Source organism: Nocardia sp. NPDC057663 (genome assembly GCF_042799895.1).
Classification (GTDB): Bacteria; Actinomycetota; Actinomycetes; order Mycobacteriales; family Mycobacteriaceae; genus Nocardia.
Genome location: NZ_JBHVHX010000014.1, coordinates 81,072 through 162,343 on the forward strand (window position 1 = coordinate 81,072; position 81,272 = coordinate 162,343).

The following is an 81,272-nucleotide window of genomic DNA, read 5'->3' on the forward strand; positions in this document are numbered from 1 at the left end:
GTCCTCGCCGAGGGCACGCGCCGGGGGGGGGGGGGCCCCCCCCGCGGCCCCCCCCCCACCACTGGTTCAGGACTCGGCCAGGATGAAGTCCGCGGCCTGCTCACCGATGAAGATCGCCGGGGCATTGGTGTGCCCGCGGATGATCAACGGCATCACCGAGGCGTCGGCGACGCGCAGGCCCTCGACACCGCGCACCTTCAGGTCCGGGGTGACGACGCTGGCGGCGTCGGTGCCCATCCGGCAGGTGCCGACCGGGTGGTACAGGGTGTGCGAGAACTTCTCGATGGTCAGCGCCATGGTCTCCTCGAGATCCGCGGGCGCCTCCGGCGGGTAGATCAGCGGACCCAGCGCGCTCTTGAGCGCGGGCTGGCCGACCAGCCCGGCGCACGCCCGCAGGCCTGCCATCAGCGCGGCGCGGTCGGCGCCGTCGGCATCGGACAGGTACCGCGGATCGATGACCGGCTTGGCCGTCGGATCGGCCGAAGCCAGGCCGATCCGGCCCCGGCTGTGCGGGCGCAGCAGGATGGCGCCGACCACGACACCGTGCTCGGTCGGCTCGACCAGACCCTCGTGATAGAACGGCGCGGGCGCGTAGATCAGCTCCAGATCGGGGTGCTCGAGCTCGGGCTCGCTGCGCACGAACCCGTATGCCTCACCGACATTGGAGGTGAGCATGCCGCGATGCCGGACGAAGTAGTTGATCAGCTCGAGCGGCTTCTCCGCCGTGAACAGCGAATCCGATTCGACGCTGTAGCCGAGCGCGGCGATCAGGTGATCCTGCAGATTCGCGCCGACCTCGGGGGAGTGGGCGACGACCTCGATGCCGTGCCCCTTCAGCTCCTCCTCGTCGCCGATGCCCGAAAGCTGCAGCAGCTGTGGGCTGTTCACCGCGCCACCACACAGGATGACCTCGCGGTTCGCGGTGACGGTGTGGGTCTGCCCGTCGTGCAGGTACTCGACGCCGGTGGCCCTGGTGCCGTCGAACAGCACCCGGGTGGCCAGCGATTCGGCCCGCACGGTCAGGTTCGCGCGCTTCATCGCCGGTCGCAGGTAGGCGTCGGCGGTGCTCCAGCGCCTGCCGTCGCGCTGGGTCACCATCGTCTGCGCGAAGCCCTTGGGCGCGGGCCGGTTCGGCGACTCGAGCTCGAGGCCGGCTTGGCGCACCGCCTCGAGGAACGCGTGCGTCGACGCGCGCGGGCTGCGCTGGCGCTGCACGTGCAGCGGGCCCTGCGAGCCCTCGTCGGGGAACTGCGCGTCCTGCACGTTCTCGATCTTGCGGAACTGCTCGACGGCGGCCGCGAAGTTCCACTGCTCACCCGCGAGGAGCCCCCACTCCTCGTAGTCGGCGCGGAAGCCGCGCACCCACATCATCGCGTTCATCGACGACGAGCCGCCGAAGGTCTTGCCGCGCGGCCAGTAGATCTGGCGGTCGCCGAGGCCGGGCTGGGGCTCGGTCAGATAGTCCCAGTCACGTTCGGTGCGGAACAGCTTCGAGAACGCCGCCGGAATATGGGCGTACTTGTCGTCGTCGGCCGGACCGGCCTCCAAGAGGACAACCGTGGTGCCCGGGTCGGCGCTGAGCCGATTCGCGAGCACCGCCCCCGCTGACCCGGAGCCGACGATCACGTAATCCGCGGACATCCCACCTGCTTGCACTGTCCAACTCCGATCCTGCGCTGCATCTGTCGTAGCCAACTGGTCGCGCCCGCACGCAGGCTGAAAAGCCCGCGAGCGCAGCCGGACTCGTCGTCCGGCCTCCGCGCTGCATGCAGCGTACTGACAGTGGAGCTCCGGTGGGGGCCGCGTGCCTCAGTCGGTGCCGGCCGCCGCGGCGGCCTTGCCTGCCCGGCGGCCGTAGAAGCTGCCGTCGCCGAGCGAGGCGCCGCTGACGTAGCCGTACGCGCACAGCCCTGACGTGCAGCGACCCGCCGCGTACAGGCCCTCGATCGGCTCACCGCTGACGTGCAGCACCCGCGAGTCCAGATCGGTGCGCAGGCCGCCCAGGGTGAACCCGGCGGTGAGCCCCCGCAGGTCGTAGCCGGCCAGCGGCGGCGTGATCGGGCGAACCCACTCCGGCTTCTTGCCCAGCAGCGGGTCGCTGCCGTTCTCGGCATGGCGGTTGTAGGTGGCGATGGTGGTCTGCAGCGTCTGTTCGGGCAAGCCCATCTCGGACTCGAGCTCGGCCACGGTTTCGGCGACCCATTTCGGCGGGACACGGAAGAACGGGGTGGAGCTCTCGGTCGCGAGGGCTTCCTCGAGCGAGGCCTCGTCGATGACGAGGAAGGCCTGGTTGTCGTTCTGCAGCAGCGTCGCCTGACCGATCCGGCCCGGGTAGGTGTCCTCGGTGACATACCGCTGACCGCGTCCGTTGACGAGGATTCCGCGCGCCATCAGCTGCGGATCGCCGAAGATGGCGACCTCGCTGGCGTCCATGTGCGCCAGTTCGGCGCCGAGCGCGTGCGCCACCCGGATGCCGATGCCGTCGTGTTCCTCGATGGCCGCGCCGGGCCTGCCGCTCAGGCGCGGGGTGTAGCGGTCGATCATCTCGGTGTCGTAGGCGAAGCTGCCGGTCGCCAGGACGACACCGCGCGCGGCGCGCACGGTGACGGGCTTGCCGTAGTTGGTCGCCACTATGCCGACCACGCGGTCCTCGTCGTCGACGATGAGCCTGCGGATACGGGTGTCGTACTCGACGGCGACGCCGAGTTCGGCGACGGTGTCGGCCAGGGGCTTCATCAGCATGTAGCCGCCGCCCCGTTCACCGGTTTTCTTGTCCGCCATCTGCGGTACGTGGCCGCGGGGCGCGGGCTTCGCGATATCGAGGAACGGCGCGGCGTTCTCGCCGCCGGAGTACATCAGCCCCTCGTCGTGCGGCGGCTCCCAGCCGGGCTCACCCCAGAACGCCTCCTTGAACGGCACACCGCACTCGACGAGCCAGTCGTAGTGCTCGACGCTGCCCGCGCAGTAGTCCTCGATCTTGGCCTCGTCGACGCCCGGCCCGAGCGCGGCGGTGAGGAACGCGGCCATGTTCTCCGGGGTGTCGTCGAACCCGAGCGCCTTCTGCAGCGGGGTGCCGCCACCGAGATAGACGAATCCGCCGGCCAGCGCCGCGGCGCCACCCCAGCCGCCGGTCCGCTCCAGGATGAGCACCTTCGCGCCCGCCCTGGCGGCCTCGATCGCGGCGCACACGCCGGCGATGCCGAAACCGGCCACCACCACGTCGGCCTCGAAATCCCAGTGCGTCACGGCGTTCGCGCGCAGCGGGCGGACGGTGTCGATCCGGTGGGGCTGTTCGGTCACGTGTTCCTCCGGTGTTCGGGTACGTACCCGAAATGGTGCCGCTTACCGCGCGACAAAACAAGAACGTGTTATAGAAGTTCCCGCCCAGCGGGACACTTGCGCGCCGGTCCGGCTCCGGTACGGTGGCGATCGAACCGACATAGACGAGAACTGGTGGTGTGTGGTGAGCGCGAACATTCGAGACATTGCGGTGCAGACCCTGAGCGGGGCGGACACCACGCTGGGCGAGCTGGCGGGTGACCGGGCGGTACTGCTGGTCAACGTGGCCTCCAAGTGCGGGCTGACCCCGCAGTACACCGGCCTGGTGGAGCTGCAGAAGACCTACGGTGAACGTGGCTTCACGGTGGTCGGCGTCCCCTGCAACCAGTTCATGGGACAGGAACCCGGCACTGCCGAGGAGATCCAGGAATTCTGCTCGGTCACCTACGGCGTCGACTTCCCGCTGCTGGCCAAGGTCGATGTCAACGGCGACGACCGCCACCCGCTGTACACCAGCCTGGTCGAGACTCCCGCCGCCGACGGCAGCGCGGGCGACATCCAGTGGAACTTCGAGAAGTTCCTGATCGGCCGCGACGGCACGGTCGCGGGCCGTTTCCGCCCGACCGTCACCCCGGACGCGGCCGAGGTCGTCGCGGCGATCGAAGCCCAGCTCTGAGCTACTGCGGTAGCTGACACGGGTACCGCCGCTACCTGCCTGATGTCACACTCCGCCCGCGACCTTCGTCGTCCTGCCGAACAGCACACGACGAAGGAGAAACGAATGCGGATCGCAGTGATCGGGGCCGGCGGACGGATCGGCCGCGAGGTGGTCGACGTGCTGAAGAACCGTGGCGACGAGATCGTCGAGATCACCCGCACGGCAGGCATCGACGTACTGACCGGCCACGGCCTCGCCGCCGCGTTCGCCGGGGCCGAGCTGGTCGTGGACGCGGTGAACGCCGAAACCACCGATACCGCGGTGGTGACCGAGTTCTTCCGCACGATCGCCCGCAATGTCCAGCATGCCGCGGCCGCGGCATGCGTGCGGCGCATCGCGGTGGTCTCGATCATCGGCATCGATGCCTTCACCGCGGGCCACTACGCGGGCAAACTCGCCCACGAGCGGGCCTACCAGGAGGGACCGGTACCCGTGCGCATTCTGCGGGCGGCCCAGTTCCACGAGTTCACCGAGATGATGCTCGACTGGACCACGGTCGGTGACCGGGCCGAAATACCCGCGTACCGAGCGCAATTGGTCGCCGCGCGCACGGTCGCCGAGCACCTGGCCGACCTCGTCCACACCGACGGACCCGCCGTGGTCGAGATCGCGGGCCCGCAGCAGTGGCGGCTCGTGGACGCGGTGGCGCGGGTCGCCGCCCGGCGCGGCGCACCGGCGCAGGTGGTCGAAGTGGTCGACGCCACCGACCCGGACCACCGTCTGCAAGCAGACGGCGCGCTGCTGCCCGGACCAGGCGCCGTCATCGCGGGCCCGACCTTCGACGAGTGGCTCGAGCGAAGGTCAGGAGTCGGGTTGGCTTCTGTACCAACGGAATCGATGCTCTAGGCTGGATTCGTCCAGACGGTCCGAAGCCCGGAGGCGCCCGATGTCGCAATCCTCTGCCGCCTACCCCAGTGCCGTTCCGGTCGGGGTGGACACCACACGCGCGAGCATCGCGCGTGTTTACGATGCCGCACTCAACGGCAAAGACAATTACGACGTGGATCGCGAGGTGCTGGCCCAGGTCCGCACCGTCGCGCCGCAGGTCAACGATCTGGCCTGGGCCAACCGCGATTTCCTCATCCGCGCGTGCCGATTCCTGGCCAAATCGGGGATCGACCAGTTCCTCGATCTGGGCTCGGGCCTGCCCACCGCGGAGAACACCCACCAGGTGGTCCAGCGGGTCAACCCGCGCTCGCGGGTGGTCTACGTCGACAACGATCCGTCGGTGCTCGTGCACGCGCGGGCCCTGCTGGCAGGCAACAGCCGTACCCGGATCGCCGAGGCCGACATCTTCCGCCCGCTCGAGGTGCTCGGCAACGAAACGGTCCGCACCGAACTCGACTTCACCCGCCCGCTCGCACTGTTCCACATCGGCACCCTGCACCACTATCTGGGCGAGGACGGGCCCGCGCTGATGCAGACCTACATCGACGCACTGCCGCCGGGTTCGTTCGTGGCGATCGCCCACTTCCACGACCCGCAGACGCCCGAGTACAGCGAACTGGCCCGCAAGATGGAAGAGAAGTTCATCCACAGCCCGATGGGCAGTGGCCGCTTCCGGACCAGGGACGAGATCCAGGCCATGTTCGGCGATCTGGACATGGTCGAACCCGGCCTGGTCCGCTGCGACGACTGGTGGCCCGACGGCCCGCACCTCACGCCGCTCTCCGACGTCCGGCACTGCATCGTCGGCGGGATCGGCCGCAAGCGCTAGCGCCGACGTCTTCGAGAGGGAGCCCGTTGTGCTGCAGATGATCGTCGTCGGTGCGGGTGTGGCTCTGGTTCATTGGCTGCTGTACCGGCGGCTGGTGGTGGCCACCGGTGTCGGTGGGCCCGCCCGCGTCGCCGCGGCCGTCCTCCTCGGCATCCTGTGGATCGTAGCCGTGGTCGCGATCGGTGCGGGCACTGTCTTCGCGCCCGGTCCGGTGCGGCCGGTGGTCTGGCTCGGCCAGACCTGGTTTGCCGTGTTGTTCTACCTCCTGCTCGGCTTGCTGGTCATCGGTGTCGTGCTGTTGATCATTCGGGTGACGGGATCGGCGTACCGCGTTCGGGTGCTGCAGGTGCTCTCCGCGTTGCTGGTCATCTCGTCGGTGGGTGCGGTCGGGTACGGCGTCGTCGAAGCCGAGGACATCAGGGTGGTCGAGTCCGAAGCACGGTTCGCGAACCTGCCGGAATCCTTCGACGGCCTCCGGGTGGCGGTGGTATCGGATCTGCATGTCGGCGCCGCGCGTGGTCCGGGCTTCAGCGACAGGGTCGCCGACCTGGTCAATGCGCAGAAACCCGATCTCATCGTCATCCCTGGCGACCTGATCGACGGGTCGATCGACCTCGTCGGCGGCGATGTCGCGCCGTTGGCGACACTGCGGGCGAAGTACGGTGTGCTCGGTGTCGCGGGCAATCACGAAGGGTACGTCGACGATGTCGCGGCCTGGCTGGATTTCTGGGAGACCCTCGGCATCGAGACATTGCGCAACGAACACACCGAACTCTCGATCGACGGCGCGACGATCGAGATCGCCGGTGTCTACGACTACGACGAATCCGCGCCGTACGCACCGGATCTGGGCGCGGCGCTCGACCGGACCGAGCCGGATCGGTTCACCCTCCTGCTGGCGCACCAGCCCCGCCAGGTGATCGAAGCGAGTGAGCGCGGCGTCGACCTGCAGCTGTCCGGGCACACCCACGGTGGCCAGATGTGGCCGTTCATCTATCCCGTGCGCTGGGTGAATCCCACGGTGTCGGGCTGGGACCGTTTCGGTGATCTGCAGATCTACACCACGGTCGGGGCCGGAGCGTGGGGGCCGCCGGTCCGCGTGGGCGCCCCACCCGAGATCGCGATCCTCACCCTGCGGCGGGGGTGATCACGACTGCCCGGGCACCGTTCTCTCTGTGTTCAGTGTGCTGACTCGCGTCGGCGCAGTCGTTCGGCATCGATGATGCTGATGGCTGCGTCGTCGATGCTGATCATGCCGTCGCGTTCGAACTCTCTGAGGACCTTGTTCAACGACGGGCGTTGCACGCCGAGCATGGCGGCGAGGGTGCGCTGAGCGAGCTGGACCGAGCCGTCGACGGCCTCGTCGAGCAGCAGCTGGGCGACCTGGGTGCGCAGCGGGCGGCCGAGCATGTTGATCAATCGTCCCTGACCGGCTGAAATCCGCTGGGCGACACTGGAAAACCAGCGCCGTGCGGTCGCGGGATGGGTGGCGAGCAGCGCCTCGAAGGCGGAATCGGGCAGGAACAGGCAGCTCGAGTCGGTGCGCGTGCGTGCGGTGTAGGCCTGCGGCATCCCCAGCAGCAGCGCGATGTCACCGTCGACGTCGCCGGGACGAAGCACATCGACGACCGCACGACCCCGACCGGAACCCACTGATAACTCGATCTGGCCTTGCCGCACGATCCACACCCCGTCGGCGGGTTCGCCCGCGGAGAACACCAGCGACCCGGCCTCGAGTGGTCCGACCTCGATCCGGCCGGCGAGTTCGGTGAACTCGCCGAGACGCAGTGGTGCGGTGGGGCCGCGGCCCACGCACCGCGCGATCCAGGCCGCATGACGCAACTGGTCGTCGTCGAACGACTCCTCACCCATCGCGTGGACCAAGTGGGAGAACGCCCGGTGACTGTGGATCATCGCTGACTCCTGGACGTGGACGAACCTGTCCTCCCCCTGACAATTATCCTCGCGAAGGTAGCGGGATGCGATGGGGAAGCACCATTCCACTTCCCGATCACTGGTGGTTGTTTGGGAGATCGTCGGTGAGGCGCTCGGCTCGCATCGAGGCGCCAGGCGGCTTACCCGCATACCAGGTGGGACGTGTATTCGGCGCTTGCCGTCATCCAGTGGGCGACGGCTGTCGCGGCGATGCCACCGCCGCTCGGTCGGCAGGTCCACGAACACCGCGCCGAGAATATACGTGCTGCTGCACCCCAGTGAGGTCGATACCGGCCAGGACTTCCGACATCGCTGTGGCACCTCTCGTTTCAGGAAACCGCGGCCACCTTGTTTCCCGGCCGGGCTGCAATCACCTTCGTGCGGGGTATTCGGGGCCACAAGATCGTGCCGGAAATCCTGCAGACCGACCGAAGGTTTCGGCTGTGGCGAACGCACGATTTCGGTATCCCGTAGGCAGCTGGGAAAGTGATGCCGGAATATCGGTGCAGTTTGAGCGCGTCGGCAATTATTGCCGTGAAAAATTGTTACCGAAGTCCCCGGAACACATTGTCGCCGATGCCTCCGAACAATTCGGCGACCCATTGTGCCGAATCCTGTCCATACCATGAACGGGTCGGACTCGGCGGCGAGTCCGACCCGATCGGGCGGTGGGTGCGCAGCGGTCTTCAGAGCGGCCCGTGGCCCGCGGCGACCCGGCCCGCGACATGGCGGACATCGCGATGCGAGATCAGCCACTCACCCTCGTACTGCTCGAACTCGTCCTGGACCAGTCCGATGACGACCCAGTCGGCCGGTCGGCCCACGTCGGTGGCGGCCGTGCTCGAGAACCAGTGCCACACCGTGGCATAGGCGGTGAGCAGAGGTTTGTCACCGTTCCATTCGATGGTGGCCTGCCCGATGACGTGGGCGACCAGGGAGCGCTGCGACTTGGGCACCCTGCTCATGTGATCGGTGAACTCGTCGCGGCCGTGGAACAGCACCGGCGGGCCCGGCATGATCCGGTACTCGATCAGCGCGTCGGGGGTGAAGCACTCGTTGAACCGTTCGCTCTCCTGGGTGTCGGCGATCCGGAAGAATTTGTAGAACGTTCGGAAGATCGCCCGCTCCGCTTCGATGGTGGCCAGCAGGTTGTCCTGTAGTGCGGTCACGTCGGTCCTTTCTCTGCCGGCGACAACACATCGCGCGGCGCGTCGTTCGGTAATCGACACGATGCGAAGCTAGCACGGTGCCCAAAACCCTACGATTGTGTACCGAAGAATTCGGTCCGACGATGTTTTTCGAGTGGTGTGATTCAAATTGTTGACCGAGTATTTCGAGGTGTGAAACCTTTCGTCGTGTCGCCCGCCGTGAGTCCCACGTGAATCCGGTGCTGTCCGTTCGAGTCGATTCGCTGTGCCGTGGTGTCGGCGGCGGTGGTGATCCTGTTCACCGGGGCCTGTGGCACCGGTGGTGACCAGGGCGGCGAGGCCGGACCACCGGGGGATGACCGGTGTTGCGGGTGATGTTGTGCGGCTGAGAGTTTCCGCAATCGCGTTCCGAGAACGTCCAGTCATGCCGAGGTTCGGCGACCGCATGTCCGCGGGGCATCGGTCTTCCCGGCAGCCCCGCAGGAACTTGTTAGTTACCTCAGGCAAGGTACTCGCGGGTTGCCTTTTGTCTGTCCTTCGACCGGCTGCGAAGTGGTCGCTCGCGGAGTAAAGTCGCGACGCGAGGATTTGCCAATGTCGGTCCCCTGCAAGGCTACTCGGCGCTCAGCTGGACATCTGCCCAGTGTTGGGGAGTTGCTGCTGCCATGCTGGTCTCGATGCCTCGTGCGCGACGAGTCTGTTGGTTGAGGAGACACTGGGTGACTAGCGCAGAGTTGCTGGCGGGACGCTATCGCAGGGTGGCGGTGGTGGGGTCTGGTGCGATGGGCCGGGTCTGGCACTGCCTCGACGAGTCCGGCGGCAATCGAGCTGTAGCGGTGAAGGAGCTGCATCCCCACCTCGTCGGAGATTCTGATCATGTGCGCCGGTTCGAGCGTGAAGCGCTGTCGGCTGAACGCGTCCGCCACCCGAACGTGGCCGCGGTGCTCGGCCATGGCCGTGAACGCACGCCCGACGGGATGCTTCCCTACATCGTGATGGAGTTCGTCGCCGGACGAAACTTGGCAGCACACGTCCATGAGTTCGCTTCCGGCACGATCTCCTGGCGCGCCCAGGTCCTTGCCGACATCGCCGAGGCCTTGCACGCGGCCCATCGGCAGAAGGTGGTGCATCGTGACGTGAAGCCGGAGAACATCATGATCACGACGGAAGGTCGTGCGAAACTCACCGATTTCGGCATCGCGCTCGCGGATGAACATCTCAATCAACGCCTGACTGCCGTCGGCTACACAGTCGGGAGCCCGGCCTACATGTCACCCGAACAGGTAGGCGGCGAGGTGGTCGGGCTGGCAACCGATATCTACTCGTTGGGCGTAGTGGGCTACTGGCTGCTCGGTGGTCGGCTGCCGTTCGTCGGTGACTCCGTTGCAGAGGCTGCGCGGGCTCGAATGACGCAGGATCCACCTGAGCTGCCGACTACCGTCCCAGTGAACCTGCGGACAACCATCATGCAAGCACTGGACCGAGAACCGAGTCGGCGGCAGGCGAGCGCCAAGGAGTTGGCAACGCAGTTGCGAGGTGATCTGACCGCACTACATGTTGCTGATCCACCGAAAGAAGAAGCGCCCGTACTGAACCCCACCTTGGAAATCGTGCACAGCGACGAGACCCCTGTTGCTGTGCACTACTTGGTTGAGGCTGATCCAGTTCTCGACGGGTTGGTGTCGCCGCGACAGTGGGGGCTAGCCATCGGGCGGAGGTTGAGTGAGGGCGACGACGGCGCTACGCGACTTGGTGTGTTGCTCACAGGTGTTGCCATTCTGCTCGGAATTGCCAGCGGCACAGGACTGTTCGTGCTGGCACTGATGGTGCAGGCGGCGCTGTGAGCCTCGACGGAGCCGGCAAGCCGAAGGCGCTGTCGGACTATTTCTTCGACGGAGGCTCCGCTCAGCGATGGAGGAGGCGAATTGTTCGCGCCTACTGGCTCAGTTCGCTGATGACCCTGCTTGTTTTGGCCATTGATCACCTGGGGAATTGAGTCGAGACCTATGCGGATCGTGTGCATCAACTGCATGAAGTCGTTCGGAGAAAACGATGTCGAGTGGCGAGACCACAACGACAGACCGATCCCTGACGTCGCGCCGAGGACGCGGTGGGGGAGAGTCGCAAACCTGCTCGAGGGTCGCCGTAGTCCGATCGAAGGTTCCGACATCCTCGCCCGCATCGCGAAAGGGATGACGCCACACTGCCCACGCGGGTGTGTACTGCCCAAACAGATGCTGGACCGACCGACACGGGTGATCGGATTGGTGGGTGAGACCGGGTCATCGAAGACCAGTGTGCTGATCTCGATGATCAAGGGTGCGGACGACAATCGTGAGCTTGCCCGTAAGGGCATCGACTTCAACTTGTCTCCCTTGTCCTATCAGGCATGGAGCGTCGCGCGCGACCGGCAGTTCAAGGAAAGACGGCCCGTCCCGGGCACAGTTCCGCGAATGACGCACGACGACGTGGCTGAACCTGTCCACCACTGGAGCAACCTGATTGCCCGGGAGCCGTTGGTAGTCGAGGCACGGACCGACCACGGTGCCGTGAACTACCTGTTCGTCGACCTGGCCGGGGAGGACGCCCTCACCGAGCAGAACGCCGCTTCGGTGAGTCCGCATCTGGCACTTGCGGACTTCCTGTGGTTCTTCATCACACCCAACCTCAGCTCGGACCTGGTGGCTGAGATCGAATCGCGTGGACCGGAAGACGTTGTACTGAACTTGCAGGACTTCGGTGAGCACAACCAGGACATCGAGCGCACCAAAATCATGGTGCGTGAGATCTCGAACATGTGGAAGCGATTCCGGGGCATGCACCCTGACAAGACGCCCGGTCGTCCTCGAATCGGAGTGACGGTCATCCTCACCAAGGCCGATCTGCTGTCGCATATCGCTCCGGAACATCCTGCCGCGCCCTACGTCGCACGAGTTGCGCCGCCCGCCGACTGGACGGACGGCTCGACCCGCGAGGCAGACCTGCTCGACCCAGAGCTGATCCGCGCGCGCAGCGTCGAGACCTCATCGCTGTTCTTCGAGTTGCTGCCGCAGTTGCACAACGCGATTTCATCCTGCTTCAACGACGCGATGTATCTTCCGGCCGCTGCTGTCGGTCACGTCAGCCAGCTCGGCAGCGAACAAGGCCGCTACTACGCCGACGTCAAGCCGTACGGCGTTGTGGACCTATTCGTTTCGCTGCTGGCGGATACGCCGGAACTGCGAGGAGGAAGACGATGAGCAGACTGTCGGCGGAAGCCCGTACTGCGGCGCGCGCACCATCTCCGAACACGTTCGAGCACTTGGGATTCGGCTGGATGCCACGCAACATCGATGCTGCGGGTACCGGGTTCGGCGTCATCGCTCGTAGCCGGAATTGGAACGGCAGCATCGGCACGATCGCGCGCGATCTCGGCCAGCTGACCGCCCGGCGCCCAGACGACGTCGAAACTATCGAGCTGGTGACACATCGTAGCTTCGACCTGCTGGTTCGAACAGCGGTCGCCACAGGCGCGCACACCCGCGAAGGAGCGTATTTCGTCCACATCGTCGATATCACCGGTACAGGTGTGCAAGCGGCATTGGCCCTGATGCGGGCAGGACTGCCGTACTCGTCCACACTGCAATTCACGGAAGAGCTGCCCAACCCAGGCGTCGCACCCCTTCGACTGGGCAGCCAGACAAGGTCTGGCGGACCGAGTGATGAATTCCTCGGCCTGGTCGCGGCGGCCATCCTTGCCTACCTGGACAATGCGATACCCCGGATCGGCATCGTGGGTGCGACACCGGAACTGTTCGCCGACATCCTGTATCGCGTTGTCGAGGCCTTGCCCTCCGGGTTGGCCGATGGCCTCCTGTTCGCCTGGTCGGCCGCTGATCTCGCTCACTTCGGTGCAGATCCTCGTATCGTGGGCGCACCGGCCGCTGGTGAACTGACCGGCCCACGTCTGGTACTCGATCACCGGGATAGTGCGACAACGCTGCACAACCCCGCTGTGCAGGCCTATCTGGGGCTCGCTGCGACTCTGCTGTCGCTGCGACGTGACGACAATCTTCCGGACCACAGCATCGGTGATGTCCCCCAGCTGCGACAGTGGCTGTCGGAGCGTCAGCTGAGGACCCGACCCGTCAAAGATCTGTCCGACTCCGAATTGGTCACCCTGCTCGTGGCGCCGGACTCAGAAATCTGGTTGCAGGCACAGCCCACGATGACGGCTGTGGTGCGCCGAGCCATCACGACCCCGCCGATGTTACGCGCGCTGGCGAACCGATTCCCCCGCAACGCCGCGGTGGAACTAGAGATCTTCGCGGCTCTCTACGACGCGGAAAGACTATCGCCGAACGAGGAGAAGATAGTCGGGGTGGCCGGTCTCGCCTTCGCCGACTACCAAGGCTACGCAGTCCAGCGTTTCATGTCGGGGTTCGGCCGCACGCCGGCGCCGAGCAGTGTTCGTCGCATCGTGTTCCCTGTGATCACTGCCTCTCCGACGTTGCTCGAACCGAGTAATCGGTCGATGTTGGAACGGCTGATGGACGAACATGAGTTCCGTATCGCAGCGGCAGCCGGCCACCCGCTGCTGGCGCAGGAATTGGTGTGCTCGCAGCTGTCGCTCCGCTCGTCGCGACGCGACCTGGAAGCACTCGACGCGGCAGTGCGCCACGATGGCGACGCCGTGGAAAGAGCCGTCCGTATTGCAGTCGATCCTGAACCGGCGTGGACTGCGGCATGGATTCTGGAATCCCTGCCGCTGGCAGCCGCTGCCTCTGCCCTGCGAACACTGATAAAGCGCGGGCAGCTGCCCCCGCTCGACATCTTGTCCATCCTCGGGGCGTCTCAGCGGCACGACCAGGATGTCCACCGCGTCTTCGCTGAGATCTGGCCGGAGGTGTCGAGCGCGCTGGGCGTTCCGGATCGCCTCGCCCCATGGCTGCTTGTCGACGAAATACCTCGACAGAAACGCTCGGCGACATCGTCCCGTACCGCTGGGAGCGTATCCGACAGACCGCGCATCGTTGCGCCACAGGGACTGTCCGAGCTGCACAGCGCCCCGATCGACGAACGGTCGAGGTGGGGGTGGCTTCAGTTCTGGCGACGAAACAAACAGAACCACGACGTCGATCGTCGGAGCGACAGGAACCAGCAACGTTGAACGAAACACGCGAAGTCGGCCGCGCTCAGACGGTACTGAGCGCCGTGCCGATGGGAATTCTCGCGGGCGCCGGTGCTGGAATCGGCGCGCTCGTCCGCTGGCCTGGGGTTGACCACCCGCAGCCCTATCAAGGGGCGGTCGTTCTCGCTGCGTTCGTCGCGATGGCAGGATGGTTTGCGCTGCGGACTCGTCGGCTGGCGAGCTTCGATTCCAGCCAGATCACGGTGACCAGCGCGCTGGCTTCCAGCCTGAGCGCGGCGGCAGTGTTCGGCGCCATGGTTTTCGTCACCAACAGTGCGCAGACGTCAGTTGTGATCGTGCTGGGGATCGTTGCTGTGGTCACTGCAATTCTGCTGCCACGCTCCGCACGGGCGCAGCTGGTCTGTTACGCGTTGCTGGCGGTGTTGGGGGTTCACGCCTGGAGCGGAACGCGGTGGGGAATACCGCTTCTCGTATCGGCGGGTGTGGTCGCCACGGTGCTCGCGCTCACGGCGATCGTGTTGAGTTCGAGCAGCAGCACCACCGGACGCTCGATCGAAGGCGCTGTCATCTTCGGTGCGGTGACCGCAGTCGTGTTGCCCGTGTCCGCACTGGCTGCGGAACCGTACTCCTTCGTTTCTCGCGAGTGGCAGCAGAGTGCGGTTGCCGCGTCGCTCAGCCGTCTGGCAGTCGGCATTCCACCGAGTGAGTCGGGCATCGTCTTCGGTACCGTCGCCGCGGCGGTCAGCACGGGTGGCGCCGTCGCGGTCCTCGACTTCGCTGCCCCCGGAAAGCATGTCCTGTGGCTACGTGAGCCGGCTGGCGAGTGGACACGCAGCAATCTGTCCGCACGGTTCCAGCGTCCGGACGGCGCCTCGATCCTCCTGGCAGCTGACGTCGCGGGCGGACAGAACACAGCTCTCCGTGCGAGCCTGACGGGCGCGGAAGAAGATTCCAGCACAGAGGCTTTCGCCGGGGTAGGTGAGAAGCCTTCCTTGGCATACAGCGGCGATGACCTGTTCGGCGTGTCGAACAGGGGCCTGTGGCGAGTCGAAGACGGCAAGCTTGTCATGGTCGCAAACCCATGGGACAAGCAGGCAGTGCGTCGGACCTTGGCTGCCAACGACGGGCGCGATGCGATCGTGCTGTCCGATTATGCGGCGGACGGAGCAGCTCCCTACTACTCGACGATGGAAACCATCAGCCTCGAGACGGGCAAGGTCGAGCGGATCGACTTCGACCAAGAGATTCCTGCGACGGTATCGGAGCGAATGGTTCCCTCGACCAAGGACGTTCGCGACGGTCAGTGGCCTATGGTCGGGGTCTCGTCGTTGAACGACGGCACATTTGTGACCTTGGTCGGGGAGGCGATCGTGCGGTTCACGCCGCAGGGTGAACGGCGAACTGTCATGAGGTTCAAGCAGCCCGACAAGCCCTTCAAAGATCTGAAATTGGTCGGCGACCTCATGTCCTGGGACATCGACGGACCTCCGCACATGGCCAGGTTCAACTACGGCAAGAACATCATGAGCCTCGTCCCCGACGGCGAGCCGAGGACGGCACCGATCACCCGCTCGTCGGAGAACGTCTCGCGGCGTTGCGGTTCGGCCGGTGCGACGTTGACCCCCCTGTGGACCGGCTATGCCGAAGTGGCGACCGGTACACCGGGTTCTCAGGCGGTCGTCGTCACCGTGGGCGACGGATGCTCGGTGGGAGTATGGCGCAATGAACCCGGCAAGCAGGACTGGCTGCTGCTGAACTCCACTCGCGACTTCTACACAGACAACCCGCCGCTGACAGTCGAAGGCGCCGGATTGACCCACAACCCGTCCACCGTCGAGGGCAAGCTGTTGGTCAACTCGGCGTCATTGCGCTCGGAATTCGTTGTCTGGCAAGGCACACCGCAGCTGATGAGTAGAAACCCGTCTGGCGAGGCAGCCGCGACGACGTACCAACGAATCGTCGGTTCCGCGCGTTCAGGACAGACCCGCTGGCTACTCGCACATGCCAAGGGAACCGACTGGTCTGACGCGGACGGAACGGCGAGCTTGTTTCGAGTTCGAGCTGATGGTGACTGGGAAAGAACCGTGAGCTTCGAAGGCGCGACCGGGCTTGCGGTGACAGCGAACGGTACTGTCGTGGTCTCGACGTGTGTTGCCATCTACGCCGCAGATTCCGACGCAATTGCTCGCGCGACCGAATCCGGAACCAGTCTGAACGAGCAGTTCCGGACCGTCGCCAACTTGCCGAACAGGTGGGACCGCGACAAAGGATGTATCCCTGGTGCCGCACCGAGTGAGGACAATCCGGGCGGACGCGTCAGCTTTGCCCATGCGATCAGTCCGGACGCGAAGCATCAGGCCGCGGTGTTGGTCAGCCAGTCGGTCCTTCTTCCCGACAACCGCTGGCGTCATCTCATCTCGAGACTCGACACTGGTACCGGCGCTGTATCACCGGTCCCAGGTGCAGATTTCACCGACGATGGCCTCGTCCCGGTAGCTATGGCCAGCCGGGACGACGGCGCGATGTGTGTTGCGGCCCTCGACGAAGGCGGTCGGGGTGTGCTGCTGTACAACAGCGCCGGAATCTCACGCCGAGTGCGTCTCGACAGCGGAGTTCAACCGAACGGGTGCACATGGACCGCAGACGGGATTGTTGTCACCGACTCCATAACGGGCGATGTCTATCTCGTACGCAGCGCTGGGCGCCGTGGCTTCTGAGGGGACATTCTCGGCAAGCTCGTCCCCTGAAGCGAACGTAGGAGTAGTGCGCGCCCAGACGCCACCTGGTGTGTCGAGGTCGGACGCGGTCAGCCTCGGTCAATAGTCGAGAGCGTGCTCCGGTTGACAGACATGCAGCGGAGACGGCAGATATCGGATGATGGCGTCCAGGAACGGGCCGATATCACTCCACGGGGCCGCATCGCACAGGACGGGCGCAGCGTCGCCGATGTGGGTGAGGCAGCGGACACGGTCGTACAACTGTTCGGGTGAGATCTCTCGCGGGCCGAGTGCGCCGTCCCGAACCCCGGTGTCCTGTTCCATCACCGTGTTCACGAGGCTGCGATACCGCTGCTCGGCGACTTGCCAATGGCTGCCGTAGAATTCGACACCCATCGGTTCGAGCGTCCACATCGGGACCAGATCGACGACGCCTTCGAACTCGGTGCCGATGCCATGCGGGATCTGCAGCGTCAACGGCACCGCCCCGTGCGTATCTGCGATCGTGCGGACGCAGCGGTCGAAGTCCGCGGCGGGATGATCGAGTCCGGTCACCAGGCACAGACGTGCGACCTGGTGGTCGTCGGCAACCCGCAGGATCGTCTCGAGTCGGGGAGTGCGCTTCGCGGCGGCGTTCATGACCGCGACCACCCCGTCGGCTACCCGGATGGACCGCTCCATCGTCGCGATGGGCGCGTGGCTCGACAGCTCGGCGAGACGAATCGTGTGATCGATGTGGTCTGTTGTCCACTGGACCGTAGCCGCCGTGTCGGGCCTGGTTTCGGCGAAACGGCGGGTCAGCCGGTGGACAACCCGTGTCGTCTCCTCGGGGTCCCCGATGATCGTGACGTTGCGGATCGACTGCGGTTCAATGACTTCGGTGCCCATCGCGTTGTGGTACTCCAACTCGACTCGAGAATGTCAGCGCATCCTCAATCCGGTCTCACCGTACCTCCGCCGATGTGCCGGTGAAGCGGATTCCCGCCCCAAAGTAGAACGTGTTCCTATACCGTCGGGCTTGTGCAGAAAGAACAACGCCCTGCCGTGGCCGACTGGTTCACCGCGGACGACGGCACGGTGCGTCTGCAGGGGAGTCGCTGTACTGCCTGCGGCACACCGTATTTCCCGCGGAACGCGCTGGCCTGCCGGAACCCGCAGTGCGCCGGTCCCAAGGACGGCTCCGAGCTGGTCGAGTACCTGTTTTCCACCCGTGGCCGGATCTGGTCGTATGCGGACGCCCGCTACAAGCCACCCCCGCCCTACGTCTCGCCCGATCCGTTCGAGCCGTATGTCGTCGCGGCCGTGGAGCTCGAGGTCGAGCAGATGGTGATTCTCGGGCAGGTGGTCCGTGGCCTGACGGTGGATGACCTGACGGTCGGCATGCCGGTCGAACTGACCCTCGGCGTGCTGTACGAGGACGAGGAAGCGGAACATACGGTGTGGATGTGGAGGCCGGTCGATGACCGAGACGAGTAATCGCGATATCGCCGTCCTCGGTGCGGGCATGCACCAATGGGGCAAGTGGGGGCGCAATTTCGTCGAATACGGACTGGTCGCGGCCCGCGTGGCACTGGCCGATGCCGGGGTGGACCACCGCGACGTCGGCTATATCGCCGGCGCGGACACGATCCGCAACGGATACCCCGGATTCGTCTCGGGCGCGACATTCGCCCAGGCACTCGGCTGGACGGGGGCGCGGATCTCGAGCAGCTACGCCGCCTGCGCCTCCGGTGCCCAGGCCATCGCCAACGCGCGCGCCCAGATTCTGGCCGGGCTGTGTGACGTGGCGCTGGTGGTCGGCGCCGACACCACCCCGAAGGGCTTCTTCCAGCCCGTCGGCGGCGAACGCCGCGACGATCCGGACTGGTTGCGTTTCCACCTGCTCGGCGCAACGAACCCCATCTATTTCGCGCTGTATGCCCGTCGGCGAATGGCGTTGCACGGCGCCACGCTCGACGATTTCGCCGCGGTCAAGGTGAAGAATGCCCGGCACGGCCTGAACAACCCGTATGCCCGCTATCGCAAGGAGGTTTCTGCCGAGGAAGTCGCCGCCTCGGCGATCGTCTCGGACCCGCTGCGGCTGCTCGACATCTGCGCCACCAGTGACGGCGGTGCGGCGCTGGTGCTGACATCGATGGAGTACGCGCGTAGTCACGGCGTCACCGATCCGGTCCGCATCCGGGCGTTGTCGACGGTCACGCCGACGTTCCCGAAAACGGTGCTCGATCTGCCGGACTTCGCGACGGACTCCGCCGTGGCCGTCGAGGTTCCGACGCGCGAGTTCCGTTCCGCCGTTGCCTACGCCGCCTACGAAGAGGCTGGACTCGGGCCCGCCGATCTGTCCTTCGCAGAGGTTTATGACCTGTCCACTGCGCTGGAGTTGGACTGGTACGAGGACATCGGACTCTGTGAGAAAGGCGGCGCGGAAAAGCTGTTGCGCAGTGGTGCAACGACATTGGGCGGACAGGTGCCGGTGAACCCCAGTGGCGGGCTGGCCTGTTTCGGTGAGGCGATACCGGCGCAGGCGATCGCCCAGGTCTGCGAGCTGACGTGGCAGTTGCGCGGCCAGGCAGAGGGCCGCCAAGTCGACGATGCGCGCGCGGGCATCGCGGTGAATCAAGGCCTCTTCGGCCACGGTTCGGCCATCATCGCCACCCGCTGAACCCGGTATCACTCCGTGTTCGGTCCGGCGAGGTTCAGCTGGTAGATCGCGACGGTCGTTGCGGCGCCGAAGATCTCACACCGCCGAGTTCGTCACTTCGGTGACCGTAAATGATCTGGCGGCACCGATGAGTTGCGGCGATGATCATGGGGTGTTCCACACCCGCGGCGACTATGCGAGAAGATCGTGATGGCAGCTCGGGGTCCCTTGCGGAGCAGGGCGTTTCGGTGGGTGTGGGGCGGCGAGACCGTCTCGATGGTGGGTGACGCCAGCTACGAGGTCGTGCTCGCGTTGCTGGTGCTCTCGGTGACCGGGTCGCCCGCGGCGCTGGGCATGGTGATGCTCGCCGTGACCGTCCCGCACGGGGCGCTGCTGCTGATCGGCGGTGCGATCACCGACCGGTTCTCGCCGCGCACCATCATGCTGATCGGCCACCTCGTGCGTGGCACATTGCTTGCCGTGCTGGCAGTCTTGGCGGCCGCCGACGCCGTGACACTGTGGCACCTGCTCGTGATCGGCATCGTGATCGGCACCGCCGAGGCGTTCTTCCATCCGGCGAGCGCCGGTATCCTGCCCAGCCTGGTGAGCAGGGCGGACCTGCCGAGAGCGAACGCACTACTCGGCGCCGGTGAACAGGCTGCCAGACTGGCCGGACCGGTGCTCGGTGGTCTGCTCATGGCGGTGGCCGGTGCGCCGATCGCGATCGGGTTCAACGCGTTGACCTTCCTGATCGGCGCGGTGACCGTATCGGCCGCGCCGCGCCGCGAGCCCGAACCGGTCGAGCAGTTCTCCGCGAGGGCAGTGCTGCGGGAGATAACCTCCGGGTTCGCCTACGCCCGCCGCAGCGTGGAGGTCCGTATCATCCTGCTGCTGGTCGGCGCCGCGACGCTGAGTTACAGCGGATTGTTCGGCGTCGGTCTGCCCACGCTGTCGCAGGACTTCCGCAACAGCTCCGTCGTGCTCGGCGCCATGCTGTCCGCGTGGGGCCTGGGCCAGTTGGCCGGCACATTGTCCGCCGCGACGTTCGGTCTGCCTCGGCGGTGGGGTGTACTCATCGTCGCCATGACGATCGCCGAGGGCTGTTCGTTCGCGGTGCTCGGGTTCGTTCCGCACTACCTGATCGCGGTCGTGCTGCTGGCCGTGCTGGGTTTCGGTGTCGCGTACTCGACCGACGTCGCGCTGCCGACCTTCGTGCAGACCACCGCGCCGGAGACGATGCTCGGCCGAGTGAACAGCCTGATCGACCTGCCCAGGGCGGTGCTCTCGCCACTGTCGCTGGCGGCCTTCGGTTTCCTCGCCGCCGCCGGTGTCCGCTGGGCCTTCCTCGCCGCCGCCGTCCCGGTGCTGCTGGTCGGGATCGGCTTGCTGCTGAGCGGGCACGCCGCGACACTGACCAGCGGTTCGGGCCCGGCCGCGGATCTGGACGGCACAGCCGACCCGTCGATCCCTCGGCCGACCTGACCTTTCTTTCCACGCGCTTTCCCGTCTACTCTTTCCCGAAAGAGGCTGGTGCTGGGCAGTATTAGGCTCATGTCGGTAGGTTCTGGAAACCGGAACGCTCGCCGGACGGTCGCAGGTTCAAATCCTGTCAGCCCGACAGGCAAACCCTTTCTGGTCGCGGTCGGAGAGTCGAGGGGCGGAACAGGTCGCTGCACGTCGACTCCGAAGTCGACGTGCGGTGGGAGGCTCCCGACATCAGCTCTTCCCGTCGGGTTCGAAAGGGTGCAGTTGACGTCCTTGAACCAGCGGATGGCGCAGCTTCCCAGGGGCCCATGCCCCGAGACGCCGCGACGCCAAATCGGTTGCGCCACAGTTAAGCTAAACCGCCTGCACGGCGGTACAGGACGTTTGCCCGGCAGACCGTCAAGTCCGCCGGGCAACCGGATCAACGGCAGCCCAACCGCTGGCTGTATGCGCGATATGCGGCAGAAGTGCGTACGTCCTGGGGTCGACATCGTCAGTCGGTCGAAAAGAAGAGGGTGTCCGGGACATACCAGCTGTCATCTCGCCCCTGACGACTCGCCCAGTCCTGGTGCTCGAATTCCAACTTCTCCACCAGCGCGGTGAGATCGTCGACGAAGTCTTGATCGATCTTGTCGATGACTGCCCGATAGGCATCGGCGACAGCTTTCGCTCGTGAAACCGCCAGGTGGCCGACTGCGGGGTATCCCTCCAGCGAACCCGGTATGTGGAAGGGGATTTCGGTCGGAGGCCCCGCGAACAGGAACCCGAACGAACACAACTCCTGGGGCACGCCACAGCGTTCGAGTTCCTTATCCAGCTCGAAGAAGTACGCGATGGGGTTGCGAAAGTACCCGACCTCGGCGGGATCGGAACCGTTGCTGGCGATGATGATCTGAAGTGCGGCGTGATATGCGCAGCCTGCGTCATCGCCAGGCGCATCGGCCCGGCCTCGGACCAGGTGATCGAGCGCGTCAGGTATGGACAGGTCCCAGAAGATGTCTTGGTGATCGAGTGCGCCCTGACAGGCGGTTGCCCGATCCTTCATGCGGCCGAGGCGGCGCACCTGATCCTCGGTCAACGATGTTGCGCCGATGAACGAAAGAACATCATCGCGTTTGGCGCTACGCAACTCTATGCAGTGACTACCCACGCACCCATGCTCGCAAGGCACACCGACAGCGCAGGCACTGGGATGCTCGCTCATCGGGCATGTGCGGATGATCTGAGGCGCAACCGGACCCGCTCACTGGCCGTACCGCCCCTGACCGGTTCAGCAGCCTGAGCATCTGCTCGCTGCCATTTTCAAGGGTTTCCTGTAGAAGGAGCTGGCTGATCGAAAGCTCCTGCCGCAGCCGCGGCGAACAAGTTGCTGCCCATGCTCGCGCGGAGACTCGAGTCTCCCCTGGCGATCCAGGTGAGCAGCACGTTCAGTAGTTGGATGAAACCGGGGTGTTCGCGCTCAGCCAACAGCTCGGACCAGTTTGCTCGGAACCGCTCGCCACGGATGCTCTGCCGCGTTCGATTCTGCCTGTTCGATTCGCTGGCGAAGGACGTTCAGCAAGGTGGCAGGGTCCGCGGCCGAACGCTGCCGAAGAAAGTGCCGGATGGAGGACTGATCGAGGTCGCAGAGCTCACCTATGGTCCAGATCGTCGTCTGCTGTTGCGGCGATAGCGAATCAGCAGCGCAGGACTGATCAGCGCGCGGCTGTCGCAAGCGGATAACCATCAACCTGTCATCAGGTAGCGGACTACTCGCGATTCTCGTAGCCCGCTGACGTACAGATCTAGATAGCCCTATTGACGGGGATCGATACTATTTTCGAAGGGGTTACCAGCTATGGGCGCTCATGCCGTGGAGGTCGCAGAGCCACCAAACGCCAGTATATCGCAGCGGCCCGAAATCCCGCTGGATCCACCCTCGAGCGTTCGGGATGCAGCCCAGTATCTACAATGCCGAACAACTGGTTCGGAGCCGACACGATGGGTCGATCCAAGGGTCCTATGGTGGCCGCCCACAGTGGTGGACAATCGAGGAGCAGGCATCACCATAGGCCTGCTCGAGGGCGACTACAGCCCCTCTGTAGCCGATCTTGAGGGTGCGCACATCACCGTCCGTCGATTCGGTGCCCGAGACAACGCCTCGCAGTGGTTGTGTGGGCACGGATCCTTCTCCGCATCACTCCTCGTGGGGCAGGGCAGCGCAAAGCTCCTTGGGACTGTGCCGGCCGCACGGCTCCTCATTGCCTGCACCGCATCACCCAACGGCATGTCCCAGCCCGACACCGTCGCCGAAGCTCTGACCTGGCTGGCCGCGGAGGGTGCATCCGTGATCGCCATCCCACTCGGCCAACACGACGAGCACCCCGGTCTAGCGGATGCGCTGTGCGCAGCCGCGGACATAGGGGCTTTGATACTCGCAGCAGCCGGGAACTGCGCCCCACGACCTATCATGTTCCCGGCCAGGGACCCCCACTGTCTCGCAGTCGGGGCATGCACCGCCACCGGCGCCCTGCTTCCCAACTGCGCAACCAGCCCTCGCCTAGACATCATCGCTCGCGGTCACCGAGTCATCGCCCCGATCCACGACCGCGCAGTCTGTCGTCGCAGCGGCACGTCAGCCTCATGCGTTCTTGCCGCCGGGCTCATTGCCGCTTCCATATCCGCCCACGGCTCCTGGTCTGCGACGCCCACGATCCCCGCTGACCCGCTGAGCCGACAGCACTCTGAACCGTGTATCGCCCGAAAGAATGATGAAACGACAAGGAGAGTCCGATGAGTAAAATGAATACCTACGCGCCACTCGGCGAACTCGAAGATCCGAAACTGAAGAAGATCGGTCAGCGAGCGGCAAGTGTTATTGAATTGGCCGCCATCAGGGTTGCGGCTCACCACGCTGACCGCAAGAAGTTTCCTTTACCTGCGGAGCCTGATTCCGTCGAAACGACCCTTGCGGCCTGGTTCGATGCGATGCCAGCGGCCAGAAAGGCTGCCGCAGCCCAACAGGTGGTTCAACACTTGGCGTCGCCGGAGTTCTTGAGTAGCCGTTTCGGCAAGCTGTCCGAGATCGATCTCAGCGCGTCGAAATCTATTTCTGCACAAGCTTCGTCGATCCCTCTGTCGAATCTGAAATTCACCGCCGCCGAGATCGCGAAACTTACCGGAGCTAGCGTCCGTGGCGGCTTGTCTCCACAACTGGAACTTTCGAATAGGTTGAGACTGCAGGTGTCCGAGGTGCACTGCGGAAACGAGTCGGATCCACAGGCAGGGAAGGATGACATGTGGCTTGGCGGAACGATGGTCGATGAGACAGGTGACACCCAAAAGATCCACCGGCAAGGCAACACCAAAAAGTCGATCAATCTCGGGAAATTCGATAACAAAGATACGAAGAAGTATTCGCCACCCGTGGAAGTGGCGGCATTCAATCTGACCGGAGGGTCTGCATTCCCGAAGTCTTACATTGTGATCATTGTTCTCTGCGAGAACGATGACGGCGATTTGTTTTCCGAGACCCTAAACGACCTCCTGGCGAAGACTGAGGGTGAAGCCAAGGAGTGGATCCGCAGGGCAGGAGCCGAGGGAGGGGATCTCGGAAAACTCGGCGGCGAAATTGCCGCCTGGGCTTATGGCGAATTGGTCGACTGGATTTCCACACTCTGGGGAGACATAATATTCGCACCTGTAACGCTTACGGCGAATATCGTCGACTACGATGCGGTTTGGAATGATACGAAACGTAAAGAGACTCGAAGCGTAATGGCGGAAACGAAAGGTCAGCGCGGACACGCGAGGTACCAGTTTTCGTACACCTGGAAACTCTCCGAAAAGGACGATGGCTCGTTTCAAAGCGGCTGGCGTTGGTGCAATAAGTGCCAGGGATTGTTCTTCGGCGGTCGGCCGAACCCGAAATGCCCGACCGGCGGCGCGCACGACAAGACCGACAGCGGCAACTACACCTTGACACACAACCTGCGCGAAACCAAGGGATGGCAGAGCGACTGGCGTTGGTGCAACAAGTGCCAGGGATTGTTCTTCGGCGGTCGGCCGAACCCGAAATGCCCAGCCGGCGGCGCGCACGACAAGACCGACAGCGGCAACTACAGCCTTTGGCACAATGCGGGGGAATCCTCCAGTCAACAAAGCGACTGGCGTTGGTGCAACAAGTGCCAGGGATTGTTCTTCGGCGGTCGGCCGAACCCGAAATGCCCAGCCGGCGGCGCGCACGACAAGACCGGAAGCGGCAACTACAGCCTGTACCACGAGCGATAGTCGTTGTCGAAAAGAAGTGCCGGTGAATCGAGCTCGGTTGGACCTGGCCGAGCTGGCGATCCTCAGCCAGTTCCGGGTGCTGTTCGGCACCAGCCCCGGCGACCCGCGTCTGGCCCGGGTGGTGACCGCGTTATGGCGCGCCTGCAGTGTCCGCGCTGTCGGGCCCTATGCAGTCTCGACGCCAGCCGCGGGATCATGTCGGCCGCATCAGCTAGCGGATCGTCCGCTAGCTGATGCTACAAGGAGTGCGGAGGTGGTATGACTCACTGGGTTCAGCCTCACCTGGTACACGTGGCTGTTCCCCCGCCCCACTGGCGGGCCGGGACAATCTCACCCCCTGCTGGTGACAGCCCCCTCGTGCATACGGTGGACAGATCCCACATGGCGGTGGGGCGTGGCGGATTTCTCGGTGGAACCTGTGGCCGGTCATGAGGGCCGGCCGCGTTCACCGATCGAAGCCGCGGAAAACACCGTCGTCGTCGACGCTGCCGGCGTAGTCCTCGAAGTCCATGGTGGCGAGGAGGAAGTTGGCCTCGACCTCGGCCATCGCGATCGGCGCGATCCGGAACACCGGGTCGCCGTCACCTCGGACATCCTCGTCGCTGGTATCGACCGCCAGTAGTGGGTGCTCGGGGTCGGTCATCGTGGTGGTGTCGGCGAGGAACACATAGGTCTGGTCATCGACCAGATCGCCTAGGCCGGCGGGGGTCAGCCCGTCGAAGGTCGCGTCGTCGACGGGTGTCAGCTCAGTCATCGTGTCTTCGTCGTAGGACGCGATGACCGCCGCGAGGGTTTGGGCCCAGGCCGCGTCGTCGGTGAAGTCCGTGCGCACCAGAAGCGATTCGCCCAGGGGCAGAGATCGTGCCATACGCCCGATTGTGCACTATGGCAGCCGAACACCGTGCGCAACCGACATCACGACGTCGAAATTCGCCGATACGGAAGTCCTCAGATCCGAGGCGACGCGCGCCCGCGCTCGGCTGACCTGCGTCGACAGCCGGTTTCCTGGGCCGTTTCAGCGCTGAAAACTCCACCGCGCCCTTGCAAGTCGCAATCTGCGATCCTCGGGTACTATCGCCGTCGGGGGAGCGCGAGATGTCCGATGGTCTGCTTAGTATGTCGCAGGCACCGGCAGCTTCGGCTGCCTCATCAACGCCATACACGACATCTCCAGGGGATGAAACTTGATCGACATGACACCGCACCCCACCCCCCGGAGCCGCTTCTCGCGGCGCTCCGGCATCACCTCGATCGTCGCGGCCGCCGCTCTCTGCGCGGCCCTCGTGACCGGTTGCACCAAGGACGACGCCGCCACCACGACGGCGCCGCCGACCGGCCAGCTGCCTGACGGCGCGCAGCTCGTGAAGGAGTCGGCGAAGACCACGCAGACCCTGCGCACCGTGCACCTGAACATCAACGTGAAGAACCTGCCGAACCTGCCGGTGGAAACCGTCTCGGCGGACGTCACCAACGAGACCCAGGGTTCCGGCGCCGCGATGGGTGAGGCGAAGGTCAAGCTCAAGCCGGAGGCCGAGTTCACCGAGGCGAAGTTCCTTGTGGTGGACAAGGTTCTATACACCCAGACCGGCGGCCGCTACGTGCCGGCAGGCCCGGCGGAGAAGGTCTACGATCCGGGCGTCATCCTGGACAAGGACAAGGGCATCGCCAACGTGATCGCCAATGTCCAGAACCCGAAGGCCGAGGGCCGTGAGGTCATCAACGGCATCAACACCGTCAAGATCACCGGCACCATCGACGCCGCCGTGATCGACCCGATCGTGCCGCGCGTCGGTGAGAACGCGGGCACCATGCCGATCACCCTGTGGATCCAGGACACCGCCCCGCCCGCCTCCGACTCGACCAAGCCGTCGGACGCCGCGTCCACCGGTGAGGGCCCGAATCTTGTTCGCGCCGTGGTGAAGAAGGACCAGGGCGAGGTCACCGTCGGCCTGTCCAACTGGGCCAAGCCGGTCAACATCGTCAAGCCCGCCGGCTGATCTGAGCCGGACGAACCGGATCACCCACACCGGTCCGGGGAACGCGGAACCTGGCACGCAGTGCCGTCCGCAGCCCCGGGCCGGTGTGTCGTCTGGGTGTCGCCTGCGGTAACTCGAGCTCCGAACGCACGCACGCACAACCAATAAGAGAATGTTCAGCGAGATGCAAGGCGCCACAAGGACTATACGTGTCGGGACGCTGGTCGGCAGGCAACACGCATCGAACGCCGATCGACACGGAGGAAGAACAAATGACGATCGATGATCGACCTGATGAAGCGGAGCGCGAGCTCCCGCCACCGCCCGGCCCCGGGGGTCGGCCTCCCGTCAACAACGTATGGGTTTATAACGGCAGAGCCTACGACCTGAGTGACTGGATCTCCAAGCATCCAGGTGGTGAATTCTTCATCGGCCGGACGAAGAACCGCGACATCACCTCGATCATCGGTTCCTACCACCGTGATCCGGAAAAAATCGCGCGGATGATCGAGCGTTACAGCCTCGGTCGCGATGCCACTCCCGAGGACATCCACCCGAAGAACAACGCGCCCGACTTCCTGTTCAAGGAAGGCTTCAACAGCTGGGACGACACCCCGAAGTACAAGTTCGACAACAAGAACGACCTCCTGCACAAGGTCAAGGCCCGGATCAAGGAACCCGAGCTGGCCGCCCGGCTGAAGCGGATGGACCGCGCGTTCGACATCGTCGTCGCGGTGCTGATCTTCCTGTACTTCGCGGTGCAGGGCCTGCGTCTGTGGGACACCAGCTGGATGCCGTTGCCGGTCTTCGTGATCGCGATGGTGCTGCTGCGTAGCTCGCTGGCGGGCTTCGGTCACTACGCCATCCACCGGGCGCAGAAGGGCCTCAACAAGTACGCGGTGAACGCGTTCGACATGAACTATGTCGCACTGTCTTTCGTCACCGCCGACGGCCACGCGCTGCTGCACCACCCGCACACCCAGAGTGAAGTCGACATCAAGAAGAACGTCTTCACGATGATGATGCAGGTGCCGCGCCTGTATCGGGTGCCGGTGCACACGGTGCACAAGTTCGGACATCTGTTGACCGGCATGATCATTCGGCTGCTCGACGTCTGCCGGCTCACCCGCAAGGTGGGCATCAAGGACATGTACGGCACCTGGGGTGGCGCGCTGCCGCACTTCATCGGCTCCTTCGGCGTCCGTTTCCTGCTGGTGGCCGAGTTCGTGGTCTTCACCGTCGCGGGCGACTTCTGGGCCTGGGCACTGCAATTCGCGATCACGCTGTGGATCAGCACCTTCATGGTGGTGGCCAGCCACGACTTCGAGGTGCCGACCGAGGAACTGCACACCGAGACCGAGGACTGGGCGGTCAATCAGCTCGAGCAGGCCTACGACCTGACGGTGGTCGGCAACAAGTACGTCGACTGCTTCCTCTCGGCCGGCCTGAGCTCGCACCGGGTGCATCACGTACTTCCGTTCCAGCGCAGCGGTTTCGCCAATATCGCCACCGAGGACGTGGTGCGCGAGGAGGCCGCGAAGTTCGGGGTGGAGTGGCTGCCCGCGAAGAGCTTCTTCGGAGATCGTTTCCCCAAGCTGTGCCGGACCTATCTGCTCGCGCCGTCGCGTGATGCCGAGGAGAACCGGTGGGGATTCGTGCGCGAACACTGCGCACCCACAGCGCTGAAGACCTGTGTGACCTACACGGTGCAGGGCTTCACCGGCATCGGAACCGTCTGATCCGACTCCGTTGCCACGTTCGTATCTGTTTCGAAAGGATTTGTGCCCGTGTCTGTTTCCCTTGACCTGCTCCGCACGGCCGACGTCGAGCGCGGGCACGACCTGCTACCGCCCGCCCCGCCGACCACGGTCGGTGTGATCGAAGCGGTCGCGACCGGTTCGCCCGAGCGCGTGGTCGACCAGGCCGTCAACGCCGGGCGGGTCGCCGAACTGTTCTCCGATCCGGCTCAGCGCCAGCGGATTCCGCGGATCTACCAGAAGACCAGGATCGACACCCGGCACCTGGCCATCGACCCGCTCGATCCGGAGTTCCTCGAGTTCAGCCGCCGCCCCGGCACCATCAGGGAGCGGATGAACCTGTTCTTCGAGCACGCGGTGCCGCTGGCCGTCGACGTCGCCCGCCGCGCCGTCGCCGGACTGGAGAACCCGGCCGAGGACATCGGTCAGCTGATCTTCGTGACCAGCACCGGCTTCATCGCCCCCGGCGTCGACGTCGCGGTCGTCAAACAGCTGGGTCTGTCGCCGAAGGTCGGCCGCATGATCATCAACTTCATGGGTTGCGCCGCCGCGATGAACGGCATCCGGGCCGCCACCGACTACGTCCGGGCCAACCCGGACAAGAAGGCGATGGTGCTGTGCATCGAATTGAGTTCGGTGAATGCCGTATTCGACGACGACGTCAACGATGTCATCACCCACAGCCTCTTCGGTGACGGCTGCGGCGCGGTGGTGATCGGCGCCAACCAGGTGCACCAGCCGCTGGCTCCGGGCAGCATCGTCATCCGCGACAGCTTCAGCCACCTGTTCGACGACGCGGAGGACGGCATCGTGCTCGGCATCAAGGACGCGGGCATCACCTGCGAGCTGGCGACCAGCCTGCCCGACTACATCTACCGCGGGGTGGATCCGGTGGTGACCGAGGTGCTGGCGCGCAACGGCCTGGGCAAGAGCGATATCGATCTGTGGGCGATCCACCCCGGTGGTCCCCGCATCATCGAGGAGTCGGCCCACTCGCTGGGCATCCCGGCCGCGGCGGCGGCGCCGAGCTGGGACGTACTCGCCGAGCACGGCAACATGCTGAGTGTCTCGCTGATCTTCGTGCTGGAGCGGATGATCCGCGACGCGCAGTCGGCGACACCGATTTCCACCGGGGTGGCGTTCTCGTTCGCGCCCGGTGTCACCCTCGAGGGCATCGTGTTCGATGTCATCCGCAGCTGAGAGCGCACGTCATGCATCTACTCCGTTTTCTCGCCGCGCTCTCGCCGGCCAGGATCGCTGCCGTGGTGGCCGCGGGCCTGATCTGCGGTGTGGCCAACACCTACCTGGTGACGCTGATCAACGCGGTCGTCTCGCCGAAGCCGCAGCCTGATCAGCTGCTGCTGCGGTTCGGGCTGACCGGCCTGGTGATCCTGGTCAGTGGCGTGGCCTCGCAGGTGCTGTTGATCCGGTTGTCGCAGGACGCGATCTACCGGTTGCGCAGCGATCTGAGCTCCGGCATCGTCTCCGCGCCGCTGGAACACCTGGAGCGGCTCGGTATGCACCGCCTGATGGCGACGCTCACCGAGGATGTCCGTTCGCTGTCGCAGGCCGTGACCGCCATCCCGTCGATCTGTGTCGACGTGGCGACCATCATCGGCTGCTTCGTGTTCCTGTTCATCGTGTCGGGGCCGATCTTCGCGGTGACGGTGGCGGGCACGCTGGTGGGCATCGCGTGTGTCGAACTGGTGCTCAAGCGGGTTCGCGGCATCTACCGCGAGGCGCGTGAGAACGAGGACGCACTGCTGCGTTCGTTCCAGGCCGTCACCCTCGGCATCAAGGAACTGAAGCTGCACCGCGGTCGTCGCCGGGACTTCATGGACCGGCATCTGCTCGGCTCTGCGGGCACGCTGCGTGATCAGAACACCGACGCGGGCTCGAAGTTCTCCTACGCGCAGGGTTTCGGCCAGGCACTGCAACTGGCGACGATGGCGCTGATCCTGTTCGTCGTCGCGGCGGCGCTGGATCTGCCGCGGGACACGATGGTCGGCTACGTGCTGGTCACCACGTTCCTGGCGATGCCGATGCAGAACTTCATGCACCGCATCCCCGATCTGCTGCGCGGCGATGTGGCGCTGGCCAAGATCCGGGCGATGAACCTGTCGATGGAGACCCTGCACAACGAGGAACTCCTGCCGTACACCGAGCGTCCAGCGGCAGGGGAGGCCAAGCTGGAACTGACCAATGTCAGCTACGTGTACCGCTCCGAGGCTCCGTCGCCGGTTCCGCCGCCGCCCGGTTCACAGCCGGACGGCCCGCCCGAGCGTGGTGGGCATCCGCCGCGTCCCGGCATGCCGCCGCGGGCAGGCAACGGCCGTCCCGGTCCCGGCGGGCCGCATCCGGCGCATCCCGGTGCGCATCCGGCCGCCGGTCAGCCGGATGTGAACGGCAAGGCCTGGGTCGACCACGGCGGCAACGATGTTCGGCCGCTGGCGCCACCGCCGGGACGCGACGATTCCGAGGACGTGGGCTTCCGGCTCGGTCCGATCGACCTGGTTTTCGAACCGGGCCAGATCACGTTCATCGTCGGCGGCAACGGCAGCGGCAAGTCGACGCTGGCCAAGCTCATCACCGGTCTGTACGTACCACGCTCGGGGTCGTTGTCGCTCAACGGGGAGAGGATCGACCACGACAACATCGAGTGGTACCGGCAGAATTCGTCGGCGGTGTTCACCGATTTCCATCTGTTCGAGGACTACCTGGGCTTCGACCGTCCCGGTATCGACGGCGAAGTACAGCGGTACCTGGAGGAGTTGCAGATCGCGCACAAGGTGACCGTGCAGGGCGGGCGGCTGTCGACCGTCGACCTGTCGCAGGGGCAGCGTAAGCGCCTGGCCCTGCTCACCGCCCTGCTCGAGGACCGCCAGATCTATGTCTTCGACGAATGGGCCGCCGATCAGGAGCCACGCTTCCGCGAGGTCTTCTACCGCGAGATCCTCACCGATCTGAAGCGGCGCGGCAAGACGGTCATCGTGATCACCCACGACGACCGGTATTTCGACTGCGCCGACCAGTTGGTGAAGCTCGACTTCGGTCTGGTCGCGGTGTAGTTCACGCATCACACGAACGCCGGTTCGGTCCGTACAGGCCGGACCGGCGTTCGCCGTTGTCAGGCGCTGTCGCGCTGTGCCGCGATCAGCTGCGTCATCGGTGGGCGGTCGGTGAGGCTGACTTCGGACGGTGTTCGCTGCCAACCGGTTTCGCCGGGCAGGAACTGCACGAGCCCGATCCCGGAGTCGCGGATGCCGAGCCGGTCGAGCAGGGTCGCCACGACCTGTCTGCTCATCACCGCGAGCTCGTGGGTCGGCCTGCTGCGGTGCACCCGGGTGCCGAGGTCGACCTGGGCGATGGCCGAGAGTCCGTGCCGCTGCCAGCAGTCGATGAGGATCCCGATCTCCGCGCCGTAGCCGCTGGCGAAGGAGATGTCGCCGAGAAACGTCCTGGTGGCGGCATATTCGCCGCCCAGCGGCTGCACGATCTCGGCCAGGGCGGGTGCGAGGGCGGTGAGCAGCGGGCGGGCCACCAACTGCGTCACCCGCCCGCCGCCGTCGGCGTCCACGCCCCCGCCGCTCGCCAGCGGTCGCCGGTAGAACCCCTTCACCAGCGCCAGGCCGGGATCGTCGAGCAACGGCGCGAGCAGGGCGGGCACGAAGGACGGGTTCGGCTCGACGAGATCGGCGTCGAGGAAGACGATCAGATCACCCGTGCACACCGCCAGCGACCGCCACAGCACCTCGCCTTTCCCCGGTCTCGGCGCCACGGTGGGTAGCGCCTCCTCCCGGGTGTAGACCGTGGCGCCCGCCGCCCGCGCCCGTGCGATGGTGCGATCGGCCGAGCCCGCGTCGAGGACCAGTAGTTCGTCGACCAGCCCGCCGAGCCAGGGCCGTGCGGCGGCGATCACCCCGGCGACGGTGTCCTCGTCGTCGAGTGCGGGCACCACCACCGAGATCCGGCGACCCAGCTTGCGGTCGATCAGTTCACGGACGTCCATGCAGACCAGTGAACGTCAGACGTCTCTGCGCCGCCACTGTTCCCCGCGATTCCTGTGACCGAAGCCAGCGAGCGGGAAGCGCCCGCTGTGGGGCTCCGGCGATGCCGGGCCGATCGTCGCCCCGCGGGAGTACCGTGGGCCTGATCGCGCCGGCAGCGGTTGCCTGGCGCGACAATCGACCGGTGGAGGGCGGCGTCATGACAGGGAGCGCAACGGTGGCCGAGGTCGCCAAGGGGTCCAAGACCGATCTGGTCGACGGCCGGTACACGGTGCGCATCGATCTCGACGGCCCGGCCGGCGCGGTAGACGTGTCGGCGGTGCTGGTGACGGCCGACGGCCGGGTGCGTTCCGACGCCGATTTCGTGTTCTTCAACAATCCGGCGGCGCCGGGTGTGCGGTTGGAGTCCGATGCTGTGGTGTCGGTAGATCTTTCGGCGGTTCCCGCCGAGATCCATCGGGTGGTGATCGCGGGCAGCACCGAGGCGCAGGGCATTCGGTTCGGGGAGGTCACCGGGTTGCGGGTGTCGGTCACGGGCACCGCGCAGACGCTGAGTTTCGTCCCGCCCGGACTGGATTCGGAGACCGTACTGCAGGCCGTCGCGTTGTATCGGCGGGGGAGCGGGTGGCGACTCGACGCGATCGGGCAGGGATACAGCGCCGGGCTCGCGGCCTTCGCGACCGAGCACGGGATCGTCGTCGACGAGGCGCCGGCCGCGGCTCCCGCACCGCCCGCTGCTGTGCCGCAACCCGTTCCGGTCGCGCCCGCGGTCGACCTCCGCAAGGTCGACGTGGTCCTCACCAAGGACTCGCCCGACAAACGCGCCAGCATCGACCTGCGCAAGGGCGACCCCGGCTTCGTACTCACCGTCGGTCTCGAATGGGACGGGCGCGGCGCGCAGTACGACCCGGCCGGGCGCGTGACGAAGTTCGGCAAGGGCGACCTCGACGTGTACTTCTTCTGCCGCAACGAGATCACCGGCGACTACATCGTGATCAGCGGCGAGAAGGGCCACCAGGGCGACCTCGCCGCCTGGCCGTTCATCCACCACCAGGGCGACAGCCGCGGTCCCGGCGCGAGTAACCTCCCCGCCACCGAACAGGTCGTCGTGCGCCCCACCGAGAACGGCGATCTGCTGCTCAACGTCTACCAGTCCGTCGACAACGGTGCGGGCGCCATCGACACCTTCGGGCGGCCCCGCGTCCGCGTCCGCTACGGCCGCCCTGGCCGCGACGGCCTCCCCGGCCCCGACGCCGACCAGATCACCGTCGTCATCGGCAACGGCAAGAACTCCTTCTGGGCCACTGTCGCCCATATCGATGTCCGCGACGGCATCCTCACCGTCGACGGCACCACCCGCTACAGTCGCGCCTTCAGCGAAAAAATGCCGGTCCTCGACACCGCGGGCACCTGGTTGCGTTCGGCCAAGAACGGCCCGGTCGGCCGCAGCAAGAGCAAAAACGGCCTCGGTCTGAGCCACTACGCGGGCCGCTGCCCCGACCCGCGCTGATTCCCGAGTAGTTCCGCGCGCCGCTCGTCGACCGTGGCGCGCAGGGCATCGACGACCGCGGCGACCTCGGGGCGGCGCAGTGTCTCCGCGCGCGTGACGAGCCAGTAGGTGAGCTGTACGCGCACCTGCTCGCCGAGCACGCGCACGAGATCGTCGTGGCGATCGGCCATGAAGCAGGGGAGCAGGCCGATTCCGGCCGCGGCCCTGGTGGCCTCGACATGGACGAAAACATTGGTCGAGGAGACGGATTGGCGCATGGCGGGTGCGAAGCTGGTGGCCAGGTCGAGATCGTCGACCTGGAGGATCGATTCGATGAAGTAGACAAGCGGGTAGCGGCGCAGGTCCTCTATCGTTTCCGGCGTGCCGCGGACGGCGAGGTAGTCGCGCGCGGCGTAGAGGCCGAGCCGGTAGTCGCCGAGCCGGATGGCCTCGGCGCGATGGACCTGGGGTTGCCCGACCACCACCTCGATGTCGAGCCCGCTGCGCTGGGTGGACGCGCGCCGTGTCGTCGCGATGATCTCCACCGCCACGCGCGGATGCTCGCGCTGCACGCGCGCGGCGGCCGGGGCCGCCAGATACGCGCTGAAGCCATCGGTGGCCGAAAGCCGAACCACCCCTTCGAGTTCCCGCTCGCCATCGGTCGCACCGAGCGAACGCACCGCGGCCTCGATCGTCTCGGCCGCCGACAGCGCCGCCCTCCCCAGGTCCGTCAGTTCCCAGCCGCTGGTGGCCTTGGTCAGCACCCGTCCGCCGACCGCCCGCTCGAGCGCGGCGATCCGCCGCGAGATCGTCGTGTGGTTGATTCCCAGCTCCTCCGCGGCGGTGACATACCGCCCTGACCGGCCGACGGCGAGCAGAACCAGCAGGTCATCGGCGCTGGGACGCGGACCCGGATCAGGCGAGGTCGCGCTCATTTCTGCATCTTTGCAGATGTGCGGTGCGAACTTGGCCATTGCGACCGAATCCGATCTGCACGAATACTCTCCCCATTGCTAGTGGGCCATGTCACATTTCTGATGTGATGTGGTCGCGATCACCAAGGAGCAGTGATGAGCGTCAGCAACGCGACCAGGCAGGCCGGCGACGACCCGGGCGGGGCACCCAGCGGTCTGCGCCGGGTGGTGGCCGCCTCGATGGCAGGCACCGTCGTCGAATGGTACGAATTCTTCCTCTACGGCACCGCCGCCACCCTCGTCTTCAGCAAGGTGTTCTTCGCCAAGGGCACCAGCGATCTCGACGCCATCCTCGCGGCCTTCGTCACCTACGCCGTCGGGTTCGCGGCCCGCCCGCTCGGCGGCATCGTCTTCGGCTACTTCGGCGACCGCTACGGCCGCAAGCAGTTGCTGCAACTGAGTCTCGTCCTGGTCGGCGGCGCGACCTTCCTGATGGGCTGTCTGCCCACCTTCGCCCAGATCGGCTATTGGGCACCGGCCATGCTGGTCACGCTGCGGTTCATCCAGGGCTTCGCGATCGGCGGCGAATGGGGTGGTGCGGTGCTGCTGGTCGCCGAGCACAGTCCCAGCCGCAGCCGCGCGTTCTGGGCGAGCTGGCCACAGGCCGGTGTGCCCGCGGGCAATCTGCTCGCCACCGTCGTGCTGCTCGTGCTCACCTCGACACTGTCCGATGCCGCGTTCCTGAGCTGGGGCTGGCGGGTCGCGTTCTGGCTGTCGGCGGTCGTCGTGCTGGTCGGCTACTACGTGCGCACCAAGGTGACCGACGCCCCGATCTTCGTCGAGGCGCAGCGGCACAGGGAACAGGCCAAAGCGACGTCGTTCAGCGTGTTCGAGGTGCTGCGCCGCTACCCGCGTGGCGTATTCACCGCGATGGGACTGCGTTTCGGCGAGAACATCATGTACTACCTGGTCGTCACGTTCTCGATCACCTATCTGAAGGTGCACGTGCATGCCGACACCACGACGATCCTGTGGTGGCTGCTGGCCGCGCACGCCGTGCACATGCTGGTGATCCCGCTGGCGGGCCGTCTCGGTGACCGGGTCGGCCGCCGCCCCGTCTACCTGGTCGGTGCGGTGGCCGCCGCGACCTGGGGGTTCTTCGCGTTCCCGATGATGGACACCGCCAACGGCGCGCTGATCCTGTCGGCGATCATCATCGGCCTGGTCTTCCACGGCCTGATGTACGCGGGTCAGCCCGCGATCATGGCGGAGATGTTCCCGACCCGGATGCGGTATTCCGGTGTGTCGCTGGGCTATCAGGTCACCTCGATCGTGGCGGGTTCGCTCGCGCCGATCATCGCGGTCAAGCTGCTCGACTCCTACGGTTCCTCGGTTCCGATCGCGGTGTATCTGGCGGTGGCGTCGATCGTCACGGTGATCGCGGTGCTGTGCACCAAGGAGACCAAGGGCATCGACCTCGAATCCCTCGACGCCGCCGATGCCGCGCACCCGGCCACCGTGGCCGCGCCCGCCCCGGCGAAGGTCGTGTCGGCATGACGGACCTGATCGGACGCAAGGCACTGGTCACCGGCGCGGCGGGCGGGATCGGCGCGGCCTGCGCGCACGAGCTGGCCGCGCGCGGCGCGGAGGTCACCGTCGCCGATATCGACGAGCTCGGCGCGAAGACCGTGGCCGCCGAGATCGGTGGAAACGCCTGGGCGGTGGATCTTCTCGACGTCGGCGCGCTGGCGGACCTGAGCCTGTCGGTCGACATCCTGGTGAACAACGCCGGCGTGCAGACCGTGAGCCCGATCGAGGATTTCCCGCCCGAGCGGTTCCGGCTCATCCAGACGCTGATGGTGGAGGCGCCGTTCCTGCTCATCCGCGCGGCGCTGCCGCACATGTACGAGCAAGGATTCGGACGCATCGTCAACATCTCCTCGGTCCACGGGCTGCGCGCGTCCCCGTTCAAGGTGGCGTACGTGACCGCCAAGCACGCACTGGAAGGGCTGTCGAAGGTGACCGCGCTCGAGGGTGGCCCGCACGGCGTCACCAGCAACTGCGTGAACCCCGGTTACGTGCGAACACCGCTGGTGGACAAGCAGATCGCCGACCAGGCCGTCGCGCACGGCATCCCCGAACAGGAGGTGGTGGAGAAGGTGCTGCTCACCGAGAGCGTGATCAAACGGCTGATCGAACCGGCGGAGGTCGCGCGACTGGTCGCTTGGCTGGCCTCCGACTACGCGGGGATGGTCACCGGCTCCTCCTACGTCATGGACGGGGGGTGGAGCGCGCGATGACGAGCGTGACCGTGGCACCGCAGTGGGTGCCGACCGAACAGGACATCGCCCAGGCGCGGATCACCGACTTCGCGCGGTTCGTGGCGGCGCGGCACCCTGTCGCGCTGCCGGACTACCGGGCGCTGTGGCAGTGGTCGGTCGACGACCTGGCCGGATTCTGGGGCGCGGTGTGGGACTACTTCGCGCTGGGCGAGCGGTCTGCGGTGGTGCTCGCCGACACGGAAATGCCCGGGGCGCGGTGGTTTCCGGGTGTTCGGCTGAACTACGTCGACCAGGTGATCCGGCAGGCGCGGACGGATCGGCCCGCGATCGTGTCGGTCGACGAGGGTGGCGCGGTCACGGAGCTGTCGTGGGCCGAGATGCTAAGCCGGGCAGCCGGATTCGCACGCACGCTGCGCGAACTCGGTGTCCGGCCCGGTGATCGGGTAGTCGGCTACCTGCCCGACATTGCCGAGGCGGTGCTCGCGTTTCTGGCGACCGCGAGCCTCGGGGCCGTGTGGAGCGCCTGCGGGCAGGACTACACGGCGAAGGCTGCCCTGGATCGGCTGGGCCAGCTGGAGCCGGTCGTGCTGGTGGCCGCCGACGGATACCGCTTCGGCGGCAAGGAACACCACAAGGTCGCCGAGGTCGAGGCGCTGCGCGACGGTCTGCCGGGTCTGCGGGCGACGGTGCTGGTGTCGCGGCTGGGTGGTGTCGTCGACGGCGCGCTCGACTGGGCGGAGGCGAGTGCCGACGACGGGGCGCAGTGGTGCACCGAGCAGGTGGCGTTCGACCACCCGCTGTGGGTCCTGTACTCCTCTGGCACCACCGGTCTCCCCAAGGGGATCGTGCACGGCCACGGCGGTGTGCTCCTCGAACACCTCAAAGCGATGGCGCTGCAGTCCGATATCGGGCCCGACGACACCTTCTTCTGGTACACCAGCCCGAGCTGGATGATGTGGAACTTCCAGGCTGCCGGGCTGCTGGTCGGCGCGACCATCGTCTGCTATCCGGGTAGCCCGACCGCCCCGAATCCGGATGCGCTGTGGGACATGGCCGCCCGCCTGCGCGCGACGGTGCTCGGTACCAGCCCCGGCTATGTCCTGGCGTGTGCGAAGGTCGGCGCGGTCCCGCAGCGCGACCACGATCTGTCCGCGCTGCGCCTGATCGGTATCACCGGTTCAGCGCTGCCGGCCAGCTCGTCGATCTGGTTGCGCGACAACGTCGGCGCGCACATCCCGGTCGCCTCGATCAGCGGCGGCACCGACGTGGTCTCGGCGTTCGCCGGCGGCGCGCCGACCGTCCCCGTCCGGCCGGGCGAGTTGTCCGCGCCGTACCTCGGTGTCGCCCTGGAAGCCTGGGACGACCAGGGCAGGCCCGTCCACGGTGCCGTCGGTGAACTCGTCGTCACGAAACCCATGCCGTCCATGCCGATCCGCTTCTGGAACGACCCCGACGGATCCCGTTACCGCGCCGCCTATTTCGAGGACTACCCCGGTGTCTGGCGCCACGGAGACTGGATCACCGTCACCGACCAGCACAGCGTCATCGTCCACGGCCGCTCCGATTCCACCCTCAACCGGCACGGCATCCGCATGGGCAGCGCCGACATCTACCAGGCCGTCGAACAACTCCCGGACATCGTCGACTCCCTCGTCATCGGCGCCGAACAACCCGACGGTGGCTATTGGATGCCGCTGTTCGTCGTCCTCCCCACCGGCGCCACCCTCACCGACGCCATGAAATCCCGCATCACCGCCACCATCCGCACCGAAGTGTCCCCTCGCCACGTCCCCGACGAGATCATCGCCGCACCCGGCGTGCCCCGCACCAGGACCGGAAAGAAGCTGGAGGTTCCCATCAAGCGAATCCTGCAGGGCGCTACCCCATCCCAGGTCCTCGACACCTCCGCGGTCGATCACCCGGCCCTCCTCGACTGGTATGCCCAGGTCCGTCGCCCCTGACGCTATGGAGGGCGACGACCACGGTGCGTAACGTGCGGTCTGCCGGATCCGATCCGCAATCGTGTGATCCGATATCTCGATGAGGGGGCAACGTGCGCGGGACGGCCGGTCTGACGAGACGAATTCTCACAGCGGGGGCCGCGGGATGCCTCGGCCTGCTCGGCGACAGCGGTGTCGCGGCCGCCGAGCCGGGACTCACCACACGCGTGGGGGCGAGCATCATCGGCGAAGCTGGGGATTCGCCCGGCGGGAATGGAATCTCCAGGGCGCAGAGAGTCGGAGGAAACGGCGGCGTCCAGCTGGCGGCTGGACCGGGCGGCAATGGCAATGGGGGTGGAAATCAGGGGAACAACGGGAACTCGAACCCGGGAAGCGGGAACGGTAACCAGGGCAACGGGGGCGGAAATCAGGGCAACAACGGCAACCCGAACCCGGGTAACGGAAATGGTAACCAGGGTAACGGCGGCGGGAATCAGGGGAACAACGAGAACTCGAACCCGGGAAGCGGGAACGGCAACCAGGGCAACGGGGGCGGAAATCAGGGCAACAACGGCAACCCGAACCCGGGAAGCGGGAACGGCAACCAGGGCAAGGGCGATGGGAATCAGGGCAACTATGTGAACCCCAACCTAGGCAACGGAACCGAGCCCGAAGCGGCGGCCGAAGAGCCCGACCCCAGCGGCCAGGCCCCCGCTGCGCCGTCTCCGCCTGCCCCCGAAGCACCCGGACCGTCCGTACCTGCTCCGGCCACACCACCCGGTGAAGGTGGGGCGCCACACGCTCCAGTGGCCCAAAGCAGTGACGCGCCGGTACCCTCGCACGACGTCACACCCACCAGCGCCACGGACGCCCTCCCCGCGCCGAATCTCCTGTCGGTAATCGGCGGACTCCTCGCGCTAGGAATAGCCGGCGGAGGATCGGCCGCGCTGAGCTTTCAGAGCGCGGCACAGACGCAGGCCCGTGTCACCGCGGCGCGAGCCGAGTTCTTCGGCCCACGTCCGTAACCCACCCGCCGAACACAGGCCTGCGTCCTGTCGCGCGCAGCCGCGATGCCGACCAATGTGGGTGACGCGCTGAACGATCGCTGAATCCCACTGCAGCCTGCAACATTTCGGCGCTCGATGACGATGCGATGCTCATGCAACCGATGACACGTCGCGACGAGCAACAGCAGACCTCCGGCTTCGGGGAATTCACCGTGGTGGATGTCGAGACCTCAGGACTCCAGCCGCGGCGACACCGGGTGCTGTCGGTTGCCGCACTCACGTTGGACAGCACGGGGCAGGTGACACGTGAGTTCCACACCCTGGTGGATCCCGGGTGCGACCCGGGTCCAGTGCATCCACGGTCTCACCGCCGAGGTGCTGCGCGGCTCACCGCGATTCGCGCAGGTGCACGAGCAACTGTCGTCGATGCTGGACGGCCGGGTCCTGGTGGCGCACAACGCACTGTTCGACTTCGGCTTTCTCGCGACGGAGTTCCAGCGGGCCGGCGGGATACTCCCGGTTCAGCGGCGACTGTGCACGCTGGCGTTCGCCCGTCGGCTCGGACTGCCGACTCCGGACTACAAGCTGGGTACGTTGGCCGACTACTACGGTGTGCCGCAGCAGAAGGCGCACGACGCTCTGGACGACACCCGCGTCCTCGCGAACGTGCTGCGCGCGCTGGTGGCCGATGCGGCCCGCCTTGGCATCGCCCCGCCCCTGCTGACGTGCACGCCGGACACAGACAGCCCGGCGCAGACTGCGTGGGTGACCGAGCGCCGCGGCCCGAAGCAGTCGTGCGTGTACGCCTACCCGGGGCGCTGGGAGCCGGATGGGCCACTGCGCCAGGGCATGAAAGCAGCGTTCACCGGGGAAACCCGAGTCCAGCGCGAGGAGTTGGTGGCGCGGGCTGAAGCCGCCGGGCTCGACGTGACGAGCATGGTCAGCGGCCGGACGAGTGTTCTGGTCACCAACGCGCCCGATTGCGGAACAAGCAAGGCGATCAGGGCGATCCAGCACGCGACGCCTACCGTCGACGAAACCCGTTTCGTCGAGCTCCTCGCAACAACCGAGCCGGGAATGCCCCGGGAGGGCCAGCGCACCAAGGTGCCCCCGCGCCGTCGAATTCCCAGGCCCGCGGGCAGGCTGGTGGGACGCAGGGTCTTGGTCCTCGGCGGCACCCATGACGAGGCCGCCACGAGCAGAACCCGGATTGTGGAGCTCGGCGGATCGGCGGCGGTGAATCTGTCCGCCTCGGTGACGGATCTGCTGCTTCTCGCGGGCGGTGACACCGATCGCCGAGTGCGGAAGGCAACCGAGCTGGGGCTACCTGTCCACGGAGCCGAACTGTTGGAGCCGACGGCGCCGACAGCTCCCGAATCTGCGCCGGGCAGAGTGGAGCCGTCAGCTTCCGAACCGACCGTGCTGGCGCGGGGCCAGGTGGTAGATCTGCCGATGGAGGCGGAATCGTGGACCGTGCGCGCCACGTGGAACCAGCTCGGTCACGCGGCCGTCGACCTGGTCGCCTTTCTGGTCGACAGTGCCGAGAAGGTCGCTGCCTCCGGCGATTTCGTGTTCTACAACCAGCCGGAAGCCGGTGGGACCCGGCTCTCCGAGGAGGGCCCCACCGAGCAGTCCATCACGATCTCCCTCGATGACCTTCCCGAACACTGCACCCGCGTCGTCTTCGCGGCCGCCATCGACGCTCCCGGCGTCACCTTCGGCGACGTCGGGGCGATCGAAGTCGACGTCGCTCCGGGCCTCGAATCGGGCGCCGTGATCCGAGCGACCCTCGACGCAGCCACCGTCGAACGAACCCTATTGCTCGCTGAGCTGTACCTGCGCGGCGAGACCTGGCGCCTGCGCGCCGTCGGTCAGGGCTACGAATTCGACCTCGCCGCACTGGCACGGCAGCACGGGGTGGAGGTCGAATAGCGCATTCGTCGGCGCTCAGGCGCCGAAACGTTCGGCGACCATTTCCTCGGTGAGTCCGTAGTCGGCGAGCGAGTAGTGGTGGGTGGGTTTGCGGTCGCCGGTGCGGCTCTCGTTGTCGAGGGCGGTGATGGCGGTGCGGGCCTCGTCGGTGAAATCGGCCCCGATCCGGGTGTAGATGCGTTCTACGACACCGAAGGGGTCGGCGCGCAGGTCGTCGAACTCGACGTCGATGAAGGTGGCGTCGGTGTGGCGGGCGCGGGCGGCGGTGAACTCGGCGAGGCCGCGCGCCCACAGGTCGAGCTGGGTGCGGCCGATGGTCTCACCGGTGAAAGTGGTCGACCAGCCGCGGGTGGCGTGCTCGTTGAGGCTGCATACCGACGGGATGATGGTGGCGGGGTCGCGGTGGGTCTGGATGACGACGGCGTCCGGGTAGACGGCGAGCAGGGCGTCCAGACAGAACAGGTGGCTGGGGTTCTTGAGCACCCAGCGGCGGGTGTCGTTCATGCCGATCAGTTGCAGGTTGCGACGGTGCCGCGCGTAGGCGGGCGTCCAGTCCTGGCCGGCCAGCCACTGCGAGTAGCCCGGTACGTAGGCGAGGCATTCGTAGGAGTGCGACATGCCCGACTGCCGCAGCAGCTGCCAGCATTCCTCGACATCGGAGGCGCTCATGTAGTGCAGACCCATGAATTCGGGGTTCTGCACCTGATGTTGCCGCAGTCCCGCGTCGATCTGCTGGTAGGCCGGATTGCTGTCCCAGGTCTCGCGCGGCGGGCGCGGCTGCGGGAAGTCGGTCAGCCACATCTCCAGTCCCTGGTTGGCCGGATCGGCCGCCAGCAGACGGTGGAGGGCGGTGGTCCCGGTCCGGGGGAGGCCGGTGACGAAAATCGGCCGGGTGACCGGTGTGTCGACATAGCCGGGATTGGCCGCCCACGCGGCTTCGCTCAGCGCGCGGGCAACGAGCGTGCCGCGCAAAAAGAATCGCGACATCTTGCTGCCGAGCTCGGTGAGCCCGGCCTCGTCGCGATACGAGTCGAGCAGCACCTGCAACGCCTCGGTGTAGTCGTCGGTCCCGAAATCGGTGAGACCGGTGAGTTTGGTGGCTGAGGCGTGCAGATCGGCCACGGTGCCGACATCGGTGCGCACGGTCATCGAAGGAAACTCCTTGCTCAGTTGTGGTATTCGCCGCAGTTGACGTCGAGGGTCTGGCCGGTGATCGCCGACGACCAGTCGGACGCGAGAAACACCACGGCACGGGCGATCTCGTCGGGTTCGGGCAACCGCTTCAGGTCGGACTTCGAGGCGGTCTGCTCGTAGACCTGCTCGACGGTGATGCCGTATTTCTCGGCGACCTGACCGAAGTACCACTTCAGCTGGTCGGTCCAGATGTAGCCGGGCAGCACGCTGTTGACCCGCACGCCCTTGCCGCCGAGCTCGGTGGCCAAGGTCTGCGACATGGCCAGCAGCGCGGCCTTGGTGAGCTTGTAACTGCCGTACCGCGGTTCGGAGTGCCGCACGACCATCGAATTGATCATCACCACCGCGCCTTTGGCTTCGGCGAGGGCGGGCGTGAACGCCTGGGTCATCCGCAGGCCACCCAGCACCGTCATGTCGAGGCTCGAGCGAATGTGATCGAAGTCGGTGCGGTCCAGCGGCTTCATCGACGGCACTGAGAAGGCGTTGTTCACCAGCGCGTCGACCCGCCCGAACGTGTCGACGGTCTTCGCCACCAGATTCTGGACCGCTGCCTCGTCGGTGATGTCGGTGGGCACGGTCAGCGTGGCGCCACCGGCGGCCTCGATCTCGGCGGCCACCTCGAGCAGCCGTGATTCGGTCCGCGCCGCCAGCACGACCGTGGCGCCCGCAGCCGCGGCTTCCAGGCAGATCGACCGGCCGAGCCCGGGGCCGACCCCGGACACGACGATGACCTTTCCATCCAACAATGCTCCGCTCATCCCAGCATCCTTTCGGCGAAAGCCCGTTGCCGGGCGGCGATCCGGTCACGCCAGCCGACGGCGTCGATCCGGTTGTCTTCGATATGGGGGAGGTGTTGTGCGACCTCGGCGACCGGTACGAGGGTGACTGTCGGGCCGTCGGCCTCGGTCATCGGCCGGTCGGTGCGCTGCCACCGGAACTGCAGGATGCCGCGTGTGCGGCCGGTGGTCTCGATCCAGTTCGCGATGCCGGGATCCTGCTTGCTCACCACCATCCGGATCATTCCGTCCGGATCCACCTGCGCCTGCGCATGATTGAGGCTGGTCTGGTGGTTGACGTAGTCGAGCGAGATGTACCAGAGGCTGCCCAGCTGGAAACCCTGATACGGCGCATCCGATTTCGGGACCGTGATCACCAGCGCCTGATCGTCTGCGAGATCGAAATGGCCCACCGAGGAATACTGGGTGCTCAGTCCGCCGGGGGTGAGTCGCGGCGCGGTGAGGGTGTTCACCGGCAGATCCAGATAGAACCACTTCGGGAAGTTGAACCAGGTGTGCACCCGCGTGAGCAGCATCTTCGCGGCGGCGCCGTAGCGTTTGCGCATGCGCGCCAGATCCGGCTCGACCGGTGCGGTGCCGATGGTGTCTACCCGCTCGATGCGGATCGAGCCCTTGCGCTCGGTCCAATCGCCGTAGACCTCGCGCACCGCCAGCATCGACGCGCCCTCACCGAGCGCGAAGTAGCCGGCGCCCGCGTCCGGCTTGGCGGGGCCGAACCGGATCGAGAAGCTGCCGTCGTCGGCGATCGGGATCCGCCGATCGTCGAAGGCGTCCTCGCCGCCGGGCACGTCGGTCGCGGTGTAATCGCCCTTGAGTACCTGGAAACTGAGGTCGACGGTGCTGCCGCGCACGCCGCTCACCACGTATTCGGCGTCGGGCTCGATATTCGCGTGATAGTAGAGCGTGTCCGGATTGTCCAGGCCCATCTTGGCGTACGGCCCGGTCGAGGACACGAAGTACGGATGGCTGGTCCCGTGCGCGCCCGACAGGCGCAGGCAGGCGGCGACGCTCGCGGCGAGGTAGTCGTAGCCCTCGGCGAGGTCGGCCTCGCTGCGCACGAATTCGGCGCCGGCGATGAGCTTTTCGGCCTGAGCCACCGCGGCGGTGAACGGCGCGGTGAGTGGCTCCGGTGGCGCGGTGCTACCGGCTTCGGTGGCGGTGCTGGAGTGGGTCAACGGTCTGCGATTCCTAGCTCTCGGAGGATATGGGCGGCGATCTCGGCGGGGGAGCCGAGATCGGGGGTGATGACGAGATCAGCGTTCTCGGGTCGTTCGTACGGCGAGCTGATGCCGGTGAAACCGGGCAGCTCACCGGCCCGGGCCTTGGCGTAGAGCCCCTTGGGGTCACGCCGTTCGCATTCCGGCAGCGGCGTGTCGACGAAGACCTCGTGGAACGGCAGTGTGCGCTCGGTGTGCGCGGTGCGCGCGCGGGCACGCTGCTGGGCGAACGGGCTGATCACCGACACGATGGCGATCGCGCCCGAATCGGCGAACAATGCCGCGACTTCGGCGACCCGGCGCACGTTCTCGTCCCGGTCGGCAGGGGAGAAGCCGAGACCGGCGTTGAGGCCGTGCCGCAGATTGTCGCCGTCGAGCAGATAGGCGGCGCGTCCCGCCGCGACCAGCTGACGTTCCACCTCGACCGCGATCGTCGACTTCCCCGAGCCCGACAGGCCGGTCAGCCAGATCGTGGCGCCGGAGTGCGTGCGATCGTCGCGGGTCACCGCCGAGCGGTGCCAGACCACCGTCGCCGGTGCGGCGTGCGCCCCGGTGTCGCGTCCGGTGACCATGCCCGCGGCGACGGTCTGATCGGTCACCGGGTCGATCAGGATGAAACTGCCGGTGCGCCGGTTTTCCCGGTACGGATCGAACAGCAGCGGTTGCCTGCTGCGCAGCCGGACCCGGGCGATGTCGTTGAGCGACAACGCTTCCACGTCCTCGACCCGATGCAAGGTGTTGACGTCGAGCTGGTACTCGATGGCGGTGACTTCTGCCGGTGAGGTCTGTGCCGCGGTGCGCACCAGATACCGTGCGCCCTCGCGCAACTGCGTGGTCTCGGAGAACCAGCACACCATCGCGTCCAGATCGGCGCCCTGTTGCGGGCGATTACCCGGCCTGGCCAGCAGATCGCCACGGCCGATGTCGATCTCGTCGTCGAGCGTCAGCGAGATCGCCATTCCGGTGAACGCCTCGTCGACCTTGGTGCCGCCCGGCCCCCAGATTTCGCATACGCGCGAGGAATGCCCGGCGGGCAGCACCACCACCTCGTCACCCGGTTTGAAGATGCCGCCGGCGACGGTGCCCGCGTAGCTGCGGTGATCGAGCCCCTGCTGGGCCCGGATGACGTACTGGATCGGCAACCGCGCATCGATGAGATTGCGGTCCGAGGCGATGTGCACGTCCTCGAGATGGCGCAGCAACGGTGGTCCGGGATACCAGGCCATATTCTCGGATCCCTCGACGACGTTATCGCCGAGCAGGGCCGAGACGGGCACGAAACTCAGGTCACCGACCGTCAGCTTCGCGGCGAAGGCGGCGAATTCGGTGCGGATCTCCTCGAACCGCTCCTGCGACCAGCCGACCAGATCCATCTTGTTCACGCACACCACCAGGTGCGGCACGCCGAGCAGGGTGGCGAGGAAGGCGTGTCTGCGGGTCTGCTCGGACACCCCGGTGCGGGCGTCGACCAGGATCAGCGCGAGGTCGGCGGTGGACGCACCGGTGACCATATTGCGGGTGTACTGCACATGGCCCGGGGTGTCGGCGATGACGAACTTGCGCCGCGGTGTCGTCACATAGCGGTAGGCGACGTCGATGGTGATGCCCTGTTCGCGCTCGGCGCGCAGCCCGTCGGTGACGAGGGCGAGATCGGCCGAGTCGCCACCCCGTTCGGTGCTCACCCGCTCGATCGCGGCCAGCTGGTCGTCGAACAGCGACTTGGAGTCGTAGAGCAGCCTGCCGATGAGCGTCGACTTGCCGTCGTCGACGCTGCCCGCGGTCGCCAGGCGTAACAGGTTGCGGCTCATCAGAAGTAACCCTCTCGCTTGCGGTCTTCCATGCCGGTCTCGGAGATCCGGTCGTCGGCGCGGGTGGCGCCGCGCTCGGTCAACCGGGTGGCGGCGGTCTCGGCGATCACCGTCGCGGCGGTGTCCGCGTCGCTCTCGACACACCCGGTGCAGGTGGCGTCGCCGACGGTGCGGAAACGCACGGTCGCCTCGAACGTGTGCTCACCCGGTTGCGGGGTGATGAACCGGCCCGCCGACAACAGCATGCCGTCGCGTTCGACGACCTGGCGCCGATGCGCGTAGTAGAGCGTCGGCAGCTCGACCGCCTCGCGGTCGATGTACTCCCAGATGTCGAGCTCGGTCCAGTTCGACAGCGGGAACACGCGGATGTGCTCGCCCTGCTGATGCCGCCCGTTGTAGAGGTTCCACACCTCGGGCCGCTGCGCACGCGGATCCCACTCGCCGAAACGGTTGCGGAAGCTGAACACCCGCTCCTTGGCCCGCGCCTTCTCCTCGTCGCGGCGCGCGCCACCGAACACGGCGTCGAAACGGTGCTCACCGATCGCCCGCAGCAAGGTGGTGGTCTGCAACGGATTACGGGTGCCGCCGGGGCGCTCCACCGAGCGGCCCGCGTCGATGTCGTCCTGGACCCGCGCGACCAGCAGCCGCGCGCCGGTGCGGTCGGCGGTCCGGTCGCGGAACTCGATCACCTCGTCGAAATTGTGTCCGGTGTCCACGTGCAGCAGCGGAAACGGCAGCGGTGCGGGCCAGAAAGCCCGTCGCGCCAGGTGCAACAGCACCGCCGAATCCTTGCCACCGGAAAACAACAGCACCGGCCGCTCGAACGTGGCCGCCACCTCCCGGAAGATGTGCACCGACTCGGCCTCCAAGGCCGCCAGGTGCGACAACTCGTACCCCGTCTGCACTGTTCACCTACTTCGTTCCGCTGCTCCGTCGGCGCAACATCTGCTGCCGGGTTGCAATGTCGAATATTCGACGCTATTGTTCGATATTGTGACACCGACGATAAGCCGGGCCGAGCGCGCCGGTCAAGAGGTGATCGCTGATTCGGGTAGCGAAGCCGACTCCACCGGCGCCGCATCGCCGCCGACGCAACGGGTCGTGAAGGTGCTCGAGCTGCTCTCGCGGCACCCGACCGACCGGCTGTCACTCGCCCGGATCGTTCGCGAAGCGGGACTGTCCAGGGCCACCGCGCACGCAGTGCTCACGCAGCTCACCGCGGACGGCTGGACCGTGCGCGACGACGACGGCTGCTACGGCATCGGTCTGCGCCTGCTGACCGTCGCCCGCCGGGCCGAAGCGGCCTTCCCCCTGCGCCGCACCGCGGCGCCCCACCTGCGTGCCCTGTTCGAGCGCACCGGTGATCCGGTCTTTCTCGCCGAACGCGACGGTGACAGCATCGTGGTCACCGAGGTCGTCGGAAACCCGTCCGCGAGCTGGATCCGTCCAGGCCGCAGGCTCCCGCTCGCGCCACCCGTCTGCCGCGAGTTCGTCGCCTGGGCGCCGGAACCGGCCCGGCAGGCGTGGCTCGCGACCGCCGATCCAGCCCACCACGATCGGCTGGCCCGCGTCCTCGCCGAGATCCGTGTCCGCGGCTACTCGGTGGAACGCCTCGTCGACGATTCGACACCGATGCTGGAAGTGCTGGCGGGACTGCGGGATTCGCCGATCACCGCCGCGCTGCGCGCACAACTGGGCTCGGTCATCACCGAACTGATCACCATCGACTACCTGCCCGACGAACTCGGACCCGAGAACGCCGTCGTCACCCTCGCCGCGCCGGTCCGCGATGCGAGCGGCGCGGTGGTGGCCGCGGTCGTGAGCTGCCCCGACACCCGCTTGTCCGCGGCGGCGCTGAGTGAGCTCGGTTCCGCGACCGTCGCTGCCGCCGATCGGATCAGCGCGCACTAGCCGACCGGACCGCGGCGCCCGGCGGGGACGGTTCGCCATTACGCTGACGGGTGAACCTGGCCTGACCCGCAGGACGGTCGCGGAGGCAGGTGGCGAGGGAGGACTCGACGTGGCAAACGACAGCGATCGCTGGTGGGAGGCACCGGGGATGTCGGGGGAGTCCCCGCAGACCGGAGCGGAGCCCTATTCCCAGCCCGCCATCCCGCAGCAGCCGGGCGGATATCCGCCGCCGCAGTACGGTGCGCCGCAGCCCGGGTACGGGCAACCGCCGTACGGTCAGCAGCCGTATACGCCGCAGCAGTATGGTCAGCAGCCGTATGGTCAGCAACCCTATGCGCAACAGCCGTACGGGTATGCGCCACAACCGAATCCGGGACCGCCGCGCCGCGGCAACGGCGCCGGTGTGATCATCGCAGTGGTCGCCGTGGTCGCGTTGATCGCTGTCGTCGGGATCGCCGCCGTCGTGATCGGCACCAGTAGCTCCGACGAGACCTCCGCCTCGGCGACCTCGACCACCGCGCCGACGGTGAAAGCGGGACCGTTGTCCGGCACGACCACCGCACCCGCGACGCCGGGTGCGAAAGGCGTGCTCGTCGCCTCCTACCGTGTCGCCTACGACGTGCCGTCCGCATGGTCGGTCTCCGCCGAGTACGACACCATGTCCTTCACCACGGCGATCGGCTCGATGAACGGCCGCGGCCAGGCGACCGAGGGCGAGAGCTACTGCCCCGGATCGGCCTACCGCGCCATGGCGGGCGTCACCACGACCACCGAATCCGATCCGGCCGCCGCCGCCAAAGCCGTCGCGAAAATCGCTGCGGCAGGCGGATACTCGGACCCGACCGGCGGGAAGTTGACCTCACCGACCGCGCTCACGACCCAGAGCGGCGTCACCGGCCAGTTCGTCGAGAGCGCAGGCCCCTGGAAGCCCGCGGTCGCAGGCTGCACTGCCGACGCCTACTCGGTGTACACCTTCGCCTTCAAGAACGCCGCCGACACCTTGCTGGTGCTGACCCTCCTCGTCGACCGCAATGCCACCGGCGAACTCACCGCCGACCAGGCAAAGAAGATCATCACCAGCTTGCGCCTGGTCTGAGCAGCGATCAGGACTGTTTCGGCAGCGCGGCCAGATAGTCGGTGAAATCGGTGGCCGGATGGCCGGTGCGGGACGGCACCGCGTCGGAAACCTGGGCGGGGTCGCCGTGGATGATCGCGGTGTAGGTGTGAACGTGCAGTCCGCGGGGCGTGCGCTGCGGGTCGGGCTCGCAGGTGGTGGAATCTGCGGGTGCGTGTATCGAGCGGGATTGCCGCCATCTCTGCGGCCCTGATCATGACCCTGCCCGCGGTCGTCGCGGGACCAGCCACCGGCGCTGTGCGCGACACGGCGTGTGGTTCGACGCTGTCGTCTGGCGATATCGCCGACATCGTACGGCTGTCGGATACTTCGACGATCGCCAGCGCCGACAGCCTCGCGCGACTCGAGGAGGCGGTGGACCGTCACCACCGGATCACCGAGATCCTCGTCGCCCACCGGGATCTGCGCGGTCTGTTCACCATTGGTCTCGACGGCGTCGAGTACGCGGCCGTCATGCCGCTACAGCGTGATCCCGCCGCGTTCGCGCACCGCGAATACGCGCACGCGGTCAGCACGGAACTCCTGCGCCGTTTCCTGGACAACCTGCACGCCGAATTCACCGGCGGCGTCACCGAACCCCACTGGGCCCACTACTTCGCCCTCGCCCAGGACTGCGGCGTGTCCAGAGCCCGCACCGCCATGGCAGGCTACAACGCCCACCTCACCGTCGACCTGACGTATTCGGTAGCGGCAGTGGGCAGTCGACCCGAAAATGCCCCGGACTACTTCAAGATCGTCGCCGGCATCGCCGCCGTCGGCGACGTGATCATCGACCGCACCAAAGCGGTCTACGGCGCCGACCTCGGCCCACTGTGGCGGTTCTACTTCGTCGGCGAGGGACTCGACGAGCTGTTCGGCGCGGGCGTCGCCACCGAGCAGATGCTCATCGCCGCCGACCTGGGCGCCAATACCGTCATCTTCACCAATGGCCTTGCCCTGCAGGACCCCGCCCTCGCGCCTGCCGTGCGCGCGGAGGTCACCGCCCTGTGGCAGGCGGCCGACCTGGCCTTCGACGCACTGGCACGGATCAACGCCCTCTGACGTGCGTCCGGCAACAGCCGCTCAGCACACGACATTCGGGTAGCCTGATGCTGGGCCCCGATCACCGTCGCCAGAAGAAGTGATGCACGACCCCGCTCGGGCTCGGGATCTGCTCCAGATGAAAACGGTCGACGAGTTCCTCGGGACTCGCCCACAACCTTTCGCCGCGACCGAGTTCGACCGGCGCAACGGCGATATGCATCGTGTCGATCAGATCGGCGTCGAGGAACTGCCGAACCGTGGCGACACCGCCGCCGATTCGCACGTCCTTGCCCTCGGCGGCATCGAATGCCTGCGCCAGCGCGTCCTTCGGAGCCGCATCGAGGAAATGGAACGTGGTGTCCGCCAGTGTGAATGAGGGCCGCAGGTGGTGGGTGAGGACGAACACCGGCGTGTGGAACGGGGGTTCGTCCCCCCACCATCCTTGCCAGTCGTGGTTCTCCCATGGGCCTCGCTGTGGACCGAATTTGTTGCGCCCCATGATCTCGGCGCCGATGTTGTTGGTGTAGTCGCGAACGATGTAGTCGTCGAGGCCGTAGGTCCCCCCGGGGTCGGTCCGGGTGGGCCAGTGCGCGGTGGCACCCGCCCAGAACATGAAATCGCCCGGATCGGCGTGGCCGAAGGGGCGCTCGAGGCTTTGCCCCTCCCCGGCACCGTATCCATCGCTGGAAACGGCGAAGTTGTGAACGCGGACCAATGCTGTCATCGGAACCCCTTCTGGTTGCAAAGTGCAATCGGTTAACAACCTACCTAGACTGATCCCATGGCGCAACCAGTTGCTCACGACAAACTCCCGGTGCCCCCGGGCAAGTCGGGCTGCCCGATCAACATGACGATCGAGCTACTCGGAGATCGATGGAGTCTGATCGTCCTGCGCGACATCATGTTCGGCGGCAACACCCACTTTCGCGAACTGCTCGCCGCCTCCATCGAGGGCATTGCGTCGAACATCCTGGCCAACCGCCTGGCGAAACTGGTCGCCGCGGGCCTACTCACCCGAGACGACGACCCGAGCCACCGTCAGAAGGTCGAATACCATCTCACCGAGGCGTCGATCCAGCTCGTCCCGGTGATGGCCCAACTGGGCGCATGGGGCGCATCCTGGCTGGATACGGCGCCGGAACTGACTGTGCGCGCCGAACTACTCGCCACCGGCGGCCCACCGCTGTGGGCGCGATTCATGGCCGAACTCCGCGCGACCCACCTGGCCGGAACGCCGACACCTGCCGATGGCGTGCTTGCGGAACTGACCGCCGCCTATCACGAAGCAGTTGCAGGGAATGGGCACGAAACAGCTGGATAAACCGCGTGCCGCCGTTGACCGAGTGGCAGCCCGATGCTGCCAGCAATAACCGCGCAGCGCAACGGCATTCGGATAGCTGCTCGGTGACAAATCGTTGGCCGCGAAGGCCGCTCGATCGTCATGATGGCCGGTATGAGCCTGACGTCATACTGGCCCCTGGCCGGATTACAGGTGCGGACACCCCGACTGGAACTGAGAATGCCAGGTCCGGAGGACATGGGTGCACTTGCCGGGCTGGCCGCTGACGGAGTGCACGATCCGGTGGTGCAACCGTTCACCGCGGAGTGGACAGACGCGGAACCGGATGTCCGCGCACAGCGGGTACTGCAGTGGCACTGGCGATGCTGGGCCGAGTGGCAGCCCGATGCGTGGAGCCTCAACTTCGTCGTGCTCCGAGACGGAATGGTGGTCGGTACGCAGTCGCTCGCAGCGAAGAGCTTCGCGGTCTGCTCCGAGGTGAACACCGGATCCTGGCTCGGCCGGACCCACCACGGCCAAGGGATCGGAACGGAGATGCGGGCCGCGGTTCTGGAGTTGGCCTTCGCCCGGCTCGGGGCGAATTCGGCGGTCTCCGGTGCGTTCGAGGACAACCTGGGCTCCCGCGGAGTCTCCCGCAAACTCGGGTACGAGCCCGACGGTATCGAAGTGCACGCGGTGCGTGGCAAGCCGGCGGTGCTGCAACGATTGCGGCTGACGCGCACCCGATGGGAAGCCCATCGGAGCGTGCCCGTGGCAGTGACCGGGCTGGCGGAGTGCCTGCCGCTCTTCGGCATCCGAACAAATCCGTAACAGCCTGATCTCCTGGCCGGGTCTCGAGGTTCACGCTGCGTCGATATTTAGCGTCGAGGTGCCGGACAGGCCGGCCGAGTTTCAACAGGAGGTATGGGCGACGCTGACCCCGGCCGATCTGGCGTTCGCCGATCGCGGGCGCGGTCGGGGTTCAGTACGGCGCCGACAGCTTCGACCATCAGATCGGTGGTGCGCTGGAGAGCAGTGGTCAAGGGTTCGGCGGATTCGGTTGCGGCCCAGTGGTCGATGCCGGCGAGATACCCCCAGGTCGCCTGCGCGGCGTAGCGGATGGTCAGGTCGTTCTCGTCGCGTCCGAGCCGAAAGATGAGGATCGAAGCGGCGACCGCGGGGATGGACTGGACCGACACGATCCAGTCCACCACCAACGGTGACTGCTGGCACGCACCGACGCGCTGAGGGTTCAGGGCGACCAGGGCCCGCGGCCCGGTCACCCGCTACCCGAGCCACTGCGGAAGTTGTCTATCCGGTGTGGACGTGAGTGCTGGGCCCGGCGTCGACCAGGTTGGTGACGGTGGCCCACTTGTCGAGTTCGGCGAGGCGTGCGGTGAGCGCGGTGCGCATACTGTCGGCGCCGGCGATGCCCAGGGCGAGGCGGCGGGGTGGGTTGTCATCGGCCACGGCCGTGCGGATGCCGGCGGCCACGCGATCGACGCCGGAGAACGCCGATGCAGGCAGCGCTTGGATCGCCTGCTGTACGGCGCGCACCGTCTGGTCGTAGTCGGCGTGGGTTGCTGTAGCCGTGTCGAGGTTGGACAGGAAAGGTGTTGCGGTGAGGCCGGGCTCGACGAGAGTCAGGTGGATCCCGAGTGGCGCCACTTCGGCTGCGAGCGCGTCGGAGAGTCCTTCGACGGCATACTTGGTGGCTGCGAGCAGCCCGACGCCGGGATCTGCGGTCTGGCCGTAGTAGGACGAGCCCTGCAGGATGTGCCCGGACCGCTGGCCCCGTAGCACCGGCAGTGTCGCGCGCAGCACGTTGAGTACGCCGAAGACGTTGGTGTCGAAGATTGCCCGTGCCTGCTCGTCGGCTGCTTCCTCGACTGCCCCGAAGAGTCCGTAGCCGGCAAGGTTGGCGACGATGTCGATGCGGCCGAAGCGAGCCACGCTCTGCTCGACCGCCTTCGCGACGGCTGCCTCGTCGCGCACGTCTGCCTCGACCGCGAGCAGTCGGTCGTTTTCTCCCAGGTCACCGAGAGTTTCGGTGCGTCGAGCCACAGCGACCACAGCTTCTCCGGCCTTCAGTGCCTGAACTGCGAGCTCGCGTCCGATGCCCGAGGAGGCGCCGGTGATGAACCAGATCGGGGGGGTGTTTCCTGCATTCGTCATGTTGCGAGCGTAATCGGTTAGCTCACAACATTTCAAGTTCTTTGCGCGGAAATGTTGTGATCAACCGGGTTAGCCGCGTGTGTTGTTGGTATCGTGGAGGGGTGGAGGCGACGCAGGAGGCACCGAAGTGGAGCGACGATGCGGCTGCTCTGGTGTTGCAGTTCGTCAACACCAGAGCCGACGGCGCGGGGCGCGTCGAGGTCTTCGACACAGCTTCGGGATTCGCGGACTGGGCGATCGAGCAGGGCCTGCTCGCCGCCGCCATCGTGGTGACCGACTCCGACGCGGCGGCCGCGCGTGAGCTGCGCGACGCACTGGTCACGGTGCTGCTGACACACGCGGGTGATCCAGATATCGATGACGCCCTGGTCGCCGAGGCGGAACGGTATCTGCTGCAGGCCGGTGTTCGCTATCCGCTCACAACGGTCGTCACCGCGGAAACGGCGCAGCTCCTCGCCGGATCGACCGGTGTCCCCGGCGCTTTGGGGGCCGTTCTGGCCGCGGTGACCGAGACGGCGCAGCGCGGCGACTGGATGCGGATCAAGGCATGCTGCAATCCGCCGTGCCACTTCGGCTTCATCGATCGCACCCGCAACCGGGCCGCGCGCTACTGCAGCCCCGGATGCGGATCGCAGGTGTCGATGCGCGCTCTTCGGCAGCGCCGCAAGCAAGCCGGCTCCTGAACAACTCTGTCCACCAGCACGTCGACCGCTGGGGCAATTCGGCGATCCCAACCGAGCCGATAGCCACCCCTTCGAGAACGAGAACGGCCCCGGATCACGGTGCGAAACCGTTGTCCGGGGCCGAATTTCGGGGCGGGGGTCAGCCCGCGGTCTGCTCCTTGCTGCGGATCTCCACGATCGGCAGCACCAGTGCGGCGGGGGCACCCGCGGGCACGGCGGGCTGCTGCGGGGCGACCGGTTCGATCCGGGTGTAACCGGCGCTCTGCTCGGGGCGGGTGTCGACCTCGCCCTTGTTCGGCCAGTAGGCGGCCGCGCGCTCGGCCTGGGCGGTGATGGTCAGTGACGGGTTCACGCCCAGGTTCGCCGAGACGGCGGCACCATCGACGACACTCAGTGTGGGGTAACCGAATACGCGGTGGTAGGCGTCGATCACGCCGTGTTCACGGTCGGCGCCGATGGCGGCACCGCCGAGGAAGTGCGCGGTCAGCGGGACATTGAACACCTCACCCCAGGTGCCGCCCGCGACGCCGCCGATCTTCTCCGCGACCCGGCGGGTGACATCGTTGCCCGCCGGAATCCAGGTCGGATTCGGTTCGCCGTGGCCCTGCTTGGAGGTGAGCTTGCGCCCGCCGAAGAGGCCGCGCTTGGTGTAGGTGGTGATCGAGTTGTCCAGGTGCTGCATCACCAGCGAGATGATGGTGCGCTCGCTCCAGTTCTTCACGCTCAGGAACCGCACCAGCAACAGCGGATGCATCAGCGCGACGCCGAGGAAGCGCAGCCAGCGCGGGATCTTGCCGCCACCGTCGACCATGAGGGTCTGCAGCAGGCCCATCGAGTTGGAGCCCTTGCCGTAGCGGACCGGCTCCACGTGGGTGTCGGGGGTGGGGTGGATCGAGGAGGTGATCGCGACACCCTTGGTGAAGTCCTGACCGGGCGCCAGCGTCTTGGTCGCCGCGCCGACGATGGACTCGGAATTGGTGCGGGTCAGCAGGCCCAGCTTGTCCGACAGGTTCGGCAGCACACCCTGATCGCGCATCGAGTGCAGCAGCTTCTGCGTGCCGAGCGTGCCCGCGGCGAGGACGACCTGCTTGGCCGTGTAGGTCTGGGGATCCTTGCGGATCCAGGCACCGGTGCGCTCGGTCGCGACATCCCAGGTGCCGTCCGGCAGCGGGCGCAGGGCGTTGACCGTCGTCATCGGAATGATCTGTGCCCCGGCCTTTTCCGCGAGGTACAGGTAGTTCTTGACGAGGGTGTTCTTCGCGCCGAACTTGCAGCCCACCATGCAGTCACCGCACTCCACACAACCGGTGCGCTCGGGGCCGGCGCCACCGAAGTACGGGTCGGCCACGGTCTTGCCCGGCTCGCCGAAGAACACGCCGACCGGAGTCTGCACGAAGGTGTCACCGACGCCCATGTCCTCGGCGACAGCCTTGAAGATCTCGTCGGCGGGGGTCATGTGCGGGTTGCGCACCACGCCGAGCATCTTCTGGGCCCGCTCGTAGTACGGGGTGAGCTCGGCGCGCCAGTCGGTGATGTCGCGCCACTGGGCGTCCTGGAAGAACGGCTCCGGCGGGACGTAGAGGGTGTTGGCGTAGTTCAGCGAACCACCACCGACACCGGCACCGCCGAGGATCAGGACGTCGCGCAGGGGATGGATGCGCTGGATGCCGTAGCAGCCGAGCTTGGGCGCCCAGAGGAATTTGCGCAGGTCCCAGCTGGTCTTGGGCAACTCGTCGTCGGCGAATCGGCGGCCGGCCTCGAGAATGCCGACCTTGTATCCCTTCTCCACCAGGCGCAGCGCGGTGACACTGCCGCCGAAGCCGGAGCCGACGATCAAGACGTCGAAGTCGGTGGTGCGATCGGACATACGAGGGCTCCTCGAAGGGTGTCGACAGTGACGCCGGTAACGCTAACGTCGACAGCCAGAGCTGTCAAAGTTCGCGGGGATCGGGCCCTATGCTGGTCGGGTGCCTCGATACACCCGTGCGGAACTCGCTGATGTCAGCGGCGTGGCGGCGCGCACGATCCGCTACTACCACTCGCTCGGCGTGCTGCCGAAACCCGGTCGCGCGGGCAAGGAGGTCGTGTACTCCGACGCCCACCTGGACCGGCTGCGCGACATCGTCGCGATGCAGGCCCGTGGGCTGCGCCTGGACGCCATCCGCGAGGTGTTCGACGCCGAACCGGCGCCCGGCGCCGGTGACTGGCGCACGCTGTTCGATCCGCGCGCCGCGCAGACGGGAGAGCGCGCTGCCTTGGTCGACGATGACGAACTGACCGGCTTGCTCGGCGACCGCGGCACCGACGTCCTCGCCGAATTGATCGCGGCCGGCTACCTCGAGCGGCGCGACGACAGCTGGTTCGTGCCCGACCGCCCCATGCTCAAAGGCGCGCTCGTGCTCTACGACGTCGGCACCGACATCACCCTCAGTGGTGTGCTGCGCACGCTGATCCGGGAACGGATCGCCGACCTCGCCGACGACGTCGTGCGCACGGTTCGCGCCGCGGCGGGCACCGGGTACGGCGGCGAGGACGTCGGCGTCGACCTCAGCCGGTTCCGTGACCAGTTCCTGGCCATGGCCTGGGAGGTCGGCGGCGCGACGTTCGCCGCGGAGATCGAACGCGCGGCCGGTGCGGTCGACCCGGTCGACGACACGAGCGAACGCCGCCGCCTGCACGGCGCGGCCGGTGCGCGATGATCGGTCGATGAGTACCGACCGACCAGGACCGCGGGCGCTGGCTCGCGCCCAGACGATCGCCGACATCAAACGGATCGGCCGGGATCATCTCGCGTCGCAGGGCGCCGCGGCGCTGTCCTTGCGCGCTGTCGCCCGCGATCTGGGCGTCGTGTCCTCGGCGGTGTACCGGTATGTGCGCAGTCGCGACGAATTGCTGACGATGCTCGTGGTCGATGGCTACAACGCGCTCGGTGACACGGTCGACGCGGCACTGGCCGACGCGCCGGACGACCCGGCGACCCGCTTCCGGACGGTGGCGCGGACGGTGCGGGCGTGGGCGCAGGCCGAGCCCGCCTGGTACGGCTTGCTCTTCGGTACGCCCGTGCCCGGTTACGCGGCTCCCGCCGAGGACACCGAAGCGCCGGGCGTGCGGGTGATCGCGACGCTGCTGGGCATCATCGACAGCGCCTACCGCGCCGGGCAGCTCAGCGCCCCCGCTGTGGAACCGGTGATCTCGCCATCCACCACGGGCGACTTCTCCGCTATTCGTGAGCAATTCGGGCTGGCCGCCCCGGACTGGCTGATCGCCGTCGCCCTCACCGCCTGGACGACCCTGTTCGGCGCGGTGAACTTCGACGTCTTCGACATGTACGGCCGCGATACCTTCGCCGATCGTGCCGAAGTGTTCGACCTACAGGTCGAACAGTTGCTGCGGATGCTCGGCTTCGGGCAGGTTGCCGCGAACTAGCCATTGGGTCCGGAGCGTCGGACCGCCTACCGTAGACCGGTCGGTACGGTAGCGAACGAGGTGATTCCCGCGGTATGTGGGGTGAGAGATGTGTGAACGGCGATGTCCACCGGTGTCGCCAACGAACGGGAGTGCCCGAGTGAATTCTCGCGAGGAGATCTTGCGCCGAGTCCGTGACGGGCTGCTGGACCTACCCGACGACGAGCGCCGGGTGCCGATGCGCCGTACGTCGGGCCACGGTGACGACGTCGATCCGGCCGAACGGGCGGCCGTGCTCACTCGTTTCGCCGACCGGTTGCGCGAACACGGTTCCCTCGTGCGGACCGTCGACCTCGCAGGCTTGCCCGCCGCGGTCGCGGACGTGCTCTACGGCATGAGCGCGAGTTCGGTCCTGGCGGCCGTCGAGCCCGGCCCGGCCTGGCTCGATCACTGGGCGAGCGCACCGGGCCACCAGGTCGTGCACGGCGGCTCGGGCACCACCGAATCCGGTGATGCCGTGGTCCGTGACGCCGTCGCGGGCGACGCATCGACGGGTTCCCTGGCCTTGGACGTCCACGGCAGCCCCGCCGTCTCCGAGGTGGTCCCGCAAGTCTGCGTCGTCCGCGCCGACCGGGTCTTCGGCTCCCTCCCCGACGCCCTCGACCGCCTCGACCCTCGCCGTCCCCTGGTCTGGCTGGGTGGCCCCGGCGATGCCGGGCTGGCCCGGCAACTGGTTGTCCTCCTCGTCGAGTAGACCCACGTCACTGTGTCGCCTTCGCCGCCGGTTCCTGGATCGCATGATCGAACGGCTCATCACAAGTCGGCGTGGCGGGTTGTGTGGGACTGCGAGTCTCAGTTATTCTCGGGGTTACCGGTGTGACGGCGCTTACAGCGCCGCCGCCGGACGCGAACCGAGGAGGCACCGATGACGCTGACCGAATCGAGCCGTGGCGGACTCATCACCGAGGAGTACCGAGATGCGCTGGCGACCCTTTCGCAGGGGTCCGTCGACCGGCATTTCGATCCCTACCTCGACATCGACTGGGATTCGCCGGAGCTCGCCCTTGACCCGAACGATGTGCGCTGGGTGCTCTCACCCGAGGTCGATCCGCTGGGCGCGACCCAGTGGTACCGCGACCAGCCGCTCGACAAGCAGATCGCGATCGGCAAGTGGCGCACCGCCAATGTCATCAAGGTCGGCGCTGCCTTCGAGAGCATCCTGATCCGCGGAATGATGCAGTACATCATGAAGCTGCCCAACGGCTCGCCCGAGTTCCGGTACTGCTTGCACGAGATGACCGAAGAGTGCAACCACATCCAGATGTTCCAGGAACTGGTGAACCGCATCGGCATCGACGTGCCGGGCATGCGGCCGATGTTCAAGGTGCTCTCCCCGCTGATCGGTGTCGCGGGCGGCTACGCCCACACGATCCTGTTCATCGGCATCCTCGGCGGCGAGGAACCGATCGACCACTACCAGAAGGCCGTCATCCGCGAGGGCTCGTCGATGCCGCCGATGGTGTTGCGCACCATGGAGATCCACATCGCCGAGGAAGCGCGCCACATCTCCTTCGCGGGTGAATTCCTCGCCGCGCATATCGGGCGCATGGGGAAGTTCAACCGTGGCGCGTGTTCGGTGGCGTTCCCGATCGCCATGCGCTGGCTCGCCGGGGAGATCATGGCGCCGCCGCGGTCGTTCGAGCGTGAATTCGACATTCCCCACGAGGCGATCGAGCAGGCGTTCTGGAAGTCGGAGCACTCCCAGAAGATCCTGTCCGGCTACTTCGGCGACATGCGCAAACTGGCCGACGACCTCGGCCTGATGAACCCGATCGCCCGGCGGATGTGGCGGGCACTCGGCGTCGACGGACCCGTCTCGCGCTACCGCAGCGAGCCCGAACGCGGCACGCGCCGGATCGCCTGATCGTCGGCCGGTGGCGGTGGATCAGCTGCCGTCACCGGCGGCGAGCTGCGCGATGACCTCGACCAGCTGCTGGTCGGGATCGAGGGTCAGACCGTGTCTGCGGGCGACGCCGTCGACCACATGCCAGGCGTAGGAGGCGACCTCCTCGATCAGCTGCTCCCTGGTCAGCACCGGATTCGGGTCATTGGCCCAGCGGGTGACGGTCGCCTCGGTCATCGACACGATGGCGAAGGTCATCGTGTCGGCCGAACCGTCGTCGGTCACCCCGACGACACCGGCGAGACCGGTGACCAGCGCCCTGGTCGACGCCGCGATGGTTCCGATCAGCGCGCTCATCGCGTCGACATCGGGATCGGTCTCCGACGGGCCGGTGCGCAGGAACTCGTGCAGCCGCGGATGTTCCTCGATCCAGGTGACCACGGCGCCGACGGTGCGCACGAGGATTTCGTGGATGGACCCGTCGCCGATATCGAGAGCGTCCTCGATGTCGGCGACGAACCGGTCGGCGATCTCGCTCCTGATCCGGCGGTCCAGCTCGTCACGTCCGGCGAACTGCCGGTAGACCACGGATTTCGCGAGGCCCGCGTGCTCGGCGATCTGCACGATCGGGACCTCGACGCCGGCGGGCGCCTGCTCGAGCAACTCGACCGCCGACAGCACGATCCGCTCCCGGCGGCTGTCGTTGTGCGGCTGCCATCGGGCTTGTCTGCCGCTCACGGCGCTGGAGGGGCGTGACGTTGCGCTCGACACCCGCCCGAGTGTAGAGCACAATGCAGCCCTCGAAACCGCTACCGCGGGACCGACACGGGATCGGTGCAGCTCGTCGACGCGTCGACCAGTGAGCACGGGACCGGTCCGCGGGTCGGTCGATAGCCGGCGGGGACGCCGCCCAGTGCGGTGATCGCCCGGTAGGCGGCAACGGCGTCGGTCGGCTTGCGGGTGAGGGTGGGGTCGGTGAGCACATCGACGGTGTAGAGACCGAAACGTGGTGTGTAGGAACCCCATTCGTAGTTGTCGGTGAGGCTCCAGTAGTTGTAACCCATCAGCGGGATGCCGTCGGCGACGGCGCGCTGCAACCAGTAGACGGTGTCGCGCAGCGAGTCGGCGCGGGTGTATCCGTCCGTGCGCGGCAGGCCGTTCTCGGTGGGGATGCCGTTCTCGACGATGTAGAGCGGCTTGCCGGGGAAGCGGCGCGCGTAGTGGTCGAGGGCGTAGTAGATGCCCTCGGACTGCAGGGGGAGGGTCCACAGACGGTCGAAGTCGGGGACGGTGAGCTGGGTGGGGGACAGTCCGTAGTAGTAATCGATGCCGATGTAGTCCAGCCGGGCTGAGATCCGATCGAGCAGGGGGCCGCTGACCGCGTCGTCGGCGCCGGGGATGAACGCGACATTGCTGGTGACCTGGGCGCCGGGCTGCACGGCATGGATGTAGTCGTAGATGCTGTTGTGCGCCTGCGTGATCCGTTCACCCATCGTGGGCGCATCGGCCGCTTCGACACCGCCGCGGCGCAGTTCGTTGACCACATAGAACGTCGGCTCGTTGAAGGTCACCCAGAGCGGGTCGGTGCCGGCGAATCGGTCGACCACGCGCCGGGCATTCGCCAGCCAGTTCGCCACGATCTCGGGATCGCGCCAGCCGCCCCGATCGGCGGCCCAGCCCGGGTACACCCAGTGGTCGAGGGTCAGCATCGGCCGCATGCCCGCATCGGTGATCGCCCGTACGACATCGTCGTAGAAAGTGAGGGCGCTCTCGTCCCAGACGCCGGGTTGCGGCTGCACGCGGGCCCATTCGATGCCGATGCGGTACACGCGCACACCGAGATCCGCGGCGAGGGCGATGTCGGATCGGTAGCGCGTGCGGAAGTCGACCGAGTTCAGATACGGGTCGTGGGTGGCGCCCGATTCGGCGTACCGGCGCCAATTGCTGTCCGGCGCATCGCCTTCGGCTTGGAAGCCGGAAGCTGCCACACCCCAGAGGAACTCGGATCCGAGGGGAGCCAGCTGGGCCGGCGCCGGGGGGCGGGCGAGGGCGGGGGAGAGGCTGGTCGGGAGGAGCGCTGCGGCGGCCAGGGCGACCGTGGCAAGGAATCGGCGACCGCTGGGGGAGGGCATGGCAGTCACTCCTGGCATGAAGGGGGAGGGGAGTGTTTCAGTGTGCGGCATCGGGCAGGTTGATGCCGGGAATCAGGTCGGTGCGTCGGCGAACGAACTCAAAAGTCCATTTACAACATGGCCATACGTAGATATGCGCATTTACTAATGATTCTCCCCTTCAATCCACCAACGCCCGCCGCCGGTCAACAAAACCTCCTCACTTCACGACAACTCACCAGCATCGACAGGGAAGGGGTGGCAGGCCTTGCATGTCGCCGCGGCTCTCCGGGAAGTCGAGTGAGTTGTCTCTCAGCGGGCCGTCCTGAGTCGATGGATCCGTTTCCCTCGAGCCAGGATTCGAAGATGGCGTGGAATCCCTTACCTGCCCTCGCACGCGATTTCGCGGCACAGCCCTGGGTGATGCGCGGCGCGGGCGTCGTCTTGCCGACCGAGCGACTGCTGCGCAGACTCAGCGGCGGCCGGTGGGGAGTTCTGGACCTGGCCGGGTTGCCGTCGATCGAGGTCACTGTGGTCGGCCGCAAATCGGGTCAGCCGCGGACCACGTCGCTGCTGTGCGTCCCCGACGGCGACGGCTTCTATCTCGTCGGCTCGAACTGGGGCAAGCCGGAACATCCGGCGTGGTCGGCGAACCTGCGCGCGGCCCGCACCGCGTCGGTCCGCTACAACAGCAGCTCACCGTTCCCGGTGACGGTCACGGAGATCACCGGCGTCGAGCGCAAACGCGTCTGGGACCAGGTCGTCGAGTTCTGGCCCGGCTACGAGATGGAATTCGAACGCTCCGGCGGCCGTGAGTTCCGCATCTTCCGGCTGGACCGGATCAGCTGATCATCACAGACCGAGCTTGGTGACGGCATTGTCCTCGAGCGGATTCGCGGTGCGGATGTAGCCGTGCACCGTCCGCGGGTTCGCCCAGCGGCCCTGGCGCATGATCTCGCGGTCACTGGCGCCGCCGAGTGCGGCCTGGGTGGCGAAGCCGGCTCGCAGCGAGTGCCCGGAGAACAGGTCGGGGTCGAGGCCGGCCCGCGCGGCGTAGCGTTTGACGAGCTCGGCGACCGCTCGCCCGGACAACGGCGTGGCACCGATGGAACCGTGCCGGTTGATGGTGGGGAACAGCGGTCGCTCGGTGTCGGTACTCAGCGGCGTGCCGGCGAAGCCGTGGCAGCGATGGATCGTCGTGTCGGGCACGGGGTGTTCGGTCGTCCATGACCGTGTTCCGGGATCGCCCGCGTCGGCGTGGACCTCCCGTAGCCGGACCCAGTCGGCGAACGCGCAGATCGGACAGGTTCGAGGGTGTTTGCCGCGGGGCAGGGCGATGCGCTGTTCGGCGACGCCGGTGGGGTCGGTCTTCGTGGTCGGCAGATGTACGACGAGCAGCGGTTCGCCGGTGGTGTGGTCGGTGCGGACATGCACGTCACTGATCCGCAGGCCCGCGAGCTCGCTGCGCCGCAGCGCGCCGGCGAAGCCGACCAGTAGTGCGAGAGCATCGCGACGACGGGCTGGTTCGGTGGGCCAGCCGGGCTCGGGAAGCTCGGTGAGCAGTTGGTCGAGGGTGTGCAGCAGGACTGGCCGTTTGCGGGTCGGCGGGGTGCGCCGGGTGCGCCGGATGCCGCGCAGCGTGAGCCGGACGACGTCGGAACGTGTCGGCGAGGGGAGTCCGTTGGCGGCGTGTACTGCCGCGATGGCGGCGGACTTGCGGTCCAGCGTCGCGGGGCTGAATGCCCAAGCTCCGCTGTCGCGTCGGGCATCGGCGGCCGCGGCGAGATACACGGCGACGTCGAGTGGGTCGGCGGGCAGTGCCTGGCGTTGCTCGGCCGCGCACCAGCCCGCCCACGCGATCCAGTCGGTGCGGTAGGCGCGCAGGGTGTTCGCCGACTGGGAGGCCTCGAGGTAGCGGCGCAGGGAATCAGCCTGGCCGTCGTCGAATCGTTCGCGGACCAGGCGCAGGGCAGCGGTGTCGACGAGCACGCTGCGCACGCCGCGGCGCAGCTCGGTCCGTACCTGTTCGGGAAGGACGACCGCTGCGTCGCTGCCGCTCACGTCGCCACTCCTCGCGTGAATGAGTCTGCCGCCGATGACTCCTGGCGTTCGAGCCTAGGTCATCGGCACGCGATCACGGCATCTCCGCCAGCTCGGCGAGCTTGGTGTGGATGTACGCGGCGAGCCGGTGCCGGGCCGCGGTGGTGAGGAAACTGGTGTCACCGAGTCGCGGAAAATGGTCATCGACTTGGTCTGACGGGGGTTCGGTGGCGTCGGTGGAATCGCCGACGAGCTCGAGACGTGCCGGATGTTGCTGGGGGAGAGGAACATTCGGCACGTCCGTGTCGGTGTGTGCTGCTCCGTGACGTACCATGACTGAACCTTAACGTTTTGATTACGGCCGTTGCCAACATGTCAGGCCCGGTAGTGATAACTGCCACGTTTTCGGATTTTGCGGATCATTAGGCCGTTGCCTGTGCGAGTCAGGACGCACGGGCGGTCGTCTCCTCGGCGATGGCCGACTCGCGGACGTATCCGGCGACGGGGCTGAGCTGCAGGATCGCGGGCATCCGGCGAGTGAGTGCGGGCGGACCGGTGAACATCACCCGGCCGGTGCGCTGGGCGTGGCTCAGTGGCATCCGGCCCAGCCACACCTCGTAGAGCGCTGCCACATCGGCGACGACGGTGACGTCGACCGGATAGCCGGGATCGGTTTCACACACCGAGGGCGTCGCGCTATCGACGACGATCCAGAACCGTCGCACGTCGTCGGTGAACCGAACCTGCAGGACATGCCGCCTGCCGGGAAGGCTCGAGGTGTCGACACGGGTGTGCATCCACCAGACGAGCAGCGCCGCGTCGAGCTCTTCGTCGCGGGGCGCACCGAAGGTCCAGCGCGCACCCCATTCGCCGAGGCCGAACAGGATCGGTTCGAGCTGGGTGCCTGCCTCGGTGAGCAGGTGTTCGGTGCCGATCTTCTCGATCAGCCCGGCGCGTTCGAACTGGCGCAGCCGTTTGGCGAGCAGGCTGCGCGAGAGTCCGGGCAGGCCGCGGGCGAGGTCGTTGAAGCGGGTGGTGCCGACGTAGAGGTCGCGCAGAATCAGCAGCGACCAGCGTTCGCCGAGCACGTCGAGTGCACGCGAGATCGGGCAGTACTGGCCGTAGCCTGCGGTTGTAGTCGTCATGGTCACCTCACCGACGGGGTCCACTGTCAGGACCGGGGGAGTCCACTTTCTGGACTATCTGGTTATCGCGGCGGTTCCTACCTTCGAAACATGACTTCCACAATTACCGACACCACGACCACCACCGACCGCGTCGCCCTGGCCCGCGAGATCGGCGAATCCCTGCGCCTAGAGGTGCCCGAGCGAGACCGGACCGGCGAGATCTCCGTCGCCGCGTTCGACCGGTTGCGAGCCGGCGGCCTGTCCGCTGCCCTCGTGCCCACCGAGTTCGGTGGCGGCGGCGCGAGCCACAAGGAGATGGGGGAGATCCTGCGTGAACTCGGCAGGCACGATCCGTCGACCGCGGTCGCGTTCGCGATGCACTCCCATCTCGTCGCCGCCCAGGTGTGGCGGCACAACCACGGCGTGGACGCTTCGGCGGTGTTCGCGAAGGTCGCGGCGGGCGCGATCCTGGTGAGCACCGGCGCTTCGGACTGGGTGGACTCCAATGGCGCGGCCGTGCGCGTGGACGGCGGCTATCGGGTGAGTGCTCGCAAAGCGCCGGCCAGTGGTTGCGAGGTAGGCGACGTGCTGGTCACCAGCGTCCGCTACGACGGGGAGGGTGCGCAGGTTCTGCACTGCGCTATCCCGATGACCGCGCCCGGGGTGCGTATCGACAAGACCTGGGACACGTTGGGCCTGCGGGCCAGCGGCTCACACACCGTGGTCCTCGATGACGTGTTCGTCCCCGATGCCGCGGTGTCGATGATCCGTCCCGCCGGGGTCTGGCCGCCGGTGCTGAATGTGGTGATCGGGGCGGCACTTCCGCTGGTGCTCGCCGCCTACCTCGGTGTCGCCGACTCCGCGGTCGAGCTCACGGCGCGACTGCTCGCGGGCCGCGCCGAACCGCACACGCTGCAGTCGGCAGGCGAGATGCTCAACGCCTACACCACCGCCGCCGATCTCGTCGCCGCCATGTTCACCGACTCCGACAACCTTGGTTTCGCCAACACCGACGAGTACGCGGGGCGGACCCTGAGCCGCAAGACGGTTGCCGCCGATGCCCTCGTCACCACGGTGCGCCTGGCGATCGAGACCACCGGCGGCGCGGGCTACTCGCGGTCGTGCGATCTCGAACGTCTCTACCGCGACATCCACGGCTGCCAGTTCCACCCGCTGCCGAGGGCCAAACAGACTCGCTTCAGCGGCCGGGTGCTGCTCGGGCACAGCCCGCTCGGCTGAATATGTCTGCTGTAGCGGTGGCTTCGGTGTGGTCTAATCACCGGGTGATGACGTTTGCGCAGCAGTGGTGGCCGCTCTCCTAGCGGCCCACCCTGTTGTGCGCGGCCGCCTGAGTGTGCGGCCGGGTCCTTCGTGACGACTTCTGTTCCGGCCGTGCAGACGGTCCCGGATGGAAGGACAACCATGAACGACAGTGCTACCGGTTTCGGCGAGATCCTCGTCAGTTCCCGTTCCCTCGACGAGTATCGGGCGATGTTCGCACTCACCGATGCCGACCTGCGGCGCCGGATCCTCGATTGTCCCGGCGGCGCGGCCGGGTTCACTGCGGAGGTGTGTGATCTCGGCGGGGACGTGACAGCCTGTGATATCGCCTATTTCGACGACGGTGTCGCACGGGTGGCGGCGACGGCGGTGGCCGAAGCGGACCGGGGCAATAGGTATGTGCGTGACCACGCCGATGCCTACCGCTGGAGCTTCTTCGCCGACCCTGACGCGCATCTCCGTGCCCGGCGCGGATCCGCGCAGCGTTTCGCCGCCCACACCGCCCTCGCCCCGGACCGCTACGTCGCCGCTCGTCTGCCTGCACTTCCGTTCGCGGACAACAGTTTCGATCTCGTGCTGAGTTCGCACCTGCTGTTCAGCTACCCCGACGATCTGGACTATGACTTCCATCGGCGGGCGTTGACGGAACTGGCGCGGGTGGCCACCACCGAGTTCCGGGTGTTCCCGTTGGTCGCCATCGGCTCTCCGACCCGGTATCCACGGCTCGACGACCTGATCGCCGAGCTGTCCGCCGCCGGTGTCGAGAGTGCGATCGTGGATGTGGACTACGAGTTCCAGGCGGGCGCGAACCAGATGCTGGTGTGCACGGTGCGCTGAGGTGTCGGTCGAACAGCTCTGCCGCGGAAGGTAGTGCGCGCCAATGATCGATGGCCGGGGCGAGCCAGGTCGCCGTGCATCGGCTGCTGATCTGTCATGTGACGCAACTTCGTTTGCGTCGGTGGTGGGTCGGCCCCTGAGGGCGCAGTGACCCGAACGTCACGCTTCAGCGCCTACGGGATGCTGGGGTTCTCGGCGCACAGTGCGTGGTCGATGAGGGCGCTGGCCGCGTTCTCCTGGTCCAGGATGTGCTCGGGGGTGTCGCCGCGCGCCTCGGACATGGAGACCACGGCGCTTCGCCTGCCGTCGTCGGTGACGCCGTTGAGGGTGATGTAGCCGCCGTCCCCGCCGTCGTGACCCCAGTAGGTTCCTCCGCAGCTCAGGGGGCGTTCGACCAGGCCGAGCCCGTATCGGCCGCCGGGCCACAGCTGTTGGACCTCCGCGCTCACGGGGACGGTGCGTTTCATCGCGGCCAGCTGCTGAGACGGGAGCAGGCGGCCCGCGAGCAGCGCGCGGAGGAAGAGGTTCTCGTCCCGCGTGGTCGTGACGAACGAAAGGATCTCGTAGTCGACCGGCACCTGGTCGGTGACGTCCACTACGGAACCGGGGCCGAAGAGCTGGTAGGCCTTGGCGTGTGGCCGGGGCAGGGTGGGGGAGGTGCCGACCCACCGGGTTTGATCGAGGCCGAGCGGGCGCAGGATGCGGTCTTCGATCTCCTGGTGGGCGGGGTGGCCGGTGGCCTTCTGGATGATCATGCCGAGCAGGACGTAGCCGGTGTTGGAGTACCCCCAGCCCGCGCCGGGCGGAAACTCCGGTGCGTGGGCCATGGCGCGGGCAACCAACTGCTCGGTGCCGTAGACGTCGTGGCGCTGCTGGTAGTACTCCTCCGGCGTGGTGTATCCGGGCAGGTCGTCGTGAATGCCGCTGGTGTGCTGGAGCAGGTGGTGGATGGTGATCCGGTTGCCGTCGTTGCCGTTACCCTGCACCGCTCCTGGCAGCCAGTGTTCGACCGTGTCGTCCAGGGACAGCCTGCCCTCGGCCTCCAGTTGGAGAACCACGGTGGCAACGAGTGTCTTGGATGTGCTGGCCATGCGGAAGTAGCCGTCGGAAGGGACCGGGAGGCCGGTGTTCAGGTCGGCGGTACCGCTGGTGGCGACCGACTGCTGACCGTCAGGCCCGATCATGCGGGCCTGTACGCCGCTGATGCCGAGGGCGTGGATCGCTTCGGTGTCCTGGCGCAACTGCTCCACAGGGGAGGCGACGGCGGTGGCCGCTCCAGCCGCGAGCAGCGGAGCGACACCGAGTGCCAGGACGAATCTGCGCAGGTGCATGGTTGATACCTTTGCACCGCAAGGGCTTACGTCGGATCGGGGACAACCCGGACTCGGTCCCTGAGATTGCATCGATCTCCGCCCGCACCGAGGACGGTCTCCGCGTGGGGTCAGTCGAGGACGGCGTAGGCCTCCACCTCGACGAGGACGTCCGGTTCGAACAGGCAGTCGACACCGATGGCAGACAGCGGTGGGAGCGGATCGGGCAGGGCGAGTTCGGCGGCGACCTGGTTGATGCCGTCGACGAAGTCGGCGTATTTGTCGGGGGTCCAGTCGGTGACGAAGAACCTGAGTCGGACGACGTCGGCGAAGGTGGCGCCCGCCCCGGCCAAACCGCGGGCGGTGTTGCGCAGGGCATAGGCGAGTTGACCCGCGAGGTCGCCGGGGGCTACCGGGTTGCCGTCGGCGTCACGCGCGATCTGACCGGCGACGTGGACGTAGCGGGTTCCGCTGCTGATCGAAACATGGTGGTACGGAACGGGACCGAACATGTTCGGTGGGGTCATGAGCTGCACGGGCACGGTGGTTCCCTTCACGATCTGACTAGGTTTCCTATGTATACGTGGTATTCGAAGGGCACTTCAACGAGACTAGGTGTCATGCAGGAAACCGAGGATGCCCCTCAGCTCACCGCGCAGCACCGTGAGCTGCTCGACCAGATGCTCGACAAGTGGTCGCTGCAGATCATGGAGGCGCTGTGCGATCAGCCGTTGCGGTTCAACGAGCTCCGCCGGGCGATCCCGGTGGTGACGCAGAAATCGCTCACTTCGGCACTGCGACGGCTCGAACGCAACGGCATGGTCGAACGAGTGATCACCCACACCCGGCCCATCGCCGTCGAATACCGGATCTCGCCGATCGGCCGAACATTGCAGGGACTCATCGACGCACTGCTGCTCTGGACCACCGACACCCTGCCCGAGGTCGAACAGGCACGTGCGCGCTTCGACGATCGACAGCGCGAGGACGACGACGCCCGGATGCTGCGATAGCCAACGGAGACCGTGTTCTGACGCGGTAGGAAGACGCGACCAGCAGGCGGGCCTGTCGTAGACGCGGCTCAATGTGGTGTTCGACGCCGTGTTGTCACACTCGCGGTGCCTGCGTCGTCACCTCAATGCGAACCGTTCGCGATGACAGGAGAGACGAGTGTCTGTGGAGATCATCAATCCGTCCGAGCTGCACGATCCGACGGGGTTCGGGTACAGCCACGTCGCGCGGGTGACCGGGGAACTGGTGCTGATCGCCGGTCAGTACGACTCCGACGGCGACGGGCACACGACGACTACGGATTTCGCCGGGCAGGTCGATCGGGCGTTCGCCAATCTCGGAGTCGCGTTGCGGTCGGCCGGGCTCGACTACGCCGATGTCGCGCAGCTGCGGACGTTCATCGTCGAGCACGACCTGGACAAGCTGACGATTCTCGGCACGAAGATCGCCGAGATCTGGGGTGAGCGGCCGCCGGTGCAAACCCTGTTGGGCGTTGCCGCGCTGGCGCTGCCCGGGATGCTGTTCGAGGTGGATGCGGTCGCCGTCCGGGGTTGATCGTGGTGGATGCGGAACTGCTCGACATCGCCGCGGTGGCGATGTCGAGCAGTGTCCTCAGATTTCGGCCAGCTGGTGGTCGGCGACGTGCCCGGCCAGGTAGCGCAGGTGATCGCTCGAATCGCCGAGGGTGTGCTCGATGGCGGTCAGGCGCGCGGTGTAGTGGCCGACGGGGTATTCGGCGGTCATGCCGATCCCGCCGTGCATCTGGATGGCTTCCTGTCCGATGTGCCTGCCCGAGCGCCCGATCCGCAGTTTCGCGCGGGACGCGACCAACGGGTCGGCGACCCCGTCGGCCAGCGACATCGACGCGTACAGGCTCATGCTTCGTGCCAGCTCCAGCGAGACGTACATGTCGGCGGCACGCTGGGTGAGGGTCTGGAAACTGCGCAGCGGAACCCCGAACTGCTTGCGGGTACCGAGGTAGTCGGTGGTCAGCCGCAACGCCTCCGCCATCGCCCCGACCGCTTCGGCACCCAGCGCCGCCTGCGCGGTGATCACCATGTCGGCGATGATGTCGGTGGCGTCATCCGGTGTGCCGAGCAGTTCTGCTGCCGCGCCGTCGAATTCGATGTCGGCGCCGCGCCTGCCGTCGTGGGTGCGGAACCCGGTCCTGGTGACGCCCGGCGCGGTGGGGTCGACGAGGAACAGTGCGGTGCCGCCGCCGGGCAGCGCCGCGCTGACGATGAGCCGGTCGGCGCCATCGCCGTAGGCGACAGGGTGCTTGCGCCCGGCCAGCTGCCAGCCGTCACCGTACGGCAATGCCTGCGTGCCGAGGCGCGTCGAAGGCCACCGCGTGCCGGGCTCCGCATGGGCGAAGACCGGTCGCAGGGTGCCCTCCGCGATCTGGGGTAGCAGTTCTTTGCGCTGGGTCTCGGTGCCCGCCCGGCCGATGATTGCGGCCGGCAGTAGCGCGCAGTCCAGGACCGGTTCGGGTGCCAGGGCGCGGCCGAGTTCCTCGAGCACGAGCATCGTCTCGATCGGGCCCGCGCCCATGCCGCCGTCCTCGGCGGAGATGGTCAGGCCGAGCAGGCCGATCTCGGCGAAGGTCGACCACACCCGCGGGTCCCAGCCCAGTTCGGTGCCGATCACCTCGACGCGACGTTCCGGCGTGTAGTGGCGGGTCAGGACGCTGCGCACAGTGTCGCGCAGCATGGTCTGTTCGGTGCTGAGTTCGAAATCCATGGCGATGCCTCACAGTCCGAGGATCGTCGAAGCGATGATGCTGCGCTGCACCTCGTTGGATCCTCCGTAGATCGATGTCTTGCGGTAGTTCAGGTAGGTGGCGGTGCTGCGGCGTGCCCAGTCCGGGGTGTCGGCTTCCGCGGCGAGGGATTCCGGGCCCGCGATGTCGACGAACAGTTCGGTGACCGCCTGCTGCAGTTCGGTGCCGCGCAGTTTGAGAATCGAGGACACCGGGTTGGGTGCCCCGTCGGCCGAGCCTGCCACGACCCGCATCTGGACGAGTTCCAGTGCCAGCAGCTCGTTTTCGAGCTCGGCGATGCGGGCGGCGAACACGGGGTCGTCGAGCAGGGTGCCGGTGTCGAGCCGGGTCTGCTTGGCGTGTTCCTTGGCGAGCCACAGCCGCACCTTCGTCTGCCCGACGGCGGCGATGCCGGTGCGCTCGTTGCCGAGCAGGAACTTGGCGTAGGTCCAGCCCTGGTTCTCGGCGCCGACGAGCTGATCGGCGGGCACCCGCACGTTCTCCAGGAACACCTCGTTGACTTCGAAACCGCCGTCGATCAATTCGATCGGCCGGACCGTGACGCCGGGGGAGTCCAGGGGGAACAGCAACATCGAGATGCCGGCCTGCTTCTTGGGCGCGTCCGGGTCGGTGCGGGCCAGGCAGAACATCCAGTCCGCGCTCTGGGCTGCGGTCGTCCAGGTCTTCTGGCCGTTGATCACGTACTCGTCGCCGTCCCGCACGGCGACGGTGCGCAGCGAGGCCAGGTCGGAGCCGGCGTCGGGCTCGGAGAAGCCCTGGCACCACCAGATGTCGAGGTTCGCCGTGGCGGGCAGGAAGCGCTGCTTCATTTCCGGCGAGCCGAACTGCGCGATGACCGGCCCGATCATGTTGGTGTTGAAGGTGAGTGGCTCCGGGACCGACGCGAGTTGCATTTCGTCGTGCCAGAGGTGGCGCTGGATGGGGGTCCAGTCGCGGCCACCCCACTCGACCGGCCAATGCGGCACCGCCAGCCCGTGCGCGTGCAGGATGCGCTGGGTCGTGACGATGTCGTCCTTGCTGAGTTCGGCCATGTGTCTGGCTCGATTACGGATGTCGGCGGGGATTTCGTGCCGGAAGAAGGCACGCAGCTCGTCGCGGAAGGCGAGCTCGTCCTCGGTGAGTGCCAGTTGCATGGTCGAGTATGTTACACAGAGATGCGTATGTATCAAATGGTGGTCGTGGAGGAGCCCTTATGCTGTGCGTTGTGACGCGAACCGAGGGGGCGAGAGCGCCGGGACGCCCGGCCGCGGCCAGCCGTGATGACGTGCTGAGAGCCGCGGTCGAGGTCTTCCTGTCCGGCAACCGCCTCGACGTGAACGCCATCGCCGCCCAGCTCGGACTCGGCCGCACCAGCATCTACCGCTGGTTCGGCTCCCGCGACGGGCTGCTCGGCGCCGCGATCGCCCGCCAGCTCGAGCGGATGGTGGCCTACGCCGAGCGCACCAGTGACGCCACCGGCGCCGAACACCTCAACGAGGTCCTCGATCACTGCATCCACTGGCTGGTCGAGGACAATTCGCTGCGCACCTATTTCGACAACGAGTCGACCGGGGCGCTGCGCCTGATCACCCGCAGCGACGGACCCGTCCACCAGGCCGCGGTCGCCGTCGTGGAGGGCCTCATCGAGCGCGCCGAGGAGCAGGGCTACCGCCCACCGATCGAACGCGCCACCTTGGCCTATGCGCTGGTCAGGCTCTGGGAAGCGTTCCTGTACAACGACGCCGTGGCCGGCTTCCGCGGTGACGTCGACCGCCTGCAACAGGTCCAAGCCGCACTGCTGCGCGCCTGAGCCTGCTGTCTACGCCTGGAGCGGCAGGTGTTCGAACGTCCCATCATGCCGAGTTCGGCGGCACAACGATGTCGTCCCGGCCCAACGCGCTGTGCGAGCAGCTCGCGTCGGGCGGGCGGCGTGTGGCCCGCTACGACCTGCGTGACTCCGGCGCATCGACGACCCACGGCCGGCAGGGCGAGTTCGTTTCGCATCGTAATGCGGGAGCCCCGGATCATCGGGTGAGGATGTATCCGTCGTGTGGCCGGTGGTCGCGGGAGCGGCGGAGGTCGGCGATGGCGAACGTGCGCTGCAACCAGCGGTCCGCGCCGTCGTAGCGGGGCTGGAAGGCGGTGCGGCCGTGGACGGTGACCCGGTTGTCGACTATGGCCAGGTCGCCGGGTGTCAGCATCGTGGTGCGGGCGACGGAGTCGCAGGCTCGGCCGAATTCGGTGAGTGCTGACTCGGCGCGCCGCGTCAGCGCGGTCGTCGCGATCGTGGCCATCCGGATGTCGGGGTCGTCGATGGCGCCGGACAGCAGCGGCTGGGGCGAGCGCGCGGCGTTGTCCGAGGAGAAGGAGGGCGGTGGTGCGGTGATGAATTCCGGTGCGAACAGTGTTTCCCGGGCCGCTGCGCTGAGCAGGGGCAGTGCCTGCCGAATACAGGCGGTACGCAGACCGGCAATCCGGTCGTGGTCGGCGCGCAGGCACAGCAGCAGCACATAGTCGGGTTCGTGCAGGTGGAAGGCGTTCTCGTTGTGGAAGGTCAGCAATACCGAACCGGCGTTTCCCGAGAAGGATTCCTTGCCACGCACCGGTACGACATCCTGCACGAGGGCACCGGATTTCTCGGCCAGATACGCGGCCGGGTCACCGAGCCCGCAGGCGATCATGGTGAGTACGGCAGCGGAGACGACCGCCGCACGCTGCACCGAATCCGGTGTCGAGGGTGTGGCGGGCAGCATCGTCTCGTCGACCGGCAGGCCGTGGATCACCAGTGACCCCAGCGGTCCCGAGTGCCGGCGGAACTGCCGAACGCCGCGACGCAGCTTCATCGGTAACGCATCCCAGCAATGACGGGCCCGCGCGACCCATGCGGGGTCGTCCACCCGGTCCTGGTCTCCCGTGCACAGGGTACGAGCGAGTCGATCGATCTCGGTTGTGTCGGCTGGCGTCAACTCCAGGTCCGCGAAGTCGACGGTGTCAGCGATTTCGTGCATCGACGCTCTCTCCCGGTTCAGCACATCAGCGGCAGGGCAACTGTTCACGGATCGAGATGGCGCAGCGCACCGGACTGCTATCCATGCCGTAGGGCTGACACAGCGCCGGCGATGTAGTGGTCCCCGAATCGGATCAGCGGTGCGTACTGGGCAGCCCGCCGGTGCCGCATCAGCCGGAGTTCGCCGACTGCGTTGTCCGGGCCGGTCGGCATCTGCGCGATGGAGCGGCGCAGTCGGACCATCGAATAGGCAAGGGTGACATGGCGTTCGCTGTCGATGAGGTCAGCCTCGAGCAGCGCGTCCCGGGCATCGGCGAGTTCCGGATCGCGCGCAACCAACTGCTCGTAGGTGTCGGGCACCACTTTGAGCAGGTCTTTCATCGCGGCGCGGAATATTTTGTAGCCGCGGTGCTGTCGGCCACTCAGCGGGGTCGCAACCTGTGGCGGCTGCATGGTGGGGCGGACAGCCGCCAAATAGTAGTCCACCGGGATCGTGCCGGCGTGAGTCATCGCAGCGGGAAACCCACGCACGTAGGTGGTCGCGTGTTCGAGCCGTGCCAGCGCGGCCTCGCCCGCCCCGTGGCGCAGATGATGCGCGGCGTCGGTCACCGCGACCGCTGCGCAGATGTTGAACAGAACGTGGACCTGGTGCCCGACGAGCCAACGGGCTGTCCACTCGTCCTCCAACGAACCTCCGTCGGAAATCTCGGGAGTGGTCGAGAAGTCGAGGGGCCGTCCGTCGTCCCCTGAGGCGCCGGTGAAGTCGAGCACGGCCTGCCGCATACCGGCGATCTCCGCCGCCAAATCGGCACCCGAGAGCGGGGCTCTGCCCAGGTCCCGCACACCGCGATGGATGACCAGAGCACCGTGCAGGGCTGCCTGCTGATCGGACAAGTCCACCTCACGGACCCGGAAAAACGACTGACTCACCGACTCGGCAGGCAAATCCTCGCCAACCACCATCCCGGTCTCCGCCGCCAGCGCGTCGACCAACCCGTCGGCCGCAGCAGCAGCTCGCTGGAGCGCTGTGGTGCGCTCGACCGGACCGGCGTGGGTGGGGACCTCGTCCAAGGCCATCGCAGTCCGTTGCGCCTCGGCCCGTACGCGAACGTTCAGATTCGGGACGGTTCCCCCTGCCCTCGGTTCACGGAAAACAGCCACCGGTGGGTGCGGGACCTCCGCCGAGGTACTCATACCTCCAGAATATCCCGAGGCAGGAACTCCACGCGGGTGTTCGGCCCCCACCATGGTGACGAATTCCGTTGTGCGGTCACGAATTTCGATGCGGGACCGTTCCGGCCTGTGACGAGGGCGATCGCGGCTCAGCTCAGGTAGGCGGTGAGGTGGGGGACGGCGTCGACGACGTGCTCTGCCGAGATGGGCTCAGCGATGAGGGCGAACTTCCAATCATCGTGGGAGCGTTGCAGTTTGCCGAGGACGAGTCCGGTGTGGGAGCGGGCGGCGGCCAGGTCGATCCGTGCCAGTTCGGTGCCGGTGGCACTGTCGGTGACACGGGTGAATGCGTTCTCGATCTGCTCGAATCGTTGTCCGGTGTAGCAGGTTACGAGGAGCACGACGGTGGTGACGTCCGGGTCCAGCCGGGTCAGGTCGACCACCATGACCTCGTCGTCTCCGTCGCCGACGCCGTCCAGACTGTCACCCAGGTGGCGAATGGCGCCGTCACGCGAGGTCAATTGTTCGTGGTAGGCGATGTCGACGAAGCGGGGTCCGCTGAACGACAACGCTGCCGCGTTGAGATCGATGTCCTTACCGCGCCGCCGGAATGTGCCGGAGCGCACGGGATCCCAGCCCAGACCCATGGTGATGTGGGTGAGCGCGGCGTGGGGGACTGCTCCGGTCATACGGTGCTCCTCGTCGAGCGCTTCGGCCCTGGGTTGCCGATCAGACTCCCTGGCGCGCCTACCCCCGCCAAGATGCCGCAAGGATCAGCCCGCCGCAAACCGAGTGAGCACGTGGGCCGAGCGGCGGGTGCCTGTTCGCGGGAACGAGTCGGTTGACGCCTGGAGTCGCAGGTGTTCGAACGTCCCATAATGCCGAGTTCGGCTGCACCGATGACTTTCAGGTGAGTCCGTCGTCGATACCTGTGGAGATATCGACCGACAGGAGTCCAGGCATGACGAGACCGTTTCGACTCGGCATGACCTCGGTGCGGGCGAACGGTGTGAATCTCGGCATCGAGAGCTTCGGCCGCGAGGACCATCCGCTTGTCCTGCTGGTCGGTGGCACAACGATGCTGTCCTGGCCCGACGCGCTGTGCGAGCAGCTCGCGTCGGGCGGGCGGCGCGTGGTCCGCTACGACCTGCGTGACTCCGGCGCATCGACGACCCTCGACCCGGAGAATCCGGCGTACAACCTGCGGGATCTCGCCGCCGACGCGGCCGCGCTTGCCGGGGTGCTCGGCGCCGGGACCGCCCATCTCGGTGGGGTCGGCGTCGGTGGGATGGTCGCTCAGGTCGCCGCGCTGGACCACCCGGACATGTTCTCCGCACTGACCCTCGTCGGCACCCGGCCGGTGGCGCCTGGCCCGGTCGACGAGGACCTGCCGGACCACGGCGCCGCGGTCATGGCCGCGCTGTTCAACCGCCCGCGGCCGGACTGGACCGACCGGGATGCCGTCGCGGCGTTCGCCGCCGAGGGTGCCGAGGCGATGGGCAACGATCCGGCGGAGGCGCGGGCGACGGCGGCCCGAATCTGGGACCGGACGCCGTCGAGCGATCCCGCGGTGCACCAGGCGAACCAGCTCGCGATGGTGTTCTCCCGGATCGACTGCGCCCCGCGATGGCGGGAGCGGCTCGGTGAGCTCGACGTGCCCACGCTCGTGGTGCACGGTCGCGCCGACCCGTTCTTCCCGGTCGGCAACGGCGAGGTCCTCGCCGCCGAGATTTCCGCGGCGCGACTGCTCGTCATCGACGACTTGGGAACCGCCCTGCGGCACGCCACGGCCGACCAGGTCGCTGCCGCCATGCTCGCCCTCTGACCGCTCTGCTGGACACACCGGGTTGCGTTCGGCGACATGCCGTGGCAGGTACTGGCCGAACGCGCAGACCGAGGGCCGGTCAGGTCCAGACGTAGCGCTGCGGGTCCATTCGTTGCCAGGCGCGGTTCATTTTGGCGTAGGCAGTCCGGCGATAGTGGGTCCAGGTGTATCCGCCGGCGCGGAGGGCTCGGTGGTGGCCCGCCCACACCAGGAGCATGACGACGAGAAACAGAGCGCGGTGGGCGAGCATGGTGAGCCGGTAGCGGGTGCGGGATCGGTTGTGCAGCAGTACGGCGAGGCGTTCGCATTGCAGCTGCACGTGGGGCACCTCGTCGGCGAGGATCTGGGCGCAGACCGCACGGATGGCCGGTGAGCCGGTGGCTCGGCGGATCGCGTTGTAATAGATCATCGCCAGGGTTTCGACCATCACGACGGGTGTGGTCCAGACCTCGATGTTTGTGATGCTATGCCGCAGCCGGCGAAACAGCGTGTCTCCCCAATCAGCTTGTCGCCGAGGAATTCCCGCATCATCCAGGATCCGGCCTAGCAGTGCGCCGTGGCGTTGCTCCTCCCTGATGAACAGATCGATGACGTCGCGGTAGGCGGGATCGTCGGTGGCAGTGGCGAACCGGTCGGCGGCCGCGGCCAAGTGGCGTCCGTCCGATGTTTCGCCGAGCTGCCAGGCCTGCAGTGAACGCCGAATCGGTGCCAGTTCCGCCGGACTCGCCCCGATTCCGTTCGATCGCCACGGAATCGGCCGCTGTTGAGCCGCATTCTGCTGGAAGTAGTCCAACCATTCCTCGGTGGCGCGCACTCGGCGCTCATTCCCTCGCGAGTTCGTCACCGACGACGCGCTGTTTCGTTCCCCCATACTTCCCCCTCGTTTCATCTCCACTCGTACCCGAAAGGCGGTCTAGCCGCCAGGTGACGGTGTCCGACAAGAGAGCCAGAGGGTGCGCGCGGGCGCTATTGCAGATGGTCGCGGGCGGAGGTGTGCACGTGAGACACGTCACGAAAGTGTCAGTGCGATGCGTCATCAGGATGTCAGTAGCTCCGTCTTGGGTCATACGGCCGAATGTCGGAATGTGACGAACAGTTCGGTGACCTCCACACCGTAGGGCCACTCCTCGGCCCCTCTGCGCTTGAGCAAAAAGTCGGGTCGTTCACACACGACGGCGGAGCCGAGGGAACTCTCTGAGGGGATGCCGACATGGCGAATGCCAGCCGCTACACAGCCGTATTCTCCGGACGCCGAATTAGTTCGCCACGGACACGGAATGTGATAGTCCCACCGGGCTGAATTGCACTGGTGGACAGGACATTCAGCTGAGCGCGAAGGGGTCCCACGGACAGCCCTGCCATCAGGTGAGGAGACCACCCATGTCCCGATCGCCCGAGCCTTTCCTGCGGCGCCGGGAAACGAACGCCGCGGCGGTACCGAGGACCGAGCCAAACTGGTGGTGCTGAGCTCGACGGGCAACAGCCTCGACGACTGGCTGCACGCAGGCGAAGCGCTGTCGGCGGTCTTGCTGGAATGCACCCGCGCAGGTCTGGCCACGTGCGCCTTGACCCACATCACCGAGCTGGTCAGCGCACGCAAGGCGCTGGAAGGGCTCATCACCGGCACAGGGGTTCCTCAGGCTCTCATCCGGGTCGGTGCCGCCCCTGCCGACGACGCGCCAGCGCAGGCTACGTCGCGGCGGCCAGTCAAGGAGATGTTGTCCATCGTCTCGAGAAGCGCCAGGAACCTGGACTGAGCGTCTCCCGGCAAACGACGCCCACAAAGCCAGCGCGATCGGCGGGTGCCGACCTCGACGACCAAGCGTGGTACCGGGATGGCCGTCGAAGCGGCCGCGGCTTGTCGCGCTCGGTCCAATTGCAGGATCTGTCCACGTGCGCGGCACAACGCGCCGCGATTACCAGGCCGAACTCGCGATCGCCGCGATCATCCTGTGGCTTCGGTAAATTTCAGGACAGAACCAAGTCAGTTGGTGTCGAGCCGAATCGAGTACTGCAGGTAAGGGCGATAGATCTCTTCGACGCGGGCGAACGATGGCAACCCTGAATCGATGGGGATCCAGACAGCATCAGAGCCGATGGCTCGTCCAGCCAGGGTCGGCTCGAGCTGTTGGTCGATGTGTGACAGGTTGCCCGTCGGTGGCGGGCCGAAAGGCCCTAGGGGGACACCGGCGGGGGCCGTGAGGATGACGGTGTCAGCGGCACCCTCGAACAGGAGGCACGGTGCATGCACACGAAACCAGGTGACGGCCCGGTCATCGAGGGCCCGACCGTCGGCCGGCCCGACCAGCGCGGAGTCATCGAGTAGGTGCGGTCGACACCGCGCGTGCAGCCGCGGTGCCGTCCCCGCCGGTGTCTCCGCAGAGACGGTGTGTGAAGAGGGTTGTGTTGCAGGCGACCTGCGTGGGTTGATTTTGCTGTGAGCTGCTGGTCTCAACTCGCCCTGACACGCAGGGGAACGACGAACCGCCACGTGGCGGTTCAGACCTTCTTCACCACGCTGGACTTCAACTGCATCGGTCCGATGCCGTCCACCTTGCAGTCGATGTCGTGATCGCCCACCCCGTTCACCAGGCGGATATTGCGCACCTTTGTGCCCGCCTTGATGCCGGTGGGGCTGCCTTTCACCTTGAGCGACTTGACGACCGTGACCGTGTCGCCGTCGGCGAGCACATTGCCGACGGCGTCGCGGATCACGTCGTCCGCTGCATCGGCCGCGGTGGCGGGGGCCCATTCGTTGGCGCACTCGGGGCACACCAGCAGGGCGCCGAGCTCATAGGTGTATTCGGAGGAGCATGTGGGGCAGGGCGGGAGTGAGTCGCTCATGAGGATCCTTCGAGTTGGTGGGTGATCAAGCGGCGGAGAGGAATCCGACGAGAACGCGATTGATCTCGTCGGG

At 66.8% G+C, this 81,272-nt stretch carries 73 protein-coding genes; 41 read left to right on the forward strand and 32 right to left on the reverse strand.

Annotated elements, in window-relative coordinates; all coding sequences use genetic code 11:
• Positions 1-66: 66 nt before the first annotated feature.
• Positions 67-1,641, reverse strand: a complete 1,575-nt coding sequence (locus ACFVAV_RS25210; RefSeq protein WP_379037696.1) for a GMC family oxidoreductase — start codon at positions 1,639-1,641, stop codon at positions 67-69.
• 168 nt (positions 1,642-1,809) lie between these two features.
• On the reverse strand, positions 1,810-3,300 hold the full coding sequence (locus ACFVAV_RS25215; protein WP_379037697.1) for an FAD-dependent oxidoreductase: 1,491 nt from the start codon (positions 3,298-3,300) through the stop codon (positions 1,810-1,812).
• Between the two features lie 160 nt (positions 3,301-3,460).
• Here ACFVAV_RS25215 and ACFVAV_RS25220 point away from each other — a divergent pair, with 160 nt between their 5' ends.
• The 4 genes from ACFVAV_RS25220 (at position 3,461) to ACFVAV_RS25235 (ending at position 6,861) form a co-directional block, all read left to right on the forward strand.
• Positions 3,461-3,955: a glutathione peroxidase gene (locus tag ACFVAV_RS25220; protein ID WP_379037699.1), complete on the forward strand. Its 495-nt coding sequence runs from the start codon at positions 3,461-3,463 to the stop codon at positions 3,953-3,955.
• Positions 3,956-4,060: 105 nt separating this feature from the next.
• Complete coding sequence (locus ACFVAV_RS25225; protein WP_379037701.1) at positions 4,061-4,843, forward strand: SDR family oxidoreductase; 783 nt, start codon at positions 4,061-4,063, stop codon at positions 4,841-4,843.
• A 40-nt stretch (positions 4,844-4,883) separates the two neighbouring features.
• Positions 4,884-5,714 (forward strand): SAM-dependent methyltransferase, encoded by an 831-nt coding sequence (locus tag ACFVAV_RS25230; protein WP_379037704.1) that lies wholly within the window; start codon positions 4,884-4,886, stop codon positions 5,712-5,714.
• A 28-nt stretch (positions 5,715-5,742) separates the two neighbouring features.
• Complete coding sequence (locus ACFVAV_RS25235; protein WP_379037705.1) at positions 5,743-6,861, forward strand: metallophosphoesterase; 1,119 nt, start codon at positions 5,743-5,745, stop codon at positions 6,859-6,861.
• A 32-nt stretch (positions 6,862-6,893) separates the two neighbouring features.
• On the opposite strand, the gene ACFVAV_RS25240 is transcribed toward ACFVAV_RS25235, so the two are convergent.
• Both ACFVAV_RS25240 and ACFVAV_RS25245 read right to left on the reverse strand, forming a co-directional pair.
• The gene (locus ACFVAV_RS25240; protein ID WP_379037707.1) at positions 6,894-7,628 is read right to left on the reverse strand and encodes a Crp/Fnr family transcriptional regulator; all 735 of its coding nucleotides are present in this window, start codon (positions 7,626-7,628) and stop codon (positions 6,894-6,896) included.
• A 707-nt stretch (positions 7,629-8,335) separates the two neighbouring features.
• Positions 8,336-8,818: a nuclear transport factor 2 family protein gene (locus tag ACFVAV_RS25245; protein WP_379037708.1), complete on the reverse strand. Its 483-nt coding sequence runs from the start codon at positions 8,816-8,818 to the stop codon at positions 8,336-8,338.
• Between the two features lie 698 nt (positions 8,819-9,516).
• Here ACFVAV_RS25245 and ACFVAV_RS25250 point away from each other — a divergent pair.
• Genes ACFVAV_RS25250 through ACFVAV_RS25270 form a run of 5 tightly spaced genes read left to right on the forward strand, consistent with a single transcriptional unit; the run spans position 9,517 to position 16,645 of the window.
• Complete coding sequence (locus ACFVAV_RS25250) at positions 9,517-10,641, forward strand: serine/threonine-protein kinase (protein WP_379037709.1); 1,125 nt, start codon at positions 9,517-9,519, stop codon at positions 10,639-10,641.
• Positions 10,638-10,793: a hypothetical protein gene (locus tag ACFVAV_RS25255; RefSeq protein ID WP_379037711.1), complete on the forward strand. Its 156-nt coding sequence runs from the start codon at positions 10,638-10,640 to the stop codon at positions 10,791-10,793. The genes ACFVAV_RS25250 and ACFVAV_RS25255 overlap by 4 nt, the downstream gene beginning before the upstream one ends.
• 34 nt (positions 10,794-10,827) lie before the next feature.
• Positions 10,828-12,036 carry a hypothetical protein gene (locus ACFVAV_RS25260; protein ID WP_379037712.1) on the forward strand — a complete coding sequence of 403 codons (1,209 nt, stop codon included), beginning with the start codon at positions 10,828-10,830 and terminating at the stop codon, positions 12,034-12,036.
• The gene (locus ACFVAV_RS25265; protein WP_379037714.1) at positions 12,033-13,946 is read left to right on the forward strand and encodes a hypothetical protein; all 1,914 of its coding nucleotides are present in this window, start codon (positions 12,033-12,035) and stop codon (positions 13,944-13,946) included. The genes ACFVAV_RS25260 and ACFVAV_RS25265 overlap by 4 nt, the downstream gene beginning before the upstream one ends.
• A complete protein-coding gene (locus ACFVAV_RS25270; protein WP_379037715.1) occupies positions 13,943-16,645 on the forward strand; it encodes a hypothetical protein in 2,703 nt (900 codons plus the stop codon). Before ACFVAV_RS25265 ends, ACFVAV_RS25270 begins: the two co-directional genes overlap by 4 nt.
• Positions 16,646-16,744: 99 nt before the next feature.
• Here ACFVAV_RS25270 and ACFVAV_RS25275 read toward each other — a convergent pair whose 3' ends face one another.
• Positions 16,745-17,533 (reverse strand): GTP-binding protein, encoded by a 789-nt coding sequence (locus ACFVAV_RS25275; protein WP_379037716.1) that lies wholly within the window; start codon positions 17,531-17,533, stop codon positions 16,745-16,747.
• Positions 17,534-17,689: 156 nt separating this feature from the next.
• On the opposite strand from ACFVAV_RS25275, the gene ACFVAV_RS25280 reads away from it, so the two are divergent.
• The 3 genes from ACFVAV_RS25280 to ACFVAV_RS25290 all read left to right on the forward strand — a co-directional run bounded on the left by ACFVAV_RS25280 (position 17,690) and on the right by ACFVAV_RS25290 (position 20,768).
• Positions 17,690-18,121, forward strand: a complete 432-nt coding sequence (locus ACFVAV_RS25280) for a Zn-ribbon domain-containing OB-fold protein (RefSeq protein WP_379037790.1) — start codon at positions 17,690-17,692, stop codon at positions 18,119-18,121.
• Positions 18,105-19,307 (forward strand): lipid-transfer protein, encoded by a 1,203-nt coding sequence (locus ACFVAV_RS25285; protein WP_379037717.1) that lies wholly within the window; start codon positions 18,105-18,107, stop codon positions 19,305-19,307. Before ACFVAV_RS25280 ends, ACFVAV_RS25285 begins: the two co-directional genes overlap by 17 nt.
• 189 nt (positions 19,308-19,496) lie before the next feature.
• Positions 19,497-20,768: an MFS transporter gene (locus tag ACFVAV_RS25290; protein WP_379037718.1), complete on the forward strand. Its 1,272-nt coding sequence runs from the start codon at positions 19,497-19,499 to the stop codon at positions 20,766-20,768.
• A gap of 496 nt (positions 20,769-21,264) precedes the next feature.
• Here the strand turns inward: ACFVAV_RS25290 and ACFVAV_RS25295 are convergent, their stop codons facing one another.
• Positions 21,265-21,975, reverse strand: a complete 711-nt coding sequence (locus tag ACFVAV_RS25295) for a hypothetical protein (protein WP_379037719.1) — start codon at positions 21,973-21,975, stop codon at positions 21,265-21,267.
• Between the two features lie 633 nt (positions 21,976-22,608).
• On the opposite strand from ACFVAV_RS25295, the gene ACFVAV_RS25300 reads away from it, so the two are divergent.
• A complete protein-coding gene (locus ACFVAV_RS25300) occupies positions 22,609-23,547 on the forward strand; it encodes a S8 family serine peptidase (RefSeq protein ID WP_379037720.1) in 939 nt (312 codons plus the stop codon).
• Complete coding sequence (locus ACFVAV_RS25305) at positions 23,544-25,040, forward strand: hypothetical protein (protein ID WP_379037722.1); 1,497 nt, start codon at positions 23,544-23,546, stop codon at positions 25,038-25,040. The genes ACFVAV_RS25300 and ACFVAV_RS25305 overlap by 4 nt, the downstream gene beginning before the upstream one ends.
• A gap of 445 nt (positions 25,041-25,485) precedes the next feature.
• On the opposite strand, the gene ACFVAV_RS25310 is transcribed toward ACFVAV_RS25305, so the two are convergent.
• A complete protein-coding gene (locus ACFVAV_RS25310; RefSeq protein ID WP_379037723.1) occupies positions 25,486-25,908 on the reverse strand; it encodes a DUF6924 domain-containing protein in 423 nt (140 codons plus the stop codon).
• Between the two features lie 325 nt (positions 25,909-26,233).
• Between ACFVAV_RS25310 and ACFVAV_RS25315 the strand changes: the two genes are divergently transcribed.
• From ACFVAV_RS25315 to ACFVAV_RS25330, 4 genes are all read left to right on the forward strand, one after another.
• Positions 26,234-27,037, forward strand: coding sequence for an LppX_LprAFG lipoprotein (locus ACFVAV_RS25315; RefSeq protein WP_379037724.1), 804 nt, complete (start codon positions 26,234-26,236; stop codon positions 27,035-27,037).
• Positions 27,038-27,288: 251 nt separating this feature from the next.
• Positions 27,289-28,755 (forward strand): fatty acid desaturase, encoded by a 1,467-nt coding sequence (locus tag ACFVAV_RS25320; RefSeq protein ID WP_379037726.1) that lies wholly within the window; start codon positions 27,289-27,291, stop codon positions 28,753-28,755.
• A 48-nt stretch (positions 28,756-28,803) separates the two neighbouring features.
• On the forward strand, positions 28,804-29,973 hold the full coding sequence (locus ACFVAV_RS25325; RefSeq protein WP_379037727.1) for a type III polyketide synthase: 1,170 nt from the start codon (positions 28,804-28,806) through the stop codon (positions 29,971-29,973).
• A gap of 11 nt (positions 29,974-29,984) precedes the next feature.
• Entirely contained in the window at positions 29,985-31,841 is a 1,857-nt protein-coding gene (locus ACFVAV_RS25330; protein ID WP_379037728.1) for an ATP-binding cassette domain-containing protein, read from the forward strand.
• A 59-nt stretch (positions 31,842-31,900) separates the two neighbouring features.
• Here the strand turns inward: ACFVAV_RS25330 and ACFVAV_RS25335 are convergent, their stop codons facing one another.
• Positions 31,901-32,782 (reverse strand): glucosyl-3-phosphoglycerate synthase, encoded by an 882-nt coding sequence (locus ACFVAV_RS25335; RefSeq protein WP_379037729.1) that lies wholly within the window; start codon positions 32,780-32,782, stop codon positions 31,901-31,903.
• A 197-nt stretch (positions 32,783-32,979) separates the two neighbouring features.
• Here ACFVAV_RS25335 and ACFVAV_RS25340 point away from each other — a divergent pair, with 197 nt between their 5' ends.
• A complete protein-coding gene (locus ACFVAV_RS25340) occupies positions 32,980-34,290 on the forward strand; it encodes a TerD family protein (protein ID WP_379037730.1) in 1,311 nt (436 codons plus the stop codon).
• Here ACFVAV_RS25340 and ACFVAV_RS25345 read toward each other — a convergent pair.
• Positions 34,260-35,204: a LysR family transcriptional regulator gene (locus tag ACFVAV_RS25345; protein ID WP_379037731.1), complete on the reverse strand. Its 945-nt coding sequence runs from the start codon at positions 35,202-35,204 to the stop codon at positions 34,260-34,262. The two genes, ACFVAV_RS25340 and ACFVAV_RS25345, sit on opposite strands and share 31 nt — an antisense overlap.
• Positions 35,205-35,339: 135 nt before the next feature.
• On the opposite strand from ACFVAV_RS25345, the gene ACFVAV_RS25350 reads away from it, so the two are divergent.
• From ACFVAV_RS25350 to ACFVAV_RS25365, 4 genes are all read left to right on the forward strand, one after another.
• Complete coding sequence (locus tag ACFVAV_RS25350) at positions 35,340-36,740, forward strand: MFS transporter (RefSeq protein WP_379037732.1); 1,401 nt, start codon at positions 35,340-35,342, stop codon at positions 36,738-36,740.
• Positions 36,737-37,483 (forward strand): 3-hydroxybutyrate dehydrogenase, encoded by a 747-nt coding sequence (locus ACFVAV_RS25355; protein WP_379037734.1) that lies wholly within the window; start codon positions 36,737-36,739, stop codon positions 37,481-37,483. The genes ACFVAV_RS25350 and ACFVAV_RS25355 overlap by 4 nt, the downstream gene beginning before the upstream one ends.
• On the forward strand, positions 37,480-39,426 hold the full coding sequence (locus ACFVAV_RS25360) for an acetoacetate--CoA ligase (RefSeq protein ID WP_379037736.1): 1,947 nt from the start codon (positions 37,480-37,482) through the stop codon (positions 39,424-39,426). Before ACFVAV_RS25355 ends, ACFVAV_RS25360 begins: the two co-directional genes overlap by 4 nt.
• A gap of 1,292 nt (positions 39,427-40,718) precedes the next feature.
• On the forward strand, positions 40,719-42,344 hold the full coding sequence (locus tag ACFVAV_RS25365; protein ID WP_379037737.1) for a TerD family protein: 1,626 nt from the start codon (positions 40,719-40,721) through the stop codon (positions 42,342-42,344).
• 15 nt (positions 42,345-42,359) lie between these two features.
• On the opposite strand, the gene ACFVAV_RS25370 is transcribed toward ACFVAV_RS25365, so the two are convergent.
• The 5 genes from ACFVAV_RS25370 to cysD are packed head-to-tail and all read right to left on the reverse strand — an operon-like array spanning position 42,360 to position 48,265.
• Positions 42,360-43,493: a sulfotransferase family protein gene (locus tag ACFVAV_RS25370; RefSeq protein ID WP_379037738.1), complete on the reverse strand. Its 1,134-nt coding sequence runs from the start codon at positions 43,491-43,493 to the stop codon at positions 42,360-42,362.
• 17 nt (positions 43,494-43,510) lie between these two features.
• The gene (locus tag ACFVAV_RS25375; protein ID WP_379037739.1) at positions 43,511-44,296 is read right to left on the reverse strand and encodes an SDR family oxidoreductase; all 786 of its coding nucleotides are present in this window, start codon (positions 44,294-44,296) and stop codon (positions 43,511-43,513) included.
• Entirely contained in the window at positions 44,293-45,510 is a 1,218-nt protein-coding gene (locus ACFVAV_RS25380; RefSeq protein ID WP_379037742.1) for a hypothetical protein, read from the reverse strand. Before ACFVAV_RS25380 ends, ACFVAV_RS25375 begins: the two co-directional genes overlap by 4 nt.
• Entirely contained in the window at positions 45,507-47,360 is a 1,854-nt protein-coding gene (cysC, locus tag ACFVAV_RS25385) for an adenylyl-sulfate kinase (RefSeq protein WP_379037744.1), read from the reverse strand. Before cysC ends, ACFVAV_RS25380 begins: the two co-directional genes overlap by 4 nt.
• A complete protein-coding gene (gene cysD, locus ACFVAV_RS25390) occupies positions 47,360-48,265 on the reverse strand; it encodes a sulfate adenylyltransferase subunit CysD (protein WP_379037745.1) in 906 nt (301 codons plus the stop codon). The genes cysC and cysD overlap by 1 nt, the downstream gene beginning before the upstream one ends.
• Positions 48,266-48,353: 88 nt before the next feature.
• Between cysD and ACFVAV_RS25395 the strand changes: the two genes are divergently transcribed.
• The 3 genes from ACFVAV_RS25395 (at position 48,354) to ACFVAV_RS25405 (ending at position 51,447) form a co-directional block, all read left to right on the forward strand.
• On the forward strand, positions 48,354-49,271 hold the full coding sequence (locus tag ACFVAV_RS25395) for an IclR family transcriptional regulator (RefSeq protein ID WP_379037746.1): 918 nt from the start codon (positions 48,354-48,356) through the stop codon (positions 49,269-49,271).
• Between the two features lie 109 nt (positions 49,272-49,380).
• A complete protein-coding gene (locus ACFVAV_RS25400) occupies positions 49,381-50,367 on the forward strand; it encodes a hypothetical protein (RefSeq protein ID WP_379037748.1) in 987 nt (328 codons plus the stop codon).
• A 189-nt stretch (positions 50,368-50,556) separates the two neighbouring features.
• Positions 50,557-51,447, forward strand: a complete 891-nt coding sequence (locus tag ACFVAV_RS25405) for a DUF5995 family protein (RefSeq protein ID WP_379037749.1) — start codon at positions 50,557-50,559, stop codon at positions 51,445-51,447.
• 61 nt (positions 51,448-51,508) lie between these two features.
• Here the strand turns inward: ACFVAV_RS25405 and ACFVAV_RS25410 are convergent, their stop codons facing one another.
• Positions 51,509-52,153, reverse strand: a complete 645-nt coding sequence (locus tag ACFVAV_RS25410) for a dihydrofolate reductase family protein (RefSeq protein WP_379037792.1) — start codon at positions 52,151-52,153, stop codon at positions 51,509-51,511.
• 57 nt (positions 52,154-52,210) lie between these two features.
• Between ACFVAV_RS25410 and ACFVAV_RS25415 the strand changes: the two genes are divergently transcribed.
• Both ACFVAV_RS25415 and ACFVAV_RS25420 read left to right on the forward strand, forming a co-directional pair.
• Positions 52,211-52,750 (forward strand): winged helix-turn-helix transcriptional regulator, encoded by a 540-nt coding sequence (locus ACFVAV_RS25415; protein WP_379037751.1) that lies wholly within the window; start codon positions 52,211-52,213, stop codon positions 52,748-52,750.
• A 132-nt stretch (positions 52,751-52,882) separates the two neighbouring features.
• The gene (locus tag ACFVAV_RS25420) at positions 52,883-53,539 is read left to right on the forward strand and encodes a GNAT family N-acetyltransferase (RefSeq protein WP_379037752.1); all 657 of its coding nucleotides are present in this window, start codon (positions 52,883-52,885) and stop codon (positions 53,537-53,539) included.
• Between the two features lie 47 nt (positions 53,540-53,586).
• Here the strand turns inward: ACFVAV_RS25420 and ACFVAV_RS25425 are convergent, their stop codons facing one another.
• Positions 53,587-53,919 carry a hypothetical protein gene (locus ACFVAV_RS25425; RefSeq protein ID WP_379037753.1) on the reverse strand — a complete coding sequence of 111 codons (333 nt, stop codon included), beginning with the start codon at positions 53,917-53,919 and terminating at the stop codon, positions 53,587-53,589.
• Positions 53,920-54,019: 100 nt separating this feature from the next.
• Positions 54,020-54,883, reverse strand: coding sequence for an SDR family NAD(P)-dependent oxidoreductase (locus tag ACFVAV_RS25430; RefSeq protein ID WP_379037754.1), 864 nt, complete (start codon positions 54,881-54,883; stop codon positions 54,020-54,022).
• Between the two features lie 101 nt (positions 54,884-54,984).
• Between ACFVAV_RS25430 and ACFVAV_RS25435 the strand changes: the two genes are divergently transcribed.
• Positions 54,985-55,566, forward strand: a complete 582-nt coding sequence (locus ACFVAV_RS25435; RefSeq protein ID WP_379037755.1) for a CGNR zinc finger domain-containing protein — start codon at positions 54,985-54,987, stop codon at positions 55,564-55,566.
• A gap of 139 nt (positions 55,567-55,705) precedes the next feature.
• Here ACFVAV_RS25435 and ACFVAV_RS25440 read toward each other — a convergent pair whose 3' ends face one another.
• Entirely contained in the window at positions 55,706-57,433 is a 1,728-nt protein-coding gene (locus ACFVAV_RS25440) for a GMC oxidoreductase (protein ID WP_379037756.1), read from the reverse strand.
• Between the two features lie 100 nt (positions 57,434-57,533).
• Between ACFVAV_RS25440 and ACFVAV_RS25445 the strand changes: the two genes are divergently transcribed.
• The 4 genes from ACFVAV_RS25445 to ACFVAV_RS25460 all read left to right on the forward strand — a co-directional run bounded on the left by ACFVAV_RS25445 (position 57,534) and on the right by ACFVAV_RS25460 (position 60,895).
• Entirely contained in the window at positions 57,534-58,265 is a 732-nt protein-coding gene (locus ACFVAV_RS25445; RefSeq protein ID WP_379037757.1) for a MerR family transcriptional regulator, read from the forward strand.
• A gap of 7 nt (positions 58,266-58,272) precedes the next feature.
• Positions 58,273-58,992 (forward strand): TetR/AcrR family transcriptional regulator, encoded by a 720-nt coding sequence (locus ACFVAV_RS25450; RefSeq protein WP_379037758.1) that lies wholly within the window; start codon positions 58,273-58,275, stop codon positions 58,990-58,992.
• Positions 58,993-59,131: 139 nt separating this feature from the next.
• A complete protein-coding gene (locus tag ACFVAV_RS25455; protein ID WP_379037760.1) occupies positions 59,132-59,725 on the forward strand; it encodes a hypothetical protein in 594 nt (197 codons plus the stop codon).
• A 171-nt stretch (positions 59,726-59,896) separates the two neighbouring features.
• Positions 59,897-60,895 (forward strand): diiron oxygenase, encoded by a 999-nt coding sequence (locus ACFVAV_RS25460; RefSeq protein WP_379037761.1) that lies wholly within the window; start codon positions 59,897-59,899, stop codon positions 60,893-60,895.
• 21 nt (positions 60,896-60,916) lie between these two features.
• Here the strand turns inward: ACFVAV_RS25460 and ACFVAV_RS25465 are convergent, their stop codons facing one another.
• Together ACFVAV_RS25465 and ACFVAV_RS25470 are read right to left on the reverse strand one after the other, a co-directional pair.
• Positions 60,917-61,645 carry a TetR/AcrR family transcriptional regulator gene (locus tag ACFVAV_RS25465; protein WP_379037762.1) on the reverse strand — a complete coding sequence of 243 codons (729 nt, stop codon included), beginning with the start codon at positions 61,643-61,645 and terminating at the stop codon, positions 60,917-60,919.
• Between the two features lie 38 nt (positions 61,646-61,683).
• Complete coding sequence (locus ACFVAV_RS25470; RefSeq protein WP_379037763.1) at positions 61,684-63,006, reverse strand: family 1 glycosylhydrolase; 1,323 nt, start codon at positions 63,004-63,006, stop codon at positions 61,684-61,686.
• Between the two features lie 345 nt (positions 63,007-63,351).
• Between ACFVAV_RS25470 and ACFVAV_RS25475 the strand changes: the two genes are divergently transcribed.
• The gene (locus tag ACFVAV_RS25475) at positions 63,352-63,834 is read left to right on the forward strand and encodes a nitroreductase family deazaflavin-dependent oxidoreductase (protein WP_379037764.1); all 483 of its coding nucleotides are present in this window, start codon (positions 63,352-63,354) and stop codon (positions 63,832-63,834) included.
• A 3-nt stretch (positions 63,835-63,837) separates the two neighbouring features.
• On the opposite strand, the gene ACFVAV_RS25480 is transcribed toward ACFVAV_RS25475, so the two are convergent.
• The 3 genes from ACFVAV_RS25480 to ACFVAV_RS25490 form a co-directional block, all read right to left on the reverse strand.
• The gene (locus ACFVAV_RS25480; protein WP_379037766.1) at positions 63,838-65,046 is read right to left on the reverse strand and encodes a site-specific integrase; all 1,209 of its coding nucleotides are present in this window, start codon (positions 65,044-65,046) and stop codon (positions 63,838-63,840) included.
• A 73-nt stretch (positions 65,047-65,119) separates the two neighbouring features.
• Entirely contained in the window at positions 65,120-65,323 is a 204-nt protein-coding gene (locus ACFVAV_RS25485; RefSeq protein ID WP_379037767.1) for a hypothetical protein, read from the reverse strand.
• Positions 65,324-65,468: 145 nt separating this feature from the next.
• Positions 65,469-66,170 (reverse strand): winged helix-turn-helix transcriptional regulator, encoded by a 702-nt coding sequence (locus tag ACFVAV_RS25490; protein ID WP_379037768.1) that lies wholly within the window; start codon positions 66,168-66,170, stop codon positions 65,469-65,471.
• Positions 66,171-66,260: 90 nt separating this feature from the next.
• On the opposite strand from ACFVAV_RS25490, the gene ACFVAV_RS25495 reads away from it, so the two are divergent.
• Together ACFVAV_RS25495 and ACFVAV_RS25500 are read left to right on the forward strand one after the other, a co-directional pair.
• Positions 66,261-67,391 (forward strand): acyl-CoA dehydrogenase family protein, encoded by a 1,131-nt coding sequence (locus ACFVAV_RS25495; RefSeq protein WP_379037769.1) that lies wholly within the window; start codon positions 66,261-66,263, stop codon positions 67,389-67,391.
• 183 nt (positions 67,392-67,574) lie between these two features.
• The gene (locus ACFVAV_RS25500) at positions 67,575-68,270 is read left to right on the forward strand and encodes a class I SAM-dependent methyltransferase (protein WP_379037770.1); all 696 of its coding nucleotides are present in this window, start codon (positions 67,575-67,577) and stop codon (positions 68,268-68,270) included.
• A 173-nt stretch (positions 68,271-68,443) separates the two neighbouring features.
• Here the strand turns inward: ACFVAV_RS25500 and ACFVAV_RS25505 are convergent, their stop codons facing one another.
• Complete coding sequence (locus ACFVAV_RS25505; RefSeq protein ID WP_379037771.1) at positions 68,444-69,601, reverse strand: serine hydrolase domain-containing protein; 1,158 nt, start codon at positions 69,599-69,601, stop codon at positions 68,444-68,446.
• A gap of 110 nt (positions 69,602-69,711) precedes the next feature.
• On the reverse strand, positions 69,712-70,122 hold the full coding sequence (locus tag ACFVAV_RS25510) for a Rid family hydrolase (RefSeq protein ID WP_379037793.1): 411 nt from the start codon (positions 70,120-70,122) through the stop codon (positions 69,712-69,714).
• A 78-nt stretch (positions 70,123-70,200) separates the two neighbouring features.
• On the opposite strand from ACFVAV_RS25510, the gene ACFVAV_RS25515 reads away from it, so the two are divergent.
• Together ACFVAV_RS25515 and ACFVAV_RS25520 are read left to right on the forward strand one after the other, a co-directional pair.
• Positions 70,201-70,593: a winged helix-turn-helix transcriptional regulator gene (locus tag ACFVAV_RS25515; RefSeq protein ID WP_379037773.1), complete on the forward strand. Its 393-nt coding sequence runs from the start codon at positions 70,201-70,203 to the stop codon at positions 70,591-70,593.
• A 157-nt stretch (positions 70,594-70,750) separates the two neighbouring features.
• Positions 70,751-71,146 (forward strand): RidA family protein, encoded by a 396-nt coding sequence (locus tag ACFVAV_RS25520; RefSeq protein ID WP_379037774.1) that lies wholly within the window; start codon positions 70,751-70,753, stop codon positions 71,144-71,146.
• A gap of 57 nt (positions 71,147-71,203) precedes the next feature.
• Here the strand turns inward: ACFVAV_RS25520 and ACFVAV_RS25525 are convergent, their stop codons facing one another.
• Both ACFVAV_RS25525 and ACFVAV_RS25530 read right to left on the reverse strand, forming a co-directional pair.
• A complete protein-coding gene (locus ACFVAV_RS25525) occupies positions 71,204-72,331 on the reverse strand; it encodes an acyl-CoA dehydrogenase family protein (RefSeq protein WP_379037776.1) in 1,128 nt (375 codons plus the stop codon).
• 9 nt (positions 72,332-72,340) lie between these two features.
• Complete coding sequence (locus tag ACFVAV_RS25530) at positions 72,341-73,504, reverse strand: acyl-CoA dehydrogenase family protein (protein ID WP_379037777.1); 1,164 nt, start codon at positions 73,502-73,504, stop codon at positions 72,341-72,343.
• Positions 73,505-73,575: 71 nt separating this feature from the next.
• On the opposite strand from ACFVAV_RS25530, the gene ACFVAV_RS25535 reads away from it, so the two are divergent.
• Positions 73,576-74,160: a QsdR family transcriptional regulator gene (locus ACFVAV_RS25535; RefSeq protein ID WP_379037778.1), complete on the forward strand. Its 585-nt coding sequence runs from the start codon at positions 73,576-73,578 to the stop codon at positions 74,158-74,160.
• A 214-nt stretch (positions 74,161-74,374) separates the two neighbouring features.
• Here the strand turns inward: ACFVAV_RS25535 and ACFVAV_RS25540 are convergent, their stop codons facing one another.
• The 3 genes from ACFVAV_RS25540 to ACFVAV_RS25550 all read right to left on the reverse strand — a co-directional run bounded on the left by ACFVAV_RS25540 (position 74,375) and on the right by ACFVAV_RS25550 (position 77,219).
• The gene (locus tag ACFVAV_RS25540) at positions 74,375-75,193 is read right to left on the reverse strand and encodes a TauD/TfdA family dioxygenase (RefSeq protein ID WP_379037780.1); all 819 of its coding nucleotides are present in this window, start codon (positions 75,191-75,193) and stop codon (positions 74,375-74,377) included.
• A gap of 242 nt (positions 75,194-75,435) precedes the next feature.
• Positions 75,436-76,428, reverse strand: coding sequence for a hypothetical protein (locus tag ACFVAV_RS25545; RefSeq protein ID WP_379037781.1), 993 nt, complete (start codon positions 76,426-76,428; stop codon positions 75,436-75,438).
• Between the two features lie 251 nt (positions 76,429-76,679).
• Positions 76,680-77,219, reverse strand: a complete 540-nt coding sequence (locus ACFVAV_RS25550; RefSeq protein ID WP_379037783.1) for a TerD family protein — start codon at positions 77,217-77,219, stop codon at positions 76,680-76,682.
• Between the two features lie 296 nt (positions 77,220-77,515).
• On the opposite strand from ACFVAV_RS25550, the gene ACFVAV_RS25555 reads away from it, so the two are divergent.
• Complete coding sequence (locus ACFVAV_RS25555; protein WP_379037794.1) at positions 77,516-78,355, forward strand: alpha/beta fold hydrolase; 840 nt, start codon at positions 77,516-77,518, stop codon at positions 78,353-78,355.
• A gap of 79 nt (positions 78,356-78,434) precedes the next feature.
• On the opposite strand, the gene ACFVAV_RS25560 is transcribed toward ACFVAV_RS25555, so the two are convergent.
• Positions 78,435-79,004, reverse strand: coding sequence for a ferritin-like domain-containing protein (locus tag ACFVAV_RS25560; protein ID WP_379037784.1), 570 nt, complete (start codon positions 79,002-79,004; stop codon positions 78,435-78,437).
• Between the two features lie 808 nt (positions 79,005-79,812).
• Between ACFVAV_RS25560 and ACFVAV_RS25565 the strand changes: the two genes are divergently transcribed.
• The gene (locus tag ACFVAV_RS25565; RefSeq protein ID WP_379037785.1) at positions 79,813-80,112 is read left to right on the forward strand and encodes a hypothetical protein; all 300 of its coding nucleotides are present in this window, start codon (positions 79,813-79,815) and stop codon (positions 80,110-80,112) included.
• A gap of 742 nt (positions 80,113-80,854) precedes the next feature.
• On the opposite strand, the gene ACFVAV_RS25570 is transcribed toward ACFVAV_RS25565, so the two are convergent.
• Positions 80,855-81,199 carry a zinc ribbon domain-containing protein YjdM gene (locus ACFVAV_RS25570; protein ID WP_379037787.1) on the reverse strand — a complete coding sequence of 115 codons (345 nt, stop codon included), beginning with the start codon at positions 81,197-81,199 and terminating at the stop codon, positions 80,855-80,857.
• Positions 81,200-81,272: the final 73 nt, after the last annotated feature.

Coding starts and splice junctions, on each gene's coding strand:
- ACFVAV_RS25450 (WP_379037758.1), top strand. CDS start 58,273: ATGAGTACCGACCGACCAGGACCGCGGGCGCTGGCTCGCGCCCAGACG.
- ACFVAV_RS25525 (WP_379037776.1), bottom strand. CDS start 72,331: ATGGATTTCGAACTCAGCACCGAACAGACCATGCTGCGCGACACTGTG.
- ACFVAV_RS25410 (WP_379037792.1), bottom strand. CDS start 52,153: ATGACAGCATTGGTCCGCGTTCACAACTTCGCCGTTTCCAGCGATGGA.
- cysC (WP_379037744.1), bottom strand. CDS start 47,360: ATGAGCCGCAACCTGTTACGCCTGGCGACCGCGGGCAGCGTCGACGAC.
- ACFVAV_RS25230 (WP_379037704.1), top strand. CDS start 4,884: ATGTCGCAATCCTCTGCCGCCTACCCCAGTGCCGTTCCGGTCGGGGTG.
- ACFVAV_RS25310 (WP_379037723.1), bottom strand. CDS start 25,908: ATGGCACGATCTCTGCCCCTGGGCGAATCGCTTCTGGTGCGCACGGAC.
- ACFVAV_RS25305 (WP_379037722.1), top strand. CDS start 23,544: ATGAGTAAAATGAATACCTACGCGCCACTCGGCGAACTCGAAGATCCG.
- ACFVAV_RS25355 (WP_379037734.1), top strand. CDS start 36,737: ATGACGGACCTGATCGGACGCAAGGCACTGGTCACCGGCGCGGCGGGC.
- ACFVAV_RS25370 (WP_379037738.1), bottom strand. CDS start 43,493: ATGACCGTGCGCACCGATGTCGGCACCGTGGCCGATCTGCACGCCTCA.
- ACFVAV_RS25315 (WP_379037724.1), top strand. CDS start 26,234: ATGACACCGCACCCCACCCCCCGGAGCCGCTTCTCGCGGCGCTCCGGC.
- ACFVAV_RS25470 (WP_379037763.1), bottom strand. CDS start 63,006: ATGCCCTCCCCCAGCGGTCGCCGATTCCTTGCCACGGTCGCCCTGGCC.
- ACFVAV_RS25340 (WP_379037730.1), top strand. CDS start 32,980: ATGACAGGGAGCGCAACGGTGGCCGAGGTCGCCAAGGGGTCCAAGACC.
- ACFVAV_RS25550 (WP_379037783.1), bottom strand. CDS start 77,219: ATGACCGGAGCAGTCCCCCACGCCGCGCTCACCCACATCACCATGGGT.
- ACFVAV_RS25350 (WP_379037732.1), top strand. CDS start 35,340: ATGAGCGTCAGCAACGCGACCAGGCAGGCCGGCGACGACCCGGGCGGG.
- ACFVAV_RS25515 (WP_379037773.1), top strand. CDS start 70,201: ATGCAGGAAACCGAGGATGCCCCTCAGCTCACCGCGCAGCACCGTGAG.
- ACFVAV_RS25225 (WP_379037701.1), top strand. CDS start 4,061: ATGCGGATCGCAGTGATCGGGGCCGGCGGACGGATCGGCCGCGAGGTG.
- ACFVAV_RS25275 (WP_379037716.1), bottom strand. CDS start 17,533: ATGGGCACCGAAGTCATTGAACCGCAGTCGATCCGCAACGTCACGATC.
- ACFVAV_RS25500 (WP_379037770.1), top strand. CDS start 67,575: ATGAACGACAGTGCTACCGGTTTCGGCGAGATCCTCGTCAGTTCCCGT.
- ACFVAV_RS25360 (WP_379037736.1), top strand. CDS start 37,480: ATGACGAGCGTGACCGTGGCACCGCAGTGGGTGCCGACCGAACAGGAC.
- ACFVAV_RS25320 (WP_379037726.1), top strand. CDS start 27,289: ATGACGATCGATGATCGACCTGATGAAGCGGAGCGCGAGCTCCCGCCA.
- ACFVAV_RS25260 (WP_379037712.1), top strand. CDS start 10,828: ATGAAGTCGTTCGGAGAAAACGATGTCGAGTGGCGAGACCACAACGAC.
- ACFVAV_RS25300 (WP_379037720.1), top strand. CDS start 22,609: ATGGGCGCTCATGCCGTGGAGGTCGCAGAGCCACCAAACGCCAGTATA.
- ACFVAV_RS25495 (WP_379037769.1), top strand. CDS start 66,261: ATGACTTCCACAATTACCGACACCACGACCACCACCGACCGCGTCGCC.
- ACFVAV_RS25240 (WP_379037707.1), bottom strand. CDS start 7,628: ATGATCCACAGTCACCGGGCGTTCTCCCACTTGGTCCACGCGATGGGT.
- ACFVAV_RS25505 (WP_379037771.1), bottom strand. CDS start 69,601: ATGCACCTGCGCAGATTCGTCCTGGCACTCGGTGTCGCTCCGCTGCTC.
- ACFVAV_RS25530 (WP_379037777.1), bottom strand. CDS start 73,504: ATGCAACTGGCACTCACCGAGGACGAGCTCGCCTTCCGCGACGAGCTG.
- ACFVAV_RS25570 (WP_379037787.1), bottom strand. CDS start 81,199: ATGAGCGACTCACTCCCGCCCTGCCCCACATGCTCCTCCGAATACACC.
- ACFVAV_RS25335 (WP_379037729.1), bottom strand. CDS start 32,782: ATGGACGTCCGTGAACTGATCGACCGCAAGCTGGGTCGCCGGATCTCG.
- ACFVAV_RS25475 (WP_379037764.1), top strand. CDS start 63,352: ATGGCGTGGAATCCCTTACCTGCCCTCGCACGCGATTTCGCGGCACAG.
- ACFVAV_RS25415 (WP_379037751.1), top strand. CDS start 52,211: ATGGCGCAACCAGTTGCTCACGACAAACTCCCGGTGCCCCCGGGCAAG.
- ACFVAV_RS25210 (WP_379037696.1), bottom strand. CDS start 1,641: ATGTCCGCGGATTACGTGATCGTCGGCTCCGGGTCAGCGGGGGCGGTG.
- ACFVAV_RS25460 (WP_379037761.1), top strand. CDS start 59,897: ATGACGCTGACCGAATCGAGCCGTGGCGGACTCATCACCGAGGAGTAC.
- ACFVAV_RS25555 (WP_379037794.1), top strand. CDS start 77,516: ATGACCTCGGTGCGGGCGAACGGTGTGAATCTCGGCATCGAGAGCTTC.
- ACFVAV_RS25295 (WP_379037719.1), bottom strand. CDS start 21,975: ATGAGCGAGCATCCCAGTGCCTGCGCTGTCGGTGTGCCTTGCGAGCAT.
- ACFVAV_RS25330 (WP_379037728.1), top strand. CDS start 29,985: ATGCATCTACTCCGTTTTCTCGCCGCGCTCTCGCCGGCCAGGATCGCT.
- ACFVAV_RS25420 (WP_379037752.1), top strand. CDS start 52,883: ATGAGCCTGACGTCATACTGGCCCCTGGCCGGATTACAGGTGCGGACA.
- ACFVAV_RS25430 (WP_379037754.1), bottom strand. CDS start 54,883: ATGACGAATGCAGGAAACACCCCCCCGATCTGGTTCATCACCGGCGCC.
- ACFVAV_RS25285 (WP_379037717.1), top strand. CDS start 18,105: ATGACCGAGACGAGTAATCGCGATATCGCCGTCCTCGGTGCGGGCATG.
- ACFVAV_RS25290 (WP_379037718.1), top strand. CDS start 19,497: ATGGCAGCTCGGGGTCCCTTGCGGAGCAGGGCGTTTCGGTGGGTGTGG.
- ACFVAV_RS25345 (WP_379037731.1), bottom strand. CDS start 35,204: ATGAGCGCGACCTCGCCTGATCCGGGTCCGCGTCCCAGCGCCGATGAC.
- ACFVAV_RS25375 (WP_379037739.1), bottom strand. CDS start 44,296: ATGAGCGGAGCATTGTTGGATGGAAAGGTCATCGTCGTGTCCGGGGTC.
- ACFVAV_RS25540 (WP_379037780.1), bottom strand. CDS start 75,193: ATGAAGCTGCGTCGCGGCGTTCGGCAGTTCCGCCGGCACTCGGGACCG.
- ACFVAV_RS25490 (WP_379037768.1), bottom strand. CDS start 66,170: ATGACGACTACAACCGCAGGCTACGGCCAGTACTGCCCGATCTCGCGT.
- ACFVAV_RS25265 (WP_379037714.1), top strand. CDS start 12,033: ATGAGCAGACTGTCGGCGGAAGCCCGTACTGCGGCGCGCGCACCATCT.
- ACFVAV_RS25440 (WP_379037756.1), bottom strand. CDS start 57,433: ATGTCCGATCGCACCACCGACTTCGACGTCTTGATCGTCGGCTCCGGC.